The 115343-nt window shown below is 41.7% G+C and carries 115 protein-coding genes, 1 tRNA gene, 1 pseudogene and 1 riboswitch (2 of these 118 cut by a window edge); of the genes and pseudogenes, 45 read left to right on the forward strand and 72 right to left on the reverse strand.

All coding sequences use genetic code 11. From position 1 onward, the window contains the following. Window positions 1-253, forward strand: partial view of an META domain-containing protein gene (locus NH454_RS05865; protein WP_235383129.1) — the final stretch only. Its footprint begins 557 nt before the window's first position; only the last 253 of its 810 coding nucleotides appear in the window; its start codon lies beyond the left edge, outside the window; it ends in the stop codon at window positions 251-253. A 102-nt stretch (window positions 254-355) separates the two neighbouring features. Here the strand turns inward: NH454_RS05865 and rlmJ are convergent, their stop codons facing one another. Continuing rightward, window positions 356-1195 (reverse strand): 23S rRNA (adenine(2030)-N(6))-methyltransferase RlmJ, encoded by an 840-nt coding sequence (gene rlmJ, locus NH454_RS05870; RefSeq protein WP_253038499.1) that lies wholly within the window; start codon window positions 1193-1195, stop codon window positions 356-358. A 230-nt stretch (window positions 1196-1425) separates the two neighbouring features. Between rlmJ and NH454_RS05875 the strand changes: the two genes are divergently transcribed. The 10 genes from NH454_RS05875 (at window position 1426) to NH454_RS05920 (ending at window position 8150) form a co-directional block, all read left to right on the forward strand. Further along, entirely contained in the window at window positions 1426-1656 is a 231-nt protein-coding gene (locus tag NH454_RS05875) for a DUF904 domain-containing protein (protein ID WP_130050403.1), read from the forward strand. Beyond that, complete coding sequence (locus NH454_RS05880) at window positions 1656-1943, forward strand: cell division protein ZapA (RefSeq protein ID WP_135923292.1); 288 nt, start codon at window positions 1656-1658, stop codon at window positions 1941-1943. Before NH454_RS05875 ends, NH454_RS05880 begins: the two co-directional genes overlap by 1 nt. Window positions 1944-2008: 65 nt before the next feature. Then, the gene (locus tag NH454_RS05885; RefSeq protein ID WP_253038501.1) at window positions 2009-2995 is read left to right on the forward strand and encodes an MBL fold metallo-hydrolase; all 987 of its coding nucleotides are present in this window, start codon (window positions 2009-2011) and stop codon (window positions 2993-2995) included. A 43-nt stretch (window positions 2996-3038) separates the two neighbouring features. Continuing rightward, window positions 3039-4523 carry a LysM peptidoglycan-binding domain-containing protein gene (locus NH454_RS05890; protein ID WP_253038564.1) on the forward strand — a complete coding sequence of 495 codons (1485 nt, stop codon included), beginning with the start codon at window positions 3039-3041 and terminating at the stop codon, window positions 4521-4523. 64 nt (window positions 4524-4587) lie between these two features. Further along, window positions 4588-5076, forward strand: coding sequence for a peptidylprolyl isomerase (locus NH454_RS05895; protein ID WP_253038503.1), 489 nt, complete (start codon window positions 4588-4590; stop codon window positions 5074-5076). Window positions 5077-5085: 9 nt separating this feature from the next. Next, window positions 5086-5811, forward strand: a complete 726-nt coding sequence (locus NH454_RS05900; protein ID WP_135923288.1) for an SDR family oxidoreductase — start codon at window positions 5086-5088, stop codon at window positions 5809-5811. Beyond that, on the forward strand, window positions 5808-6650 hold the full coding sequence (locus tag NH454_RS05905; protein ID WP_235383132.1) for an amidohydrolase family protein: 843 nt from the start codon (window positions 5808-5810) through the stop codon (window positions 6648-6650). The genes NH454_RS05900 and NH454_RS05905 overlap by 4 nt, the downstream gene beginning before the upstream one ends. 60 nt (window positions 6651-6710) lie before the next feature. Further along, the gene (locus NH454_RS05910; RefSeq protein WP_135926219.1) at window positions 6711-7085 is read left to right on the forward strand and encodes a hypothetical protein; all 375 of its coding nucleotides are present in this window, start codon (window positions 6711-6713) and stop codon (window positions 7083-7085) included. Between the two features lie 152 nt (window positions 7086-7237). Beyond that, window positions 7238-7600, forward strand: a complete 363-nt coding sequence (locus NH454_RS05915; protein ID WP_135923286.1) for a hypothetical protein — start codon at window positions 7238-7240, stop codon at window positions 7598-7600. A gap of 70 nt (window positions 7601-7670) precedes the next feature. After that, window positions 7671-8150 (forward strand): hypothetical protein, encoded by a 480-nt coding sequence (locus tag NH454_RS05920; protein WP_138556689.1) that lies wholly within the window; start codon window positions 7671-7673, stop codon window positions 8148-8150. A 1-nt stretch (window position 8151) separates the two neighbouring features. Here the strand turns inward: NH454_RS05920 and NH454_RS05925 are convergent, their stop codons facing one another. Both NH454_RS05925 and NH454_RS05930 read right to left on the reverse strand, forming a co-directional pair. Then, window positions 8152-10509, reverse strand: coding sequence for a protein kinase (locus NH454_RS05925; protein WP_366030667.1), 2358 nt, complete (start codon window positions 10507-10509; stop codon window positions 8152-8154). 9 nt (window positions 10510-10518) lie between these two features. Continuing rightward, on the reverse strand, window positions 10519-10662 hold the full coding sequence (locus NH454_RS05930; protein WP_253038507.1) for a hypothetical protein: 144 nt from the start codon (window positions 10660-10662) through the stop codon (window positions 10519-10521). Between the two features lie 174 nt (window positions 10663-10836). Between NH454_RS05930 and NH454_RS05935 the strand changes: the two genes are divergently transcribed. After that, window positions 10837-11787 (forward strand): FHA domain-containing protein, encoded by a 951-nt coding sequence (locus NH454_RS05935; protein WP_253038509.1) that lies wholly within the window; start codon window positions 10837-10839, stop codon window positions 11785-11787. 156 nt (window positions 11788-11943) lie between these two features. Here the strand turns inward: NH454_RS05935 and NH454_RS05940 are convergent, their stop codons facing one another. The 4 genes from NH454_RS05940 to NH454_RS05955 all read right to left on the reverse strand — a co-directional run bounded on the left by NH454_RS05940 (window position 11944) and on the right by NH454_RS05955 (window position 14993). After that, window positions 11944-13119 (reverse strand): mandelate racemase/muconate lactonizing enzyme family protein, encoded by a 1176-nt coding sequence (locus NH454_RS05940; protein WP_054552450.1) that lies wholly within the window; start codon window positions 13117-13119, stop codon window positions 11944-11946. Between the two features lie 9 nt (window positions 13120-13128). Beyond that, window positions 13129-13896, reverse strand: coding sequence for a class II aldolase/adducin family protein (locus tag NH454_RS05945; protein ID WP_054552449.1), 768 nt, complete (start codon window positions 13894-13896; stop codon window positions 13129-13131). A gap of 128 nt (window positions 13897-14024) precedes the next feature. Then, the gene (locus tag NH454_RS05950) at window positions 14025-14348 is read right to left on the reverse strand and encodes a c-type cytochrome (protein WP_135923281.1); all 324 of its coding nucleotides are present in this window, start codon (window positions 14346-14348) and stop codon (window positions 14025-14027) included. Window positions 14349-14453: 105 nt separating this feature from the next. Beyond that, window positions 14454-14993 (reverse strand): DUF2058 domain-containing protein, encoded by a 540-nt coding sequence (locus NH454_RS05955; RefSeq protein WP_135923280.1) that lies wholly within the window; start codon window positions 14991-14993, stop codon window positions 14454-14456. Window positions 14994-15225: 232 nt separating this feature from the next. On the opposite strand from NH454_RS05955, the gene NH454_RS05960 reads away from it, so the two are divergent. Beyond that, a complete protein-coding gene (locus NH454_RS05960) occupies window positions 15226-16362 on the forward strand; it encodes an MFS transporter (RefSeq protein WP_253038511.1) in 1137 nt (378 codons plus the stop codon). Here the strand turns inward: NH454_RS05960 and NH454_RS05965 are convergent. Continuing rightward, window positions 16329-16830: pseudogene (locus NH454_RS05965) on the reverse strand (prolyl-tRNA synthetase associated domain-containing protein). The gene NH454_RS05960 and the pseudogene NH454_RS05965 sit on opposite strands and share 34 nt — an antisense overlap. Continuing rightward, entirely contained in the window at window positions 16831-17217 is a 387-nt protein-coding gene (locus tag NH454_RS05970) for a hypothetical protein (RefSeq protein WP_253038513.1), read from the reverse strand. A gap of 166 nt (window positions 17218-17383) precedes the next feature. Here NH454_RS05970 and NH454_RS05975 point away from each other — a divergent pair. Next, window positions 17384-17459: transfer RNA gene (locus NH454_RS05975), tRNA-Ala, on the forward strand. A gap of 133 nt (window positions 17460-17592) precedes the next feature. Here NH454_RS05975 and NH454_RS05980 read toward each other — a convergent pair. After that, complete coding sequence (locus NH454_RS05980; RefSeq protein ID WP_135923276.1) at window positions 17593-18840, reverse strand: glutamate-5-semialdehyde dehydrogenase; 1248 nt, start codon at window positions 18838-18840, stop codon at window positions 17593-17595. Next, window positions 18837-19937, reverse strand: coding sequence for a glutamate 5-kinase (gene proB / locus NH454_RS05985; protein ID WP_135923275.1), 1101 nt, complete (start codon window positions 19935-19937; stop codon window positions 18837-18839). The genes NH454_RS05980 and proB overlap by 4 nt, the downstream gene beginning before the upstream one ends. Window positions 19938-20856: 919 nt before the next feature. Between proB and NH454_RS05990 the strand changes: the two genes are divergently transcribed. Next, the gene (locus NH454_RS05990; RefSeq protein WP_135923274.1) at window positions 20857-22713 is read left to right on the forward strand and encodes a sodium:proton antiporter; all 1857 of its coding nucleotides are present in this window, start codon (window positions 20857-20859) and stop codon (window positions 22711-22713) included. A gap of 50 nt (window positions 22714-22763) precedes the next feature. Here the strand turns inward: NH454_RS05990 and NH454_RS05995 are convergent, their stop codons facing one another. The 15 genes from NH454_RS05995 to cutA all read right to left on the reverse strand — a co-directional run bounded on the left by NH454_RS05995 (window position 22764) and on the right by cutA (window position 38406). After that, entirely contained in the window at window positions 22764-23372 is a 609-nt protein-coding gene (locus NH454_RS05995) for a tetratricopeptide repeat protein (RefSeq protein WP_135923273.1), read from the reverse strand. Window positions 23373-23484: 112 nt separating this feature from the next. Then, complete coding sequence (locus NH454_RS06000; RefSeq protein WP_135923272.1) at window positions 23485-24798, reverse strand: adenylosuccinate synthase; 1314 nt, start codon at window positions 24796-24798, stop codon at window positions 23485-23487. Window positions 24799-25025: 227 nt separating this feature from the next. Next, window positions 25026-25904 (reverse strand): protease modulator HflC, encoded by an 879-nt coding sequence (gene hflC / locus NH454_RS06005; RefSeq protein ID WP_135923271.1) that lies wholly within the window; start codon window positions 25902-25904, stop codon window positions 25026-25028. A gap of 5 nt (window positions 25905-25909) precedes the next feature. Further along, window positions 25910-27076 carry an FtsH protease activity modulator HflK gene (gene hflK / locus NH454_RS06010; RefSeq protein WP_135923270.1) on the reverse strand — a complete coding sequence of 389 codons (1167 nt, stop codon included), beginning with the start codon at window positions 27074-27076 and terminating at the stop codon, window positions 25910-25912. Window positions 27077-27167: 91 nt separating this feature from the next. Further along, window positions 27168-28457: a ribosome rescue GTPase HflX gene (gene hflX, locus NH454_RS06015; protein WP_135923269.1), complete on the reverse strand. Its 1290-nt coding sequence runs from the start codon at window positions 28455-28457 to the stop codon at window positions 27168-27170. Between the two features lie 17 nt (window positions 28458-28474). Beyond that, entirely contained in the window at window positions 28475-28738 is a 264-nt protein-coding gene (gene hfq / locus NH454_RS06020; RefSeq protein WP_130050381.1) for an RNA chaperone Hfq, read from the reverse strand. Between the two features lie 80 nt (window positions 28739-28818). Then, window positions 28819-29736 (reverse strand): tRNA (adenosine(37)-N6)-dimethylallyltransferase MiaA, encoded by a 918-nt coding sequence (gene miaA / locus NH454_RS06025; protein WP_253038514.1) that lies wholly within the window; start codon window positions 29734-29736, stop codon window positions 28819-28821. Between the two features lie 15 nt (window positions 29737-29751). After that, complete coding sequence (gene mutL, locus NH454_RS06030) at window positions 29752-31584, reverse strand: DNA mismatch repair endonuclease MutL (RefSeq protein ID WP_253038515.1); 1833 nt, start codon at window positions 31582-31584, stop codon at window positions 29752-29754. 23 nt (window positions 31585-31607) lie between these two features. After that, the gene (locus NH454_RS06035) at window positions 31608-32915 is read right to left on the reverse strand and encodes an N-acetylmuramoyl-L-alanine amidase (RefSeq protein ID WP_253038566.1); all 1308 of its coding nucleotides are present in this window, start codon (window positions 32913-32915) and stop codon (window positions 31608-31610) included. Between the two features lie 72 nt (window positions 32916-32987). Next, complete coding sequence (tsaE, locus tag NH454_RS06040) at window positions 32988-33455, reverse strand: tRNA (adenosine(37)-N6)-threonylcarbamoyltransferase complex ATPase subunit type 1 TsaE (protein WP_253038519.1); 468 nt, start codon at window positions 33453-33455, stop codon at window positions 32988-32990. 141 nt (window positions 33456-33596) lie between these two features. After that, complete coding sequence (gene accC / locus NH454_RS06045) at window positions 33597-34937, reverse strand: acetyl-CoA carboxylase biotin carboxylase subunit (RefSeq protein WP_135923264.1); 1341 nt, start codon at window positions 34935-34937, stop codon at window positions 33597-33599. Between the two features lie 23 nt (window positions 34938-34960). After that, window positions 34961-35425, reverse strand: a complete 465-nt coding sequence (gene accB / locus NH454_RS06050) for an acetyl-CoA carboxylase biotin carboxyl carrier protein (RefSeq protein WP_135923263.1) — start codon at window positions 35423-35425, stop codon at window positions 34961-34963. A gap of 30 nt (window positions 35426-35455) precedes the next feature. After that, window positions 35456-35908 (reverse strand): type II 3-dehydroquinate dehydratase, encoded by a 453-nt coding sequence (gene aroQ / locus NH454_RS06055; RefSeq protein ID WP_135923262.1) that lies wholly within the window; start codon window positions 35906-35908, stop codon window positions 35456-35458. Window positions 35909-36256: 348 nt separating this feature from the next. Beyond that, entirely contained in the window at window positions 36257-38086 is a 1830-nt protein-coding gene (locus NH454_RS06060) for a protein-disulfide reductase DsbD (RefSeq protein WP_253038521.1), read from the reverse strand. Further along, window positions 38086-38406, reverse strand: a complete 321-nt coding sequence (gene cutA, locus NH454_RS06065; protein WP_135923260.1) for a divalent-cation tolerance protein CutA — start codon at window positions 38404-38406, stop codon at window positions 38086-38088. Before cutA ends, NH454_RS06060 begins: the two co-directional genes overlap by 1 nt. 161 nt (window positions 38407-38567) lie before the next feature. On the opposite strand from cutA, the gene NH454_RS06070 reads away from it, so the two are divergent. The 5 genes from NH454_RS06070 (at window position 38568) to NH454_RS06090 (ending at window position 44293) form a co-directional block, all read left to right on the forward strand. Beyond that, window positions 38568-39044 carry an FxsA family protein gene (locus tag NH454_RS06070; protein WP_253038523.1) on the forward strand — a complete coding sequence of 159 codons (477 nt, stop codon included), beginning with the start codon at window positions 38568-38570 and terminating at the stop codon, window positions 39042-39044. A gap of 143 nt (window positions 39045-39187) precedes the next feature. Next, complete coding sequence (locus NH454_RS06075) at window positions 39188-39475, forward strand: co-chaperone GroES (RefSeq protein ID WP_036973362.1); 288 nt, start codon at window positions 39188-39190, stop codon at window positions 39473-39475. 51 nt (window positions 39476-39526) lie between these two features. After that, the gene (groL, locus tag NH454_RS06080) at window positions 39527-41173 is read left to right on the forward strand and encodes a chaperonin GroEL (protein ID WP_253038525.1); all 1647 of its coding nucleotides are present in this window, start codon (window positions 39527-39529) and stop codon (window positions 41171-41173) included. A 1077-nt stretch (window positions 41174-42250) separates the two neighbouring features. After that, window positions 42251-43912, forward strand: a complete 1662-nt coding sequence (gene ltrA / locus NH454_RS06085) for a group II intron reverse transcriptase/maturase (RefSeq protein ID WP_253038527.1) — start codon at window positions 42251-42253, stop codon at window positions 43910-43912. A gap of 159 nt (window positions 43913-44071) precedes the next feature. Further along, window positions 44072-44293, forward strand: a complete 222-nt coding sequence (locus NH454_RS06090) for a hypothetical protein (RefSeq protein ID WP_253038529.1) — start codon at window positions 44072-44074, stop codon at window positions 44291-44293. A 547-nt stretch (window positions 44294-44840) separates the two neighbouring features. Here NH454_RS06090 and NH454_RS06095 read toward each other — a convergent pair. Beyond that, window positions 44841-46310 carry an NAD(P)H-hydrate dehydratase gene (locus NH454_RS06095; RefSeq protein WP_253038568.1) on the reverse strand — a complete coding sequence of 490 codons (1470 nt, stop codon included), beginning with the start codon at window positions 46308-46310 and terminating at the stop codon, window positions 44841-44843. 171 nt (window positions 46311-46481) lie between these two features. Here NH454_RS06095 and NH454_RS06100 point away from each other — a divergent pair, with 171 nt between their 5' ends. After that, a complete protein-coding gene (locus NH454_RS06100; RefSeq protein WP_253038570.1) occupies window positions 46482-47792 on the forward strand; it encodes a M24 family metallopeptidase in 1311 nt (436 codons plus the stop codon). A 98-nt stretch (window positions 47793-47890) separates the two neighbouring features. Here NH454_RS06100 and speD read toward each other — a convergent pair whose 3' ends face one another. The 9 genes from speD to NH454_RS06145 form a co-directional block, all read right to left on the reverse strand. Further along, complete coding sequence (gene speD, locus NH454_RS06105; protein WP_063701590.1) at window positions 47891-48703, reverse strand: adenosylmethionine decarboxylase; 813 nt, start codon at window positions 48701-48703, stop codon at window positions 47891-47893. Between the two features lie 88 nt (window positions 48704-48791). Further along, a complete protein-coding gene (locus tag NH454_RS06110) occupies window positions 48792-49205 on the reverse strand; it encodes an OsmC family protein (RefSeq protein WP_138556679.1) in 414 nt (137 codons plus the stop codon). 161 nt (window positions 49206-49366) lie between these two features. After that, the gene (locus tag NH454_RS06115) at window positions 49367-49714 is read right to left on the reverse strand and encodes a DUF3802 family protein (protein ID WP_135923256.1); all 348 of its coding nucleotides are present in this window, start codon (window positions 49712-49714) and stop codon (window positions 49367-49369) included. Between the two features lie 128 nt (window positions 49715-49842). Next, a complete protein-coding gene (astD, locus tag NH454_RS06120; RefSeq protein ID WP_199527636.1) occupies window positions 49843-51312 on the reverse strand; it encodes a succinylglutamate-semialdehyde dehydrogenase in 1470 nt (489 codons plus the stop codon). An 18-nt stretch (window positions 51313-51330) separates the two neighbouring features. Next, the gene (gene astA, locus NH454_RS06125; protein ID WP_253038531.1) at window positions 51331-52347 is read right to left on the reverse strand and encodes an arginine N-succinyltransferase; all 1017 of its coding nucleotides are present in this window, start codon (window positions 52345-52347) and stop codon (window positions 51331-51333) included. Between the two features lie 82 nt (window positions 52348-52429). After that, window positions 52430-53635, reverse strand: a complete 1206-nt coding sequence (locus tag NH454_RS06130) for an aspartate aminotransferase family protein (protein WP_135923253.1) — start codon at window positions 53633-53635, stop codon at window positions 52430-52432. A gap of 369 nt (window positions 53636-54004) precedes the next feature. Beyond that, window positions 54005-55165 carry an HDOD domain-containing protein gene (locus NH454_RS06135; protein WP_138556718.1) on the reverse strand — a complete coding sequence of 387 codons (1161 nt, stop codon included), beginning with the start codon at window positions 55163-55165 and terminating at the stop codon, window positions 54005-54007. 48 nt (window positions 55166-55213) lie between these two features. Continuing rightward, the gene (locus NH454_RS06140) at window positions 55214-55792 is read right to left on the reverse strand and encodes an aminodeoxychorismate/anthranilate synthase component II (RefSeq protein WP_138556676.1); all 579 of its coding nucleotides are present in this window, start codon (window positions 55790-55792) and stop codon (window positions 55214-55216) included. Between the two features lie 82 nt (window positions 55793-55874). Further along, complete coding sequence (locus NH454_RS06145) at window positions 55875-56273, reverse strand: thioesterase family protein (RefSeq protein WP_054552415.1); 399 nt, start codon at window positions 56271-56273, stop codon at window positions 55875-55877. Window positions 56274-56309: 36 nt separating this feature from the next. On the opposite strand from NH454_RS06145, the gene NH454_RS06150 reads away from it, so the two are divergent. Next, a complete protein-coding gene (locus NH454_RS06150) occupies window positions 56310-57014 on the forward strand; it encodes a 2OG-Fe(II) oxygenase (RefSeq protein ID WP_253038533.1) in 705 nt (234 codons plus the stop codon). A gap of 82 nt (window positions 57015-57096) precedes the next feature. Here NH454_RS06150 and NH454_RS06155 read toward each other — a convergent pair whose 3' ends face one another. The 7 genes from NH454_RS06155 to NH454_RS06185 all read right to left on the reverse strand — a co-directional run bounded on the left by NH454_RS06155 (window position 57097) and on the right by NH454_RS06185 (window position 67122). After that, window positions 57097-58335, reverse strand: a complete 1239-nt coding sequence (locus NH454_RS06155) for a cysteine desulfurase-like protein (protein ID WP_253038535.1) — start codon at window positions 58333-58335, stop codon at window positions 57097-57099. Between the two features lie 9 nt (window positions 58336-58344). Further along, a complete protein-coding gene (locus NH454_RS06160) occupies window positions 58345-58977 on the reverse strand; it encodes a 2OG-Fe dioxygenase family protein (RefSeq protein ID WP_199527633.1) in 633 nt (210 codons plus the stop codon). A 196-nt stretch (window positions 58978-59173) separates the two neighbouring features. After that, the gene (gene acnB / locus NH454_RS06165; protein ID WP_135923248.1) at window positions 59174-61771 is read right to left on the reverse strand and encodes a bifunctional aconitate hydratase 2/2-methylisocitrate dehydratase; all 2598 of its coding nucleotides are present in this window, start codon (window positions 61769-61771) and stop codon (window positions 59174-59176) included. 282 nt (window positions 61772-62053) lie between these two features. Next, entirely contained in the window at window positions 62054-63121 is a 1068-nt protein-coding gene (locus tag NH454_RS06170; protein WP_135923247.1) for an OmpA family protein, read from the reverse strand. 471 nt (window positions 63122-63592) lie between these two features. Continuing rightward, a complete protein-coding gene (locus NH454_RS06175) occupies window positions 63593-64651 on the reverse strand; it encodes an OmpA family protein (protein ID WP_135923246.1) in 1059 nt (352 codons plus the stop codon). Window positions 64652-65005: 354 nt separating this feature from the next. Further along, window positions 65006-66418, reverse strand: a complete 1413-nt coding sequence (locus tag NH454_RS06180) for a protein adenylyltransferase SelO family protein (protein WP_253038537.1) — start codon at window positions 66416-66418, stop codon at window positions 65006-65008. Between the two features lie 8 nt (window positions 66419-66426). After that, on the reverse strand, window positions 66427-67122 hold the full coding sequence (locus NH454_RS06185) for a DNA-3-methyladenine glycosylase I (protein WP_135923244.1): 696 nt from the start codon (window positions 67120-67122) through the stop codon (window positions 66427-66429). Between the two features lie 182 nt (window positions 67123-67304). Next, window positions 67305-67501: riboswitch (Lysine riboswitch) on the forward strand. Window positions 67502-67638: 137 nt separating this feature from the next. Here NH454_RS06185 and dapA point away from each other — a divergent pair. The 5 genes from dapA (at window position 67639) to NH454_RS06210 (ending at window position 72831) form a co-directional block, all read left to right on the forward strand. Continuing rightward, window positions 67639-68523 carry a 4-hydroxy-tetrahydrodipicolinate synthase gene (gene dapA, locus NH454_RS06190; RefSeq protein ID WP_135923243.1) on the forward strand — a complete coding sequence of 295 codons (885 nt, stop codon included), beginning with the start codon at window positions 67639-67641 and terminating at the stop codon, window positions 68521-68523. Window positions 68524-68537: 14 nt separating this feature from the next. After that, window positions 68538-69278: a 2,3,4,5-tetrahydropyridine-2,6-dicarboxylate N-succinyltransferase gene (locus NH454_RS06195; RefSeq protein ID WP_253038539.1), complete on the forward strand. Its 741-nt coding sequence runs from the start codon at window positions 68538-68540 to the stop codon at window positions 69276-69278. After that, window positions 69278-70483 carry a PLP-dependent decarboxylase gene (locus NH454_RS06200; RefSeq protein WP_253038540.1) on the forward strand — a complete coding sequence of 402 codons (1206 nt, stop codon included), beginning with the start codon at window positions 69278-69280 and terminating at the stop codon, window positions 70481-70483. The genes NH454_RS06195 and NH454_RS06200 overlap by 1 nt, the downstream gene beginning before the upstream one ends. Before the next feature lie 5 nt (window positions 70484-70488). After that, window positions 70489-71607, forward strand: a complete 1119-nt coding sequence (locus tag NH454_RS06205; RefSeq protein WP_253038541.1) for a succinylglutamate desuccinylase/aspartoacylase family protein — start codon at window positions 70489-70491, stop codon at window positions 71605-71607. A gap of 186 nt (window positions 71608-71793) precedes the next feature. Continuing rightward, window positions 71794-72831: a phospholipase A gene (locus NH454_RS06210; protein ID WP_054563462.1), complete on the forward strand. Its 1038-nt coding sequence runs from the start codon at window positions 71794-71796 to the stop codon at window positions 72829-72831. A gap of 70 nt (window positions 72832-72901) precedes the next feature. Here NH454_RS06210 and NH454_RS06215 read toward each other — a convergent pair whose 3' ends face one another. Further along, window positions 72902-73795: a bifunctional GNAT family N-acetyltransferase/hotdog fold thioesterase gene (locus NH454_RS06215; RefSeq protein WP_135923239.1), complete on the reverse strand. Its 894-nt coding sequence runs from the start codon at window positions 73793-73795 to the stop codon at window positions 72902-72904. 228 nt (window positions 73796-74023) lie between these two features. On the opposite strand from NH454_RS06215, the gene NH454_RS06220 reads away from it, so the two are divergent. Next, window positions 74024-74713 (forward strand): SAM-dependent methyltransferase, encoded by a 690-nt coding sequence (locus NH454_RS06220; RefSeq protein WP_253038542.1) that lies wholly within the window; start codon window positions 74024-74026, stop codon window positions 74711-74713. A gap of 7 nt (window positions 74714-74720) precedes the next feature. Here NH454_RS06220 and dtd read toward each other — a convergent pair whose 3' ends face one another. From dtd to NH454_RS06235, 3 genes are read right to left on the reverse strand one after another with little or no spacing between them, the layout of a single operon-like run. Next, entirely contained in the window at window positions 74721-75158 is a 438-nt protein-coding gene (gene dtd / locus NH454_RS06225; protein WP_135923237.1) for a D-aminoacyl-tRNA deacylase, read from the reverse strand. Continuing rightward, complete coding sequence (locus NH454_RS06230; RefSeq protein WP_199527630.1) at window positions 75146-76099, reverse strand: alpha/beta fold hydrolase; 954 nt, start codon at window positions 76097-76099, stop codon at window positions 75146-75148. Before NH454_RS06230 ends, dtd begins: the two co-directional genes overlap by 13 nt. Window positions 76100-76125: 26 nt before the next feature. Further along, complete coding sequence (locus NH454_RS06235; RefSeq protein WP_135923235.1) at window positions 76126-76998, reverse strand: virulence factor BrkB family protein; 873 nt, start codon at window positions 76996-76998, stop codon at window positions 76126-76128. An 86-nt stretch (window positions 76999-77084) separates the two neighbouring features. Between NH454_RS06235 and NH454_RS06240 the strand changes: the two genes are divergently transcribed. Together NH454_RS06240 and NH454_RS06245 are read left to right on the forward strand one after the other, a co-directional pair. Beyond that, a complete protein-coding gene (locus NH454_RS06240; protein WP_135923234.1) occupies window positions 77085-77741 on the forward strand; it encodes a DUF2959 domain-containing protein in 657 nt (218 codons plus the stop codon). A 132-nt stretch (window positions 77742-77873) separates the two neighbouring features. Further along, window positions 77874-78965: an MBL fold metallo-hydrolase gene (locus NH454_RS06245; protein ID WP_138556665.1), complete on the forward strand. Its 1092-nt coding sequence runs from the start codon at window positions 77874-77876 to the stop codon at window positions 78963-78965. A gap of 52 nt (window positions 78966-79017) precedes the next feature. On the opposite strand, the gene NH454_RS06250 is transcribed toward NH454_RS06245, so the two are convergent. Both NH454_RS06250 and typA read right to left on the reverse strand, forming a co-directional pair. Beyond that, window positions 79018-79437 (reverse strand): BLUF domain-containing protein, encoded by a 420-nt coding sequence (locus tag NH454_RS06250; protein ID WP_199527628.1) that lies wholly within the window; start codon window positions 79435-79437, stop codon window positions 79018-79020. A gap of 193 nt (window positions 79438-79630) precedes the next feature. Beyond that, window positions 79631-81454 carry a translational GTPase TypA gene (typA, locus tag NH454_RS06255; RefSeq protein ID WP_135923231.1) on the reverse strand — a complete coding sequence of 608 codons (1824 nt, stop codon included), beginning with the start codon at window positions 81452-81454 and terminating at the stop codon, window positions 79631-79633. Between the two features lie 506 nt (window positions 81455-81960). On the opposite strand from typA, the gene glnA reads away from it, so the two are divergent. The 5 genes from glnA (at window position 81961) to NH454_RS06280 (ending at window position 87061) form a co-directional block, all read left to right on the forward strand. Continuing rightward, window positions 81961-83367: a glutamate--ammonia ligase gene (glnA, locus tag NH454_RS06260; RefSeq protein ID WP_135923230.1), complete on the forward strand. Its 1407-nt coding sequence runs from the start codon at window positions 81961-81963 to the stop codon at window positions 83365-83367. Between the two features lie 134 nt (window positions 83368-83501). Then, on the forward strand, window positions 83502-84017 hold the full coding sequence (locus NH454_RS06265) for a DUF4124 domain-containing protein (RefSeq protein WP_135923229.1): 516 nt from the start codon (window positions 83502-83504) through the stop codon (window positions 84015-84017). Between the two features lie 86 nt (window positions 84018-84103). Beyond that, window positions 84104-85174, forward strand: coding sequence for a nitrogen regulation protein NR(II) (gene glnL, locus NH454_RS06270; RefSeq protein WP_135923228.1), 1071 nt, complete (start codon window positions 84104-84106; stop codon window positions 85172-85174). Window positions 85175-85192: 18 nt separating this feature from the next. Then, window positions 85193-86578 carry a nitrogen regulation protein NR(I) gene (ntrC, locus tag NH454_RS06275; protein ID WP_135923227.1) on the forward strand — a complete coding sequence of 462 codons (1386 nt, stop codon included), beginning with the start codon at window positions 85193-85195 and terminating at the stop codon, window positions 86576-86578. Window positions 86579-86602: 24 nt separating this feature from the next. Further along, window positions 86603-87061, forward strand: coding sequence for a cyclic nucleotide-binding domain-containing protein (locus NH454_RS06280; RefSeq protein ID WP_135923226.1), 459 nt, complete (start codon window positions 86603-86605; stop codon window positions 87059-87061). Here NH454_RS06280 and NH454_RS06285 read toward each other — a convergent pair. Together NH454_RS06285 and NH454_RS06290 are read right to left on the reverse strand one after the other, a co-directional pair. Continuing rightward, the gene (locus NH454_RS06285) at window positions 87058-87720 is read right to left on the reverse strand and encodes a hypothetical protein (RefSeq protein WP_135923225.1); all 663 of its coding nucleotides are present in this window, start codon (window positions 87718-87720) and stop codon (window positions 87058-87060) included. The two genes, NH454_RS06280 and NH454_RS06285, sit on opposite strands and share 4 nt — an antisense overlap. A 57-nt stretch (window positions 87721-87777) precedes the next feature. Continuing rightward, window positions 87778-88065, reverse strand: coding sequence for a hypothetical protein (locus tag NH454_RS06290; protein ID WP_253038543.1), 288 nt, complete (start codon window positions 88063-88065; stop codon window positions 87778-87780). Between the two features lie 238 nt (window positions 88066-88303). Between NH454_RS06290 and NH454_RS06295 the strand changes: the two genes are divergently transcribed. The 5 genes from NH454_RS06295 (at window position 88304) to NH454_RS06315 (ending at window position 93698) form a co-directional block, all read left to right on the forward strand. Further along, entirely contained in the window at window positions 88304-88678 is a 375-nt protein-coding gene (locus NH454_RS06295) for an RNA-binding S4 domain-containing protein (protein WP_138556717.1), read from the forward strand. 70 nt (window positions 88679-88748) lie between these two features. Beyond that, window positions 88749-89168, forward strand: coding sequence for a hypothetical protein (locus NH454_RS06300; protein WP_135923223.1), 420 nt, complete (start codon window positions 88749-88751; stop codon window positions 89166-89168). 214 nt (window positions 89169-89382) lie between these two features. Continuing rightward, the gene (acnA, locus tag NH454_RS06305; protein WP_138556659.1) at window positions 89383-92133 is read left to right on the forward strand and encodes an aconitate hydratase AcnA; all 2751 of its coding nucleotides are present in this window, start codon (window positions 89383-89385) and stop codon (window positions 92131-92133) included. Window positions 92134-92483: 350 nt separating this feature from the next. Then, on the forward strand, window positions 92484-93371 hold the full coding sequence (locus NH454_RS06310) for a DUF4097 domain-containing protein (RefSeq protein ID WP_253038544.1): 888 nt from the start codon (window positions 92484-92486) through the stop codon (window positions 93369-93371). Window positions 93372-93452: 81 nt separating this feature from the next. Next, window positions 93453-93698, forward strand: a complete 246-nt coding sequence (locus NH454_RS06315; RefSeq protein ID WP_054552382.1) for a hypothetical protein — start codon at window positions 93453-93455, stop codon at window positions 93696-93698. Here NH454_RS06315 and NH454_RS06320 read toward each other — a convergent pair. The 5 genes from NH454_RS06320 to NH454_RS06340 all read right to left on the reverse strand — a co-directional run bounded on the left by NH454_RS06320 (window position 93695) and on the right by NH454_RS06340 (window position 99418). Further along, window positions 93695-94234, reverse strand: a complete 540-nt coding sequence (locus NH454_RS06320; RefSeq protein WP_253038545.1) for a DUF4124 domain-containing protein — start codon at window positions 94232-94234, stop codon at window positions 93695-93697. The genes NH454_RS06315 and NH454_RS06320 overlap by 4 nt on opposite strands. 15 nt (window positions 94235-94249) lie before the next feature. Beyond that, window positions 94250-94978, reverse strand: a complete 729-nt coding sequence (locus NH454_RS06325; protein ID WP_253038546.1) for a transporter substrate-binding domain-containing protein — start codon at window positions 94976-94978, stop codon at window positions 94250-94252. A gap of 100 nt (window positions 94979-95078) precedes the next feature. Continuing rightward, window positions 95079-95819 (reverse strand): phosphoadenylyl-sulfate reductase, encoded by a 741-nt coding sequence (locus NH454_RS06330; RefSeq protein WP_253038547.1) that lies wholly within the window; start codon window positions 95817-95819, stop codon window positions 95079-95081. A 38-nt stretch (window positions 95820-95857) separates the two neighbouring features. Continuing rightward, a complete protein-coding gene (gene cysI, locus NH454_RS06335) occupies window positions 95858-97555 on the reverse strand; it encodes an assimilatory sulfite reductase (NADPH) hemoprotein subunit (RefSeq protein WP_199527622.1) in 1698 nt (565 codons plus the stop codon). A 48-nt stretch (window positions 97556-97603) separates the two neighbouring features. Continuing rightward, window positions 97604-99418: an assimilatory sulfite reductase (NADPH) flavoprotein subunit gene (locus tag NH454_RS06340; RefSeq protein ID WP_253038548.1), complete on the reverse strand. Its 1815-nt coding sequence runs from the start codon at window positions 99416-99418 to the stop codon at window positions 97604-97606. A 347-nt stretch (window positions 99419-99765) separates the two neighbouring features. On the opposite strand from NH454_RS06340, the gene NH454_RS06345 reads away from it, so the two are divergent. Beyond that, the gene (locus NH454_RS06345) at window positions 99766-101406 is read left to right on the forward strand and encodes an endonuclease (RefSeq protein WP_253038550.1); all 1641 of its coding nucleotides are present in this window, start codon (window positions 99766-99768) and stop codon (window positions 101404-101406) included. Window positions 101407-101466: 60 nt separating this feature from the next. Here the strand turns inward: NH454_RS06345 and NH454_RS06350 are convergent, their stop codons facing one another. From NH454_RS06350 to rpsJ, 13 genes are all read right to left on the reverse strand, one after another. Next, on the reverse strand, window positions 101467-101781 hold the full coding sequence (locus tag NH454_RS06350; protein ID WP_135923214.1) for a hypothetical protein: 315 nt from the start codon (window positions 101779-101781) through the stop codon (window positions 101467-101469). A 64-nt stretch (window positions 101782-101845) separates the two neighbouring features. After that, the gene (locus tag NH454_RS06355; protein ID WP_253038551.1) at window positions 101846-102571 is read right to left on the reverse strand and encodes a hypothetical protein; all 726 of its coding nucleotides are present in this window, start codon (window positions 102569-102571) and stop codon (window positions 101846-101848) included. Window positions 102572-102853: 282 nt separating this feature from the next. Beyond that, entirely contained in the window at window positions 102854-103111 is a 258-nt protein-coding gene (gene rpsQ, locus NH454_RS06360) for a 30S ribosomal protein S17 (RefSeq protein WP_135923212.1), read from the reverse strand. Further along, on the reverse strand, window positions 103111-103302 hold the full coding sequence (rpmC, locus tag NH454_RS06365; RefSeq protein WP_054552371.1) for a 50S ribosomal protein L29: 192 nt from the start codon (window positions 103300-103302) through the stop codon (window positions 103111-103113). The genes rpsQ and rpmC overlap by 1 nt, the downstream gene beginning before the upstream one ends. Then, the gene (gene rplP, locus NH454_RS06370; protein ID WP_036974208.1) at window positions 103302-103715 is read right to left on the reverse strand and encodes a 50S ribosomal protein L16; all 414 of its coding nucleotides are present in this window, start codon (window positions 103713-103715) and stop codon (window positions 103302-103304) included. The genes rpmC and rplP overlap by 1 nt, the downstream gene beginning before the upstream one ends. 12 nt (window positions 103716-103727) lie before the next feature. Continuing rightward, on the reverse strand, window positions 103728-104429 hold the full coding sequence (gene rpsC, locus NH454_RS06375) for a 30S ribosomal protein S3 (protein ID WP_063701047.1): 702 nt from the start codon (window positions 104427-104429) through the stop codon (window positions 103728-103730). 11 nt (window positions 104430-104440) lie between these two features. After that, window positions 104441-104773 (reverse strand): 50S ribosomal protein L22, encoded by a 333-nt coding sequence (gene rplV / locus NH454_RS06380; RefSeq protein WP_004588690.1) that lies wholly within the window; start codon window positions 104771-104773, stop codon window positions 104441-104443. A gap of 14 nt (window positions 104774-104787) precedes the next feature. After that, window positions 104788-105066, reverse strand: a complete 279-nt coding sequence (gene rpsS, locus NH454_RS06385) for a 30S ribosomal protein S19 (protein WP_010376377.1) — start codon at window positions 105064-105066, stop codon at window positions 104788-104790. A 16-nt stretch (window positions 105067-105082) separates the two neighbouring features. Further along, window positions 105083-105907: a 50S ribosomal protein L2 gene (gene rplB / locus NH454_RS06390; protein ID WP_135923211.1), complete on the reverse strand. Its 825-nt coding sequence runs from the start codon at window positions 105905-105907 to the stop codon at window positions 105083-105085. A gap of 17 nt (window positions 105908-105924) precedes the next feature. Then, window positions 105925-106227 carry a 50S ribosomal protein L23 gene (gene rplW / locus NH454_RS06395; RefSeq protein ID WP_135923210.1) on the reverse strand — a complete coding sequence of 101 codons (303 nt, stop codon included), beginning with the start codon at window positions 106225-106227 and terminating at the stop codon, window positions 105925-105927. Continuing rightward, on the reverse strand, window positions 106224-106829 hold the full coding sequence (gene rplD, locus NH454_RS06400; protein ID WP_062568199.1) for a 50S ribosomal protein L4: 606 nt from the start codon (window positions 106827-106829) through the stop codon (window positions 106224-106226). Before rplD ends, rplW begins: the two co-directional genes overlap by 4 nt. A 17-nt stretch (window positions 106830-106846) precedes the next feature. After that, window positions 106847-107482, reverse strand: a complete 636-nt coding sequence (gene rplC / locus NH454_RS06405) for a 50S ribosomal protein L3 (protein WP_004588685.1) — start codon at window positions 107480-107482, stop codon at window positions 106847-106849. Between the two features lie 27 nt (window positions 107483-107509). Beyond that, entirely contained in the window at window positions 107510-107821 is a 312-nt protein-coding gene (gene rpsJ / locus NH454_RS06410; RefSeq protein ID WP_002957900.1) for a 30S ribosomal protein S10, read from the reverse strand. 493 nt (window positions 107822-108314) lie between these two features. On the opposite strand from rpsJ, the gene plsB reads away from it, so the two are divergent. Further along, a complete protein-coding gene (gene plsB / locus NH454_RS06415) occupies window positions 108315-110765 on the forward strand; it encodes a glycerol-3-phosphate 1-O-acyltransferase PlsB (protein WP_135923209.1) in 2451 nt (816 codons plus the stop codon). On the opposite strand, the gene tesB is transcribed toward plsB, so the two are convergent. Then, window positions 110762-111619 (reverse strand): acyl-CoA thioesterase II, encoded by an 858-nt coding sequence (gene tesB / locus NH454_RS06420; RefSeq protein ID WP_135923208.1) that lies wholly within the window; start codon window positions 111617-111619, stop codon window positions 110762-110764. The genes plsB and tesB overlap by 4 nt on opposite strands. Window positions 111620-111698: 79 nt before the next feature. Here tesB and NH454_RS06425 point away from each other — a divergent pair, with 79 nt between their 5' ends. Continuing rightward, window positions 111699-112160 carry an EVE domain-containing protein gene (locus NH454_RS06425; protein ID WP_138556649.1) on the forward strand — a complete coding sequence of 154 codons (462 nt, stop codon included), beginning with the start codon at window positions 111699-111701 and terminating at the stop codon, window positions 112158-112160. Window positions 112161-112245: 85 nt separating this feature from the next. After that, window positions 112246-113277 carry a cytosolic protein gene (locus NH454_RS06430; RefSeq protein WP_235383964.1) on the forward strand — a complete coding sequence of 344 codons (1032 nt, stop codon included), beginning with the start codon at window positions 112246-112248 and terminating at the stop codon, window positions 113275-113277. Window positions 113278-113292: 15 nt separating this feature from the next. Here NH454_RS06430 and NH454_RS06435 read toward each other — a convergent pair whose 3' ends face one another. Further along, on the reverse strand, window positions 113293-113505 hold the full coding sequence (locus NH454_RS06435; RefSeq protein ID WP_138556647.1) for a hypothetical protein: 213 nt from the start codon (window positions 113503-113505) through the stop codon (window positions 113293-113295). 43 nt (window positions 113506-113548) lie between these two features. After that, window positions 113549-114613, reverse strand: a complete 1065-nt coding sequence (locus NH454_RS06440) for a potassium channel family protein (protein WP_135923204.1) — start codon at window positions 114611-114613, stop codon at window positions 113549-113551. Between the two features lie 144 nt (window positions 114614-114757). On the opposite strand from NH454_RS06440, the gene NH454_RS06445 reads away from it, so the two are divergent. After that, window positions 114758-115343: the 5' portion of a chemotaxis protein CheV gene (locus NH454_RS06445; RefSeq protein WP_135923203.1), read on the forward strand. It continues 368 nt past the right edge of the window; 586 of the gene's 954 nt are visible here — the first part of the coding sequence; the start codon lies at window positions 114758-114760; its stop codon lies off the right edge, out of view.

Consider the following 115343-nt stretch of genomic DNA (forward strand, 5'->3'; position numbering starts at 1 on the left):
AGAAGATGGCTCAACTAATGGTTTCTTGGGCTGCAATAATTTCTCTGGTAGCTATGAAGTCAGTGGCCAAACTCTGACCTTTAACCCATTAGCAAGCACCGAAAAAATGTGTATTTCGCAAATGGATATAGAGGCAGCTATGTCTGCAGCTTTAGCTGCGACTGCTCAATTTACAATAAATGGTGAAAAGCTCATATTGCTTGATGACAGTAGCGAACCTGTTGCTACCTTTGCAGCCACTTATATGAACTAAATAAAGCAACCTAAACTTTATATAAACAACTATAAAGATAAATTTAGGCAACGCATAAAAAAGCCCAACAGTGATTGTTGGGCTTTTTATTTGCAAAACTATTTACTCTTCAACTAACTGTTCACTGCGATAAAAACCACTGCTATCACTCAGTAATGAAACAAGTTCTGGTAATACCGCATCCATTGTTTGCTTTAATTTCCATGGCGGGTTGATCACTATCATACCCGATGCTGTCATGCCATGAACGTCGGTATCGGCCTCAGTTGCTAATTCAAAAAGTTGAATATTGCGCATACCCGACGCAATTAATCCTGCTTCCATTTTATCGATTCGTTCACGGTCGACTACCGGATACCAAATCATATATGTGCCTGTTGCGAAACGTTTATGTGCTTTGACAAGCGTTTTTACAACAGTGTCATAGTCATCTTTAATTTCATATGGAGGGTCAATCAATACACACGCACGCCGAGAGGCTGGTGGTAACAAGCCTACCAAGCCTTGAAAACCATTTTCGCCACGCACGCGAATTGAACGCTTTCCTTTCATGTTGTCTTGCAAAAGCTGTAAGTCGCGCGGATGTAATTCAAAAAACCAGCCATTATCTTGGCGGCGTAGGAAGTGCTCTGCAATTTTCGGTGAGCCTGGGTAAAAATCTAAATTACCATTTTCATTAAACAACTTAATAAGCTCAATATAGTCATTTAGTTCCGCATGTTCACTACGGTGATGCCAAAGCTTGGCGATGCCATCTAAATATTCTTGTGTTTTTTGTGCATCACTACCAGCCAGTTCAAAAAAACCTGCACCAGAATGCGTATCCACATAATCGAGTGGCTTATCTTTGATAGTTTGGTATTTAAGTACTTCAGCTAAAACAAGGTGTTTTAAAACATCGGCAGGATTGCCCGCATGGAAAGAATGTCGATAACTAAGCATATTTATAAGTCGCCAGATGCAAAAGCTGCATTAAAAATGAATAGTCATATTGTACATGATAAACAGAAAATGTGGCGCTTCAGTGAACCATAAATGAATAAAAAAGCCATTACACTGAATTACGCCTTAATAATAAATAAAAATCTGCTAAAACAGCCGTAAATGCTGGCATATCAAGGCACTTTCCTTTACATTTGCATGACAATAATCACAGTTTTATGAGCGCATTTATGAATAACGAAACTCTTTCCCAACTCGAACAACTGATCGACAAATTAATCCTTCGCAACAGTGAACTTGAAAGCGAAGTTAAAAGCTTACAAGAACAAACAGCAAAACTGTTAGATGAAAACGAAACTCTGCAACTTGAAGTTCTCGAAAACGAAGAGAAACAAAAAGATGCTAGCAGTACACTTACCGGTCTGCTTGAGAAGTTACAAAGCGTTCAACAGGCTAGCTAATGAGCTCCCCACAAAGTCAGCGAGTCACTGTCGAGCTACTGGGTAAGGAACATGAATTCTCTTGCCCACAAGGGCAAGAGCATGCCCTTATAGCCGCAGCTCAAAATTTAAATGACTTGGTGGAGCAAATGAAACAACGCTCAACAGTTCGTAATGAACAAAACGCTTTGCTAATGGCTGCATTACATTTAAGTCATGAATTGCTTGAAGTGAAATCGCAACAAGCAAAACAAGAACAGCAACATGACAGTTTAATTGATAAACTCAGCCAACATCTCGATCCCTAAAAAGCGCACACAGCGCTTTTTTTGTTTACAATCGATCATATTCACTCATATTCGAGCAAATAAATATGCGAATTGCTGCTGCATTACTTTTTTTATTTACTGGGTTAAACGCACAAGCAAATGTTAGCTGGCATACAATCACGCCTGAAATTCAATTTTTAAAACAACAAAGTAAGTTACGCTTTTATGATTCAAACCAAGTACTCATTGAAGGAAAAAAGTGTGCTTTGATGGTAGATGCAAGTGGTAACTTTGCAGAAGTTGAAAGCCTTGCCAAGCAATTAAAACAACGTTTAAAAACCCCCTTGTGTTATCTAGTGGCGAGTCATTTTCACGATGACCACTTGTTAGGGTTAGCCGTATTACAAGCTGAATTTCCTGATGCCAAACTAATTGTACATCAGCAAGTGGCTAGTGAATTTGCAGCAATGCAACAAGCATTAAAAGATAAACTAGATGGTTATGAAAAAAGTATTGAGCTTAGCTACCAACGCTTGGCGAATCAGCCTGAAGATCAGCAAACTATTTGGCGAGACAAATTAACCCTTGCTAAACAACGTTTATTTCGCTGGCGAAAGCTTAGTTTAAACCCACCAGCGATAAGCGTATCAAAGCAGACTAGTCTTGAATTAGGTCACTACCCTATTACATTAACGCCTTATCGGGCTCACACTCAAGGTGACTTAACCATTACCGCTGATCATGGCAGAGTGTTAGTTGGCGCAGATATCGTTGATAGCTTGCCCTACCCTGGTCATGGCGAATTAGAAAACTGGCTAGCAACGCTCAAAAAAATTCACAATAACACTGAGCTCGTGACTATTTTACCCGGCCATGGCGAACAGCTAAATACAGCTGAACTAGCTAAACCAATCGCATTTTTAAACGCAATTATTACCCTTACAAAAGCGCAGCCCGATAAATCGGTTGAGGAGTTAATTGAGCTTTTTCCTGAACAGATCAAACAGCAATATCAGCTTGATGAAATTGGTAATCAGGCATTCACTATGTTTCTAGAAGCTGGACTTAAGAAGGCCAAATTGTCAAAATAGCGCTAAAATAATAAAAGGATTTTATTATATGGCTCGTATAAAATTGAAATACATACTTTTGCTGAGCTTTATTATTGGCTTACAAGGATGCCAACTTACTCAGCAAGACACTGCTCAGGAACACTCAGAGCGGCCAGCTATATTCAGCCACTATGAACCTGACTTAGCCCCCCAACTCGAAGCTAACGAGTTTATCGTGGCGACGCCCCAAATAAAGGTGTCACCAAAAGAGCCTGTGCCAGTAAATAATACTCCATTACCAACTGCACGTGCCGAAGAGTTATGGCAACACATTGCGAATAATTTAAGCCTTGTTTTCCAAACCAATGCACATACCACCGCTCGTCTTAAATGGTATTTAGCACAACCTAATTACTTACTGAAAGTAAACAAACGTGCTGCACCCTATCTGTATCATATTGTCCGCCGTGTAGAGCAGCAAAAGTTACCAATGGAGTTGGCATTATTACCTTTTGTAGAAAGTGACTTCAGGCCTACAATTCGCTCATCAGAACATGCCGTTGGGGTGTGGCAATTAGTTGGAGCAACCGCCTATCACTTTGGCATACAAAGCGATCAATGGTATGACGGTCGTCAAGATGTATTAGCCTCAACTGATGCTGCATTGGCCTATCTACGTTACTTACATAAACGGTTTGATGGTAACTGGCTGCATGCTTTAGCAGCCTACAATAGTGGTGAAGGCAGAGTAAAAAAAGCCATAGCAAAAAACAAACGCTTGGGTAAAAAAACAGATTATTGGTCTCTTTCATTACCTCAAGAAACTGCCGACTATATCCCAAAGTTAATGGCACTGAGTTATTTACTAAAACATCCTGAACTCGGCCTTAAGCGCCCAAGGCTCGCAAATAAAGCACTGACTACTGAGTTTAATATCGGTCAGCAGTTCGATTTTTCAGTTATCGCTAGTTTGTCAGGGGTGGGGCGTAAACAGCTACACAAATTGAACCCTGGTTATTTAAAAAACCAAAGCTCTCCAAATGGCCCCCATACCTTACTCCTGCCTGTCGAGCAACAAACCTTGTTGCAAAGTAAGCTATTTAGAAATAATTTTGCTGGAGAGTACACGGTACAAAAAGGTGATACGTTATACAGCATCGCCACCCGCTTTGGTATGCAAGTAGCTGATTTAAAAAAGATGAATAACAAGTCTTCGAACTTAATTAAAATTGGCGAGCAGTTGAATTTAACAAAGCCTCACACCATGCCAAAATCACTCATCGTCGATTACGATATTAGTCCTTACTTAGAGCAACAAGAAGATGTGGTATCAACTATTGCAGTTAATTACCAAGTAAAACCTGGGGACTCTATTTGGAGTATCAGTCAGCTTTACGATGTTCCTCACAAAGATGTTGCAAAGTGGAATAAACTAACCACCACCAGCATAATTAAACCCGGCACCATACTCACTTTGCACTTGCCACAAATAATGCAGCCCGAGCCGCAAGCATCAGCCAGCGAAGTAATGTTATCTGGTATTGAGAGCTCATTGAAAAAGCCTTGATTGCTCAGCCAAAGCGCTTAGCGTAAAATCAACGCTTATATTTTAAATTCTAAAGAGAAATAACATGCAAATCAGTAAAGACGCAGTGGTTGAGTTTCACTACACTTTGAGTGAAGCGGGCGAGCAAATTGAATCTAGCAAAGATGGCGAGCCACTTTCATATATCCATGGCACTGAAGGCATGCTTCCGGGTCTTGAAAAAGCGCTTGAAGGAAGAACTGCTGGCGATAACTTCAGCGTAACTCTAGAGCCTAGCGAATCTTACGGCGAACGCGTTGACGATCTGATCCAACGTATTCCACTTAAGCACTTACAAGGCAACACAAAAGTGTGGAAGCCAGGTATGACTGCTATTGTTCATTCAAACCAAGGTCGTCATCAAGTAACGATTGTTAAAGTAGGTCGTTTCAATGCAGATTGTGACTTAAACCACCCATTTGCTGGTAAAACACTGACTTTTGACGTTGAAGTGCTTAATGTTCGCCAAGCAACAGCCGAAGAGTTATCACACGGTCATGTGCACGGTGAAGGCGGCTGTGGCCACAGCCACTAAGGGTAAATGATGACAAACGTTGCAATTGTCACAGGCGGCAGTAAAGGTATTGGCAAAGCGATTGTTGAGCGTTTAGAGCGTGAAGCTTACACCGTTTATAATTTAGATATCACCCCATCTGAGGGCAATTATCGCCACTGTGACGTTAGTGATATTCAGCAGGTGAAGTCGGTTATCGCCGATATCATTGCCGAGACGGGTCGCGTTGATGCCTTAGTATCCAATGCAGGTCGTCATTTGAGTGCCAACATTGAAAACACTGATGAAGCAACGTTTGATGCCCTGTTTGCGCTCAATGTAAAAGGTGCTTATGCTGCAATTCAAGCCGTATTACCTAGCATGAAAAGCCAGCAAGGTGGCAGCATTGTATTGGTTGCTTCTGACCAGGCAATTATTGGCAAACCAAACTCGTTTGCTTATAACCTAACCAAGCATGCACTGGCTTCAATGGCAAAAACCACAGCACTGGATTATGCCGCGTTTAACATTCGTGCTAACGCGGTTTGTCCGGGCACGATAGAAACGCCGCTTTTCCATAATGCGATTGATGCATATTGTCAGCAAAGTGGTGCCAACAAAGCTGAGGTTGTTGCTGAAGAAGCTGCGCTGCAACCTTTAGGTCGCTTAGGGCAACCAGAAGAAATTGCCGCTTTGGTGAACTTTTTAATCAGTCCTGAAGCGAGCTTTATCACTGGTAGCTTGCAAAGCATTGATGGTGGATACACCACACAATGAGCGACAAGATTATTGACCCCCATGTGCACTTTTTTAACCTCACTGAGGGTCAATATACTTGGCTTCAAGGCAACACTCCTCCTGCTTGGCCAAACCTCGATAAAATTAAAGCGCAAACAACCGCTGCAGAGCTTAAAGCAGCGTGTCCATTTCAACTAGAAGCACTGGTGCATATTGAAGCAGGCTTCGACAATCAAGCGCCGGTCAATGAGCTTAACTGGCTTAGCAAACACTTGAAAAGTATGCCCTATAAAGCAATTAGCTTTAGCGCCATTAATGCTCCTAGCAATCAGTTTATCGCTGCAATGTCAGCCTTAGAGCAACCTCAACTTGCTGGCATTCGTGATATAACCGAAGGTAGTGACTCAATGCGTTTATTAGACCCGCATTGCCAAGAGAACCTTGCTTATCTTGCTAGTAAACACTTAATATTTGAAGCTCAGTTCGAGATTGAAAATCAACAGGTAACCGAACAGTTACTGCATTACTGTCGTGCTATTCCTAAATTACAGGTGGTTATAAATCATTTAGGCTTTATTAATAATGAGCAAAACTGGCTACGTGCGATTATAAAATTAAGTCGCTGCGATAATATCGTGATTAAGTTTTCTGGTTTAGAATTTACAACGCTCGCGGCCAATAAGCACCGCTGGTTACTGGATCAACTGTTAAACTATTTTGGTGAACATCGAATCATGTTTGCCAGTAACTTCCCTGTTTGCCAAATCAATACCAGCTATGAGCAATGTTGGCAGCATTATTTTTCATTGTGTAAACAGTACAATGTATGGCAACAACTCAGTTTTAAAAATGCCCGTGCAATCTATCTAATTGATTAGAAGCTGACTATATTCAATATAATAACCTTTATTAGGCACTGTAAACTTAATGGAGCTATGATGAGAGCCCATCTAACCTGTATCTTGCTACTTAGTGTTTTGTTTGGCTGTAGTTCACATACCCAACAACCAACCCCTAAACTTCAACACGCACGCGTTACTGAGCCACAAAGCACCTTAATAGCACAAGGCATTTCAAGGTTAATGCACAGTAAGCCTATTCAGGTATCCGACGAGGCATTTATCAATAGCAGCATACTTGTCATCGAAAGCTTGAATGGCGTTGATATACAAGGGAATCCACTCAGCGGTTCACATCCAAATATACCAGAACGCTTTGAGCTGTTAATTAAAAACCAAATGTGCTTTGTTCGCCATTTAGATAGTAAAGCAACCGAGCCACTGCCTTTGGTAAAATGCAAACCAATCAATTGATATTAAAACAAAATACCATCATGTAATAATCTGTAATAACAAGCTGTAATAGAACTACCTATCCTTTTCCTTGCACAAACAGGCAAACAGCAAATTACCTATTTAGAGATTTGTTTGTTGCCACTTCAAAATTATGCAAGGAGAATTTGACTATGTGTGACAGCGATAAAAATACCAACTTAGTACCCGATCTAACCAAAGATCATTCTATTAGTTTAGCGACCAGCGAGACGGCAGCTAATCAACCTCTTGAGTTTCATCCATCCACGTTAGCCGCACAGATTTCAGCGTGCGTTGGCGCCAGTTATGAAAATGGCAAAATTTGCGTTAATTTTCCAGTAGTCGGCAATATCTGTTTTTCAGTAAGTTTACCAATTCCAAGCGGTACATCGGTTAAAGTATGTATGCAAACGTGTGGATTTCGCTTTGGTGTTCCTCCATTTAATGGAATTAAAGCAACGGTATACGCAAATAATAGTCCGCTATGGAGCGGCACAATTTGGGGTTCTTGTTAAACAACCTATAGTTATAGCTGCTTATGAATTAAATAAGCAGCTCCTCAATTAGAAAACAGGATTTTATATCATGAACGATCTTAGCTTTTTTGTTATTCCCAATGACAACGGCCCATGGGAAATCACTTCTCAGTCTGGCGCGAGTGCCGAAGAAATTAAAATTAACTACAAAGATCTACTTGCAGGTGACAGCCTGAACCTCTATTACGAACTTGCTAAAGAATCCGATTGGAGTTTCGCCGAAAATGGCAGTTACTTCTCTGATGCTAAAGACAATTTCAACTATCAACTCAACAGTATTGTCGCAAATAATGGCAAAGCATTGGTTGTCACTATTTCGAACATTTTACCTCATCAAGCATTATCAAAAGAGCTAGCAAAATTATTAGCTAACAGTCCAAATAAGGCTATTGCAGGACAATTAGATCAAAAAGCAAATTATGAGATCAATTTTCGACTAATTGCCAAAAGAGATGGAGACATTAACTCGCTTATGCGTTACTTCTCTCAAGATCCTCGTGTCATCATTGAGGACATGGAGCCAACCTAATTTATAAATGCGCAGAGTCTATCTCTGCGCTTTTATTATGATTACATAAAAATAAATAATGAGACTGACCAATTAAAGTGGCGAGTTTACGCTCGGAACATAACGGTTTAAACCAACCTAAGCGATAAAAAACTGGGCTCCAGCCCAGCTTAATGCTTTGATCTATTGACGCTAGCGCTGAGTATTTTTCATTTAGTACACTTTGAAGTATTGCTTTAACAAAATATGCTTCTGCCAGATCAGGTTGCGCAATTAATACCTGCTCAATTTGATTCATAGCATATTGATTTTGCTCTAGATGAATCAATACCTGCGCTTTTTCTAATTGTTCAGCAATATTCTTTGGCGAAGCATCAAGGCGCTTATTAATTCTTGCATATAAGGAGAGTGCCTCAGCAGTCTGGCCCTTTAAATAAAGTAAGTCAGCGTAATTTAGCTGCAAGGTAGATGTTTCTGACGCTAATAGCATAGCTCGATTCGCAAATATTAATGCCTCATCTAACTCGCCTTGCAAGGAGAGAACGATAGAGTAATTACTAAGTATAGAAGGGCTCTGCTGCCCTGAATCAATTAATTTTTGATAATGTTGTTGCGCCTCTTTTAATTCTCCAGATAACAATGAAATATCAGCCAATGTTTTTAGCGTCACAATATCCGAAGGGTTGTAGCGTAAAACCTCTTTTAAATAAGTGGCAGCTTCAGCACGATGTCCTTGAGTGAGGTAAGCAATCGCAAGATTTCTTGTTGCGAGCAAAGTTGGTCTAAGTGTGTATGCATTGCGAGCATGCGTTAATGCGCTTTCTAGATCGCCAATTCGATTATAGTAAACAGCTAAAATACTCTGCTTTTGATATGCCTCTAATGATGAGTTTTGAATTTGCTTAATAACCTTATAAGCTTTACTTTGCTCACCTGCGTGTTGATATATTTCCAACAAATCAATTAAGTAAGCTGGGCTTTCACGATAAGATTCGGGTGAATTATCTAGCTGAGTTTGTAGCTCTTTTATAAGCGCAATATTTTGCGTCATCTTATAAAGTCGCAACATAATTTTTCGATAAAGCGGGTAAAGAGGTTTAAAATCAGCACGCTGAAAAAGCAACGACTCTGCTATTGATTTCTCTACTTTAGAGCTTTCCAAGTTATTGGCAACGAGTGCCACCAGTGACACATATTTATCAACAAATTCATCAGACAAGGATAACTGACTGTGCTCAGCAACCTTTACATCAAGCAAGCTCTGCACCGAAGAAAGTGCCGAATTGTATATATTTAGATAGTTTTCTTTATCTGTCGCGGTACGATATTTACTCACTACTGTGGCATTTTGATCAAGCTGACTCAAACTAAAATCACACGACAAAGGATTGCAGTCTAGTTTTGGTACTAATAACTTTGATGCACCGAGTGCACTTGCCAACCCGCTCAAACTAGCTTCTTTACCCAATACGTTTCGTGTTTGTTTAATTTCTTGTTCTGAAATCAAAGCATAATGCCGACTCTCTAACAATAACTCAGTTACTGCGTCAGTGACTCCCAAGTTAAGTAACCTCTTTTGTGTTTCTGTCACCTCGCTTGTCGATGTAAAATCAATTGGTAAAAGCGCAATATACTCCTTCGTTTGCATCGCCAAATAAGTCCAAATCAGCAAACCAAAACACACTGTAAAGCCGATTAAGTACATAAGCCTTTTATCAACTAGGGGGACGCTTTGCTGCTTTTCGATATCTTTCACTTCAACAGTAGGGCAATCAAAACTGAGCGTTGCTAAAATACTTTCAAACTGTGCAGCTACCAAGCCCGCACTTGTTGGTCTATTTTCTGGTTTAAAGGCCAATAACTTTTTAATTAGTACTGCCAAATCGGGTGATATAGTATAAATAGATTCATAATTTGCACGGCAAGGGGATGACTTTATTGCTGCAGCAATATCTTGATCTGCTGTACTTTTAGCTTGATTTATATAAGCATGAACATCACTAAATAGCTGATATGCCATTAACCCCAATGAAAATAGGTCGCTGCGAAAATCTAATGTCTCGTTATTAAGTTGTTCTGGTGACATTGCTTTCAAACTACCAAAACTTGTAGTCTGTGTGTTTATGTCTTTGTGCTTTATTTTTGAAATACCAAAGTCTGCAATTTTCACTGCACCATTTTCACTGATCAATACATTGGCGGGCTTTAAATCGAGATGTAGAATCTCTTTTTCATGAATACCTGCTAAGCCATCACAAATATGCGAAAGTATATCTATTTTCTCAGTTATACTGAGCTGCCGCTCTTTTATTAGATGTGCAAGTGTGGTCCCTTTAACGTATTCCATTTCTAATAAAACCTGCTCATCCTCATGAAGGATTCTATAGAGCTACACGATATTTGGATGATTAAAGCTAGCAATGAGCTGTGCTTCGTTTATGGCACGTTGAACATTGTCACTCTTTAGCTTCATGACTTTAAGTACAACTTGCCTGTTCAGTTGCACGTCTGTCGCAAGGTATATTGTGCTCATCCCTCCTTGCGCCAGTACTTGTACCTGTTTATAGTAATCCTTTAATAAAAACACAAACAACTCGGTCAGTTAAGTGCATATTTATTAGTTTAGCTCCCAATGTTAATTAAAGGCAAAATAAATGATAATAAAATGCTAATATAAAATAATTTCTCCATATATAAGGATGTATTTATGGCAGTACTTACCTGTAAAGACTCTGGTAAAAGCATTTATTTACGCGACTTCCATCGCTTTGGCCGTTTAGCTCATTCTGTAGATACACTATTAAATTATCCAGAAATCACTCGGATACATGCTGTGATTGAGTGGGTTGAGCCACATTGGTACATTCGTGATTTGAGTAAAAATGGCGTGTGGCTTAATGGTAGAAAGCTTGAAAAACACAGCAAATCTAAATTAGCTTTAAATGATAAAATCAGCTTTTCTGAACTTAATAAGGTAACTTATCAATTAACCTCAATTGAGCCACCGAAGGATCTTTTATTACCCGTTGCTAATGATTCGCTTGATGCTATTGTACTGGAACGATATCACTTTCTGCCTAATAACCACGACCCCGTAATAATCGTCTACTTTGATCCTCACAATTACATGTGGTGCTACGAAAGTACCGATGATCACCAGGTCTCTCCCCTCGAAGAAGGTCAAACCATAGCTATCGACGGTCAACAGTGGCAGTTGTTTAAAGCTGAAATGACCTCACAAGAAAACACGATTGACCTAAGCCCTATCTCCACCAATGATTTAGAATTTATCTTCAGCTTAAGCTTAGACGAAGAACAAACTGAGTTAAAAGTGAAGCACAATGATGGACTACAAGACTTTGATGTACGCTCGCATCATTACCTCACCGTGTTATTAGCGCGCTATAAACTAGCAGATATTAAAAATAAATTTTCACCCGAGGTGCAAGGCTGGGTGCAAGTAAAAAAACTAGCCCGCGATTTAGGTATTAATGAATGCCATGTCAATATTCAAATCCACCGTGCTCGTAAGCAATTTATTGAATCATTTAATAATATGTCAGCAGATACACTTATTGAACGTAAGCGAGGAAAAGTTCGCTTTGGTGGTGAGCATTATGTGATTTACAAAGGACAGGCATGTGAATCAACAGAATAGCCTGATAAATCGGCTGTTGTATCACAACAACCTCTAGATCTTATAACACTAATAATAGCAACTGAACTTGCTCAAGCTATAAACTGCTAGTACTAAACTCAAGTTAAAGCGCCAATTCAGTAACCCCTATATAATAAGGGGTTACTTTACAGAGTGTTATTTAATCTCAACACGTTGTGAGCGCATAACCACTTCGTCATTTAACTCAATACCGATACCTGGCTCTTCTGATACTTGGAAGAAACCATTTTTAGGTTGTGGATCTTGAATACACAATTCACGGTTCCACTTTTTAATTGCATAAGTGTGATGCTCGTGAATTAAGAAGTTAGGAATTGCGGTTTCTAAGTGTAACGAAGCTGCTGTTGCTACTGGGCCGCCACACACGTGAGCTTGAATACGCACATCAAAAATATCGGCATAATCACACACTTTTTTAGTTTCAGTGAAACCACCACACAAGCCTAAGTCTGGCTGTAGCACATCAATACTTTGATCTTCTAAGTATGGACGCACACCCCAGCGATTATACAAACGCTCACCACCAGCAATTGGCACCGCTACTTTGTCGGCAACTTTTGCATGTAATGAGTGATTTAAGTAGTTCACTGGCTCTTCGTAATACATACAATCGAACTCTTCAGCAATTTCACCAATTTGAATTGCAGATGTCGCACCTGGCAAACTGTGACATTCAAAAATAATATCAACTTCGTCACCTACCGCTTCACGAATGGCTTGCATACGTGCACGATACAATTTCATTTCTGCGCGAGAAATGATGTTAGTACGATCGTAATAAGTATTGCCGTTTTTATCGTACTGGATTGGGTCAACTTTAACCGCATCATACCCTTCAGCCATCGCCTTAAGCGCTGCTTCTGCGTATTCTTCTGGGTGAACAAGTGCTTTAAATTCACTGTCCCAGTCAAACTGTAGTTGTGATGCGTATGTACGTAGCTTGTCGTTAACTTTACCGCCTAATAGCTGGTAAACAGGCAAGCCTAATGCTTTACCTTTAATATCCCAAAGTGCGGTATCAATAGCGCTCATTGCGGCATACACAACAGGACCACCGCCTAAACCCCAAAAGCTTTCGCGTAGCATTCGTGACCACAGTTTTTCTGTTTGAAATGGGTCATGACCAATTAAAAATGCATCAGCCATTTCTTTGATCATTGCCGCTGCAGCACTGTGACCTAAATCATAAGCAAGGCCTGCCTCTCCTACACCGCTAATACCTTCATCAGTGTGAATACGCACAAAAACAGGTGTCCAAGCAGGTCTGTCTGGACAATGAATATCGAACACTTCGACGCGATTAACTTTCATGGTTACTCCTTACTGAGCAAAACTAGGATCAAGACGATAAGCTTTACGCAACATTGCCGGCCAAGCTAACTGGCCACCGGTGCTGCCGCTATGCACGACATTCGCTTGATTATAAATATTATCGATAATAGGTTGTGGTACTGGGATTGCTGTTTGACCACTGGCTTGGATAGCTAATTGAATTTCACAGGCACGCTGTAAATCATAAAAACGCATAAACGCATCACCCACTGTTGGGCCAACGGTTAAACCACCGTGGTTAACCAATAACATGTGGTTGGTGGTGCCTAAGTCATCTTGCAAGCGCTTTTTCTCATCACTGTTTACCGCTAAGCCTTCGTAGCCATGATAAGACAATGATGGCAATGAGAACATTGAGTATTGGCTAAGTGGCAACAGGCCTTTTTCTTGCGTTGCAACGGCGATGGTTTCTTTTGTGTGTAAATGAATAACACAGTGTGCGTCATCACGTACTTCGTGAATGGCGCTGTGAATCGTAAAGCCCGCAGGGTTAATTTTAAACGGCGTGTCATCAAGAATATTGCCTGCTAAATCCACCTTCACAAGGTTTGACGCAGTCACTTCATCAAAACTTAAACCAAATGCATTTACCAAATAGTGATCCGTACCAGGTAAGCGCGCCGATAGGTGGGTGTAAATTAAATCCCCCCAACGGAAATGCTCAACCAAACGGTAACATGCCGCTAAATCTACGCGTAGCTGCCATTCTTGTTCAGATACTTTATTTTTTAAATCGAGTTTTGGTAAGTCAAACATGGGAAACCTTGTATATGTGACAAGCACAAATAGATGTATAGAAGTCTAAAACACTATTAATCGATGATCAATAGCTGATACAAAAAGGCCACATCTACAGATGTGGCCTTTTCTTGCTAAAGTGGCGTTTATTTTACTTGCGATAAATAATCAGCAATTGCAGCCATTTCTTCTTCAGATACGTTTGCAACCATTGCTTTCATTGCCGCAGCCATACCGTTACTACGTGCACCTGACTTGATGTCTTTCATTTGTGCTAGTAAGTACTCTTTATTTTGGCCATTTAATTTAGGGTACTGAGGCATGATAGGGGCTTTACCTTCTGCACCATGACATGTTTGACATAGCTTAGCTGTGTAAAGTGCTGCACCATCTGCTGCCATTGTGTTAAAAGATAGGCTTGCAGCCATTGCAATGCCAGCCCCACATAAAACTTTTGTAATCTTGCTCATATTAGTCTTCTCTTTTTTGACGGGTTATTAAACATTTTCTTTAGTGTAGACCATGATTTAACAATATTGCACCCGAAAATTGTAATGGTGGCCGGTATGAGATAACTACCAGATCAAATCATCAGGTACTTCAAAATCAGCATACGGATCATCTTCATCTTTCTGCTTATCTTCAGGCTCAACATGGAACACTATGTAGTCTTCGCTAACTTCAGCGACTTTTCGTGCTGGTTCGTCTTCCAGTACAAAAAATTGGCCTTCTAAAACACAAATTGCCAAACGGCCTCCTGCAAGGGCTTTTTGTGTTTTTTCATTTACCTCTAGCTCCTTCACTTTATTTTGATAAGTGAAGTTAAAGGTGCGATCACCACGAATTTCATCTTGATTGTGGTGCTCTAAAATCTGCTTTACGCGAGCCACTTGCTCACGCTGTTTTTGCTCTTCTAAACGTGCTTTATTAAGCTCGTCGGCTTTTTTCTGCTGCTCAAGCTTTGTTTGTTCAATATGCTTTTGTAAATCACTTGGGTTGCTCGTAGCACCTTTTTTCTTCTTCTTTTGCTGCTTACGCTTTTCAGTTTTAGCCACCTTAGCTTGATGTGACGTTGTTAACCCTGCTTTAAGTAATTGATCTTGTAATGAACCCATGACTAAATTCCATATAAAAATGCCTAATTAGGGTTATTTTAATCAGCAATACGAACAAATAACAGTGTTCAGCTTAGATGATTCACTGCAATCGAGTATATTGCTGTGAGATTAACATGCGATGAAATCATGACATATTGATTTAACGCAAGATTTATCATTTTAGTCGTCTTTGAACTTGTAAAAAAAGCTGTACCCTATAAGCTAAAGCTTTTCCTCTTGGGAGCTAAAAATGCAGCTGCGACATTTGTTACTTTGCTCTGTATTTATTTTCTTTGTTTTATACGCCCCACAACCGTTACTTGGATTATTTGCTAGTCATTTTTCTGTCTCGCCAGCTACTGCTGGTAGCTTAATGACCGCGACTATGCTGCCACTAGCCATTGCTCCTTTGGTGTATGGCTTATTTTTAGCTAAGCGAAACCCGCTAACAATTTTAAAGATTGCCATGTTTGTGTTGGCTATAAGCTGCGTTGCTTTTACTTTAGCACCAAGCTTTGAGCTGCTGTTGCTGGTACGCTTTATTCAAGGGATCACCCTGCCTGCTGCGCTCACAGCCATGACCAGTTATATTGGTGTAACTTATCAGGCTGACCAATTACAACGTAATATGACTCTTTATATTGGCAGTACCATTGTCGGTGGATACTTTGGTCGTATGCTTGCTGCCTTATTCACTGACTTTTTAAGCTGGCAAAGTTTTTATTATGTGATTGCGGTAGGATTAATACTGTTTGCTGTCGTTATTCCTAAATCAAGCAAAACTGCCACAATTCATGCAGCACAGTCACCACTGCTATATCTGAAACAATTAAAAGATCCACTTGTGCTAAAGCTCTACGGAGCCGTTTTTTGTATGTTCTTTTGCTTTGCGGCGCTGTTAAATTATTTGCCATTCATCTTACAAGATAGCTTTGCTATCACTAATACTCGAGATATTGGTCTGGTTTACAGTGGCTATTTATTGGGAGCACTTGCCTCTATAGCTACCCCTTGGCTGTTACGAAAGTCATCAACTCCTTGGCGCTTACTAACATGGGTATTTGTCTTTTATAGCCTGACGATGGTGCTTTTAATGAGCCAACAATTAGTACTTTTTGTTATTGCTTTTACTGGTTTTTGCGGCGCAATGTTTGTGATCCACTCAAGTGCAGCCCCACTGGTTAATAAAATCAGCAACGCTCCTGTAAGTGTAACCAATGGAGGGTATGTTTCGTTTTATTACAGTGGTGGCGCACTGGGCTCATTATTGCCAGGGCTGGTGTATCAGCAACACGGCCAAATTGCTTTTATGACCGTGCTACTTTTAGTTTGCTTAGTAGGTTTAAGCTTAGTTTATTTGGCAGGTAGAAATACAATACGCGGTTGATGGCCGGTACTTTCAAAAAATAGCTCTAAGTCCTCTTTTTTCATCAGCCATGTAGCCGTATTTTCAAAAGGATGACAATGAAAAAGCTCGTTAAACCAAATTTCTTGGTCTAGCCAAAGGGTAACATTATTTTGCTTATCGTTTAAAAGTGCCAGCATAGAAACACAGCCCGGTGGCACTTTAAGATAACGCGCTAATCGCTCATCAGATGCAAATCCTAAGCGCGATAGCCCTTGCTGCTGAGCTTATAGCTTTTAAGTCAAGATGCTTATCGTGAGCGGTGATCACTAAAAAGTGGCGCTTGCCTTCGTTATCTCGTAAAAACAGGTTTTTTAATCGTGTGCCCGGTCTATCGAGCATAAATTTGTCGGCATCTAAGCTGCCGTGCAATGGTGGATGCTCAATCACCTCATAATTGATATCTAACTGAGCTAGCGTAGCTGCCAACTTGCTCTTATCTGCATACATTTACAAACAACGTCCTCGTAATTGCACACTTAAATCACGCCATAATACTTCGTCAATAATGTGTTTATCGTCGCAGTATTTTCGTGCTTTAAGTTCTTCATTTAATAATTCGACCGCTTGATCTTCGAGCATGAGTTTTAAGTTGCTCGACTCTTCAAATACTTCTTGCTCAGCAAAGTCTTTAAACTGACTACGTGTCATTGGCTTATCAAGGTTGATTGGACGTCTTCCTTGCGCCTTAACTGACACTACATAGGCAAAAATTTTATTGCCTTGGTCGTCATTTTTTTCGTAAAACTGTTTATTATTAATTTCAAAAGGCGGGGCCTCCTCTTGGCTTGCGCAACCAGCAAGTAATGCAAGTAAAAGCCATGCTATTTTTTTCATTATTGGATAAGCCTTGTACAGTGAATGGGCTCTAGTCTAGCAAAAATAAAACTTCAGAGTAAAAATTCGATCAATTTAAAAAAAATACTTGACCAAAAAGATAAAAATAATTAAAGTTCACCCCGCTTGAGACGCAAGACTTAAGCATCCTGTATTTTAGGAATGTGGGGCTATAGCTCAGCTGGGAGAGCGCCTGCCTTGCACGCAGGAGGTCAGCAGTTCGATCCTGCTTAGCTCCACCACTTTCCTACCTCTTTTAGGCAATCTGCCAAATTTAAATATCTAAAAAACTCATCTTTATATTTCGATTCGTTTTATTTTAGACACAAAAAAACCGAGCAAAGCCCGGCTTTTTAAACTATTACTTTTTAGTGATTACTCACGAATTTGACCTTCGCCATTCACTAAATATTTTTCTGTTGTAAGTGACTCAAGACCCATTGGACCATAAGCATGTAGCTTCGTTGTCGCAATGCCAATCTCAGCACCTAAACCTAACTGTGAACCATCAGAAAAACGCGATGACGCATTAACCATTACCACAGATGCATCTACACTACGTTGGAATAGCTCTGCAGCGGCTTTGTCTTTAGTACAAATCACTTCGGTATGGTTTGAACCAAACTTAGCAATATGATCAATAGCACCGGCAAAGTCAGGTACCACCTTGATTGCGATTTCTAGATCTAAGTACTCTTCACCAAACTCGTCGTCAGCAAGTACTGTTGCATTATCAAAGTACTCGGCAGCTTTCGCATCTGCATTTACTTTAACGCCTTCTTGACGAAGAACAACAGCACACAGATTTAAAAACTCATCGGCGATATCTTGGTGTACCACTAAGCCTTCTAGAGCATTACACACACCAGTACGCTGAGTTTTACCATTCAATAGTAAATTGATTGCTACATTCAGGTCAGCATCTTTATCTACATAAAGGTGACATACACCTTTAAAGTGCTGAATTACTGGAATGGTGCTGTTTTCCGTTACAAAATTAATTAAACCTTCACCACCACGCGGAATGATTAAGTCAATAGTGTCGCGCTGTTGCATCAGTTCCATCAATAAGCCACGGTCTGGATCTGGGATCACCGAAATTAACGCTGCTGGTAAACCATGCTTTTCAAGTACTTTGTGCATCACACTTGCAATAGCTTGCGAGCTACGAAGTGCTTCTTTACCACCACGTAAAATAACACCATTACCTGATTTAAAGCATAATGCACCCGCATCAGCCGTCACATTTGGGCGTGCTTCATAGATCATACACACAACACCAAGTGGTACACGCATCTTACTGATCTTAATACCATTAGGACGCTCTGAAATTTCACGCAACTGACCAACTGGATCATCAAGGCTTACAATTACTTCAATACCTTCAGCCATTGCCTCAATGCGCTCATCATTAAGCGTTAAACGGTCAATCATAGCTGCAGCAAGGTTATTATCACGCGCTGCCGCTAAATCACTTTCGTTTTCTTTGATGATAAAGGCTTTGCTTTCACGTAGCGCCTCTGCCATCTCAGTTAAAACTTGATTCTTAGTAGCAGTATCAAGCAGGGCTAACTGCGTAGCCGCTTTAGCTGCTTGACTCGAAATATCCGTAATTAAACTCATGACTTCTCCAATAATGCGATATCTTTTTCTGAAACAACTGGGCCGATTGAATCTTGCATCTTTTCGCTAAATTCACTTTGCTCGTTGTCAGCAATAAAATTCAATAAACAGCTACTGTAATTCGCTGTCGCTTTTGCTAGACGCGTACCATCATCACTGCGGACTAAAATAGTATCGCCTACGCCAAATTCTCCATGTACTGCAACGATCTCATCGCTGCGAATACAACCATCTTCGGTTGACTCGTCAATTGAGCCTTCAACAACAACCTCACCCTGCTCATTTGCAGTGTGTGTCATCCAGTGCACAGCTTCTTGCATTGGCTTTTCATAAGGTGTGAAGATTGTACCTGGGTTGTCACCCTCTAATAATCGATTAAATGTTTCTTCTTTGAAACCATTCAAGATAAAGGTAGTAATACCGTGTGAAGTCGCTTTTTCTGCCGCTTCAATTTTCGTTTTCATACCACCTGTACCTACTGCGCTTGTAGCACAGCCTGCCATTGCATAAATCGATTCATCAATGCTTTCGATTTCCGGAAGTAGTACCGCATCTTCATGTAAATTAGGATTTTTATTATAAAGACCGTCTACATCTGAAAAAATCATTAACGCATCAGCATCGGCCGCAGCAGCAACCATGGCTGATAAGTTATCGTTATCACCCACTTTAAGATCATCGGTTGTTACCGTGTCATTTTCATTGATAATAGGTAATACACCGTGCTCCAGTAAAGTAAATACTGTTTCACGTATACTGGTATAACGCTCACGGTCACGTAAGTCACCGTGTGTTAATAAAATTTGCGCAGATGGGAAATCAAAGAAGCGATCCCACATTGCCATCATTTCGGTTTGACCGGCTGCTGCCATCGCTTTTTTCATTGTCACTGAGCGCTTTTCTTGCTTTGGAAACAAGTGTGAACCTGCAGCAACCGAACCCGATGACACTAAAATTACTTCGATACCTTGCGCACGACAGCGAACGATGAACTGTGCAATGGTTAGTAAGTAGCGAGAACGACACCCGTCCTGCTCCGGTGCGATCAATGCGCTACCAACTTTTAATACTATACGTCGCCATTTAAACTTTTGCATAACTGTTCAACTTTCCATTTTACTATCTGTTCAGTGCCACGATGCCACTGATAAAAAGACTCGCGATTAGTATCACTAAACGCACTGACTATTATCACTTTGTCAAACCACTTATCTATACACACGACTATGCCACGCAACGACTGCGATTAGATATAGCACAACTTTTATTCAGTCAGTAGACCAAACGGTTATAAACCATAAGTTGATAAAAAAGATAAGTGTTGTTTATGTATCGCTGTAAAAAGCTGTGTGCGGCTTTTATTAATAACAACATACATAGAGCCTATACAATCTGGTACACCAGCAGATAGGGTGTAGATTGTATGACCGAGATTCAGCTGCCACGATGGGAGCTAAACATTGACCAGATAATGAACCATAATTATATTCAACACGTAATAAATGCACGCTGAATCTACACAAGTTCATTTCTATTTAATTTGAAAACAAAGTGTATAAAACACTAAAAATGTCGCAAACAACTGATTTTTTGAAATCAAAGCTAAAAACAATGTGCTTATTGCTAATAACTATTTAGATATCAAATTGTTTGAACACGAACTATAATACGGGAGATTAGGGGCAGAGATCAAGTGCGAAAAGTAGTCATAAGCCTTATACTTACCATAACCACAGAAAATACACATTTAATAACAGTATGTTAGAGGTCTTTTGTTGATATGTAATAATTTTTAATGAACCAAACTAAGTTTTATTTTCAAAACACCCCCAAAAAGTAGTAATAACGACTAAAATCGTATTTGAAGCAACAAGATTGCTTGTATCCATGACGGTGAGTAGGCTTTAATAAGCAAGCATTATATTTGGAAAGTCAGCGACTAATTATCGTCTTGAAACGCGATTATCTAAGGTGTTGGTATTTTTAAGTTGTAGTAACTAAAGGATAATTCATTCTATGTCAGCAATTTTTATAGCAGGGATCGCCTTGTGTTCAGTATTGGCACAATGGGTAGCGTGGGCGTTTCGTGTACCGGCTATTTTGTTTTTACTACTAACAGGTTTGTTACTCGGACCCTTTAGTGGTGTGCTAGAGCCTGATGCACTTCTTGGCGACTTGTTATTTCCTGTCGTCTCTTTAAGTGTGGCGGTGATCCTGTTTGAAGGATCATTAACATTGCACTTTCGAGAACTTAAAGGCATTGGTAAAGTGGTTCGAAACCTCTGTTCAATCGGGATGATCACGACCTGCCTGGTCATAAGTCTCAGTGCCTACTGGATTTTAGAGCTTAATTGGCGTGTTGCTGCTGTTTTAGGAGCAGTGTTAGTTGTTACAGGCCCTACTGTCATAGCGCCACTTTTAAACTCTATGAGGCCCACTCAAGATATCGACCGTATCCTCCGCTGGGAAGGCATCGTGATTGACCCAATTGGGGCTTTATTTGCGGTATTGGTGTTTGAAGCCGTTATGTTGGTTGGTCAGGGTGAAGTATTTAGCCATACCATTATCGCGCTATTTAAAACCTTAGGCGTTGGTTTGACAATTGGTGTAGTTGCCGGATGGCTTACTACGCTTCTTATTCGCCGTGAGTGGCTGCCATTTGAATTACACAAGTTTGGTATTCTAGCCTTAGTACTTATTAGCTTTACCGTCTCTAATCACTTAAGCCATGAATCGGGCTTACTAGCAGTGACAGTATTTGGTATTTGGCTTGCCAACCAAGATGAACTCGAAATTGATTCAGTGCTTGAGTTTAAAGAAGATTTATCGATGATTTTAATTTCATCGCTATTCATTTTACTTGCAGCCCGCCTTCAATTATCTGATTTGATGATGTTACACAGCGATGTGTTTATTTTCTTAGCTATTGTGCTATTTGTGGCTCGCCCAGCGTGTATCGCGATATCTACGTTTAGAACCGACTTACCTATTAAGTCTCGTTTAGTGCTGTCATGGATTGCACCGCGCGGTATCGTAGCCGCAGCGGTAGGTTCTGTCTTCGCATTAAGTATGGTTGAAGCCGGTATTGCTGATGCAGAAAAAATGGTACCACTCATATTCACAGTGATTATCGTAACAGTGGTACTACAAAGCCTAACAGCAACGCCACTGGCAAAGCTGTTGAAAGTTCGCCAACCTGCGCCAAATACCATTTTGATTATTGGTGCAAACCATGTCGCTCGTGCCATTGCCTGTGGCTTAAAAGATCAAAATATTCCGGTGCACTTGTCTGACCCTGCATGGGAGAACTGTAAAATGGCACGTATGGATGGTTTGCCTTGCTACTATGGTAATCCACAATCTGAGCATGCTGAGCGTTATTTACCGTTAACGACGATTCGCAGCGTATTAGCGCTTTCGCCTAACCGCCATCACAACGCATTAGGCGTGCAATACTTCTCGCACCTGCTCGACGAAAAGGATGTGTTTTCATTACGTTCTTCAACTAACCACGCCAAAGCAAACAAAGACAGTGCAACCTTTTTGTCTCGACAAATTTTGTTTGGCGATAATGGTGCGTATGCTCGCTTGAGTAGCCTAATTGCAAAAGGTGGCAAAGTCAGTGCCACACGGATTTCAGAAGAATTTAGTTGGGAACAATACAAAGAAGTAAACAGCGAAGCAATTCCACTGTTTATTTTGCATGGTGAAAAATCAGATGACGATGACTCTCCTGTGAAGATTCGCCCGTTCACAACCAACATGGAAAAAGCTCCTCAAGTAGGTGAGCGTATTGTTGCGCTACAGCCTCCAAAGATGTCGGTTTTAAAAGACCCTAATAACGGCAAAAATAAAGAGATAAAAGAAGATTAATAACAAAAGGCCAGTTTAAAACTGGCCTTTTTTATACACAATTATACCGACTACATCGGTAAGCGAGCTCGTGCGACGACGCTGTCAGGCATTTTTTCGGCAAGCTTAGCAAGTAAGCCTTCAATTTTTTTATGGGTGGCTTTATCAGCAACCATTGAATGAAACAACCAACGGTAAGCATCTTCATAATCTCGCGGACTACCATAACCTTGGTTAAACAAATTTACCAACCGCATCTGGGCTTTTAAATTCCCCTGTGCAGATGCCTCTCGCAGATAAGTTACAGCCATTGCTTTATCTTGCTGTACTAATTGACCGACATCATAGTAGCGCCCTAATTGCTCAAGTGCGGCCGCTAGACCCTGCTCAGCAGCCTTACGCATATAATAGACACCAAGTTCTACATTTCGGTCGACACATACGGCATACGCTAGCATGTCACCATACAAGAACTGATACGATGGCAACGCCATTTTATTGGCTCGCGCTTCGATATCTTGAACTAACTGGCAATCATCTGCCTTTACACGTGCCAAATGGGTGTTTTTATTTATTAGAGCGATTAACTCGCTCTCTGTGTAAAGAGGCACAGCTGTAATAGGCTCTTCAGCCATGCTTAGGCTTGAGAAGAGTAATGTTAAAGGCAATAAAACACGCATCAAAATCACTTAAATAAAGTCGGTCTTAGCAAATAATATACAATTATCATTCCAGAGTGAATTTTGGGCACAAAAAAAGCTGCCGAAGCAGCTTTTTCAGTCACTATGACGATTATGCAAATGGGCTGCGTAATACCATAGTTTCTACACGATCTGGGCCAGTAGAGATAATATCAACTGGAACACCAGTGATTTCTTCAATACGCTTGATGTAATCAAGTGCCGCTTGCGGTAATTGATCAACTGACGTAGCACCTACTGTGTTTTCTGACCAGCCAGGCATCTCTTCGTATACTGGTGTTACTTTCTCGTAACCTTCAGCAGCTAATGGCGTAACGTTCGTTACAGTGCCATCTTCTAACTGGTAACCAGTACAGATTTTTAATGTTTCTAAACCATCTAATACGTCTAGTTTAGTTAAACAGAAACCTGAGATGCTGTTGATTTGAACTGCACGGCGCATTGCCACTGCATCTAACCAACCAGTACGGCGTAAACGACCAGTCGTTGCACCGAACTCATGACCTTTTTCACCTAAGTGCTTACCTACTGGATCTTGTTTATCAAGACCGTCGTAAAGCTCTGTAGGGAACGGACCAGAACCTACACGTGTTGTGTAAGCTTTAATAATACCTAGCACATAATCAAGGTGTAATGGACCAAAACCAGCACCTGTCGCTACACCACCAGCTGTTGTGTTTGACGATGTTACGTACGGGTAAGTACCGTGGTCGATATCAAGTAATGTACCTTGTGCACCTTCAAATAAGATGTTGTCACCCGCTAAACGCGTTTGATCAAGTAGCTCAGTAACATCAACAACCATTGCTTTTAAGATATCTGCGATAGCCATTGCATCGTCAAATGTCTTTTGGAAGTCAACAGGTTCAACTTTGTAGTAATGCTCTAACGTGAAGTTATGGTATTCCAATACTTCTTTAAGCTTGCTAGCAAACTGTTCTGGGTTGAATAAATCACCAACACGTAAACCACGACGTGCTACTTTGTCTTCATAAGCTGGACCGATACCACGACCTGTAGTACCGATTGGCTTATCGCCACGTGCTTTTTCACGGGCTAAATCTAATGCAATGTGGAAAGGTAAAATTAACGGACATGCTTCGCTAATTAATAAGCGCTCACGTACTGGTACGCCACGCTCTTCTAGCATACCGATTTCTTTCATTAATGCTTCTGGTGATAAAACAACACCATTACCAATCACACACTTAACATTGTCACGTAATACACCCGATGGAATAAGGTGTAAAACCGTCTTTTCACCGTTGATTACCAAAGTATGGCCTGCGTTATGACCACCTTGATAACGAACTACTAAAGATGCTTTGTCTGTAAGGAGGTCAACTACCTTACCCTTACCTTCGTCACCCCATTGGGTGCCTAGTACAACAACGTTTTTACCCATTGCAAATTCACTTAGAAAAAATTAGGACGAGATTTTATCAGAAAACGAGGTGAAAGATCACCCCGTTTAGCTTATTTTTTCTGCGCCTGAATTTTTATCATCTAAATAAACGCGACAAGCTTTGTCAGAACAGGGAGTTATAAACTGGCAGGAGTGAATAAATTAATAAAACACAGAAACAAAAAAGCCCTACAAACTGCAGGGCTTTTGTTCAACACAGTATTTAATTACTGTGCTTTCGATCCTTTCATATAGTTAAAGAAGTCGCTGTCTGGTGAAATCACCATTACGTCTTGTTTATCTTTGAAGGTCTTTTTATACGCTTCTAAGCTGCGCACAAAACCAAAGAACTCAGCATCTTTGCTGTAAGCATTCGCGTAAATAGCAGCAGCTTCAGCATCACCTTGACCACGAACCGTACGTGCATTACGTTCAGCATCTGCCAGCATAACTGTAACTCGACGGTCTACTTCAGCACGAATGGTTTCAGCTTTTTCTTGACCTTCAGAACGGTGCTCTTTTGCCACTGCAGTACGCTCAGCACGCATACGTTGGAAGATTGAGCTACTCACTTCTTGTGGTAAGTTAATTTGCTTAACACGCACGTCTAGCACTTCGATACCTAGCTCCTGCGCACTTTCTGAAGCTTGTACTAATGCTTCTTCCATTAGCTCACTACGTTCACCAGAAACTATCTCTCTGATTGTACGCGAACCAAAGTTAGTACGAAGACCATTGTTCACTTTTTGCTTAAGTAATGTTTCAGCGTATTGCTTATCACCACGTGCACGAAGATAAAAAGCACTAAAATCATTAATACGCCATTTCACATACGAATCAACGATTAAGTCTTTTTTCTCGCTTGTTACAAAGCGGTCAGGTGCACCATCAAGCGTTTGAATACGTGCATCTAAACGACGTACTTGGCTAAAGAATGGCACTTTTAAATGTAAACCAGGGCCATATACCACCGCGTTATCGTTGCTGTCTTTTTCAACTTTGCTGAATAACAGTACGATCGCCTTTTCGCCTTCTTGAACAACAAATACAGCAGAGAAAGACAATACAACAGCAAGGGCAAGTATTACTAAACTAAAATTCTTCATCTTGCTTATCTCCCCTCATTAAAACGGTCAGTTGCGAAACGATCATTACTCGAATTAACCGTGCTGTTACGCGACGTGTTTATTTTATTGCGAAGATCTTTGATATCACTTGAGCTTGGTAATGCAACACGTGTTGCTGTACCTTGCTTTTCCATGATTTTATCAAGTGGTAAATACAACATGTTATTACCGCCTTTCACATCAACTAACACTTTAGAGCTGTTACCAAGTACTTCTTCCATCGCATCGATGTATAAGCGCTGACGTGTTACTTCTTTTGCTGCTTGATATTCAGGTAGTAGCTTTTCAAATCGTGCCACTTCACCTTGTGCTTCAAGCGTAATACGTTCACGGTATGCTTCTGCTTCTTGCGTCATACGTGTAACCTGACCACGCGCTCGCGGTTCAATTTCACGGGCATAGGCTTCAGCTTCACGAATGAAACGTTCTTCATCTTCTTGCGCTGCAATTGCATCATCAAAGGCGTCTTTTACTTCACCCGGCGGACGTGAATCTTTAAAGTTCACATCACTAACGATAATACCTAAATTATACGGCTCGATGATTTTGTTTAGCTCATCCCATGTTTGTTGACGAACAAGCTCACGGCCTGTTGTTAACACTTGGTCCATCTTCACATGACCAATTACATAACGCAGTGCGCTATCTAATGCTTGCTGTAAGCTATGATCAGCATCGGTGACGCTAAACTTGTATAAATGCGGGTCGATAACACGGTATTGTACTTCAAACTCAACATTAACCACGTTTTCGTCTTCGGTTAGCATGAAACCTTTTGCAGATAAAGAACGAACTGCTTCGATATCAACTGGGATCACGCGTTCAATGAAGGTCATTTTCCAACGTAAGCCTGGTTCTGCAATACGGTCATATTGACCAAACTGTAAAACAATACCACGTTCAGCTTCTTTTACTGTGTAAATACCACTTAATGCCCATACAATGACGGCAATAATCAGGATGAAAGAAATGCCTGCGCCACCAAGTCCGCCGTTATTTTTACCTGGCTTATTGCCACCAAATAAACCGCCAAACTTGTTGCCGAACTTACGCAGTACCTCGTCTAAATCAGGTGGGCCTTGATCTTTTCCGCCTTTATTATTCCACGGATCTTTATCATTGCCATTGTTACCCGGTTCATTCCAGGCCATAGCTATACTCCATTGTTATCTAAATGAATTAGGTTAAATCTATCAAATCTACAGCATTTCTCATACTAAAAAAGACAAATGCTGGTAACTTTTAGTCAGCTGCAATAAAAGAATCGAGCTCTTGTCCCATTTCTTTTTTCAAGCGGTTCCACTCTGCCATAGGTAATCGTACTGACAACAGCCAGTTACCTTGTTCATCAAAACTCTCTTGATGAACCGCGTTTAAATTAAATAGTGCAGCTCGAATACGACCATGCTGAGGGGGTAATTTTAGCTCATCAGCAAACATCTTCTTGGCAAGTAACTCATTAATTGCCTCTGATAGTAGTTCGCAACCTACCCCTGTACGCGCAGACAACCAAACTCGAATCGGCTGACCTTCGTCGTTTCTATCTATACGCGGCGCAACGTCATCTAGCGCATCTATTTTGTTATAAACTAGTAACTGCGGCACCTCATCTGCTTCAATCTCTTTTAAAACAGACTGTACTTGCTCAATATTTTCTTTACGTCGTGGGTCTGCGACGTCGATAACATGTAACTGTAAATCAGCTTCGCGGGTTTCAGTTAAGGTTGCTTTAAACGCCGCTACTAAATCATGAGGTAGATGACGAATAAAACCAACTGTATCGGCTAAAATTACGGGGCCGATATCGCCAATATCCAACTTACGTAGAGTTGGATCTAGCGTTGCAAATAACTGATCAGCTGCATACACATCAGAATCAGTAATACGGTTAAATAATGTTGATTTACCCGCATTGGTATAACCCACTAGCGATACTGTAGGGATTTCGTTACGCGTTCGCGCACGACGCCCTTGCTCACGTTGAACAGCCACTTTATCTAAACGGGCACGAATATTTTTAATTCTTGCACGTAGCAATCGTCTATCGGTTTCGAGCTGGGTTTCACCCGGACCACGTAAACCTATCCCGCCTTTTTGTCTTTCAAGGTGGGTCCAACCTCTGATCAAGCGGGTAGAAATATGCCTTAGCTGAGCTAACTCAACTTGAAGTTTACCTTCGTGAGTACGCGCTCGCTGCGCAAAAATATCAAGGATCAAACTCGTACGATCAAGTACACGGCACTGACAAACGCGCTCTAAATTGCGTTCCTGTGACGGGCTAAGTTGATGGTTGAAAATAATGACATCTGCATTGTGGATTTTGACAGTTTCAGCGATTTCTTCTGCTTTTCCGGTACCGACGAAAAGCTTCGGATGAGGTGCTTGACGACTGCCTTGCACAATCGCCAAACTACTAACACCAGCAGAAGATACCAACAACTCTAATTCGTGAAGATCTTCACGATCTCCCTCTTTAGGTAAGTCGATATGAACTAAAACTGCCTGTTCGCCGGCTTCATAACGGTCAAACAAGCATTACGCTCCTAAGTTTAAAAATTTCCAGGTTCTTGCTCTTCTGAATCATCACTTCCTTGAACACCTTGGAAGTTAACAGAACGCGCTGGAACAACAGTTGAAATAGCGTGTTTATACACCATTTGATTTACGGTGTTTTCAAGTAAAATAACAAATTGGTCAAATGACTGGATTTTACCCTGCAACTTAATGCCATTAACCAAAAAGATTGATACTGGAATGCGCTCACGACGTAACGCATTTAAAAATGGGTCTTGTAACGACTGGCCTTTTGCCATGTTATTTTCCTTCGTTCTAGGTGTTATTATAATTAAGTAGCTGAACTAATTTAACAAAGCTAAAAAAATTCTAACTACTACTAGCTTAGCGAACTTACTACACGTTGCAAGTTTTCTTCATCACCCGTGGTTAACCAAGTTACTTCAGGCCAACCTCTTAACCAAGTTAACTGCCGCTTGGCTAACTGTCGTGTGGCTGCAATACCGCGAAAAACCATTTCATCATAGTCAATTTCGCCTGCAATGTAATCCCACATTTGTCTATAACCTACACAACGTATTGAAGGTAGATCTGGGTGTAAATCCTTACGTCTATATAGGGACGAAACTTCATTTTCAAACCCCTGTTCGAGCATTATTTTAAACCTTTTCTCAATCCGCTTATGTAATTCACTGCGATCATCAGGCGCAATGGCAAATTGATGAAAAGTATAAGGTAGCTCAGGCTGCTTTTGTTTTTGCAGCTCAGTCATTGTTTTACCTGTAATACGATACACTTCTAATGCGCGATTAATTCGTTGTGAATCATTTTCACTCATTTTATTCGCAGCATCTGGGTCGATATTCATCAGCTCTTTATGCAAATGAGGCCAACCAAATTGTTTTGCTTCTTTTTCCAGCTCACCGCGAACTTCCGGTGATGCTTCTGGTAGCGGCGATAGGCCATCAATAAGCGACTTAAAGTACATCATTGTACCGCCTACTAGGACAGGTACTTTACCTTGCTTATGAAATAGATCAATCTTTTCAATCGCATCACGGCGAAAATCCGCCACTGAATAACTGTCTGCAGGGTCAATAATATCAATCAAATGATGTGGCGCACGAGCAAGCTCTTCAGCGTTTGGTTTTGCTGTGCCTATATCCATATCTTTATAGACCAATGCTGAATCAACACTGATTATTTCAGTGTTTAAATGCTCACACAATGAAATTGCTAAATCGGTTTTCCCTGCAGCGGTTGGTCCCATTAAAAAAATGACCGGTAAGTTATTCAAGCCTAAATACCTTGCTTAATTTAAAAACTGAGATAGTTCTATTTTAACCGCTTTTTCGCGTAAACGTTGCATAGTTTGTGGATTATTTTCTAACCGCGATACTTGCTCCGCGAAGGCTTGGCTTGCGTAATAACGTGTTGGTATTTGCTGAACCAGCCAATTTAGCCATTCATCAAGCGAATTAGCTGATGCTTTACAGCCGTTGATCAGCCGTTCAATAGCATTACTCACATCGAGTAAATAAAGACAGGGTGGTAATTTTTTTACCATCACAAACTGTTTTTCAAGAATTAAATCAAAGCCTAGTAAGGTAAACCACGACTGCTGAGCATTTAAAGCGTCTATATCGTCAGCACTTGCATTGACTCTTACAGGTAATAATAAGGCTTTGCCGTCAAGACTACCCGCTTGCTCTACTTGGGCTTGCCAGTCGAGTGCTAAGGCATGTTTAAAGTGCGCAGCAAACAATTGATTATCTTCACTAAATACACACTCACCTTCACGTACGTGAATGAGTTTAGCAAGCTTTGTCTGCTCAGTAACGGGGGCAGCAATGCTCGGCTCTGGGCGTACTTGATCAAAATGCGCGGCATGTTGCTCACTGATCCCTTGATAAAAAGCATTCACATCTTGATGCGATGTTTTACTGCGTCCTTGGCTGTTGCTACTAAAACCTCCACCTGAGCGCCCTGTGGCTCCTGAATAACTCGGTGAGCGTGTTGGCTGTAATTCAGATTTAGGGTAATCATATTGCTCAGTTGCCATAGCCTGATTAAAGTGTGGCTGCGAGCTTTGTGAATTAGCCTCGGCAAACGGAGTGCGGTCAAAGGTCGGCTCCTGGACAAAACCAGCCTCTTGCTGAAGCGGCACAACAACTTGTTTAATTGCCTGCAAAATAAAGTCATGCACTAAACGACCTTGATGAAAACGCACTTCATGCTTAGCCGGGTGCACGTTTACATCGACCTGACGAGGGTCAATATCAATATAAATTACAAAGCCTGGTAGCTCTTCTGAACCTGCGACTTCTTCAAACGCTTGGCGGATCGCATGCAAAATGAGTTTATCGCGCATCATGCGATTATTAACATAGGTATATTGCGTGCTATTCGCTGAGCCCACCGGTAATACCCAACCACGCAGCATCAAACCAGCTTCACCAGATTGAATATGCAGCCCTTGTTCACTAAAGGCTTTTCCAGCAACTTGTGCTACACGCGTTATTGCTTGCTCAGGGTTTGGTTTAGCACGGTATTGACGCACCACTTTACCGTTATGAGTAAGCGTAATAGACACATCAAAACGACTCAGCGCAATGCGCTTTATAAGTTCATCAATATGTGAAAACTCGGTTTTCTCGGTGCGAAGAAATTTACGGCGTGCTGGCGTGTTAAAGAACAAGTCTTTAACCTCGATAGTAGTACCATCAGGATGTGCGGTTGGTTTTACTTGCACAGCCATGTCACGACCTTCAGCAAAGGCTTGCCATGCTGCCTCTTGGTGTTTTGGCTTTGAACTTAATGTTAACCGTGATACAGAGCTTATAGACGCCAGTGCTTCACCACGAAAACCCAGCGAGCAAATGTTCTCAAGATCATCGAGTGATTTTAGTTTACTCGTGGCATGGCGTGAAAGCGCGAGGGTTAGTTCATCTTTATTAATACCAGAGCCATTATCGCGAATGCGAATGAGCTTATGACCACCCCGTTCAATATCTATTTGAATGCGCGTTGCGCCAGCATCTAAACTGTTTTCGACCAGCTCTTTTACAACCGATGCAGGGCGTTCAACCACTTCACCCGCAGCAATTTGGTTAGCCAATCGCGCGGGTAGTATTTCTATACTCATAGTGTTCCTAACACGAAAATTGACTAGCTTTGCGGAATATCAAGCTCTTGACCTATAAACAAGGTATTCGATTTTAAGTTATTGACCGTTTTTAGCTTACTAACAGAGGTGTTGTATCTGCTTGCCAAAATACTTAACGACTCACCCGGACGTACTCTGTGCTTTGTTGGAAATTGCGCTTTTAATTTCGCAAATAACGAGTCATCTGGGGGATTTTGCATGTAGTAATTTTTAATTGAGGTGAAAATTGCTTTCGCTAAGCGCTCCTGATGCTGCGCCGTTTTTAGCATTCGCTCTTCACGCGGATTCGAAATAAACCCTGTCTCGACCAAAATAGACGGAATATCCGGTGATTTTAATACCGCAAGGCTCGCCGCTTGTGGTTGCTTCTTATGCATTTTAGCTACTTTTCTTAATTCGCTAACTACTTCTTGTGCAACACTAAAGCCTGTTTTCATCGAATGATCCATCGACATATCAAGCAGTGCTTGTGCTAAATATTTTTCGCTCGCGGTATCTTTTAATACCCCAGCGGCACCACCCAAAAGCTCGGAGTGCTTTTCTTTATCTTCAATCCACTTACCTATTTCTGAGTTAGCGCGGCGCAGTGAGAGCACCCACACAGAAGCACCATTTGGCTGCGGGCTAGTAAACGCATCGGCATGAATCGAGACAAAGAAATCGGCCTTTTTCTCACGGGCAATGCTGGTTCGCGTATTTAAGTTAACAAAATAATCACTACGGCGCACCATGCGCGAAATCATGCCTTTTTCGGCATCGATCATTCGCTCTAAGCGCTTGGCTATTTGTAGCGTAATATCTTTTTCATAAGTACCCGATGGACCAATTGAGCCTGGGTCTTCACCACCGTGACCTGCATCAATGGCAATAACAATATCGCGCTCTTGCTGTAGCTCACGCTTTTTAACGCTGGTATTCGTTGCAGCAATAGGCTCAGCTTTCGGTGTTTTGTCGATGAGATCAACGACTAAACGGTGCTTGTATGGTTCGGTAGGTAATAAGGCAAACACCACAGGTTTACTAGCGCGTGCTAGTTCAAAAACAAAACGCACACTTTTGCTATCTTTAGGCTTTGAGTAACGAAGTTTTGAAACTATTTGATGCTTTTGCGGAATAGCAGGCAAGTTATCGAGCTTATCTGTATTTTTTAGATCAATGACTAAACGCGCTGGGTTTTTCAGCATGAAATAGCTGTAATCAGGCTTTTCATCTAGATCAAATACCACACGGGTGCTATCTGGTGAGGGCCAAACGCGTACGCTATTAATAGTATTTTGTGCAAGCGCAACCTGGCTCACAACCAAAAACATTAAAATAGTTAATAGTTTAAACGTACAACGACCCATTTTTACTAGTACACCTTTATTTTTATATGTTTATTCTTACACGCTCTTCAATTGTTCGACAATAGATTGACCGCGCTTAGTTAAGCTATCAATAACAATAGCACGTGCCTCACCGTCATAACGCAAAGTAATATCAAGGTCGGGAGTTGGGATAAATTCACCTCCCTTCTCAGGCCATTCAACAACACAAATAGCCTGTGGCGAAAAATAATCACGAATGCCCATATATTCAAGCTCTTCAGGATCACCTAAACGATATAAATCAAAGTGATAAACATCAGCTTTAGTTAGTTGATAAGGCTCAACCAGTGTATATGTCGGACTCTTAACCTTTCCTTGATGACCAAAACCTTGCACGATACCACGGGTTAATGTGGTTTTACCGGTACCTAAATCACCGTGCAAATAAATGACAGCCCCTTGTTCCATCAACGCTGCAAGTTGATTGCCCATATTTACCGTTGCAGCTTCATCAGCCAGTGGAAAACCAACACTGTCGGTCATTGTTACCTCATGAAAAACTAAAAACACATTACTTTGTTAATCATACCAGATAATTTTTATAAGGCGAGAGCCGCTCTTATGCCTAATTTGACATAAAAAAGCCGGCAAAGTTGCCGGCTTTTTAGCTTAAACAGAATTTTTTTACAGACCGAGTTTCTTCTCAAGGTAGTGGATGTTTGTACCACCGTTTTGGAAGTTCTCATCTGCCAAGATTTTCTTGTGCAGTGGCGTGTTGGTCTTGATGCCATCAATCACTAATTCGTTTAACGCATTGCGTGAACGAGCAATTGCTACATCACGGTTTTCACCGTAACAGATCAGCTTACCAATCATTGAATCGTAATGAGGTGGTACTGTGTAATCTGCATAGATGTGGCTGTCCCAACGAATACCTAAACCGCCAGCAGGGTGGAATCGCGTGATTTTACCTGGTGATGGAATAAATGTTTCTGGGTCTTCCGCATTAATACGACACTCAATTGCGTGACCACGAATAACCACATCTTCTTGAGTGAATGATAATGGTTGGCCAGCTGCAATTTTTAACTGCTCTTTGATTAAGTCAACGCCAGTGACCATTTCTGTTACTGGGTGCTCAACCTGAATACGGGTATTCATTTCGATGAAATAGAACTCGCCGTTTTCATATAAGAATTCGAACGTACCTGCACCGCGATAACCAATTTCGATACATGCACGAGTACAACGGTCACCGATGAACTTACGCATCTCAGCAGTGATACCTGGCGCTGGTGCCTCTTCAACAACTTTTTGGTGACGACGTTGCATTGAACAATCACGCTCACCTAAGTGAACTGCATTGCCTTGACCATCAGCAAGTACTTGAACTTCGATGTGACGAGGGTTTTCAAGGAATTTTTCCATGTAAACCATGCCATTACCGAAGAATTGCTTTGCTTCTTGCTGAGTAAGAGCGATTGAATCGATTAGTTCTTTTTCGCTGCGAACAACACGCATACCACGACCACCGCCGCCGCCTGCTGCTTTAATGATTACAGGGTAACCAATACGCTTAGCAATTTGAATGTTACGCTCGCTGTCTGCCGTTAATGGGCCATCAGAACCTGGTACACAAGGTACACCCGCTTTACGCATTGCTTCGATTGCAGAAACTTTATCACCCATTAAACGAATCGTGTCGCCTCTAGGGCCGATAAATACAAAGCCACTTTGCTCAACTTGATCAGCAAAGTCTGCATTTTCAGAAAGGAAACCATAACCTGGGTGAATAGCAACTGCGTCTGTTACTTCTGCCGCTGCAATAATGCGCGGAATATCTAGGTAACTTTCACTTGCTGCCGGTTTACCAATACAAATTGTTTCGTCTGCCAGTAACACGTGCTTAAGATCACGGTCTGCCGTTGAATGCACAGCAACAGTTTTGATCCCAAGCTCTTTGCAGGCGCGCAGTACGCGAAGTGCAATTTCACCTCGGTTTGCAATGACTACTTTATCTAACATAGAGTTGGCCTTTTGTTGCGCTGTTATTCAATGATGAATAAAGGTTGATCGAATTCTACTGGCTCGCCATTTTCAACTAAGATAGCTTTTACTGTGCCGGCTTTATCAGATTCGATTTGGTTCATCATTTTCATTGCTTCAACGATACATAACGTGTCGCCAACATTTACTTTTGAACCTACTTCTACATAAGGTGCTGCTTCAGGAGAAGCTGCTGAGTAGAAAGAACCAACCATAGGCGATTTAACTTGATGACCTGTTGGTGCTGCTGGTGCTGCGTCTGCCGCTGGCGCTTCTGCTGCAGGAGCAGGAGCTGCTGGCGCTGGTGCAGGCGCTGCGTACTGTTGAGGAGCATACTGCATTGCAGGCGCTGCACTCATGTTGTTACGATTAATGCGTACTGATTCTTCACCTTCAGTGATTTCTAATTCAGCAATACCAGATTCTTCTACTAGTTCGATAAGTTTTTTGATCTTGCGAATATCCATGAACGACCCGCCTGTAAGTTTTATTTAAAATTAATGTGTGTTTTGCAACCGGCTAACCGCAGCTTCAAGTGCTACTTTATAACCCATTGCTCCTAATCCTACGATAATGCCTTGTGCCACATCCGAAAAATACGAATGATGACGAAATGCCTCCCGTGCGTGCACATTACTTAAATGCACCTCGTAAAAGGGAATGTTTACACTGAGTAATGCATCCCGTAAGGCAACGCTTGTATGCGTAAATGCGGCAGGGTTAATAATAATTGCATCAACCACTTGCCATGCATCGTGAATTCGCTCTATTAATGCAGCTTCACTGTTACTTTGAAAATGCGTTAAATCAACATTGTGACCCGCAGCAACCTGACTAAGTTCAGCGATAATCTCATCAAGAGATTGGGTGCCGTACTTTTCTGGTTCACGCTTGCCAAGCATGTTTAAATTTGGCCCATTAAGAACTAAAAGTTTGAATTTTGCAGCCATAATACGCGATATATCCTTTAAGTAAGCAGTTTAACCATATTCATCATAAACCCACGCTTAACCTAAGCGTATCGATGTAAAATAGCAACTATTTCTCACGTTAACCACCTATTATAGATATTTCGACGTAAATAGCAGCAAAATACTGGTCTAATCACTCATAGCACAAAGCAAATGTAGGCATAGCAAGGCACACAACAGGGTTAATCACTGTATTCTCTTACTGTTTAATTGAACTTTTACAACAAAAATCACTCATTTACTTTTAGTTTGAGTACTTTTTCTTAGTGAGAAACAAAAACGCCACTCAGATGAGTGGCGTTTTGCTATTTTCTAGCACGTTTGCGTTTATTTAGCAGTATTTCGCACTTTTGCCAGATGTTCTGCAAAGTCTTTAGCATTTAAAAAGCCTGTTACACGTTGCTCTAAAAGCTCATTACCTTGGCTGTCAAAGAACAAAATGCTGGGTAACCCGAATACCGTGTATTCTTCCATTAGCTCAATGGTTTTTGCATCACTTTCGGTTAAATCGATTTGGATTAACTCAAAGTGCGCAAATTGTTCTTGTACTTTAGCATCAGGAAACGTGTAGTGTTCAAACTCTTTACACGCGACACACCAGTCAGCGTATAAGTCGACCATTGCTAAGCGCCCTTCGCTGCTTGCCTTTGCAATCTCTTCTTTCAATTCACTTAAATTAGCAACTTGTCTAAAGCCATGTGTTTGCACTTCAGCTTGTGCAACCGCCGCTTTAGTAGGCCAAAAATAACTTTTCGTTAAACTCGCTCCAGTCACAACCAGTAAGGTTGCAGCAAACCATAATGCTGTTTTTAACTTACCTTGCGATTGACCACTTTGCCAATGATGTAAGTACAAGGCTGTAGCAAGTGCTAATAAACCAGCCATTAACCAAATGATCTCGATATCAACAATACGCTCTAGCAGAATTAGCGGCACAACTAGCATAATGAAACCGAATAACGTTTTCACTTGTTCCATCCAACCACCGGCTTTAGGAAGTAGTTTACCACCTGATGTACCTAGCAATAATAAAGGCAGTCCCATGCCTAAGCTCAGTACATACAAAGTTAAACCTCCCACTAAATAATCACCACTTTGTGCAACATAAAGCAATGCAGCTGACAACGGTGCAGTAGTACAAGGTGAAGCAATCAAGCCAGACAGTACACCCATCATAAATACGCCAACATAGTTGCCGCCTTTTTGTTGGTTACTAACCTGAGTGAGTTTATTCATCATGCCGCTTGGCAGTTTAATTTCGTACCAGCCAAACATCGACATTGCTAGCAATACAAATAAGATACTAAAGCTAATTAGTACTGTAGGATGCTGCAAATACCCTTGTACTTGCCCACCTAATGATGCAACCACTAAGCCCAGTGCTGCATAGGTAACTGCCATCCCTTGCACATAAACAAACGACAGCGAAAACGCTTTTTTAGTCGATAAATTCTGCTGACCTGCAATAAGGCTCGACAAAATCGGAAACATTGGGAATACGCATGGTGTAAAAGCCAGACCAACACCGACTAAAAAGAAGATAACTAGGTTCGTTAGTAAACCTTGTGACGCTAGTTTATCGGTATATGACTGCTCACCAACTGGTTTTGATACTTCTTGAGAAGGCGCTGATGATGCGCCATTTACCTCTGCGGCTTGTGTTAATGCAGCCAATGCATTGCCAGTATCTGCAGTTTGCGATACTTGCTCACCAGCAATCACAGATAAAGGAATGGTTCTCACTTCTGGCGGATAACATAACCCCGCTTCGGCACAGCCTTGAAAACGAACTTTAACAACTGCCCCATCTGTGATGTTGCTTACTTTTGTTATCACACTTAATGAATCAAAAAATACTTCGCTCTTACCAAAAAACTCATCTTCAATAATGACGCCTTTACCAAGCTCAGGCACTTCTATATCGGCTCCCTTGGCAATAATTTCGACTTTCTTTTTATAAAGATAATAATCGGGCGCTATATCCCAACCAATGAATAAGGTTTTACCTTGCTGATCAAAATCAAAAACAAAGGCTTTATCAACAGGGAGAAAGGTGTGTTCTGCCGGTTGCTGCAGTAAATTACCAAGTAAATTGCTATTACTTGCGCTTGCAGGCAATAACCACAGTGCGCAAAGTAATAAAAGGAACGATCGCATTAATTAAGTACCTCATCCATCCAATTAAAATAGGCTAAATTGCCTGTTGCTACATCAACGACCTGAATCTCAGGGACCTCATAACTATGCAATTTCTTGATAGTTTGGATCACCTCATTCATTTTTTCTGATTTAGTTTTGATCAGTAATTTACTCTCTGTCGCTTGCGTTAACTCGCCTTCCCACATATAGATAGATTCGATAGTAGGCAGAATATTGACACAGGCAGCTAGCTTTTCTTTCACTAGGTGTTGAGCCAGCTGACGAGCCTCAGCTTCATTCGCACAAGTAGTAAAAATCAGTCGATAATGCGTATTCATAAGGAACCTTTTTTTGATCACGTGAGTCGCACCATAGTAGCTGATAGCAGCAATAATGTGTAGCGAGCTAGGTGATCCATGGCTCCAGCTTGAAAAAAGACCCGATCACCCCAACTTATATTTCATTGACTCCAAAGAGAGTGACATTTTTAGAGAGCGTTATGTTTAGATTTTTGTTTTTGTTATTTATTTTAGTGCCGATAGTGGAGATTGCCTTACTTATTCAAGTGAGTGAAGTCATTGGCGGGTTTGCCACCATAGCGCTAGTTATCGTCACGGCCATTGTTGGTGCCAAATTAGTGAAGCAGCAAGGCATGGGAGCAATCCAAAATGTGCAACTACAAATGGCGCAAGGGCAAATGCCTGCGAAAGAATTATTTACTGGCTTGTGTGTGATTATTGCCGGAGTGTTATTAATGACTCCTGGCATAATGACAGACTTTTTTGGCTTTTTATTACTTACCCCAGCAATACGTAATAAATTAGCTACAAGCCTTGCCAGCCATGCAACTGTGCGTATGAGTTCACAAGCGAATCAAGGCTCTGCACACTTTCAATACCACAGTAAAGCACCCCAACACGAAGAGCCAACTCATCAACCGACAACTATTGATGGTGAATTTGAGCGAAAAGATTAAAATTTTTTAATTTTTGTACTTGGATTTTTTTAAGCCACCCCCATTAATGAAGGCAATGAAACGCAACGGGTGGCTTAGCACTCCCCTGCAATAACACAAGATTTTTTCTGTACTGTTCAGAAACTGTTAGGAGAACTAAATAAATGAACATTCGTCCTTTACATGATCGCGTCATCGTTAAGCGTCTAGAAGAAGAAACTAAGTCTGCTGGCGGTATTGTATTAACTGGCTCTGCAGCTGAAAAATCAACTCGCGGAGAAGTTATCGCTGTTGGTAATGGCCGTGTTTTAGACAACGGTGAAGTAAGAGCATTAGAAGTTAAAGCCGGTGACACTGTGCTGTTCGGCTCTTATGTTGAAAAAGCTGAAAAGATCGAAGGTCAAGAGTACCTGATCATGCGTGAAGATAATATTCTAGGCATTGTAGGCTAATCCTACTTTTCGTTTAGCAACCCGTTTACAGAATTTAAGAGGAATTAAATCATGGCAGCAAAAGAAGTACTTTTTGCAGGTGACGCACGTAGCAAAATGCTAACTGGCGTAAATATTTTAGCAAACGCAGTAAGAGTAACTTTAGGTCCTAAAGGCCGTAATGTTGTATTAGACAAATCTTTCGGTGCTCCTGTAATCACTAAAGATGGTGTGTCTGTAGCTAAAGAAATTGAGCTTGAAGACAAGTTCGAAAACATGGGCGCACAAATGGTTAAAGAAGTAGCGTCTAAAGCGAATGACGCTGCAGGTGACGGTACAACAACAGCAACTGTATTAGCGCAAGCTATCGTAAACGAAGGCTTAAAAGCAGTTGCAGCGGGTATGAACCCAATGGACCTTAAGCGTGGTATCGATAAAGCAGTTACTGCTGCGGTTGAAGAGCTTAAAGCGCTTTCTGTACCATGTGCAGACACTAAAGCGATTGCTCAAGTAGGTACTATTTCTGCTAACTCTGATAAAGAAATCGGTGACATCATTGCAGAAGCAATGGAAAAAGTTGGCCGTGATTCAGGCGTTATCACTGTTGAAGAAGGTCAGTCGTTAGAAAACGAACTAGACGTAGTTGAAGGTATGCAGTTTGACCGCGGTTACCTGTCTCCTTACTTCATCAACAACGCTGAAAAAGGCGCTGTAGAGCTAGACAACCCTTACATTCTACTTGTAGACAAAAAAGTATCTAACATTCGTGAGCTACTACCTACATTAGAAGCGGTTGCTAAAGCTAGCAAGCCACTACTAATTATTGCTGAAGACCTTGAAGGTGAAGCGCTTGCAACACTTGTTGTAAATAACATGCGCGGCATCGTAAAAGTTTCTGCAGTTAAAGCGCCAGGTTTTGGCGACCGTCGTAAAGCAATGCTACAAGACATCGCAGTATTAACTGGTGGTACAGTAATTTCTGAAGAAATCGGTTTAGAGCTAGAAAAAGCAACAATCGGAGACCTAGGTACAGCGAAACGCGTTGTGATCACTAAAGATGATACAACAATCATCGATGGTGCAGGTGAAGAAGACGGTATCAACGGCCGTGTTGCACAAATCAAAGCACAAATCGAAGAAGCAACGTCTGACTACGATAAAGAGAAACTACAAGAGCGCATGGCTAAACTAGCTGGCGGTGTTGCAGTAATCAAAGTTGGCGCAGCAACTGAAATCGAAATGAAAGAGAAGAAAGACCGCGTAGAAGATGCTCTACACGCAACTCGCGCAGCGGTTGAAGAAGGTGTTGTACCGGGTGGTGGTGTTGCACTAGTTCGCGTAGCAAGCAAACTTGCTGAGCTAGTTGGCGACAACGAAGACCAAAGCCACGGTATTAAAGTTGCACTACGTGCGATGGAAGCACCACTTCGTCAAATCGTAACGAACGCAGGTGACGAAGCATCAGTTGTTGTTAACTCTGTAAAAGGTGGTGAAGGTAACTACGGTTACAACGCAGCATCTGGCGAGTACAACGACATGATCGAAATGGGTATCTTAGACCCAACTAAAGTAACGCGTTCTGCACTACAGTACGCAGCTTCAATCGCGGGTCTTATGATCACAACTGAAGCAATGGTTGCTGAAATCCCTAAAGATGACGCTGGTGCTCCTGATATGGGCGGCATGGGCGGCATGGGTGGTATGGGCGGCATGATGTAGTGCGACGAGAGTCGCGTAGGTCACTAGCCTAGCAGGACTAGCTCAGAGTGAGTGCTAACTATAGCACTCACTTTCCCAACCTGCAAAACTAGTAGTCGACTCCGGTATTCGGGGGTAAAACCGAATGCCGGACTTATCTGAGTGATAAGGTCGCGCAATCGTGTCTTTACGATTGGAAAACAAGTCACCGAGACATCAGTCATCGGCATTACGGAAACAAACAATTTCAGAGTTTTAGGTTTACCCCTGAAGAGTAGCGAGAAGGTAATTCATCGCATGCCTGTTGGGCGCTCTGTTGTTAAGTAGTTTCGCTTCAAAAGCTGAGGATGCAACCTTTATAAGGTTACTTCTGAACGCGTTTTCTAAATCTCGACGAGTTTACGACCTACGGGCGTAAGCTGTTGTAGTTATTGTCTCACCGCTTTGCTTCGGCACTTCGGTAGCGAGACCTGTTATACGGCTAACAGTAGCCTAGGGATAGTGCGATGCTGGTAACGGCATGGTGCAAAGCTTCCTGACAATGTACCCCTGTGTAAACGGTGTCTTAACTCGTGAGAGAGGGCATAGTTGGCTAACAATAAGCTAGCTGGGGGCTAGGCTGGGCAATATGGTTAACGTAAGTGAACTGTTGATAAATACCGTCAACCGCAAAGAGCGAAATATTGTTGATGCGCTCTGACCAAAAGGTACGTGGTCGGTTAATCCTTTTACATCTGGGATTACGCCGTCTTATGACCACCGGTAGATAGACAGAACCTACGTTGCTCGTGTAACTGCAATGGAACTCGGTAAGCCCGATTATTCGCCTGATTGCTGGTAACAGTAATACAGGCAGGCAATCCGTAAGGAGCGCTGTTGGATAAGCGGGTAAAGGATGTCTGACCAAGCGAAGGCTGAACTGTAATGGTTCGGATAGGGGTTCTAACTTTGCCCTAACTCGAAAGAGTGCCAAATTCAGACTGGTCTTTAATCGTGTGAAGGCGTGTAAAGCCATCTAACAAATTAACCCAAGCGGGGATTAGCTATCCCCGTAAGGGTTTGGCTTTTCTCCGTTTTGTGGTTATGGAGGAAAGCAAGATGAGTACGGAATGTATGTTCCATGTACCTGCGTTCTCCCACCAAGCAAACAGCTGGCATACCATTGATTGGTATTCGGTTGAGCACAAGGTGAGAGGGTTACAAGTACGGATCGCGAAGGCGACGAAGCAACAACAGTGGCGCAAGGTGAAAGCCCTGCAACGCATGTTGGTGCGCTCGTTTGCTGCCAAGGCATTGGCGGTTAAACGGGTGACTGAAAATCGAGGCAAAAGGACTGCCGGTGTCGATGGGGAGTTATGGAGTACACCTGACAGTAAATGGCTTGCGCTGTTTCGGTTAACGCGTAAGGGCTATAAGCCCAAACCGTTAAGGCGAGTGTATATTCCTAAAGCGAATGGCAAACACCGACCGCTCGGAATACCGACCATGCTCGATAGAGCCATGCAGGCGTTATACCTGCTGGCGCTAGAGCCTGTGTCGGAAACAATCGCCGATAGAAACAGCTATGGCTTTCGCCCGATGCGCTCAACGGCAGATGCGATTGAGCAATGCTTTGTGAATCTCAGTCGCAAGCATTCTGCCAAATGGGTGTTAGAAGGTGATATCAAAGGGTGCTTTGATAACATCAGTCATGACTGGTTACTCGCCAATATTCCATTGGATAAACGAGTACTCGGAAAATGGCTGAAAGCCGGTTATATGGAATCCGGTAAATTGAATCCGACTGAAGCAGGGACACCGCAAGGGGGAATTATTTCTCCTGTGTTGGCCAATATGGCGCTTGATGGTTTGGAAGCGGTACTCGAATCCCATTTTGGGAAGAAGAACACTAAAGCCAGCTACAAGACCAAGGTCAACTATGTGCGATATGCAGATGACTTCATTATTACCGGTATCTCACAAGAGTTGCTGGAAGATGAAGTAAAACCTCTCGTGGAAGCCTTTATGGCGGAACGAGGGCTGACGCTATCGCCGGAAAAAACGGTGATAACTCATATTGACGAAGGGTTTGACTTTTTGGGGCAAAACTTACGTAAGTACAAAGGCAAGCTTTTAATTAAGCCTAGCCGGAAGAACCTGCGGAAGTTCCTCCATAAAGTTAGAGACTTAATTAACGGAAACAAAACGGTGACGGCCGGTTTATTGATATACATGCTCAATCCTGTACTTCGGGGCTGGGCTAACTATCACAGGCACATTGTCGCCAAAGAAACCTTTAATTATGTCGATTATCGGGTTTGGAAAATGCTTTGGAAGTGGTGCCGACGGCGGCATAAAAACCGCCGTTTTCGCTGGGTTAAAGCGAAATACTTTAAAACAGTGGGTAAACGCAACTGGGTGTTTTCCGGTGAATGGGAGGAGTCGAAAATACTTCGCCTGTTCTCATGTAACGATGTGGTGATAAAGCGACATACCAAGATAAAGGCAGAGGCCAACCCTTATGACTTGGCATTTGAGGAATACTTCGAGCAGCGCCTAGAGCGAGCTTGGCGTGAATCAATGCAGGGCAAAAGGAAAGTGCTGATGCTCTGGCTCAGGCAGCAGCAATGCTGCACTATGTGCCGCCATAAAATTACCAAAGAAACAGGATGGAATATCCATCATATCGTGGAAAGGGTAAAAGGCGGTTCGGACGAGTTTGATAACTTGGTGTTGTTGCACCCTAATTGTCATAGGCAAATTCACAACTTAAGCATTTAAAATTTGACATTATATCATCATGATATAAGCTTATATTAGTTGGTTATATGAAGGCCAGCTGCAAAAGTAAATTTGTCATTTAAGGATAAAAAAGCAAGCGTGGAGCGGGATGCTAGGATGCCATGCTTTTTGATAATTAATTATATACGAGGAGTCTACATGACAACTTATGAAATACTTAAATTTATAAAGCAAAATACAATGGTAAGCTTGGTAAACAGCGAATCGCCGCTAGATTTTCAATTGTTCCAACATCTATACAATCAAGGTTTGATACAAGCAGTGATTAGTAAACCATTAGGAAAGAGTACATATGATTATCTTAACGCTAGACTTTCTCCGGAAGGGGAAATAAAGCTTAGAGAATCACAAAGTGCATAACTAATGAATAATTAGGTGTTGTTGCGCCCCCTCAATTGCCAGTAACAAATGCACTTGAGAGTAAAGGTAAACTTGACTGATTTAGTTTAGGTAAATATGATTTTAGTTACCAGAAATAAAGTAAGGAGATTTTTCTTGCAAACATTTTTGGATAACCCCGAATCATATGGCTGCTGGAACAGTTAGTCTTAACCAAAAGGGGCAAAGGGTAACAGGAGTGAGCGAGATGAGGGTTCCTCGCTTTGTTGAGTGTCACTTGACAAAGCTAGCTCAGACCAGCAGTTCCAGCTGCAGGTTTTGACTGTGATGGTTTTGAGGTTGGTTAAGTGAAAATTGAATCCTCAAAGCTCCCAACTTAAATCGCTGGTCTGTACTTAGGTACTGACTTATAAAGGCTTGAGCCGTATGCGGGGAAACTTGCTCGTACGGTTCTTAGGGGAGGGGTAGCCAGTAATAGCTGCTCCTTACCCGACATCATCCCCCAAAAATCTTGCTTAAAAAACCCAGCTTCGGCTGGGTTTTCTTTTAGCTATCAATTACTGACCACTCAGTTAACCAACTCCCTCACTATCGCAAACAAGTCACTTGGCAACATACCACGCTCACCATCGCGCTCAGCGGCGATATCACCCGCTTTCGCATGTAAGCAGACCCCTAGGCAGGCTGCTTGCTGGGTAGTTAGCCCCTGTGCGATAAGTGCCGCGATGATACCTGTTAAAACATCACCACTGCCGCCAACGGCAAGTGCAGGATTTCCATCTGTACACGCCCATGTTTGGTTCTTGTCTGCAATTAAACTGCCAGCACCTTTGAGTACACAAGTAGTGGTATAGCTGCGTGCAAGCTGCTTTACCGCATGAAAGCGATTTTCTTCAATATCGTTAGCGTGACAATTAAGCAGTCTTGCAGCCTCACCGGGGTGCGGTGTTATAACCGTATTGGCTAATGGAAATGAAGAAGCATGCTGAGCTATTAAATTAAGTGCATCAGCATCAATAACCAATGGCTTATTATTAGTAAAGCAATATTGCATGACCGTTTCAAAGGTTGTTTCGGACCACGCGTCCAGTCCAAGCCCAGGACCAATAGCAATACAACTCGCCCATTCTAGCGCACTAATTAAATGTGTATCGGTAACCATAATCTCAGGCCGCCCAATGCTCACTGGCAGAATAGAACTGCTATGGGTATACACTTTAACCATGCCCGCACCTGTGCGAAGAGCGGCTTCTGCAGTTAAACGAATTGCGCCTGCGGTGCCAGCATTACCACCAATGCACAGCAATTTACCATGACTGGTTTTATGGCTGTTGTTATCGCGCTTGGGAAGCCTCGACAGGGCCTTATAATTGATTAGCTCTGCAGTAGGTGTCGTCAATTGTAAAAAGGCATCTTGAATAGCTAAGTCTGCAAGCTCAAGCTCTCCTGTATGTGCTCGTCCTTGCCCAGTTACTAAACCTTGTTTAATTCCCACAAAGGTGACGGTGAGCGCTGCTTTTATTGCAACTCCCTGTACTACACCTGTGTCTGCATTAATGCCTGAGGGGAGGTCAATAGCAACAACTGGCACTTGGCTTTCGTTGGCTGCTTTAATTAATTGTGCGAATGGCTCTCGCACCTCGCTTTGAATACCCGTGCCGAGCAAGCCATCAATGATGATGTCAGCTGTTTTAATGGGGCTTAGATCTGCAGTAATTGTCCCACCTAATTCTAACCAAGCTTGCTGAGCGGTGAGCGCATCCCCTTTAAGGGGTTGCTCAGGTTTTGCTGCTATAACCGTCACCTGCATCCCAGCATGTTTAGCTAAGCGTGCCACAACATAGCCATCACCAGCGTTATTACCAACGCCAGTTAATACAACAAACTTTTTAGCATCAGGAAAGTTGTTAAGTAGATGCTGATAAGTCGCTTGTCCGGCCCGTTCCATTAGCTCATAAAGTGTTACACCACACCGTTTAGCTGCTGGGCCTTCATTTTCACGAACCTGTTTTGCTAAAAATACCTGCTGATTCATTATTATCCTTAACTTTATTCCCAATCTACACCTTTACTTTAGCAAGCGAGTTTACGCATAGAAACCTGTAATTCACCTTAAATTACTCGTTTATTGTATAGAGTGTTGCTATGTTTTTAAGCAGTTTATAAAAATAATAAAGGAAACAACAACGTGCTAAATAAAACAAACATCATGCTAGCGCTAATACTATGTAGCTGGTGGGCATTGCCCATTAAGGCGAGTGAATTATCGGTTCTACCAATGAAGGAACGCGCTGCTTTTATAGATAAAGTCACAGAGCTTAGGGTTAAAACGCTTTTGCCCTCGCTTATGAAGCAACATAATATTGATATGTGGCTTATGATTAGCCGCGAATACAATGAAGATCCTATTTTAAAAACCTTTCTACCGGCAACTTGGCTTTCTGCAAGGCGAACAACCATACTTGTTTTTGCACTCAATAAACAAGGCGAAGTTGACGCACTCGCAATAGCGCCCTACAGCATAGGCACTGTATTTAAAAAAGCATGGGACAAACAACAGCAGCCAGATCAATGGTTAGCCTTAGTTGAACTGATTGAGCAATATCAACCCAAAAATATCGCACTTAACACATCAAAAATCTGGGCTCACGCAGATGGACTCGTTGTTAGCGATTTTAATGCACTTAAAAGTGCTCTCCCAAATAAATACCTTAATAAACTGATTTCTGCAGAGCCCCTCGCGGTAGCTTGGCTAGAACAACGCATACCTGAAGAAATAGCAATGTATAAAAAAGCGGTCGCCATTGCGCATCGAATTATTGCTGAGGGGTTTTCAAGTAAAGTCATCACTGTCGGTAAAACTACAACTACAGATTTAACTTGGTGGTTTAGAGAGCGGGTAAGGGAATTAAAACTGCAAACATGGTTTCACCCAAGCGTCAGTATACAACGTGCCGATAAAACAACTTTTGACCATGAGACCAGTTTTAGTGAAGGTGATGAGCAAATCATTCAAGCAGGGGATCTGCTGCATGTTGATTTTGGTATTACCTATTTGCGTTTAAATACTGACACTCAACAACATGCTTATGTGTTAAAAGAAAATGAAACACAAGCACCCGAGTATTTAATAAACGCATTAAAACGCGGTAATCAATTGCAAGATATTTTTACTTCACATTTTGCAATCGGTAAAACCGGTAACGAAGTACTGAAAGAATCACGCGCCGAGGCAATTGCTAAAGGATTAAAGCCAACAATCTACACGCACCCAATTGGTTATCATGGCCACGCAGCAGGTACAACATTGGGCATGTGGGATTCTCAACAAGGTGTTGCTGGCGATGGTGACTACCCGCTTCACTTAAATACGGCGTATTCGATTGAGTTAAATAATGCTGTATATATAGAGCCTTGGAACAAAGAGATCCGTATTATGCTCGAAGAAGATGCTTTTTTTGATAGCTCTGGAGTTTGGTATCTTGATGGCAGACAAACAGAGTTGCTACTTATTAAGTAACTGAGGGTTCGCAGTTACGACTGCCACAACACTAAGCCTGAAATAAAAAACGGCGTGTAACATACATTACACGCCGTTTTTTTTAAGCTTGTGGCTACTTACTCTGTGTCTGGTAAGTTACGACCATAGAAGATTTCTTGCATCTCACGAGTTAACTTAGAACGAATTTCTTCTTCTTCGTCTTCTGAAAGATCTGCTGTAGAAACACCGAATAAATAAGTATTCAAGTCAGTTTCTTTTAGCATCATCTTAGTGTGAAACAAGTTCTCTTGATACACGTTTACGTCCATCATTTGGTACGCTTCTTTTGTATCTTCAGTCATGTAGTTCTGAATTGAGTTAATTGCGTGGTCGATATAGTGCTTAACACCATCCACATCACGCGTAAAACCACGTACGCGGTAGTCAATTGTTACAACATCAGACTCAAGGCTGTGAATTAAGAAGTTTAACGCTTTTAATGGCGAGATGATGCCACACGTTGATACTTCAATATCAGCACGGAACGTACAAATACCATCATCAGGATGTGCTTCTGGGTATGTGTGAACACAGATGTGGCTCTTGTCTAAGTGCGCAACAACAGTTTCAGGCAAAGGACCCGGCGCTTCATCAACGTCATAGGTAGTTTGCTGCTCAATTGGCTCTTCTGAGATCAGAATTGTCACACTGGCACCTTGCGGATCGTAATCTTGGCGAGAAACATTCAAGATGTTTGCACCAATAATATCCACAACTTCACCTAAAATATCGGTAAGGCGATCAGCACTATACTGTTCGTCGATATATTCAATATATTCTTTACGCTGTTGTTCAGTCTTTGCGTAACAAATATCGTAAATACTAAAGCTTAAGCTCTTAGTTAAGTTATTAAAGCCATGAAGCTTAATTTTATCGAAGGGTTTATTCATGCTAAACCAACCTTTAAACGAGTGAAACCTGCACCAGCAGAAATAAAAGTTCGCGGATTTTATACGAATTTCCCGCTCGGAAAAAGCGTTATTTTACCTGTTCTAGAACAACTTCGTGGCTATGCGTAATTTCTACTGATTTATCAAGCATTAAGGCTACAGAGCAATACTTTTCAGCAGACAATTGCACAGCTCTCGCAAGGTGTTTTTCAGAGACATTATCACCGGTAACCACAAAGTGTAGGTTAATCTTGGTAAACACGCGAGGTGCAGACTCAGCACGTTCAGCTGTTAGCTTCACTTGCACATCAGAGAATGATTGCTTTGCTTTTTTTAGAATGCTTACTACATCAACCGATGAGCAGCAACCTGCCGACATTAATACCATTTCCATTGGGCTTGGTGCTGCGCTATCGCTACCAGCATCAAAAACGACATTGTGGCCTGAGTTTGAAAGGCCAATGAAGGTATCACCCTCTACCCATTTTACATTCGCTTGCATTTATTTTGTCTCTTCAAGTTGTTTTGCTTGATTGTAAGCAAGTCACACTCAGATGCAAGAGATAAGCGGTAGGCCAAGGAGTAAAGCAGTTAATTGAGGATTTGCAGCTGCAAGCGCAAGCACGCTGATTGCGAACTTAAAAAGAGCGCTAACAGTGGCCGTTAAGCGCTTTCAGCCACGGCGTTATCAAATAAGTTTTTTACCAGTCCAGCAAACTCATCAATAAATGCATGCTGCTCAACGGTTACAGTGTGATTTGTAACGCTACTTAACACTTCTTGTAAGTCATACACAATGCCATCTACTTCGCGGACAATTTGGCTGCGTTGCTCAGTATTAAGCTCAGTGTGTTGTTCGCAAAGTAACATAACGTTTTCTGCTATCACGTCTTCAATCAGCTCTAACACTGTTGGAGCTCCTGGTTTAATTTGACCTGGCTTCTCAAAAAGCGCTAAATTTTGAGTGAGATACATGACAAGATCATCGTACCCTTGCCTATCTAAAACCATACGACTGCACACCTAATAAAAAACTATCTCTTTAGATTTAAGCAGAAAGCGCTTTTAATTGCTACCTTTGCTAGACATCTCATACAAAAAAAGCAGCCTAAGCTGCTTTTTATAATAATTTACGGTTATTAATCGATTTTTAAGCCTGGGCTCAATGTCGCTGGCATCGCTACTTTTTCAAGCTCTACCGAAGCAACAGGGTATGCACAATAATCAGCTGCATAGTAAGCACTTGCTCTGTGGTTACCCGATGCACCAATACCACCAAATGGTGCTGCACTTGATGCACCTGTGATTGGACGGTTCCAGTTTACGATACCTGCACGAATACGACGTAAGAAGTGATCGTAATCTGCTGCGCTGTCACTTAATAAACCGGCTGATAAGCCAAAGCTTGTGTCATTCGCTTTATCAATAGCGGCATCAAAGTCAGTAAAGCGGAACACTTTAAGCAGTGGTCCAAAGTGCTCTTCATCTGGGAAGTTAGCCACATCGGTACACTCTAAAATACCCGGTGTTACAAAGCCGGTATTTTCTTTGTGAGTAAGTTCAACTAACACTTCAGCACCAAGCTCAACAAGTTGCTTTTGCGCTGCAACCATTCCAGCTGCTGCTGCCGCAGAAATCATTGAACCCATGAAAGGCTGATCTTCTGCGTCGTAGTCACCTACTTTAATCGCTTTAGTCGCTTTAATAAGACCCGCTAAGATAGCATCACCCTGCTCGCCTTTTGGTAAAAACAGTTTACGCGCACAGGTACAGCGTTGACCGGTTGAGATAAACGCTGATTGGATAATATCGTGGATAGCCGCTTTAGTATCAGCAACATCAGTGACGATAAGCGGGTTATTCCCCCCCATCTCTAACGCTAGGATTTTACCCGGCTGACCAGCAAACTGCTCATGTAAAATATGACCAGTACGAGAAGAGCCCGTAAAGAATAAGCCATCAATACCTTTATGAGACGCAAGCGCTTTACCGGTTTCAACTTCACCTTGTACAAGATTGATAACACCTGCAGGAAGACCGGCTTTTTCCCATAACTTTAACGTTAACTCAGCAACAGCAGGCGTTAATTCTGACGGTTTAAATACCACGGTATTACCTGCTAATAATGCAGGCACAATATGACCATTTGGTAAGTGGCCAGGGAAGTTGTATGGACCAAATACTGCGACAACACCATGAGGTTTGTGACGGATCATCGCACGGCCTTGCGGCATTGGGTTTTCAACATCACCAGTACGCTCTAAAAATGCTTTTTCAGAGATAGCAATTTTACCCACCATAGCACCAGCTTCAGTACGCGTTTCCCAAAGTGGTTTACCGGTTTCTTGTGCAATCGCAACAGCGAGTTCTTCACTGTGCTCTTTTAGCGTTTCAGCAAATGTTTTTACAATCGCTAAACGCTCAGCAAATGATTTGTCAGCCCAGCTGTAAAATGCTTCACGTGCAGCAGACACAGCACTGTCTACTTGCTCAGCTGTTGCACTGTTTGCTTGCCAAATTACGTCGTTGTTTGCAGGGTTAACAGACTGAAAAGTATGACCAAGGCCTGCTTGCCATTGACCATTAATAAATTGCGCTGCATGAGTCATTAATATGTCTCCTGAATTCTATAGTTCTGCTAGTGATACTGAATCACCCGCTTCTAGGTGAAGTGCTTTTGCTAATTCACTTGAGATTGTGATGCTATCGGCATCGCATGGTAGGCTAACTTGAGTCACGGTTGCTCTAAAATCAGCAATTTTATCGTTTGCTAACAATACCGTGGTGTCGCCTTGGCTTTCACCAATTTCAACTTTGAATGTTTTGGCATTACGAATTGTAGCTATATTTTCGATCTTTGCTTCAACTGTTGGGCCTGCGTCAAAGATATCTACGTAACCGTTAAAGGTGAAACCTTCGTTCTTTAAAAGTTCAATAGCAGGACGCGTGTTAGCGTGCACTTGACCGATTACAGCTTGCGCATCTTTGCTCAATAAGTTGACGTAAATTGGATACTTAGGCATTAACTCAGCAATGAAAACCTTTTGACCAATCCCGGTGAGGTAGTCGGCAGTAGGAAAGTCCATTGAAAAAAAGTGCTCTTCTAACCATTGCCAGAATGGGCTTTCACCGTTTTCGTCTGATACACCACGCATCTCAGCAATCACAGTTTCAGCAAAGCGTTCTCTATGCTGGTTTATAAACATAAAACGCGCTTTTGAGAGTAATTTACCATTATTATTTTTACGGTAGCCATCTTTTAGGAATAACGTGCATAGCTCTGTTGCCCCTGTGTAATCATTACACAAGGTAAGAATATCAACAGCTTTGTATACATCAAGGGTCCGAGAAGAGTGAATCACTTTACTTAAGTGGTAGTGATAAAAAGCATCATCTAAACCAACAGCTGCTTCGATACCAGAAGTACCAACAACTTCACCAGTCTCGCTATCCTCAAGAACAAACAAGTAACCTTCATCACCTGGTTGTTGGGCAGCTTTTGCAAATGAGCTGACAGAATGATCTATTTTCTTTTGTAGCAATTGTTCATTATTAGGCAAAGATGTGAAGCCATGTCCTGACTCTACGGCAATCTTTACTAATGAAGCGTAATCATTTTGCTGAATTGGGCGAAGGATCATCATAAGTCCGCTTGCTCCCTTATAAATAACGGTAAATTAAGAAATGTGGGCAAGCTGTGCTTGCCCTGAGTTGGCAGTTAAGAAATTAACTATTAGCGACTTTAGCAACCGCTTTTTCAAAACGAGCCATACCTTCGCGGATATCAGCTTCTGGAATTACAAGTGACGGAGTGAAACGAACAACATCAACACCTGCAACTAAAGACATCACGCCTTCTTCTGTTGCTGCAACTAAGAACTCTTTTGCACGACCTTTAAATTGCTCTGTTACTACAGCACCAATTAATAGGCCTTCACCACGGATTTCAGTGAATACATTGTGCTTTTCGTTAATCGCCGTTAGTAACTCACGGAATAATGCCGACTTTTCTTTAACACCATTTAATACTTCTGGTGTATTTACTGTATCGAATGCCGCTTCTGCTACTGCACATGCAAGTGGGTTACCACCGTAAGTAGAACCATGAGTACCTACTTTTAAGTGCTTAGCAATATCAGTTGTGGTGATCATCGCACCGATTGGGAAACCACCACCTAACGCTTTGGCTGTAGTTAAGATATCTGGAGTTACGTTTAGACCTTGATAAGCATAAAGCTCACCAGTACGACCAACACCTGTTTGTACTTCATCAAAAATTAAAAGTGCATTGTGTTTAGTACACAGCTCACGTACACCTTCTACAAATTCTTTGGTTGGTGAAATGATACCGCCTTCACCTTGCAGAGGCTCCATCATTACCGCACACGTATTATCAGAGATAAGCGCTTCGAATGCTGCTAAGTCGTTATAGTCACAGTGCACGATATCGCCAGGTTTAGGACCAAAACCATCAGAGTATGCAGCTTGGCCACCTACCGTTACAGTGAAGAATGTACGACCGTGGAAACCTTTATTGAATGAGATAATTTGCGACTTTTGCTCGCCATAGTTATCAAGAGCAAAACGACGCGCTAATTTTAGTGCCGCTTCATTTGCTTCTGCGCCTGAGTTAGCAAAATATACTTTCTCTGCAAATGTTGCATCAGTTAGCTTTTTAGCTAGACGAAGTGCAGGCTCATTAGTCATTACATTTGATAAGTGCCAAATTTTCTCGCCTTGCTCTTTTAATGCACTTACAAGAGCTGGATGGCAGTGACCTAGACAGTTAACTGCGATACCACCAGCAAAATCGATAAATTCGCGACCTTCTTGGTCCCATACACGAGAGCCTTCGCCTCGAACAGGAATAACACTTGATGGTGCATAGTTAGGAACCATTACTTGATCAAATAATTCACGATTGACTGTCATTTTATATCCTCTTAATTGTAAGCACACGAAGAGTAAGGTGGCATCTTAAAGCTAAACTAAGCCATTTTAATTAGCCGATTGAGCTTAGCGTAAATTCACCAAAATTACTCTTTGGTTCAATTTTCATTCGTTCATTATTTCAGAAAATTTTCGTTCTGTCTCTTAGAAAACTTTCATGTAGCCCTTGAAAATAAAGGGCTCGAGATATTTTTTCATGGATAGTGAATAACTATTTGAAGGTTGTTTTTTAGACTAAATACGATAAAAAGGCGTGCTGCTAGTAAGCACCGCAGAACATGCTTACAGAAAAATTGTCAGTGAGGATTGATAAACAATGAATGAATAGTCGCAAAAAAATTAACATTTTTTTTAATTAATTTGGATATGGAAGCGATCAAAATTGCATTTTGCAAGCTGATCGAGCTCTTCTTGAGTGAAGTTAAAGTGCGCAAACCAATGCTCAGTTTCGTCTTGTTCAACTAATTGGTGCTCATTTAAACTTAAGTATTGAGCATAACAACGCGCTTTTAATATCACTTCTGTAAGTGGTAGGTACTCATCGTTTTTAGCTAGTGGCGTTGTTAATTGCTGCATCACCGCATTAAAGGGTAAATACTTAAATGACATTTGCTCAATAACAGTAGCGGTCACTTTCATTGACAGAGTTCTCAATAATGAGCTTAAAAACAAGGGATCTGGCTTAAGCTCTAAAAGTGCCGTGTGTAAGTCTTTCTTTTGTTCTTCACGCGCTTTTGCCACTTGTCGCTGCCAAACTCGCTCAAAGGTGCGTAAATACAAACGCACTAAAGCAATTTTGCCAACATCCAATAACATACCTAAGGTAAACGCGTGCACCTCGTTTACACCATTTAGTTTAGCAAGCTCTTGAGCCGCAATGGCACACGCCATCGAATTATCGCGTAAACGACGCTTTAATAATGGAAATGGTTCTGTACTGTGAGGCATCCAATGGCGAACCGCAAATGTAGGCACAACAAACTTTAAATTATCTAAACCAATATAACGCAGCGCTAATAATGGGTTATCAACTTGAACCGAGGTATGCTTGTTACGCTGCTTACGATAGAAAGGCAAATTAACAAAGGCAACCAACTCACGGCCTAACCAACTTAAATCTTTAACTAAAGGTTCAAGGCGACCAACCGATGCGGAGCGTACTGCTAATATTTCTAAAATCGCTGGAACACTATCTTGAATACCAATTGTTTCATGCACAACCGAGTCGACGTCTTCTAGCTGCTTGTTCATAGCTGCTTCTATGACTTGATGTAACTGCTTACTCGCCTGAGCACGGTACTTATGATGTGCTGTACTGCTTTTTTGTCGCTTCTTTTCGGCTGCAACTTCCACCTCTAATAAAGTGCGTTGCTCCATCGACTCACCGTAGTCAATCTCTAAGGTGTGAATATAACCAATTTGGCGCTGTGCAAAACTATGACCAAGCAATAGATCGTGGGCGCGTTCATTGAGCACCATCGAAGTCCTTTGTTGTCGTTTTTCTTCAGTAATTTGCACAGGGGTATTGTCAGTCATATTTGTTAATTCATTAGCCTAAGATTAGAAGCGAGTTAAAAAGTTAGCAAGTAATTCAAGTCCCTGCTGAGTCAAAATTGCTTCAGGATGAAACTGCACCCCTTCAAGCGCTAAATTAGCATGCATTAAACCCATTATTTCTTCGAAATCAGAATTTTGCTCAGTCCAAGCAGTGATTGTAAGGTCATTAGGTAAATGCTGCTTATCAACCACTAATGAATGATATCGGCAAACGGTAAGTGGGTTTGCTAACCCCTTAAACACCCCTTGGTTGTTATGTTTAACCAATGAAGTTTTGCCATGCATAACTCGTTTTGCTCTGACTACTTCAGCCCCAAGCGCCTGAGCAATAGTTTGATGCCCTAAGCAGATCCCAAGAATAGGCACTTCACCTTTTAGCTGTTCGACCACCTGTAACGAAATACCCGCTTCGTTGGGTGAACATGGGCCGGGTGAAAGAACAATATGTTCAGGATTGAGCTGTTTGATCTCTGCAATGCTGATCTCGTCATTACGTTTTACCAATACATCTTGATCTAAGCGCTGAAAATACTGCACTAAGTTGTAGGTAAACGAATCATAATTGTCGATCATTAACAGCATTGCGTGTAACCCAAAATTACTCAGTCAAAATAATGAAGGCGCATTTTAACCCAAGTGCTGCGAAATGTCGGCAAAAAATGGTTTATTCCTCAGCGATTAAATGCGCTGTAAGGTCAGCCCTTTCCTGCTCATTAAGTTTTTGCGAGCATTTGTTTGCAAAGTCGTAACGCACGAGTACAGTTTTACCAACGGCGCAGCAGTTATCTTGTTGCCATGCTTCTTGGCGAAGCACAAATGAGCTAGAGCCAATGTGCTCTACACTGGTTTTAACGGTTACATCGTGGCCATAAAACAACTCACCGACAAAGCTTACCTCAACCTTAGCAATGATCAATTTCCACTCATAAGGGTTTAGATCGGGGGTAAAAAACCTGAAAATAGGCGCTCGGGCGGCTTCAAACCATACAGGGAGTACGGTATTGTTGATATGCCCTAGCACATCAGTTTCGCTAAAACGAGGTGTGATAGTCTCAGTAAACATAGTAACCCTATAAAAAATATAAACTAAAGGTAGCTCATGACGGACTTTATTCGCGTATACGAAAACGCCCTCAGCAAAGAATTTTGCGACAACTTTATCACGGTATTTGAACAAAGCCCGCATTTAAAACAAGGCACTACCTCTGGCGGCGTGGATTTAGCAAAAAAAGACAGCCGCGATTTATATCTTAATAATCATCCAGAGTACGTTGAGCAACTTAAGCATATTCAGCAAACAACCGCCAGCCACATCTTTAAATACCTTGAAGAGCATATTTTCATGATGATAGGTGCATTTGGTTTAAAGGTTTATCATCCGAAAACAGGTCAGCCAGTTGATCTTACACAAGATAATTTTGAAGAAGTTGGCAAACCACAATTGCCATTACTCGTGCAGCAAATTTTCCGCCTTGGGCCTATTCAAGCACAAAAATACGATATCAATAAAGGGGGCTACCCGTATTGGCATAGCGAGGTATACCCACAACACGGTCATAACGAAGCCTTGCATCGCGTACTGTTATTTATGTTCTATCTAAATGATGTAGAAGAAGGTGGTGAAACTGAGTTTTACTATCAACAGCGTAAAATATCACCGAAACAGGGGTCGATGGTCGTAGCTCCGGGTTACTTTACCCATACGCACCGAGGTAATAAGCCCATTTCAAATGATAAGTATATTTTAACGTCGTGGGTTCTATTTAACCGTGCAGAGCAAATCTATGGGCAACCACAATCCTAGCGGTAAAAATCTAACTGACTGTTAGCTCTGTCAAATCGCAGCCCCTTCGGGCTGCTTCAAACTTATAGCTAAAAACTTAGCTTTAATTTTTTAGTAATTGATCAAATAAATCAAAAACCTTATCAAGCTCTTCAATTGTGTTGTAATGCATACAGCCAATGCGAACTACGCCGCCTGTCTCTAATACACCGAGTTGCTTACATAAGCCTTGCGCGTAGAAGTTACCATCCCACACACAAATATGTTGCTTCCCTAAAAATTCAGAAACAACACGCGGCTCGACGTCTTCAAAAGTTAAAGCAAAAGTCGGTGTGCGATTAGCAACACGCTCTAGATCATTAATACCAAACAGCTTAATGCTCGGGTAATCTGCTAAACGAGTTAAGAAATACTTACTTAATGCCATTTCGTGCTGTTTAGTGATAGCAAAGGCAGCCGCCAGTTTTTCTCGGCGTGAATGACTGTCATCAAGCTCACTAATTGCAGCAATGTAATCAACAGCAGCAATGAGACCAGCTAGCGCTTCAAAGCTTTGCGTACCCGTTTCCCAGCGACCTGGGGCAACATCTTTTGCAGGCTCAACTTTGTATGGTGTGAAACCTTCAAGGTGCTCACGTTTGCCATATACAATACCAAGATGAGGGCCAAAGAACTTGTATGCAGAGCACGCTAAAAAGTCGCAATCAAGTGCCTGTACGTCTACCAGCTCATGAGGTGCGTAATGAACGGCATCAACATAAACTAGCGCACCAACTGCATGAGCAAGCTCAACAATGCGTTTAATGTCATTAATTGAACCAGTAGTGTTTGATGCATACGTCACTGCAACAAGCTTTGTTTTGCTTGATAAAAGGCTTTCAAAGTGTGCCATATCTAAGCTGCAATCAGCTTCATTGATAAGAGCCGTTTTTACTGTTGCGCCCTTATCTTCAGCAGCTTGCTGCCAAGAAGAAACATTTGAGTAGTGATCAGCATTTGTGACAATAATCTCATCACCGGCAGTCCAACCACGCGAGATGGCACGACTAAAGCTGAACGTTAAGCTTGTCATGTTTGCACCAAACACGATTTGCTCTTTAGATGGGGCATTTAATAAATCGGCTGCTGCTTGGCGAGCGTTAGCCATTAACTCAACCGTTTTATCACTTGAGAAAAATGCACCACCTAAGTTCGAGTTGTAGTAACCCAAATAAGCAGTCATGGCACTTAAAACCGACTGTGGCACTTGCGAGCCACCCGGGCCATCAAGGAAAATCGGTGACTGACCAGCAACTTGTTGCATAAGTGCAGGAAATTGACGACGTAATTGCGTTAAGTTCATGATATACCCTTACGCAGTTAGTACGAAGCAATCAAGGTAACCTTCTTTGCTTGCGTCTAATTTATTCATTGGTGTTGCGTTGTGCCATACTTCACGGTCATTAATAAGCGCGAACATGCCGTCTTTAATTTCCATTTTGAAACAAGGCTCTGCTTGCTGATGTTCATAAACAAGTAGCTCACCACCTTCAAGGTTTTCGTGTGATACACCACATACACATACGTGATCAAAACCATCTTGGTGAACACCTTCAGGCGCAGCGGGTGTATCGCTGTCAATCGCAAGCATTCTAAATTGGTGAATTTCAATATCGCGATCATCGCTGATCCCCGTCATATCGCGGAACTGATTAACGATTTGCTTCATGCCATCAGTGGCTAATAAGCTATCTTCTAAATTTTCATAAGTACGCTCAACATTACCTTGGAAGGTATTGATTGAGTCATCCTGCACAAATGCTTTAGTTGGTTGTAGCTTTAATTCACCATCAACGACTTTGATTACTGAATAGCGACGCTTACGAAATTGACCATCGGCGTACGGATTCGCAGGTAGGTTAGCAAAAGAAGGCTTTACTGCGTCAATATGAGCTTGGCTTACAAAACGAAGTTGCAATAGATTCTGGTTGTTTAATTTTGTCATAACGATCTCGCCTTAATATGTTGAGAATATTGGCGAGGATTTTAATGCAATTGGTAGGAAATTTTTGCGTTATTATGTAAACAGCAATGATGATTTATGTAGCTTTAAGATCGAATTTAGAAGTAAATTAGAATTTTTATCTAAAATAAAAAGCCCGCTGGATGCGGGCTTTTTAGCTATTTAATTTTAATTAGAATTAAACGGCTTGCTGAACGATTACTTGGTCTGCCTTTTTAGTGTATTGAGGCATACGGTGGAAGTTCAGGTAACGATATGTATCAGCTGCAGTTGCATTGATCTTATCTGCATACTCTTGGTACTCAGCAGGTGTAGGTAGTTTACCTAAGATTGCCGCTACTGCAGCAAGCTCTGCTGATGCTAAGAATACGTTTGCGCCAGTACCTAGACGGTTAGGGAAGTTACGCGTAGAGGTAGACACAACCGTTGCTTTATCAGCAACTCGTGCTTGGTTACCCATACATAGTGAACACCCTGGAGTTTCGATACGCGCACCTACACGACCAAAGATACCGTAGTAACCTTCGTCAGTAAGTTGGTCTTTATCCATTTTCGTTGGTGGTGCAACCCAAAGTTGAGTTGGGATACGGCCACTGAAACCATCTAGTAGTTTACCTGCAGCACGGAAGTGACCGATGTTAGTCATACAAGAACCGATGAATACTTCATCGATTTTCTCGCCTGTTACGTCTGAAAGAAGACGTGCATCATCAGGGTCATTTGGAGCACAAAGGATTGGCTCTTTGATATCAGCTAGGTCGATTTCAAGTACGTGTTTGTACTCTGCATCAGCATCAGCTTCCATCAGCTCAGGGTTAGCTAACCACTCTTGCATTGCTGTGATACGACGCTCAATAGTACGAACATCACCGTAACCTTCAGAGATCATCCACTTAAGCATTACAATGTTTGACTCTAGGTATTCAGCGATAGACTCTTTAGAAAGTTTAACTGTACAACCTGCAGCTGAACGCTCAGCTGACGCATCAGAAAGTTCGAAAGCTTGCTCAACAGTTAGGTGCTCAACACCTTCGATTTCTAATACACGACCAGAGAATTCGTTGATCTTACCTTTCTTCTCAACTGTTAGAAGACCTTCTTTGATACCGTAATAAGGGATAGCATGTACTAGGTCACGTAATGTGATACCTGGCTGCATTTCGCCTTTAAAACGTACTAAGATTGACTCAGGCATATCAAGTGGCATTACACCTGTTGCTGCTGCGAATGCTACTGCACCAGAACCCGCTGGGAATGAAATACCTAGAGGGAAACGAGTATGCGAGTCACCACCAGTACCTACTGTATCTGGTAATAACATACGGTTTAACCATGAGTGGATTACACCGTCACCTGGACGTAGTGATACACCGCCACGGTTCATGATGAAATCAGGAAGTGTGTGGTGAGTGTTTACGTCGATTGGCTTAGGATAAGCTGATGTATGACAGAAAGACTGCATTGTTAAATCTGCAGAGAAACCTAAACACGCTAGATCTTTAAGTTCGTCACGCGTCATAGGACCTGTTGTATCTTGCGAGCCAACCGTTGTCATTTTCGGCTCACAGTATTGACCAGGACGTACGCCAGGCATGTTACATGCTTTACCAACCATCTTCTGAGCTAATGTGAAGCCTTTACCAGAATCAGTTACAAGGGCAGGTTTGCGGAAGATATCTTCAGCTTCCATACCTAGAGATGCACGCGCTTTATCAGTTAAACCACGACCGATGATCAGTGGAATACGACCGCCAGCACGCACTTCATCAAGAATTACGTCTGATTTAAGAGAGAAAGTAGAGATTACTTCATCTGTGCCGTGACGCTTAACAACACCTTCGTATGGGAAGATATCGATTTGGTCACCCATGTTTAGCTCATCAACAGGTAGTTCGATTGGTAATGCACCAGAGTCTTCCATTGTGTTGAAGAAGATAGGCGCGATTTTACCACCTAAACATACACCACCAACGCGTTTGTTTGGTACGTGAGGAATATCATCACCCATGAACCAAAGTACAGAGTTAGTTGCAGATTTACGAGAAGAACCCGTACCAACTACATCACCAACGTATGCAAGAGGTAAACCTTTAGTTTTAAGCTCTTCTAGCTGTGAAATTGGACCAACTTCACCTGGTTTGTCAGGGTTGATACCATCACGTTCGTTCTTCAGCATTGCTAAAGCGTGTAGTGGGATATCAGGACGTGACCATGCATCTGGAGCAGGTGAAAGGTCATCTGTGTTTGTTTCGCCCGTTACTTTGAATACGGTAACTGAGATTTTTTCAGCAACTGCAGGCTTGTTTACAAACCATTCTGCATTTGCCCAAGATTCGATTACTTGCTTAGCAAATTCGTTACCTGCTTTCGCTTTTTCTTCTACATCGTAGAAAGCATCGAACATTAATAATGTGTTTGATAAACCTTTAACAACGATTGGTGCTAACGCTTCGTCGTCTAGAAGTTCGATCATAGGTGCGATGTTGTAACCACCTAACATAGTACCAAGTAGCTCAGCTGCTTTTTCTTTTGATACAAGTGGTGAGCTCGCTTCGCCTTTTGCAACTGCAGCTAAGAAACCTGCTTTAATGTAAGCAGCATCATCAACACCTGGTGGTACGCGGTTAACAAGAAGGTCTACGATAAATTCTTCTTCACCTGCCGGTGGATTTTTGATTAGTTCAATAAGATCAGCCGTTTGCTGAGCATCTAGTGGCGCTGGTACGATACCTAACGCGGCACGTTCTTCTACGTGTTTACGATATTCTTGTAGCACAATATTGCCCTCTTGGTGACGTGAAAGTACTCGGTTCTATTAATCTAAATAGCAATTTTACCCAGTACTTATAGTATTCTGACGGTTAATTATAAAGCTTTTAAGTATAGATGAAAATCCATGCTGCGCTTAGGCACTTTATATTCAGTATAAATAACATGAATAGTACTAAAAAAAAAAGCTATTCTGATGAATATTTATTAAGAATCATTCCTATCTGTGTTTTAAAAGCAAAAAACCCAGCACTAGGCTGGGTTTTAAACTCTATGCAAAGTCTAACTATTAACGCTCTACTTTAACACGTTCAATAACTTTAACTTTTGCTTCTACACGACGGTTTTCTGCATGTGCTTCCGGCGTGTTAGCTGGATTTTTAAGACGCTCTTCACCATAACCAACTGTAGTTAGGCGCATCGCATCAATACCATCTTCAATAAGCTTCTTAGCGACTGCATCAGCACGTTTTTTCGATAACCACTTATTGTAATCTGCTTTACCAACAGATGAAGTGTGACCTTCTAATACAACATCAGTGCCTGGATGCTCTTTTAAGAATGCAGCTGCACTGTCAATATCATCTAAATATTGTTGTGAAACTTTAGATGTATTGTTAGGGAATGTGATTAGTAAGCTCTTCGTTACTTCACGGTCTTCGTATAATGTACAACCAGAAGCATCTACAGCATCTGTCATAGGTGTATTAGCGCATTGGTCATCTGCATCTGGAATGCTGTCGCCATCGCTATCAACTGGCTCAACCGGAACAGGTACAACTGCAGGTGCTGGCTCAACTGGCTCTGGTTCGCTTTGATCACCAAAGATATAGCTGAAACCTAATTTAGCACCAACATCAGTGTAGCCACGGTCAAGACCTTGGTATAAAGAAGTTTCTGCGTTAAATGCAAAGTTATCTGTAAAGTAGTGCTGGTAACCGGCACCCACGTTAGCAAACATTAAATCTTCATCAACAGCGTCAAGGTTTTTCAAACCGAAAATACCGTAGAATGGGCCACCGCCAAAGTGATACAAACCATCGATACCGTAACGCTTACCGCTTTCAGAACCACTCATTGTAGTTCCATCGTTGTCGGTCACGTTCCAATCGAAATCCATATCTGCGTATTCTAAGCGGGCACTCCAGTAGTCGCTAAAGCGATAACCAAGCTCTAAACCCCACCCTGTTGAGTCGTCTACGTCTAGGCCACCTGGCGGATAATCACGGATATTCTCCCATGAATTATCGTAGTAATCACCAAACGCACCAATATAAAAACCTTGTTTCTCGGCTGCGATTGTTGAGGCACTTGTTGCAGCAAGCGCTAAAGCAATTGTAAGTGGTTTCAGTTTCATGTTTCATTCCCTTCCATTTAAGATAACTTAAGGCCGTGTAGCCTACATTCCGTCAAGATAGTTGATGAGTAATTAATCCAAACTTAATAAACCCAAACAACATAATAAATTTTCTTAATTTAACAACACCAACTAAATACAGCGACGTAAAAAGAATCAATATAAATCCAACAATATTGATACTAAAAAAACATTACAGTAAAAATAATTATATTACCTAATAATTATTCTACAAGGTAACTAAAAAAGCTATAGCACAAATGGTTGATAGTTACTTTGATGATTCAAATCAATATTCACTTAAATTATCATTTAACAAAAAGGTACATTCTGAAGATTATTTTATTTAATCGAAAAATAATTATGTTCTTAAATTAAAAAAATAAAGCCGAACCAACTACTTGGCTCGGCTTTACTATTTTTAACTATTTATAAATATAGGAGTATTTACATATTTATAATAGTTTAGTCTTATTTACGAAGAACTTTTACACGTTCAACGCTTGTAATTTGCGCTTCTACACGACGGTTTTCAGCATGTGCTTCCAGTGTGTAGGCTTTATTTTTCAAACGCTCTTCACCGTATCCAACTGTCGAAATTCTATCTGCAGCGATACCGTCTTTGATAAGTTCATCAGCAACATCTTGTGCGCGCTTTTCTGAAAGCTTCATATTATAGTCAGCATCACCCACTGCAGAGGCGTGGCCTTCTAATACAACTGATGTGTCTTGGTTTTCTTTCATAAACGCAGCCACATCTGCAATATCGCTGAAGTATTTGTTTGGTACTTCTGCTACATCATGCGGGAAAGTAACTAACAAGGTGATAGTTGCTTCTTTTTCTTCGTATAATGTACAGCCTGTGCTATCTACTGCATCAGTCATTGGTGTGTTAGCACACTGATCATCAGCATCCATAACACCATCATTATCGCTATCAGTTGGAGCGCTAACAACCGGCGCAGGCTCTACTGGCTCAGATGAGCTTTGGTTACCGAAAATATAGCTGAAACCTAATTTAGCGCCAACATCAGTGTAACCACGATCAAGACCTTGATATAAAGACGTTTCAGCGTTAAATGCGAAATTGTCTGTAAAGTAGTGCTGATAACCGGCACCAACGTTAGCAAACGTTAAGTTTTCATCTAGAGCACTTAAGTTCTTAAGACCAAAAATACCATAGAATGGGCCGCCACCTAAGTGATATAAAGCATCAATACCGTAACGCTCGCCGCTTTCAGAGCCACTTGTTGAAGTACCATTAGCTAAATCTGCAGTCCAATCAAAGTCCATGTCTGCATATTCTAGACGCGCGCTCCAGTAATCACTGAAACGATAGCCTAACTCTAAGCCCCAACCAGTTGAGTCATCAACATTCAATCCACCTGGCGGATAATCACGAACATTTTCCCAAGAATTGTCGTAATAGTCGCCAAATGCGCCAATATAAAAACCTTCTTTTTCAGCAGCGAGGGCTGTAGAACTCGTTGCAGCCAGTGCTAACGCAATAGTAAGTGATTTTAGTTTCATTATTTCCTTCCCATTTTCACAATAAAGCTGTTTTCAGCTAATGTTTGTTGAGTATTTAAAAACTGTTGAGTAGCTCAAAAAATCAATCTTACGATAGTTCATAAGCCACAATTTTACTTATTTATTAATTATCAATGCTTAACACTTGATGCTTAATACTTAATAAAGCTGAATCCAATATAACAAAAGAATTATTTAAATTACGTCTAACATGATTCTAAAGTCGTATTAGATCATCATCTAAAGCAATAAGTTAACTCCATTCTATGATAGCACTTGCGTTTATTCTGCTCAATCAGCAAGCATTTAAAAAAACTAAATAAACACTTTTTATTTCAAGCAAGTACAAATGCATTAGGTACCACAAAATGTTTGATAATTAGCATCGCCATTTTCAGGTGGCTCATACCAAGATTCGAATTGCTGATCGTAAACGTAGGGCTTTGATAAAACTGATAAAAAGCCATTCAGCATTGAACTACATCCTGTTTTTTCATATTCCGCCAAGATCATTTCAATATTATGGTTGCGTGGAATGACTGCAGGATTAACAGCACGCATGATGTCATAACTTTCAGCTGATGTTCTGACTCGCCACTTTGCAGCCCACCCCTTAATACTATCCGGTAATGCAAAATCCGCAAGTAATGACTCCGTAAGAGCATTGAAAGTATTAGTATAATCAAGGTTATTTTGCTGCATCAGAGTGAGTAACTCAGTCACTAAAGCTTGGTTATCGTCGTGTTCATCTAGAAGTCCTAACTTCCGTCGCCACATTGTAGTAAATGCATGATTAAACTTTTCAGCAAAACTATTTACTGCACTGGATAATAACGACAAAGCTTGCTGTTCATTTTTAAATAATGGCAGCAAGCTCTCAGCTAATCGCGCGCAATTCCAATTCGCAATGTTTGGTTGGTTACCGAATGCATAGCGCCCTTGATGGTCTATGGAACTAAACACAGTATCAAAGTCAAACTGGTTCATCATAGCGCATGGGCCGTAATCAATGGTTTCACCACTCACTAATGTATTGTCTGTATTCATTACACCATGGATGAATCCCACTCGCATCCAACTGATGATAAGCTCAATTTGCTTATCTATGACTGCGGTTAAAAAGTCTACATAACGTTGCTCTGCACGCGTATCTATCTCTGGGAAATGACAACTGAGTGCGTAATCAACTAACTTTTCTAAGCCTTCAATATCGCCCTGGGTTGCTAAATACTGAAATGAACCAACGCGAATATGACTTTTTGCTACGCGAGTTACGACAGCGCCTGGCCGAGGTGGTTGTCGATACACCGTTTCGCCGGTAGTAACAACAGCTAAGCAGCGAGTTGTCGCGACACCTAATGCAGCCATCGCTTCGCTCATTATAAACTCACGAACCGCCGGCCCAATCGCACAACGTCCATCACCACCACGTGAAAACACTGTAGCACCCGCCCCTTTAAGCTGTATGTCCCACAGTACTCCTTCAACGTCTTTAACTGCTCCAAGCAAATGCGCTCTGCCATCCCCCAGATGTGGTGAAAAATGACCAAATTGATGCCCTGAGTAACCTAAAGCAATAGGCTTTACGCTGTCATCAGTTATTGAGCCACTTAACTGTCCTGCTAGGTATTCTGGATCATGACTAATACCAAGCGACTGAGCTAATTTATCATTGAATAACAATAATGCGGGATCAGCGGCGCGAGTAGGCATATCTTCAATAGCCAATAGTTCGCTGATATCGGTATACCTAGTTTGCAGTTTCATAAAAAATCCTATCGCGCAGCTATGCCAACGCGGTTATCGCCTACCCCATAGGCAACTAATTGACTTAGCGCTTGCAGGCTAAAGCCACTTTGTTGTTGTAGCTCGTTGAAAAAGTCTTGTGCAGCTTGTAATGACTTTTTAGTTTGTAAGCCACCGTCAATTAATTCATGAGCACGTAAATAATTTTCTACGTCTCGAGACAGTAAAAAAGTATCCTTACCCATAGCACGCAATGCATAAGGCCCTGTGTTCCCACCTAGTCGCGCACCATGCTTTTTTAAGTAAGCCCACAAACCGATAATATTATTTACTGGCCAATCAGCTACAAATTGGCTGAAACTACCATGTTTTTCAGCTACTTCATGGATCATGTAGGCATTTTCAGGGATCGTTTGTACTTTTTTAAAGTTACGAATAATACGTTCATCACTGGCTTTTTGCTCGAGCATATCAGGTGGCATCATTAATAGTTTCTCAACACTGAAGTCCCAAAATACCTCTCGAAATCCTGACCACTTACTATTGATAACAGACCAGTAAAAACCACTTTGGAACACTTTACGCGTTAACTCTTCCAACCATAAGTCGTCATGCATTTTGGCAATGTCAGCGCTATCAAGCGGGTCAGAAAGCAGTGCAAGCAGCATTTCTTCACTGCCCTTACGGGTGACAGCTCGCTGATAGATATCGTTAAACTTTTCCATTCTTCTTCCAATTCGTCTGGGTAATACTAGTGTACTAAAAACACGCTTATACGTAACCATGTTGCAAAATCGGTCACTAAAAAAACGAATACTCCGCCTTGACACCTAGATGGCTAAAATGCTTTAATCGCCGCTGATACCCTATTTAACTATGTTGGCTTTAAGCTATAAAGCGAGCATAAAGGGCTGGAAGAGGTGCGTTATTCAGGTAGCGTATAGGAGGAGCACAGACTCTGTTGATCATACGTGAGGGGAATTAACGCCGAGAAGTAACACCGTTTGTGAGGTGCTTATTTCGGGCGACTGGGCTGAATCCCAGCGACTGTCACCAACAATAGCAAAAGGCTATTGATTAGTTTGGTGGAGAGCTTCTGGTCTTAGTATAATAAGGCCGTTGCGTCTTTATTATTTTAAGCCCATTCGCTCTTCGAATTATACCTTGTTCGAATGACGACATGCGGCTCCATTCAATTGCTCCCGCATAAACTCTTCGAATACCTTATAAGTTCGTGAGAGATGATCAACAATTTTGATTTAAACGACTATCCATTATGGACAGCGCTTGTCACGCCATTTTCTGAATCTGGCGAGGTCGATTACACGGCCCTAGGGCAACTGGTCGCTGAGCAGCAAGATGCTAATAACGGTATTTTATTGCTTGGCAGCACCGGCGAAGGACTGGCGCTTTCACTTAAAGAGCAACAAGCCATTGTTGAGCATGTTTGCCAATTAGCACCGACTGTACCACTTATGGTCGCTGTGGGCGGCATGAACCTTAAGCAGCAAATTGCTTGGGTTGAATACTGCAACCAACTACCTATTCATGGCTACCTATTGGGCTCTCCTCTGTATGCAAAACCTGGGGTTGTTGGCCAAACACATTGGTTTGAAAGCCTACTTAACGCAAGTCATCACCCTTGTATGTTGTATAACGTACCAGGACGCAGTGCAGTTGAGATTTCACCGCAGGTGATCAAAAACCTTGCTGAGCACAAAAACCTTTGGGCTTTAAAAGAAGCCAGTGGTGACATTAGCAAATTTGAAGGCTTTAGAACGGCGTCACCAACACTGGCTATCTTCAGTGGTGATGATGCACTTATGCCGTATTTTGCTCAAGCGGGTGCAAAAGGTTTAGTTTCGGTTGCCGCAAATGCTTGGCCGAGTCAAACCCATGAGTTTGTTAAACGCAGTTTAAGTGGTCAATATCCAAATCTATTCACCGATTGGTCGCAAGCGATTCAAAGCTTATTTGCTGTCGCAAATCCAATCCCCGTAAAAGTACTGATGCACCTGCAAGGTAAAATAAATACCCCGCATTTACGTCCGCCGCTTACGCATTTAGAGCTAGAGCAAACAGACAGCATCACCCACGCAAACAACACAATTTTATCTTGGAACTAAAAACAGGTTTTATCATGAGCTGGTTAGAATTATTAAACAACTTAGAATCGGGCGCAGTGCGCGCAGCTACACAAGACGAAAACGGCAACTGGCATGCCAATGTTGAAGTTAAACAAGGCATTTTAGAAGCCTTTAAAAATGGCACAAATACCGAGTTCCCAGGTGGTTTTGTGGATAAGCACAACCTAGCACCACAGGGCTTTGCTGCAAATGCCGGCGTGCGTATGGTACCAGGTGGTAGCAGTGTTCGTCGTGGCGCACACGTTGCTAAAGGCACGATTATCATGCCACCAGCGTATGTAAATATTGGCGCATTCATCGACGAAGGCACGATGGTCGACAGTCACGCATTAGTGGGTTCATGCGCACAAGTAGGTAAAAATGTTCACCTAAGTGCAGCAGTACAGCTAGGTGGCGTGCTTGAGCCAATTGGTGCCAGCCCTGTGGTTATTGAAGATGACGCTTTCATCGGTGCAGGCTGCGTTATTGTTGAAGGCGTGGTTGTGAAAAAAGGTGCTGTACTTGCGCCGGGTGTGCGCTTATCTGCAACCATCCCTGTCTACGATTGTGTTAATGAGCGCCAGCTAGACAAAGGTGAAGCAATTCCAGAAAACGCGATTGTAATCCCAGGTTCTCGCCCTGCTTCAAATGCATGGGCTCGCGAGCAAGGTTTAAGCATGTCTTGTGCATTGATCGTGAAATACCGTGACGAACAAAGCGATGCATCATTATTGTTAGAAGAGGTTTTACGTTAATGAGCTTTTTGAGCACGCCCATCAAGCAAGCGGTTGAACAAGTTTCAACACATCTTGATACGCCATTTTTTATCTATGATTTAGATAAATTAACTGCACATTTAAATCAACTAACTGCGCAAACCGATGTGAAACTTTGGTATGCCGTTAAGGCCAACCCGCTGTCTCGCATTATTCAATGTTTAGACAGCGCAGGGTTTAATTTTGATGTTGCGAGTAAAGGTGAACTTGAGCAAGTACTTGCCCAAGGCATCGATAGCGAGCGCGTGCTCAACACAGGGCCAGCAAAGAGCCCTGCACAAATTTCACATTTTATTGCTCGCGGCGTACGTACCTTCGTGGCCGAGAGCATAAACCAAGTTCGCTGGTTAAATGAGCAAGCAACAAAAGCAAATTGTCAGCTGCAAGTTCTGTTGCGTGTACAACTTCGTTGGCCAGACAGCGAAAAGAACCCACTTGGCGGCGATAGCCTTACTCCTTTTGGTTTGGGCTGTGATGAGTGGCAAGCGCTCACAGTCAGTGATTACACTGCTCTTAACTTTGATGGCCTGCATATTTTCCAATGGGGCAATATGCTGAGCACTGACAAACTCGCCGAGCTATGGCGTGCGATGATTGCGCCATTACAACAACTAGCAAGTGCATTAAATATTAACCTTAATATTCTCGATTTAGGGGGTGGCTTAGGCATTCCTTATACTCAAGATGCTAACCGACTCGATTGGTCTGCACTTATCGAGACTCTGGCGAGTATTAAAGCAGATGCCGGTGTCAAAGAGCTTTGGATGGAACTTGGCCGCTATGCGGTAGGCGAATGCGGCCATTACGCCACACCGGTTGTTGAACGCAAAGAAAATTACAATCAACAGCAGGTGATTTTATCAGGCGGTATTAACCATTTACTTCGCCCTGCAGTGACAAGCCAAGATTTTCCTGCGGTGTTACTGCGTGAGTCAACGGCTGAGCCAAGTGCAATGACTTTATACGGCCCGCTTTGCACCGCGCTTGATTGCTTAGGTGAGCACCAACTAGCTAGTGATTTAAGTGAGCAAGACTGGTTGGTATTCAGCCAATGTGGCGCGTATGGCTTTACCGAAAGTATGCCGTACTTTTTATGCCACGAATTAGCGGCTGAATACATCCTTGAACAAGGAAATATTGAGTGCATTCGTAGCGCTGAAGATGCCAGCTATTATTTAAGGTAATCACCATGAGTAAAGAATTAATCAGCCAAGAGAATATTGTGGTTGGCGAGATTGCCAACGGCCTACCACTGACAATTCCTGTGTATCGTTTAAAAGGCGATGGCACAGGGCCAAACGTGTATATACAAGCTAATATGCACGGTGCAGAAGTACAAGGTAACGCTGTAATTTATCAATTGCTTGAGCAGCTAAAATCACTCAAGCTGCGTGGCGATATTACCCTAGTGCCTTATGCCAACCCAATTGGTTGTAATCAAAAGTCAGGTGAGTTTACTCTAGGTCGCTTCGATCCAATCACTGGCACCAACTGGAACCGCATGTACCGCTTTAATAAAGCATTACCATCACAAATTGCTGAACAGCATAAAGACAGTGATGATGCGACCCTTAAAGCCGCCTTCAAAGAAGCACTCGTTGCTGACATCGACAGCCAATTAACGGGCCCAAATTACAGCTTAACAACGGGTAAGCGCATTGCACTTAACTTGCAAAAGCTTGCCCATCAGGCTGATATTGTTTTAGACCTTCACACAGGGCCTATCTCAAGTAAGCACTTATACTGCCCCCAATACGCCAAAGCCAGCGCGAGCTATTTCAACATCGAACATGTGTTATTGATCCCAAGTGATTTTGATGGCGCAATGGATGAAGCGAGTTTCTGCCCGTGGTGGTCGTTATCTGAAGAGCTTGCCAAACAAGGCCGTGAATTTGCAGTTCAAGTCGAAGCATTTACCGTTGAACTTGGTAGCCAAGAAAAAATCGATTTAAGTGCAGCCCTTGAAGACGCCAATAGCATTTTAAGTTACCTCAATCAAAAAGAGGTATTAGTTGATGCTGCGTATCATCCAAAAGCGATGACACGTTATGCCTGCATGCTTGAAGATTATGTAGCTTACTACGCACCTATGGGTGGCATGGTCGAGTATCTTGCCCCACTGGGTGGCCATATTAAAGCTGGTGAGCCTATCGCCCGCATTTTAAGAATGGAGCGCTACCTTTCTGAGCAGCCGCTACAAACATTAAGTTTTGATAAAGACGCCATTGCTATTTTGCATTTTGCTTCAGCAAGCGTGAATCAAGGTACCGAACTTTATAAGTTTTTTACCAACGTATTTGAGCTATAAGCTCATCCCTTCTCATTGCGTGAGAGTCAACGGCTTATGCCCTTAGGCCGTTACAGCAGGGCTCCAAGCTTAGCTTGGGGCTCTCTATTTACCTAAAATTTCAACAATTCAGTACAAGTTCACGGTTACTTATGTAAAAATCGTTATAATTATACCTACTTACAAGTCTACTGAAAGGGAACTGCAATGGGATGGCGCATTTGGCTGGCAGCAGCTGGCTTATTTTCTGTACCTGTATTTGCTCAAACTGAACAACCACAAACTAACGAACAAGATGACGCGTTAGAACTCGTAAAGCAGTGTATTTTGAACGAAGCGATTGGCGGTGACGGTAAACAAACACTCGAAGAACTTCGTAAAAAATGCTCAGACTTGGACGAGAGTAAAAAGCTCACCGCTTTAGATAAGCGTAAAGCCCGTGAAGAAGTGAGCAAGAAAAACCGTAATGTGATCACCCCACATAAGCGTAACTACATATTACCGCTTTCATACGTATCTAACCCGAATGAACGTCCTTTTGATGGTTTAAAAGATCTTGCAGAGCAAACTGATGGCGAGCCACTTGATAATCTTGAAGTGAAATATCAACTTTCAATTAAAGTGCCTATCTTCGAAGGCTTTTCAGATAAAGATCAGGGCGTATTCTTTGCGTTTACCATGCAATCGTTTTGGCAGTTTTACAACAAAGATATTTCATCACCGTTTCGTGAAACAAATTACGAACCAGAGATCTTCTGGGTGAACTACCTTGATCCTGAGCATGTGCTTTGGGGCGATGAAATGGCAATTGCAATTGGTGCATCACATCAATCGAATGGCCGCAGCCAACCTAACTCACGTTCATGGAACCGTATCTATGCCGATTTCTTGTGGGAAAAAGACGGCTTTGTATTTAGCTTTAAGCCTTGGTACCGAATTCCTGAAGATAAAAAAGACGATGAATTAGAAGCGCGTGGCGATGACAACCCTGATATTTACAAATACATGGGTTACTTTGAATTCTCAGGTGCATACCGTTATAACGAGCATGAATTTAGCTTTATGACCCGTAATAACCTAAATTCAGATAACCGTGGTGCAATCCAATTAGATTGGTCTTTCCCTCTATGGGGCCGATTACGTGGTTACGCACAATACTTTAATGGTTATGGCGAGAGCTTAATTGATTACAACGCCGATATTGAACGTTTTGGTGTGGGTATTCTGTTAACTGACTTGCTTTAACTGCAGTATTAACTGACTTACTTTAACTGCAATAAAGAGCGAGCTTTAGTTAGCTCGCTCTGAATATGCGTTATTTTTTAACGATGAAGTGACCTTCAAATTCAGCAACTAACACATCACCATCATATACATTCACTGGTACATGGTAGCTTGCTTTGCCACTGTCTTCTAAATCCGCTAACTTGCCTTTACAACCAGCCAGCTCAACACTACCACGAGGGTCGTTATTCAGTGGTTTAAGGTATTTAATGTTGGCATCAGCTAATACGATATTCCCTTCAAGTCCTGCTTCTTTCAGTGCAAGGTAGGTAGCACCCCAGCCAGTTAAGGTAGCTAAGCTATAAATCGAACCAGCAAACATGGTGTTATGAAGGTTTAAGTTCGCATCTAAATCAGCACGAGTAGTAAATTGCCAATCGGTATAGCTTTCAACTTTAATTCCCATCGCATCACTGATTGGAATCGACTCACGCCACGTATTTTGCAGTACTTGTGTCCAGTTTGGATGACGGAACCAACCCGGCTCAGATGGTTTTTGTTTTACCATTTTCCAATGCTGTACATCGTCATAGGCAAGGTGCGCTTTTTCTTTTAGCTCGTAGCCGTGACGTTTATAAAACTCTAAGGCACGTTCACGGGCAAAAAGTACGAGCTCATCGGCATCTTGAGTCCACGCTATTTTTTCTAGCTCATGCAGTAAACGACTACCAATGTGCTGATTACGATTCCCTTCAGCAACCGCCATATAGCGTACTTGTGCTTGTTGATGATTATTAAAATGCAAACGTGCTACACCTAATACTTCGCCATCATTGTTTTTAATAAAGCGATGCTCGGCATCTTGCTCTAAGTCATCTTGCTCAGAACCGCGCGGCTCACCCCAAGGTGCTCTTAAAACCTGCCAACGTAATGAATAATACGCTTGCCAATCTTCGCTACTTTGCGGTGTGGTCACTTTAAACATAAATACTCCTGTGAAAATACAGCCACTGTCTGTTATTTTTCTAACGTGGCTAGACGAATGCAAATTACGATACGCGATCTTCTTGCAAGTTGGAATAATACTTTGGTGACCCAGCTTAAATTATTATCCTGAGCTGTAAAAACTAATGCACAATTGCACTTTATGGTGACTAGTCTATGCTGAAACAATTGTCATACTTTTTAAACATAAAAGCTAAAGGCCCGAGATATGGAACATTTTTTTGAACCCAGTGGCGCAATAAAGCATAGTTTTATTGAAGAATGTCACCAGTTAGGGCAGCTGATTTACTGGCACAAGCAAGGCAATTACAGCATTCAAGTTAGGCAACTCAATCAACTACGTTGGTTATTGATTAACGAAACTCTTCAATCCGTTATCGAAAAACGTCAGCCTAACAGGCTTCTTTTCCCTCATTTACAATATCTTGCGAAGCTCTGGCAGAAACTTGATGAACCTAAAAAAATTTTAGAGTTAGGCTTAGGTGGCGGGGCAATTCGTAACTATCTTCAGCATACCTACCCTGATAGCCAGCTTATTTCAGTGGAAAAAAACCCCGATATTATTCACTGTTATAAGCGCTACTTTGGTGGAGATCACACAAGTAATTTACGCTGTTTCGATGCTCAACAAATACTTGAGCAAGGACACGAATACAATTGGATTATATTGGATTTATTCAGTGAAGTAGATGGCCCACTGTTTTTATACAAACATACTTTTTATGCCAAGCTTCGCTCAGCGATGGCTAAAGATGGCGTATTATTTATTAACTTTTTATCCAGTCACCCATCGCAGTTAAAGCAACTTGAGCATTTACTTATCACCGAATTCGGCAAGCGACCAAGTATCGAAAAGATCCCTAATTATGTGAATCATATCGTGATGATCAAAAAGTAGTTGTCTGTTACACAGATAAATTAAAAGTAACGGGACCATCGTTACATAGGCTTACTTGCATATCAGCACCAAATTGCCCTGTGGCTACTGTTAACCCGGCTTTTTTAGCTTCAGCGATAAAATACTCATAGAGCGTATTAGCTTGATCAGGCGTACCAGCACTTGAAAAGCTCGGACGCATGCCCTTTTTAGTGTCTGCGGCTAGTGTAAACTGCGAAACCACCAACAGTTCACCCTTGATATCATTCAAGCTTAAATTCATCTTTCCTTGTTCATCGGTAAAAATTCGGTAATTACTTACTTTATGTAAAAGCTTCTGAGCGCTTTGTTCGGTATCCTGTTTTTCAACGCCTAATAGCAGCAAAATACCTTGTGAAATTTCACCGACGACTTCGCCCGCCACTTCTACTTTTGCCTGTTTTACTCTTTGAATTAAACCTTGCATTGATCCCTCGATAACTTGATATACATTAAATCTGCAGCACGTCGCATTGCTGCCAAATATACCTGATTATCGCTACTGTGCCCAATACCATCTAATATCAATAATTGTGCATTTAATTGTTCAGCAAGCTGCTGTACAGCACTATATCGACAGATCAAATCGGCCCGGCCATGAACAAACCAAATGGGTAAATGAGTCAAAACATGCGCATTTTCTGCGATGTAACCCTCTTCAATAAAACAAAGATTACGAAAATAATGCACCATTAACCTTGCTTGATTTAAGCCTACATGGGGCTCTTGCAAACTCCAATTAGTTAATGGCTCACCATGACATAACACCTGCTCCCAATGGCACCATAGTTTAGCGAATTTGCTGGCTTTAATTTGATCGCTACTATTTAGTTGTTGCTGATAAAAGTCGAGTAAGGCATGCCAATCGGTAAAATCATGAGCAAACTCTTTAAAGCATTCTGGGTAAAAATGCGCGCCCGCGCCTTTAGTTGTGTAAAGCCATTCAAAGTCACTGTTACAAGCTAAAAAACTAGCCCGTAAAATAAGTCCTGCGATGTGCTCCCGATGTTTTATTGCATACACAAGTGCAAGAGTTGCTCCCCACGATTCGCCGCACACCAGCCATTTTTCAATGCCGAGTTGCTGGCGTAAAAACTCGAGATCAGCGACTAAATCTAATGTGGTGTTTGTGTTGATATCATGGGGGGTTGAATGACCACAACCGCGCTGGCTGAACATGATCACTCGATAACGTTCTAAATCAAAAAAGCGGCAATTTTCAGGGCACAGCCCCGCTCCGGGCCCGCCATGACATAACACCACAGCAATCCCTGTAGACGCACCATATTCTTGCACATGGATTTGATGGCCATCGCCAACACTCAAATGGTAATCACGGTTGGCAACATAATGTGGATGTAACTGCACCTCGCTCTCCTTAGGTGCAGTCGCTATTAAACGTCTATATCAGGTGTATCCTCAATATCTTCAGGACTGATACATACCGTAAACTCTGCACCGAGTAATACGACAATCCAAGACAGATAGACCCAAACAAATAGTATAGGTATCGTCGCCAACGCCCCATAAATAACTTCATAAGATGGGAAGTGACTGATATACAGAGCAAAGCCTTTTTTTGTCAGCTCAAACAACATAGCTGCAAACAATGCTCCTGGAATTGCCGCTCTAAATGGAACTCGTGTGTTAGGCACTAAAGTATAGAGCATAATGAAGCCAATCATGGAAATTATGTAAGGTAATAGTTTCAATAAAAAGCCGCTGAATCCAGGAATACCTTGATCAGCGAATGATACTAAAGACACAATGTATGAGGTAACACCAATACTCGCGCCGAGTAATACTGGACCTAAGCTAAGCACCATCCAATAAACGGCAAACGAAATCATCATGGGGCGTTTTTTCTTAATACGCCAAATTCGGTTCAATGTGGCATCGACATTGCGAATGAGTAACAAGGACACTGCTGCTAAAAATCCCACACCGACCGCAGTCATTTTATTAGCATTACCGGCAAAGGCGCTGATATGCTCTTTAATAACATCAGAAGAAGTCGGCACAAGATTAGTAAATAAGAAATTTTCTATGGTTACCAAGGTGCTTTCAAATCCAGGAAAAGCAGAAAAAATAGCGACACCAACCGCCACTAATGGCACGATTGATAACAAGGTTACATAAGCCAAATAACCTGCATTAACAGTAATTTGATCGTCAATACAACGATTGAGATACTGCATCCACCAAGTAGGTTGTTGCTTTAAGAAAATGCTTATTTGTAGCTTATAACGAGTGAGCTTCTCATCCATAGAATCTAATTTCTGCTAAAATGTTTTGATAATCATAGCAATCCACCACATAATTTGAAATGACAGGTACCTAAAAAGGATTCTCAATGAAAAAACTGACACTTTTAAGTGCACCACTATTTGCAGTAACCATGGCATTATCAGGCTGTCAGTCAGCTTATTACTCTGCTATGGAATCTGTAGGAGTGCACAAACGCGACATTTTAGTCGACCGCGTAGAAGAAACAAAAGAATCACAACAAGAATCCCAAGAAGAATTTCAATCAGCCCTAGATAGATTAACCACATTAATCAATTTCAATGGCGGTGAACTTGAGGATGCATATAAGCAACTAAATGATGATTATGAATCAAGCCTAGCGGCTGCAAATGACGTAACAAATAATATCAATAAAGTTGAAGATGTCGCTGAGGCACTATTTGAAGAATGGGCTGATGAGCTAGAGCAATACAAAAGCGCCTCACTAAAACGTGAAAGCAGCAAAAAGCTCAATGCAACTAAGCGCCAATTTGATCAACTACTTCGCTCAATGCGCAGCGCAGAAAGCAAAATGGAGCCGGTATTATCATCACTGCATGACAACGTCCTGTATTTAAAGCACAACCTCAACGCGCAGGCTGTTACAGCTATCAAGGGTGAATTTACGAATCTTAAACGCGATATAAAAGTGTTAATGGACGACATGAACAAATCAATTGAAGACTCTAATAAGTTCATTGAGCAAATGAATAAAGCTGGTTAATTAGCGCAAACGAGTTTTTACAAAGCCTACTTAAACGTAGGCTTTTTTGTGTAATCTCTTGTTACTTTTTAATGATTTATCTTAAATTTTATTTTGCTAAACTCACGGCAAAGAATAAAAAGTAAACATAGTATGCACTTAAAAACACTCTCAGCACTCATTGCAGCTGCACTCTTAACTGCTTGTAGCAGCCCTAATACTGTCAATGTTATTGCCGGTGAAGGCACTATTACTCCGTTAAAAACTGAAGGTGACTACGAAGGTCGCTTTCATAACCTATATCCTGGTGATAAAGAATACCCAACAACCTGCACTGACAATTGCTATGAACCATCAGAGCTACTTATATGTGACGACAGCAACTCACAATGCCAATATCAAGCAGAACAAAGCGTACCTGAAATAAACTCAGGGTTTACAGTTCGCTGGTTAGGTCATGCAGGCTTTTATATTCAATCACCCAATGGTGAGCAGCTATTATTTGACCCAGTCAAAGAGCAATTTGATTCGCCTGTAGACTTGGCCTTTAAGCTAGCTGGAGGTATCTATCGCAAACCAGGTTTTTGGCCAACACAAGCAGAACTTGATGGCTTAGATGCTGTGATATATTCACATATTCACTATGATCATTTTAACAAAGCCGACATAGAAGAAATTGGCAATTCGCCGCGTTATTTAGTGCCATTAGGATTTGCAGATAACTTTCCGACTGGCGGCTTTAATATTTCAGAAATGGCGTGGTACGCAAGTACACAAATTAATGACTTAACTGTTAATGCGGTGCCAGCACACCATTTTAGTAGCCGAACTCTAGTCCCATTCATTTATGAAGATCACAACAAAGATCTCTGGAATGGCTGGTTACTAGAACAAAATGGTAAAACCTTATTTTTTGCTGGCGATACCGGTTACTCACAACATTTTCAGGATATTAAGCAGAAATACGGCGAGATTGATGTATGCCTTATGCCGATAGCTTCTTATTACCATGAAGAAGATGGTAAGTGGTATCGCTATGTTCATACTACACCTGAAGATGCTATTAACGCAGCTGAGGAGCTAGGCTGTAAAGTGATGATCCCTTGGGGTTATGGTAACTCAAGCTGGCAAATGGGCGACCATTCAAGCCATTCAGCACTACTAAGATTACTAACAATGAAAGCAAGAATGGCTAGCAAGCTACCTTTGTACATTCTTAATGAAGGTGAGCAAGTTTCACTATAATGCTGCTTGTTCTAGTATACCAATTCGCTTAATTGAGCGAATTGGTATTAAGCTAACTTTTAAGCAGTAAATCCCTGAGCGCCAACATTAGTTTGTGTGCACTACCTGCAGACATAGCGAGCGGGTTAAACTCACTCGTACCAGAATATTTGAGGGTAATCGGAGTAACGAGTCTAGAGTAAGGAATGTAGCCCATAGACCAGTTCTCAAACTCTCTTTCAAAAATCTCACAATAATTAAGCATAATAATATTTTTATGCCGCGTATCATTCAAAATACGGTGATAAGTTGCATTTACCGCACTTCTAGAGCCTTCCAAGCACTGTAAAAAGTGAGTAGTATTAAAACAAAGCAAACCTGTAACATTCATTTTGCTATTGTTTTGTTTGGCTTTCTCAAGAATATTTTCAATATCCCCAGGCCCAAACCCATCGCTAATTTCACTTGTATAAATAAGTCTAACTAAGTACATCTCACTCTCCTGCAAAGTCGATTTAGAAAAGATAGTACAGATGGGGGGTTTAGCAAAAAAGTGCAGTTAAGTTTAAAATTTTACATGAATAAAGTTGGGTATCGCTGCGCTCAACCTACTTGGCTGACCACTAAAAAAAACCGCCGTATCTTTCAATACGGCGGTTCTAATTTTGTGAAACTACAAGACCTTATTAGTCTTTAGCTTGACGGCTCGCACGTTTACGCTCACTTTCAGTTAAGTGACGTTTACGAATACGGATGCTCTGAGGTGTCACTTCCACTAACTCATCATCATCGATGAATTCAATCGCTTGTTCAAGCGTATAGTTAAGTGGTGGTGTTAACGTTTGTGCTTCATCTGTACCAGATGCACGAACGTTAGTAAGTTGCTTACCTTTAAGTGCGTTTACTGTTAGGTCGTTATCGCGGCTGTGGATACCGATAACCATACCTTCGTAAACTTCAACACCGTGACCGATGAATAACTTACCACGGTCTTGTAGGTTGAATAATGCGTTAGTAAGTGCTTTACCTGTTGCGTTAGCAATCATTACACCATTCTTACGCGCGCCGATAGTACCGCCTTTATGTGGGCCGTAGTGATCGAATGTGTGGTAAAGAAGACCAGAACCAGACGTTAATGTCATGAATTCAGTTTGGAAACCAATTAAGCCACGGCTTGGGATCATAAAGTCCATACGTACACGGCCTTTACCATCTGGAGACATGTCTGTTAGTTCACCCTTACGAAGACCAATTTGTTCCATGATAGAACCTTGGTGCTCTTCTTGACAGTCAATTGTAAGTGTTTCGTATGGCTCTTCTTTTTGACCATCAACTTCACGAAGGATTACTTGTGGACGAGAAACCGCAAGCTCGTAGCCTTCACGACGCATGTTCTCGATTAAGATACCTAAGTGTAACTCACCACGACCAGAAACACGGAAGCTATCTGGGTTGTCAGTTTCTTCAACACGTAGTGCTACGTTATGTACAAGCTCTGCTTGTAAACGCTCTAGGATGTTACGTGACGTTACGAATTTACCTTCTTTACCAGCGAATGGTGAAGTGTTTACAGAGAACGTCATTGTTACTGTAGGCTCATCAACGCTAAGCGGTGGTAATGCTTCAACGGTATTTACATCACAGATAGTGTCTGAGATTTTCAGCTCACCAAGACCCGTGATAGCAATGATGTCACCAGCGCCTGCAGATTCTGCTTCATGACGCTCAAGACCTAAGTAGCTCATTACTTGGCCAACTTTACCGTTACGCTTAGTACCGTCTGCGCTTACAACAGTAACCTGTTGGTTAGGACGAACAGTACCACGCTTGATACGACCAACACCGATAACACCGATGTATGAGTTGTAGTCAAGCTGAGAAATTTGCATTTGGAAAGCACCTTCAGGATCTGCATCCGGTGGAGATACTTCATCAACGATCATCTGGAACATTGGTTCCATGTTATCTGATGGCTCGTCTAAATCTAATGTAGCCCAGCCATTGATAGCTGATGCATAGATTACTTTAAAGTCTAACTGTTCGTCAGTTGCACCTAAGTTATCGAATAAGTCGAATACTTGGTCCATAACCCAGTCAGGACGTGCACCTGGCTTGTCGATTTTGTTGATAACAACGATCGGTGTTAAACCTTGTGCGAATGCTTTTTGCGTTACGAAACGCGTTTGTGGCATTGGACCTTCTTGAGCATCAACAAGTAGTAATACTGAGTCAGCCATCGAAAGTACGCGCTCTACTTCACCACCGAAGTCGGCGTGTCCTGGGGTGTCTACGATATTGATATGGTAGTCGTTCCAAGAGATAGCTGTGTTTTTAGCTAAAATGGTAATACCACGCTCTTTCTCAATGTCGTTTGAGTCCATTACGCGCTCTTCATTACCGCCGCGCGTTTCTAATGTGCCTGATTGCTCAAGCAGTTTATCAACCAAAGTTGTTTTACCGTGGTCAACGTGGGCGATAATCGCTATATTTCTTAACTTTTCGATGCTCATATTTTTTCTCAGAGAAATTGAATCTCATTGATCCTGCAAGATCTACGCACTCACCGGCATTTTCACCAGATGTCCCAGCATAGGATTTAAAAGGGCGCATATTATCCCTTAATAATGGCATGGATGAAAGTTTATCCAATACAATTTTCAAAACTTTCTTCAGGCATTTTATAAGTATCTGTTTTATAAATGACAAATTTATGAAAATAATAATTTTTATAAGCATAAAACTGGCAAAATTGCATTTTTTAAACCATATTTTGGCACTTAATCGTATTTAGAACCGATAAATTGGCACGCTCAGTAATTGTGCAAATCGTCGTCATTCTTTTTACGCACCAAAATGATCTTTTTTCGCACCAAAACAGTGCATAAAAAGTTAACATAACAACAAGCGGTTTCTTTTTTATCAGCCTTAACAACACCTTAAAAAAATGGCATGAAACCAGCTTACATAGAGCAAAGCAATAATGCAGCAAAAATAAAACCCAACAATTGGAGGACACATGTCACAATCGGTTTTAGATTTTATCAAAGAAAATGACGTTAAGTTCATTGATTTACGCTTTACTGATACCAAAGGTAAAGAACAGCATGTTTCTATTCCTCATCACCAAATTGATGAAGATTTCTTCGAAGACGGCAAAATGTTTGACGGTTCTTCAATTGCAGGTTGGAAAGGCATCAACGAATCAGATATGGTGCTTATGCCTGTTCCTGAGTCTGCTAAAATGGACCCGTTTTCTGAAGAAGCTACACTAATCATCCGTTGTGACGTAGTTGAGCCTTCAACACTTCAAGGTTACGAGCGTGACCCACGTTCAGTTGCAAAACGCGCTGAAGAGTACATGCGTTCTACAGGTATCGCTGATACTGTATTATTTGGTCCAGAGCCAGAATTCTTCCTTTTTGATGACGTTAAATACAAATCAGACATGTCTGGTTCTATGTACAAAATCGATTCTGTAGAAGCTGCTTGGAACTCAGATAAAGATTACGAAGGTGGCAACATGGGTCACCGTCCAGGTGTTAAAGGCGGTTACTTCCCGTGTTCACCTGTTGATTCATCACATGACTGGCGTTCAGCAACTTGTTTAGTTCTTGAAGAACTAGGTCAAGTAGTAGAAGCTCACCACCACGAAGTAGCAACTGCAGGTCAAAATGAGATCGCAACTCGCTTCAATACAATGGTATTAAAAGCTGACGAAATCCAAGAGATGAAATATGTTATCCATAACATGGCTCACTTATACGGAAAAACAGCGACATTCATGCCTAAGCCAATCGTAGGTGATAACGGTTCTGGTATGCACTGTCACCAATCTCTAGGTAAAGATGGCGTAAACATCTTCGCTGGTGACAAATACGCTGGTCTATCTGAAGAAGCACTTTACTACATCGGTGGTATCATCAAGCACGCTAAAGCAATCAACGCATTCGCTAACGCGTCAACTAACTCATACAAGCGTCTAGTTCCGGGCTTCGAAGCACCAGTAATGCTTGCATACTCTGCACGTAACCGTTCTGCTTCAATCCGTATCCCAGTGGTACCGTCTGCTAAAGCACGTCGTATCGAAGTACGTTTCCCTGATCCAACAGCTAACCCATACTTAGCGTTCTCTGCAATGCTTATGGCTGGCCTTGACGGTATCAAAAACAAGATCCACCCAGGTGATGCAATGGATAAAGACTTATACGATCTTCCAGCTGAAGAAGCTGCAGAGATCCCACAAGTTGCATCTTCACTGCAAGAAGCATTAGATTCATTAGATGCTGACCGTGAGTTCTTAAAAGCTGGCGGCGTATTCACTGATGACCTTATCGATGCTTACATTGCACTTAAGGGCAAAGAAGTTGAAAAGCTTAACATGACAACTCACCCAGTTGAGTTCGAAATGTACTACAGCGTTTAATTTAACGCCGTATCAGAATTATCAGATTGATAATAAATGTGTGTTCTCAAGCCCGCTTTGCGGGCTTTTTTGATGGTAATTTGGCCAATTCTACTCTAAAGTTTTAGTTAGATTAGATAACCTAGGGTCACAGAGTGAAAAACACGATTTTATTAGTATTACTCCTTTTTACAGTATGCAATTACGCACAAAGTGAAGTAAAAAAAATTTACTCGTGGAAAGATGAGAATGGTGTTTTAGTGTTCTCAGACTCACCTCGCCCTGGGGCTAAAGAAGTAAAGCTCAATACTCAAAACCTCACCATGCCTAAAACCGACACCAGCATACTTGATAACCCCGCTAGTGCGACACCTGTAAACTTTAAAATAACGATTTCCTCACCAGAAAATGAGGCAACCGTTCGAGAGAATACAGGCTCAGTATACGTCACAGCACGAGTGAGTCCGCGTTTTGCAACAGGCTTCAAAGTACAGCTGATAGTCGATGGCACACCTCACGGAAAATCGAGTAATAGCACGACCTTTGCATTGCGAAATGTCGACCGAGGCGAACACACATTACAAGCAAAACTCATAGATGCGAATAATAAAGTCGTTTCGGTTAGCCCTGTTAGCACTTTCTACATGCACAGAGCATCGATACTTAATTGAAACTAATTTTTTCGAGTCGGTATCATGCAAAGTAAATGGATTGTGCTAAGCTGCTGTTAATTGCAACGCACTAAAATGGTGCAAACATGCTCAGTGATACACATTTTAATTCTGAACTACTCGAAAGTATTTGGAAAAATTTAAGTACAGCCGTTATTTTGCTCGATAATGATTTTAAACTGGTTTATGCAAATGATAGTGCCAGTGAGCTATTAGGCTTAGGTCCAAAGCGTATAATTAATCAGCCATTCGATAACTTATTTAACTACCACTCCATTGACCTAAAACGTATTGCTCAGTACTCGTTGTTTGATGGCGTTGACTGCCACCAGCATAGAGCTGACGTGGTGTTCGTCGATTCTCGCCATGCTAAGCTAACCATTAGCACCCGCCGAATAAACAGCAATAATGAAAATTATATTTTGTTTGAGTGCCGACAAATGGATGATGAAATTCGCCACGATCAAGCATCAAATCAAATGCACCAATATCAAGCCGCACGCAATTTAATTCGTGGTTTAGCACACGAAATTAAAAATCCTTTGGGTGGAATACGCGGAGCGGCGCAATTATTGCAGTACGAGGTTGATCAGCAAGAGCGTGATCAATGTGCAGAGCTTATCATTGAGCAAGCTGACCGATTACGAGAGCTCGTAGACCGTTTACTTGGTCCAAACCAATTGCCACATAAATCATATGGCAATATTCACCAAGCTCTTGAGTCAGTGATTAAGCTTAGCATGTTAGATAACAGCGCTAATATCACTTTAGTGAAAGACTATGATCCAAGTATACCGAGTGTGTACATTGACCAAAGTAAAATTCAACAAGTGGTACTTAACATTATTCGCAATGCACAGCAGGCTCTGGTTGATGGTGGCGAAATTAGAATAAAAACCCGTATTAACCATCAACATAGACGTCCTGGTAAAGCACCGAAGAAAACCTTGCTGATCCAGATTTCAGATAATGGTCCAGGAATAGATAAGAGTTTAAGAGAAACCTTGTTTTATCCAATGATCACTAACAAAGAAAATGGTTCAGGACTAGGGTTATCCATTGCACAGACTTTGGTTGATCAACACGGTGGACACATTGACTGCGATAGTTGGCCAGGCCATACAGAATTTAATATCTATTTGCCTTTTACGGATTAATGGTTTTTTGGAGTAGTCATGAAAACAGTTTGGTTAGTTGATGATGATGCCTCAATACGCTTTGTATTAGAAAAAGCGCTGGCGCGAGCAGGATTTGAAACAGAAAGTTATGCAAATGCACAAGATGTGCTTAACGCACTCAAGTTTAGTCAGCCTACCGTTCTAGTGTCAGATGTAAGAATGCCTGGTATGGATGGTATGGCATTACTTGAAACAATTGCCGAACAAAACCCTGGGTTGCCAGTCATCATTATGACTGCACACTCAGACTTAGACTCAGCGGTAAATGCATTCCAAAAAGGCGCATTTGAATACCTTGCAAAACCATTTGATCTAGATGAAGCAGTTGCGCTGGTAGAGAGCGCCTGTCGTGCTAATTCAACAAAAAAAACCAAGCGTAAGCAAGCACCACAAACGAATGCCCATATCATAGGCGAAGCGCCTGCGATGCAAGAGGTGTTTCGCGCGATTGGTAAATTATCAGCATCAAGTATGAGCGTGCTAATTAATGGTGAATCAGGAACAGGTAAAGAGCTTGTTGCCAGTGCCCTACACAATCATAGTCCGCGTAAAGAAAACCAATTTATCGCTTTAAATATGGCTGCCATTCCAAAAGAGTTAGTAGAATCAGAATTGTTTGGCCATGAAAAAGGCGCGTTTACAGGGGCCGACAGTATTCGTAAAGGTCGTTTTGAACAAGCTAATGGTGGTACCTTATTTTTAGATGAAATTGGTGACATGCCACTTGATGTACAAACGCGTTTGTTACGTGTATTAGCCGATGGTGAATTTTACCGAGTTGGTGGCCATCAAAGCATTAAAGTAGATGTGCGTATTATCGCTGCAACACACCAAAATCTCGAAGATTTAGTTAAACAAGGCAAGTTCCGTGATGACTTGTTTCATCGTCTTAACGTTGTGCGTTTACGCTTACCAGCGCTACGCGAACGTACCGAAGACATTGAACGTCTTGCACAGCACTTTTTACATAAAAGTGCCAAAGAGCTTCAAGTTGAAAGCAAAATACTAAGCCCTAAAGCCACAGAGCAACTACGCTTATTCAATTGGCCAGGTAACGTGCGCCAACTAGAAAACACCTGTCGCTGGTTAACAGTAATGGCTCCGGGTGAGCTTATCAGCGAACAAGATTTACCGCCCGAAATAGTTGCCGCAGCTCCAGTGGAACAGGAAGGTGATTGGCTGGATGCATTTCAGCAATGGCTCAACCTTGAGCTTAAACAAGGTAAAGAAAATATCTGGCCGGCTATACAAGCACAGCTAGAAACTCGCTTGATTAAAACAGCATTAGCCAATTGTGCGGGGCACAAGCAAGACGCCGCGGTGAAAATTGGTTGGGGCCGCAATACATTGACCCGTAAGTTAAAAGAGCGCAATATTAGCTAATTTATCGCCATAAAATGTGAATCAATGAAGTTAATCGAACACATACCACTCATTAAACAAATGGAAATAATTAACAGATTGTCGTTCTTTAGAGAGTTTACTCTTAGTGAACGACAAGTGTTATTAGAGTCATTCAGTCATTTATATTTGGTTAAACAAGGCCGTGCTGTTTTCAAGCAGTACGACAATGACAAGCGTTTGTATATTGTTCTAAGTGGTTCACTGATGGTGTTCAAGCAAAGTCATTTACATGAGCTTGGCATTATTGACCCAGGTGAGTTTATCGGTGAAGGTGCTTTTATTAACAATCGGGAACATAGCACAAGCGCCCGTGCTAGAGTAGATACTATTTTATTAGCTATCGCCCCCGAAGCACTCACCCGCTTGCCCAATGTGATCCGCGAGAAAATTAAAGATCGCATAATCGAAGGCATGAGTGAGCGTATTGTGAAATTGAGTAATTATCTCGAATCACGTAGCTAATCCATATACACAACTTGCAATGAACAATTAAGCCAACCTGGTTTATTTACACGTGCTGTGTAACGGTAGGTATCTGATGGTTTCATACCAAATGGGGTACTCACTTCTGGCGTTAAATGGCTGTAACTTTGCGAATAGTTTTTATAATAAATGACTAAATAGCCGTATAAGTAATCCCAGTCCAATGAGACTCGTCTACCACTCGCTAGGTTAAACTCGGCCTGTTTATCACTAAATTTGACCGCAAGGCCGTTAAACTCATCCTCAACGCAACCCGTTGTTATTACTCGAGCCGGCATAGTGAAACTAGTTGAGCCATTTTTTGCTCGTAAGTAAAAGCCTATATTGCCTTGATTGTAAAAGTGATTAGCCTCTGTGGTGTACTTAATTTCAGCTTGATAACCCAGCCCCTGCATAATTTCTGCAAGTTGCTCGGTTTCATGAGTGAGAATTTTATCGCTCGATAACATTAAGGTTGCATCAGCAAAGTCTCTTGGAATAGGGAGCTTTGTGTATTCGTAGGGTAAGCTTTGCTCATTTAAAGCATGCTCTAATGTGTGCAACTGTTGTTGATCAAGATTTTCTGTGTATACGTAGACTGTTGGTTGCTGACAACCTGCCAAAATTAAAAATATGGCTGCTGAAATTATCCTTTTCATTTTCTTTCTCGCTTTAGATTACAAATGTAGTCTAAAGCGAGAAAAACAATAAATCAATTAATTCAGGTGCTTTTTCAGCCAATTATTAACACTTTGCCGAGTGTAGAGAATATCTTTAAATAAGCGGTGGGTTTGATGCTGAAGCAGTTTTTCTTTATTTGCTTCACCTGAAGTCAATTGGCTATGGTTATCATTAAAGCGAGAAATTAATGCAAATCCCTGTTCTGACTTTTCAGGCTGCGACTTTATAGCTTGAGTTAGCAAAGCTCGCACATCATCTGCCGCTAGCAATGATGAATCTTGTAATCCCATTAACTCTTTTCTTAGCGCTGATCTTACGCCCATTACTACTACTCCAGAACGAATCTAAAAATATTAAACGGATAAGCAATTAGCAATTTGTACACCAATTTCATACGCGCGCAGTGTAGCCAGCAAATACTGCAGTTTTTTTACTGTTTTTAAAAATCTCAGATTATTTATTGCTGTAAATTTTAACCGCTTGAAGAGTTTGAAAATTTAATCTTGGTTCAATTGAGTGCTAGGCTTTATAATGGCTGCGACTGAATTAAGAGAGACCAACATGAACGAAGATTTCATCGAAATTGAACTAGAAGAAGAGCCAATAGAGCTATGTAACTTGCTAAAAGTGCTCGACCTAGTCGAAACAGGTGGCCAAGCAAAAGCCTTAATTGGTGAAGGTTATGTTGGGGTTAACTATGAAATTTGTACAATAAAGCGGAAAAAATTATACAGTGGTGACGTGCTTGCTTTTGATGGTGAGTTGTTCCAGCTTACATTAAGCGAAGATGCAACACCAAATCCTCGTCCACCAGAATCAGTACAAAAAGCACAACCACAAAGCTCTGAAGAAGCACCAAAAAAATCAAAACGTAAACGCACTAAAAAACCAAAAGTAGACGAAAAAACCGGCCGCCGCCCTATCTCTTTTGGTTAACTAAATCTTGCTTAGTTAGCATAAATCACCTTTAATTGAATGTGATAATAACAACAATAAAAGGTGATTTATGACCCCTCCTGCTTGGCTTAAACCACTTGCTTGGGCTGCACTTGTTTGGAATCTGTTAGGTGTTTTTGCGTTTATCATGCAACAGTTAATGACTCCTGAAATGATTGCTTTACTACCCGAGAATCAACAAGACGCATACCGCAACATCCCCCTTTGGTCTACTGCAGCCTTTGCTGTAGCGGTGTTTTCAGCATGCCTTGGCAGTATTATGCTAATTGTTCGAAAAGCCCTAGCCAGAGAGTTTTTTTTAGTGTCATTTATCGCTGTGTTAGTACAGCAATATTATAACTTTGTAGTGATCGATAGCCTTGCTATGTTTGGCAGTAGTGCACTGGCAATGCCATTTTGCGTTATTGTGATTGGCTTAGTCTTACTTTTGATTAGTAATAAAGGTAAGCAAGAAAGCTGGCTTAATTGACACACTTATTCATGAAAACTATTTTAAATATCTACACTTTAATCTGCCCTTTACACTTGAAATAAATCACATAGGCATCAACTATATTTAAGTAGCATATTTTTTCATCAGCAGAAAAATTTACCAGCTGGTATTAAGTTTGCAATAGCAATGTGTCTATTTCAAAAGGAAACACAAAAGCGAGCTTTGCTTGCTCAAACCACAGGGGCAAATAATGAATAATAGTTTTGATACCCAAAAACAGCTTACAATTAATGGTGAACAATACCATATTCACTCTTTACAAGGTTTAGGCGACAAAGCCAAACGTCTACCATTTTCGTTAAAAATATTACTCGAAAACCTGTTGCGCAATGAAGATGGCGTCAACATTAAAAAGCAAGACATTGAAGCCTTACTCAACTGGGACCCACAAGCTAAACCATCTGCTGAAGTTGCCTTTACACCTGCACGCGTAGTAATGCAAGACTTCACAGGGGTTCCTGCAATTGTTGACTTAGCGGCGATGCGCGATGCCATGGAAAAACTCGGTGGTGATCCTGCAAAGATAAATCCACTGTCACCTGCTGAGCTGGTTATTGACCACTCAGTGCAAGTCGATGGCTACGGTGAAGATGGCTCATTTGATCTAAATGCGAAGCTTGAATATGAGCGCAACAAAGAACGTTACGAATTTTTACGTTGGGGCCAAACCGCTTTTGATAACCTAAAAGTTGTGCCACCAGCAACCGGTATCGTTCACCAAGTTAATTTAGAATATTTAGCCCGCGTGGTATTTAACGATAGTAAAAACGGTAAATCACTCGCTTACCCAGATACCCTCGTTGGTACTGACTCACATACGACTATGATCAATGGTCTTGGGGTACTTGGTTGGGGCGTAGGTGGTATCGAAGCCGAAGCCGCAATGCTTGGCCAACCAATCAGCTTACTTATTCCTCAAGTTATTGGCTTTAAGCTCAATGGTCGCCTGCCTGAAGGTACAACTGCAACCGACCTTGTGCTAACCGTGACAGAAATGCTACGTAAACATGGTGTGGTTGGAAAATTTGTTGAATTTTATGGTGATGGTCTTGCTGATTTACCACTTGCTGACCGCGCGACAATCGCCAATATGGCGCCTGAGTATGGTGCAACTTGCGGTATTTTCCCGATTGACGACGAAACTATTAACTACCTACGTTTAACTAACCGTGATGAGGAGCAACTTAAGCTTATTGAGGACTATGCTAAGCACCAAGGCTTATGGCGTAACCCTGGCGATGAAGCTCACTACACAGATACGCTTGAATTATCACTTGATGATGTCGTGCCAAGCCTTGCAGGTCCTAAACGCCCGCAAGATAGAATCGCCCTTGATAAAGCTGGTAGCATTATCGGTGAACACCTTCGTGGCTTTCAAGAAGAGCGCATGCAACAACGTGATAAAAGCGATGTTCAAGAAGCCCGCATTGAAGATGAAGGTCCAACAACTAACCCAGATGATCAGGTAAACGAAGCCCAATACATGGGTGCTGCCAAGGTTAACTTTAAAGGCGAGGAGTTTGAGCTTAAAGACGGCGCTTGTGTGATTGCTGCAATCACAAGTTGTACAAACACCTCAAACCCAAGTGTAATTCTAGCTGCTGGATTAGTTGCGAAGAAAGCAAAACAATTAGGCTTAAAGGTTAAACCTTGGGTTAAAACTTCACTCGCTCCAGGCTCACAAGTGGTGACTGATTACTTGAAAAAAGCCGACTTAATGGATGATTTAGATGCGTTAGGCTTTAACCTTGTCGGTTATGGTTGTACAACCTGTATCGGTAACTCAGGCCCGCTGGCCGATGAGATCAGTGAAGCAATTCAAAAGCATAAACTGGTCGTAAGCTCTATTTTATCGGGTAACCGTAACTTTGAAGGTCGTATACACCAAGATGTGAAAATGAACTTCTTAGCCTCACCGCCACTCGTTGTTGCTTACGCTATTGCAGGTCGCACAGATATTGATGTATATAACGAGCCATTAGCGCAAGATCCGAATGGTAATGACATTTACCTGAAAAATATCTGGCCAAGTGTTAGCGAAGTTAACGACCTTGTCCGTGAAACAGTGACTAAAGAAATGTTCGCATCAAGCTATGGCAATGTGTATCAAGGCGATGATCGTTGGCAGAAAATTCAAATTCCTGATGGCAAACTATATGATTGGGATGATGCGTCAACCTACATCAAAAAAGCGCCATTCTTTGATGGTATGGAAATTGAGCCTCCAGGAATTCCAAGCATTAGTGGTGCACGCTGTTTAGCAAAATTAGGTGACTCAGTTACAACCGACCACATTTCGCCAGCAGGTGCGATTAAAGCTGATGCTCCTGCAGGTCTTTACTTACAAGATCACGGTGTACAAAAAGCACAATTTAACTCTTATGGATCACGCCGTGGTAATCACGAAGTGATGATGCGCGGTACCTTTGCTAATGTGCGTTTACGCAACCTACTAGCGCCGGGCACTGAAGGCGGTGTTACCCGTATACAACCAAGTGATGAACTTGCCAGTATTTATGATGCAGCAATGCAGTACCAGCAAGACGGCACACCTCTGATTATTTTAGCGGGCGCAGAATATGGCACAGGTTCATCACGAGACTGGGCAGCAAAAGGCTCATTATTACTGGGTGTTAAAGCTGTTATTGCACAAAGTTATGAGCGTATTCACCGCTCTAACCTGATAGGTATGGGTGTATTACCACTGCAATTTAAAGAAGGTGAAAGCTATGAGTCTCTGGGCCTTACAGGTCAAGAGTCATTTGACTTTGAGGGCTTATACGACAAAACCAATGAAGTCAGTGTGATTGCCACTAACAGCGAAGGCAAACAAATTAGCTTTAGTGTTGATGTGCGCATAGATACTCCTAAAGAATGGGATTACTACAAACACGGCGGTATTTTACAGTATGTACTTCGTAATATGCTGGCTGAGCAATAACTGCTTTTAAGTTGACGAAGGGGCTGAATTTTCAGCCCCTTTTTTGTTTAAATCACTAACAATACCAATCCGCAATAATACTTAATCATTTTGAGGGATTAAACCTGTCGCTACCTGCGTTAAAAATTTCTGATTTAGAACAACTAAATAACGAAATTTTTGCCTTGTTACCAACGAGGTTTTATTGCCTCAAAATAGACCACTTAATTAAGCGAATTGGTATAAATTGCAGTTTAGACCAACACACTTATTTACAAAAAATGAAAAGCACATAAAAATCAGAATGTTAAAATTGGACCATAGTTTGCAAATGCTAACCAGATAACAATCACAATAATTTTGGAATCCATATGACTATTGCATCATTCAAACGCGCAATTTGCGCAACGGCCATTTCATCAAGTTTATTATTAACGGGCTGTGTTATTCATGTCTCTCCGGGTCAAATCGCAGAACAAAAACAACAAGACTTAAGCATTTCTGCTGCCAATATAAGCGAGTTAAAAATTGATGCCGAAGCAGGCTCATTGATCATCAAAGGCGACAGCAATACAAAAGATATCACCGTAAATGCCAATATCTATGCCGCAAAAGGCGATGAAACCTATACACTAACCCTCGAAAAGCACGGCGACACGGCTGAGCTTATCAGCAAGCTCAATAATGGTAGCTTGTCGTTTTACAGTGGCTCATCCCCTCATATTGATTTAATTGTCTCTGTGCCTAGCAACCTCAAACTAGAGATCGATGATGACTCAGGTGATATCGTGATACGTGCGATGCAAAACGATATCAGCATTGATGATGATTCTGGCTCAATCATTATTGAACAAGGCAGAAATATCAACATAGATGATGACTCCGGCGATATTCGCATTAGCAATGTCAGCGGCAATATCAGCATTGAAGACGACTCTGGCTCAATCATGATTGACCAAGGTCAAGGGCGTATTGATATTGAAGATGACTCTGGTGATATCCGCATCGAAAACAGCCAAGGCCCTGCACGTATTATTGATGAATCAGGTAGTATCAGCGTTAAAACATTGGCTGGTGCGCTTACTATCGAAGATGGCTCTGGTGATATAGATGTAAGACAAATCAAAGGGCTGGTTACCATTACCGATGGCTCTGGCAGCATTTATGTTGATGACACACTTGGCCTGACAATTATCGAAGCGGGTTCAGGTGATTTAAGTATCGATAACATCAACGGCCCAGTAAAATTGGACAAATAACCGACAATTGCTTGATTTAGAACAACCCTATTAATTACAACAGCACCTACACTTTAATTATGGCTAAAGTGAGGTGCTTGTATGACTGAACAAACCATCATTCGAATCTTAAAAACCTTTATCATTTTAGGTATTTGCCTAATTATATTGGGGCACTCTTTATTAGCCGGTAATTACTTAAGTGATAGCATGGGTATACATGGCATTATGATCAGCGCAGCGTGTATTGCTGTTGGTGTGCTATTCTCACTACCCACCAAAATTTATCTCACTATTTTACTGATGAAAATGGAAAGCGACCTCACAGCGCAAAACAAACAAAGTTAATTTCCACCTTGCTTTTTGAGCTGCTGTTCAAGTTGCTTGTTACGTTGCTCCATAAGCTGTTTTGCTTGCTCAGCGTCTTGCATCATTTTTTGTACGTTTTTAGGGTCGTATACCCCAAGCGTTGAAGGTGTTTCGTCAGCTTTAACTGTTGCTGCTTGCTTCTCATCTGCTTGAAATGTCTCTGCAGGTAACACAGTTATATCGTTCGGATCTAAACTTACCGCGATACTAAAATAATTAGGATGGGGTGTATCAGCATAGTGCCACTGCCCTTGTTCATCTTGCCATTTATAAACAACAACAGGTGCATTTGCGTCTTTGCTCAAGCTCAACTTCTCAGTGAGCTTTTTAGCTTGGCTAGTAAGCGTATCGGCTCCTTGCGAAGCAAAATCACTCACATCATCACTGACTTTTTCTGAATAACGCTCAAACATGCCCAGCTCTAGGTAAGGTTTACCGTCTGGCTTTTTAATGTAAAACAGCAGCGCAACACTGGTTAAGAGCAGCATCACAGCAAAATAACAAAAGCGTTTCATAATTCCATTTACACATTATTGGTAGTTACTCACAATCTTAGCAAATTCCCCCGATGATTTAAGACCTTTCATAAAGTCATTAAATTTTTCGCTCATGCGCTTACCTTTTTCATTATAAATGAACTGTAGTTGCATCGGCGCTTTGCCCACGTTGTAGTCACTAACAGTAAACTTTTTAAAGGCATCATTTTGTGCGGCATACCATTGCAAGGTATTTTTTGCGATGACGGCAACACGTTGATTTTGTTTTTGATCAAGTAAAGCATTCAACATGTCTAATTCAGAATAGAAGTCTTCTCGGTGTACTTTTCCTGAAGCAAACAAAGCTTCAAATTGCGGATAGGTATAGCCAAATCGCGTCAGTACAGCAAAACCATTCAGTTTATCAAGTGGAGGGATATGACAACCATTTGGCATCACCAGCACGTCTTCGACAACTGCAATCATATCACTCCAATAATAGTGATTTTCGCCTCTGTACCACTGCTCAGACTCCAACCTCACATCAACCTTTCCCTCATCCAGTAAATGCTGAGAGCGCACTTCAGGTACGAGAATATAACTAATTTGCACTTTGTACTTTTCAGCGAAACGTTCAAGTAGCTCATCAACTAAGCCTTTTTGTTTCTCGCTCGCAAAATGATAAGGAGGGTAATCTGTGTCATAGAGTGCAACACGCAGCGTTTCAGCTCGTACTAAAGGAGCAATAAATAATAAAAATAAAAATACAACAACACGACTCATAATTTTCTCTCACAGAATTAAGCCTGAGATTGTATATAAATAGCACAAAAAAAGCGCAACCTTGGTTACGCTTTACGAAAATTCTGATAGGAATTTAGGATTAGATACCATCACCGTCAATATGTAAGCCACATTCACGGTTTAAACCGAAGAAACGCGTCTCTTCTTCTGTCATGCCCGGTTCAAGTTTACGTGTTGTGTGAACATCGCCCATCGACACATAACCTTGCTCCCAAAGTGGGTGATAAGGTAAATCATGTTTCGTTAGATACTGATAGATGTCACGGTTGTTCCACTCAATAAGTGGATACACTTTCACAGTCCCTCGGCTGATTTCAACAATTTGCTTATCAGCTCGGCTAGATGACTGATCGCGACGCAAGCCACTAAACCAAGTACCTGCATCCAGCTCGTTTAAGGCACGAGTCATTGGCTCAACTTTATTCAGTTGATTGTACTGCTTAATGCCTTCTTCACCTTGCTCCCAAAGCTTACCAAACTTCGCTTCTTGCCACGCAGGGCTAAGCTCAGCTTTATAAACTTTAAGATTAAGCGAAAGTCGTTCGGTCATTTGCTCAATGAACTGATAGGTTTCAGGAAACAAATAACCGGTATCTGTCAGTACCACCGGAATATCTGGCTGCTGTGATGTCACTAAGTGCAACATCACCGCCGCTTGAATACCAAAACTCGACGACAAAAAGTGCGTGCTTGGTAAGTTTTCAAGTGCCCAAGCAACACGCTCTTCAGCGCTTTTATCAGCCAGAAGACCATTTATATCAGCCAGCATGGCTGTTTGGTTTTCTTTGCTCATCGTTAAGATGTTTTTAAATTCACTCATGGTTAATTCCAAACCTTAAAGCGGTGTCGCTTATAAAATTATGCGTGAAAATCAGTTACTGAAACTTTAACTTCAGCAACAATGCCTTTGCGAATTACAAAATCACCAAAACACTCGCCTTCATTACGCTCACTTGCCCATTGGCCAATTAGCTTATCGAATGCGTCTAGGTATACGTCTTCGCCAACATTTTCTAAATACAGTTTTGGAATACGCGTGCCTTCACGGTTACCACCTAAGTACACGTTGTATTTTCCTGGACCTTTACCAACCAGACCCGCTTCTGCCAACATTGCACGGCCACAGCCATTCGGACAACCCACAACACGCATAATGATGTTGTCATCGCCAATACCATGTTTCGCTAATAGCGCTTCTGTTTTCTCAATTAAGCTTGGTAAATAACGCTCAGCTTCTGCCATCGCTAACGGACACGTTGGTAATGCCACACACGCCATTGAGTTTTTACGCTGCTCTGTATGGCTGTCATCAATCAGGCCATGGTTACGAGCGATCTCTTCGATTACCGCTTTTTGATCAGCCGGAACACCTGCGATGATCAAGTTTTGGTTTGCCGTCATGCGGAAATCACCTTGGTGAATTTCAGCAATTTTACGACAGCCTGTTTTTAGCGGTTTATCTGGGTAATCTAAAATACGGCCACTTTGAATAAACAGCGTTAAGTGGTGCTTACCATCAATACCTTCAACCCAACCGATACGGTCACCACGGTGAGTGAACTCATACGGGCGGCTCTGTTCAAATTTAACACCGGCACGTTTTTCAACTTCAGCTTTAAATACATCAGAACCTACACGGTCAAGTGTGTACTTAGTTTTTGCATTTTTACGGTTTGAGCGGTTACCCCAATCACGTTGTACAGACACCACGTGTTCAGCAATTTTCAAGGTGTGCTCAAGTGGAATAAAACCAAAGTCATCCGCTTTACGAGGATACGTTGCTGTATCACCGTGAGTCATCGCAAGACCACCACCCACTAACACGTTAAAACCAACTAACTTGCCGTTTTCTGCAATTGCCACGAAGTTTAGGTCGTTCGCATGCACATCCACTTCATTATTCGGTGGAATTGTTACTGTGGTTTTAAACTTACGCGGTAAATAAGTTGAACCTAAAATTGGCTCTTCAGTGGTTTCACTCTTTTCACCATCTAACCAAATTTCAGCGTATGCTTTGGTTTTTGGTAATAGGTGCTCTGAGATCTTCGCAGCCCACTCGTAAGCTTCTTGGTGAAGCTCAGACTCAACAGGGTTAGTCGTACATAATACGTTTCGGTTTACATCGCCCGCCGTTGCAATTGAATCAATGCCCACGCTATTAAGCATTTGGTGCATGCCTTTAATATTTGGCTTAAGCACACCATGGAACTGGAAAGTTTGACGCGTGGTTAAACGAATACTGCCATAGCTGGTTTTCTCTTCAGCAAACTTATCAATCGCTAACCATTGCTCTGGCTTGATGATACCGCCAGGCATACGAGCACGTAGCATAACGTTATGTAACGGCTCTAATTTTTGTTTAGCGCGTTCAGGGCGAATGTCACGGTCATCTTGCTGGTACATGCCGTGGAAACGGATCAGTTGGAAGTTATCAGCAGTGAAACCACCGGTGATCTCGTCTTTTAAATCTTGCTCAATTGTGCCACGTAAAAAATTACTTTCTCTTTTCAAACGCTCGTTATCAGAAAGCTTTACGTTTTTGTCTTGTTCGCTCATGGTATTTCCTAAATTTGTTACAGTGACGGCTGTTAGCTTTAAACGTGATTAGTACACGTCTTTCTGATAGCGATTTGCGCTACGTAAATCTTTTAAATATTGCTCAGCTTGTTCATCATCTTTGCCGCTATTTTCTTTGATAATGTCTACAAGCGCCTGATGAACATCTTTCGCCATACGGTTTGCATCACCACATATATAGAAATGAGCACCCGCTTCTAACCAAGCAAATACTTCTTGGCTGTTTTTGCGAAGTTTGTCTTGAACATATACTTTTTCCGCTTGATCACGGCTAAACGCCACATCCACTTTAGTCAGTAAACCTGACTTCAAGTAACCTTGAATTTCAACTTGATATAAGAAGTCTTGAGTAAAGTGTGGGTTACCAAAGAATAACCAGTTTTTACCACTTGCTTCACGAGCATCACGCTCTTGTAAAAACGCACGGAATGGTGCAATACCCGTACCCGGACCTACCATAATAATTGGCGTTTCATCATTAGCCGGTAAACGGAAATTATCGTTATGCTCACTGAATACTTTTACTTTGCAACCTTCTTCAGCACGACGCGCTAAATAGCCAGAACACCCACCTAAGTGCTCGCTACCAAATGCATCAAACTCAACCAGACCCACAGTTAAGTGAACTTCATCTTCAACTTCAGCTTGGCTAGATGCAATCGAATATAAACGCGCTTGTAGTTTACGTAAGCAGTCTACTAAGGTTTGCGCTTCTAGTTGAGCTGGGTTTTGACGAATAATATCGAAGATTTGGCGAGGTTCGATGTACTCACGCATTGCCGCTTTATCTTCAACTAACTTTAATAATTCAGGGTTGCCAGTTGCTGTTGCATATTTTTCAACAAAACCTGGATATGACTGGGTTAACTCTAATTTTTCGATTAATGCATCACGAATACTGAGCTCTTCGTCGCCTAGTTTAACCGTGCTAGATGCATCGATTTGGGTAAGCGCAAGGACTTCATCAACAAGTGCTTCATCATTCAAGAAGTAAACGCCCAGCGAATCACCCGGTGTATAGGTGATGTCTGAACCTTCTAATGAGATTTCAATATGACGCACATCTTTAGTTGAGTCACGACCGGTAATTTTTTGCACAACACTTAGCTCTGCAGCAAATGGGTTTTGCTTGGTGTATTGGCTTGCTGCTGGCGCTGCTGCTCCAAATGGCATCGCCACAACTTGACCACCACTTGCTTGCTGCTGCGCTTTAAGATCTGGTTCAAACGCATCAAGTGCACCATCAATCCACTTAGCAGCTTCATCATCGTAATCAACATCTAGGTCAGCACGCTGGAAAATAGTTTCTGCGCCAAGCTTGTTAAAACGCTCTTCGAAATCTTTTGCTGTTTGGCAGAAGAATTCGTAGCTTGAGTCACCTAAGCCAATCACAGCCACTTTAACACCATCTAGCTTTGGTGCTTTTTTAGTCGTTAAAAATTCATGGAGGCTTTCAGCATCTTCTGGTGGCTCACCCTCACCGTAGGTTGAAACAACAACCGTGATAAACTTTTCTTTTTTCAGGGCTGTTGGTTTGTAGTCAGCCATGTTTACTAGCTTAGCCGTTAGACCGCGCGACTCTGCTTGCTCTTTTAACTTGCTCGCCACGCCTTTGGCGTTACCCGTTTGCGAGCCGTATAAAATAGTCAGTGGTGCAGCATCACCCGCAGCTGGAGCGGCAGCAACACCACCAGTTAATGCACCTGCATTTGCGTTAGCAGCTAAGTAACCACTTACCCACGCTTGCTGAATTGGATTAAGTTCAGCCACTAAGCCTTGCAGCTTTTGTACTTGCTCTTGCGATAGCGGGCTCGCCGCTGCATTTAGTTGACTTAACAACATGAATTTATTCCTCGTAACCCTGAAAAGTTAACTGCGAAACGAACTTACTACCGTCATTTCGCGAACAATTTTTTCGACTTTAAAGACTAAACAAAAATGCTTTAAAGGTTTATCTGAGCGTGAAGAATAACGGGGTCTGAGGCGATTAAAAAAGAATAGAATCTGCTTTGATATTCCATTTAGTTATTAATTTAGTATTTATCCAAAAAAAACATGTTAAAAGCAAAAATTACCCAATAAGAAACTTTTATTAATTAACATTATTGCAACATAAGCCGATTAGCCTATACTCGCTGTGTTCATTTTGAGAACAGCAAAAACTATTAAAATATAAAAAGGAAACAACGATGTCACACGGGACATGTAAAAAATACATGCTAGCCAGTAGTTTACTGTGTTTAGCGAGTTCAGCATTGGCAAATGTTAATAATGCCGACTTCGAAAACTGGTCAGCAAACACCCCTGCAAGCTGGAGCACCATAGATAGCGGTATTAGTCTTAGCGCTAATAGTAATGTGGTTTACTCAGGTAATTACTCAGCGCAAGTTGTGGTTAATACTGGCACGCAAAGTAATACCGATTTACAGCAATTAGTTGATGTAGTGGCCGGTGAAAGCTATGAGTTTTCTGCTTGGGTTTACCATACTGAAGGCGGCGTAAAAGCTCGCTTAGTGGTTGATGGCTATCAAGGTTACTCTAATTCAGCATTAACGAATCAATGGCAACAAATCAGCTATCAGTATACAGCTTCTGCGACTACCTCAATTAGTGTTGGCCTGCGCTTTTACGATGTAACAGGCTTTGATGGCAGCGAAGTGGTTTATGTTGATAACTTTGCACCAAGCACGGGCTCAACACCACCACCTTCGGGCAGCTGCGCCGATAACCAAGTATCTTTAACCCTCACTACCGATAACTATGGTGAAGAAACCAGCTGGCATATCACTAACAGCCAAGGTAGCACAGTAGCATCAGGCGGCAGCTATGCTGCAAATACTCAGTACAGTGAGCAAGCATGTTTAACTGATGGTGACTATACCTTTACTATTTTTGATAGCTATGGTGATGGCATATGCTGCTCATTCGGCAATGGCAGTTACAATCTTTCTTTAGCTCAAACAGTACTTGCCAGTGGTGCAAGCTTCCAAAGCTCGGAAGCTACGCCGTTTACTTTGGGTGATAACTCAGGCGGCGGTGACGGTGGTGGTACAACACCAACAGAGCCAACGGGATACTATGTTACAACGCAAGGCCTTAGTGGTTATGCACTGAAAACAGAGTTATACAACCTCATTAAAGATCACAACTCACAAGGCTATTCAGCTATTTGGAGTTTTTACGATGTTGCCTCACGCGATAAGTATTTTGAAAACGACAACTCTATTTTAGACCGTTATTCAGAAAACCCTGCAGGCCAAGACAGTTACAACTATGTTGCTGTGAGCGATCAATGTGGTACATACAACAGCGAAGCAGATTGCTACAACCGTGAGCATTCTTTCCCGAAAAGTTGGTTTGGCGGTACAGTTGAGCCAATGAATTCAGACGTACATCACATTTTTGCTACTGATGGTTATGTAAATTCAAAACGTAGTAACTACCCATTTGGTGAAGTTGGTAGTGCAAGCTACACCTCTAGTAACGGCAGCAAATTAGGCAGCGCTGCTAGCTCATTAAATTACTCAGGAACGGTTTTTGAACCTATTGATGAATTTAAAGGTGACTTTGCAAGAGCGTATTTCTATATGGCAACACGCTATGAAAACGTGATTGGCTCATGGCAAAACAACACAACCTACAGTAACGCTGTATTGAATGGTTCATCTGATCAGGTATTTGAGAACTGGGTCGTTGCTATGTTATTAAAATGGCATAACGAGGATCCTGTTAGCCAATTAGAGCTTGACCGTAACCAAGCAGCTTACGAACATCAAGGTAACCGCAACCCATTTGTGGATCACCCAGAATTTGTAGAAATGATTTGGTAACTTCGTTAAGCCAAGGCACTTAGTTTCGGCTAAGTGCCTTTTTATACGATACAAGATGACTTAAGCCCCACTAGCGTTTAACTGCTCGACAAGACGAATGTCATGTAACAAATGGTTATGCCTTACCGATAAAGCGTTTTCTGGCGTTGGCTTTATTTTATAGCCAAGCTGCAATAAAACCAGTGTAAATAGGGCTGCATGCTGGTAATGGCTAGGCTGTCCATTCAAATCAAACTCTTCGATTACGCTATGTGCATAACTAGAATTATTTTGTAATGACTGCCAAATACGCGTTTGTACTTGAGAAATTTGAATCGCTGACGCTTGATAGCAATTAATCTGTAAGCTTAATAAATAGTTTTCTAGTGAGTTCATAGCGTTATCCATTACAAAAAACGCTACTTTAAAATCTCAAGTTAAGTTGAGGTAAAGTGTTTTATTATTTATTACTCCATTTATTCATTATTTCTTTAAATAACTTAGCGTCTTTGTCTTCGCAGGGTCTTGGCGATCCACTTGGCACCCCAGATTTACCAAACACCGAATTGAAATTTATGCCATAACACATACCATTTAGCACCTCGATACGCTTGCTACCATCGCCACTTTGCCAAATGACGGTTGCCTTATCTGACACGGTTAGTTGTTCGGGCACTGTTACCCTGCCTGTAGGCAAATTATTATTCGTAGCTTCAACTTTCCCAAATGCTGATGCACTAGTCGCTTTATTTTCAAATTTAAGCTCTGGGATTGGCGCATACGGGTTGAGCTTTTTAAAGGGTGCTTCGGGTGTTTTTGAATTATCAGATGCTTGATTAGACTTAACGATCTCAGTGGTTGCTTCTTTGGGCTCATTAACTAAGTGCTCAACGACCTCAACATCGCTACTCTGCCCAGAACCACTATGAGAAGCTTCTTCTATTTCTGGCAAAGGCTTAGCCTCATCAGGCATTGCTTGCGACTGCTCCGGTAAAGGTTTGTCTTGGGCTTTCTGAAAACTAGGTAAGGTAGTTAAATCGACACTCACATACGCGTTGATTACTTTTGGCGGCTCTGTGGCTGCTACTGGTAGTTTCACAAACTTTCCATATTGAGCAAATAACAACAAAAGCACAGCATGTAGCGTAATCGAGATGATCCATGCTTTGTAAGTCCCTTTTAGCACCCAAACGCCTCATTTTTATTTTTAAGAGTGTTAAATGAATGAATTAGTTCATAAGAAAAAGTGGCGTTTTAGCAAGAGTAAAGTTTAAGGTTCTAGCTCAAGTCTATTCGTAGAGATGATTTGGATTCAGCATGAGTGCCATATGAGGTTTTAAAGCTGCGGGAAACTCTGCAGCAAACAAGTCTAACGCTCAACTGACGTCTCAAAGCTGATAGCTTTATTTTAAAAACAAAAAGCCCCAGCAAATGCCGGGGCTTTTTAGTAAGTAAACTTAATTAAAAATTAAGCTTGCTTTGGACGTTCAACAACGTCTACTAAAGTCCAAGACTTAGTCTTAGAAATAGGAGCACACTCACGAATAGTAACTACGTCACCAGTTTGAGCTGTGTTGTTTTCGTCATGTACGTGTAGTTTAGTCGTACGTTTGATGAATTTACCATATACTGGGTGCTTCACGTAACGTGCGATAGCAACAGTGAAAGATTTATCCATCTTGTCGCTGATTACACGGCCTTGAAGAGTACGGATTTTATCGCTCATTATTGACCTGCCTTCTGGTTAATAACTGTTTTTACACGCGCGATATCGCGACGTACTGTTCTTAGCGTGTGTGTCTGAGCTAACTGACCAGTGCTTGCTTGCATGCGCAGGTTGAACTGCTCACGAAGAAGTCCTAGAAGTTCAGCGTTTAGCTCTTCTACGCTTTTGTCTTTTAGTTCGCTAGCTTTCATTACATCACCGTCCGAGTTACGAAAGTTGTTGTGAATGGTAATTTACGCGCTGCAAGGTTAAATGCTTCACGAGCAAGCTCTTCAGAAACACCTTCCATTTCGTAAAGTACTTTACCAGGTTGAATTTCAGCAACCCAATATTCAACAGAACCTTTACCTTTACCCATACGAACTTCTAATGGCTTGTTCGTAATTGGCTTATCTGGGAATACACGGATCCAGATTTTACCTTGACGCTTTACGTGACGTGTCATAGCACGACGAGCTGCTTCGATTTGACGAGCAGTCATACGGCCACGACCAGTAGCTTTCAAACCGAAAGTACCGAAGCTTACTTTGTTACCGTTTTGCGCTAAACCGCGGTTGCGGCCTTTGTGCATTTTACGGAATTTTGTACGTTTTGGCTGTAACATTACTCGCTACCTCTACTTAGCACTTTTTTTGGCTTTCTTTGGCGCGCGTTTAGCTGGCTTCTCTTGCTCTTGTACTAGTGGTAAACCACCAATAACTTCGCCTTTGAAGATCCAAACTTTAACACCAATGATACCATAAGTGGTTAAGGCTTCAGAAGTTGCGTAGTCGATATCAGCACGTAGAGTATGTAGAGGTACACGACCTTCACGATACCATTCTGAACGTGCGATCTCAGCACCGCCAAGACGACCGCTAACTTCAACTTTGATACCTTTTGCACCAATGCGCATTGCATTTTGTACCGAACGCTTCATAGCGCGACGGAACATAACACGACGCTCTAGCTGTGACGCAATACCGTCAGCTACTAGTTGTGCATCAAGTTCAGGCTTACGAACTTCAGAAATATTGATCTGAGCCGGAACACCTGCAATCTTAGTTACTGCTTGACGTAGTTTTTCAACGTCTTCGCCTTTTTTACCGATAACAACACCAGGACGAGCTGTGTGAATTGTTACACGGATAGATTTAGCTGGACGCTCGATAACGATTTTAGACACAGAAGCCGCTTTTAATTCCTTAGTTAGGAATGCACGTACTTTGTGATCGCCAAAAAGCTGATCAGAGAAATCTTTTGAATTCGCGTACCAGGTAGAAACCCAAGGTTTAGAGATACCTAGGCGAATACCAGTAGGATGAACTTTTTGTCCCATTACTTATACTCCTAGCTATCTGAAACCACAACAGTGATGTGGCTTGTACGCTTAAGGATGCGGTCAGCGCGTCCTTTAGCACGTGGCATAATACGCTTCATTGTAGGACCATCGTCCACAAAGATCGTAGTTACACGAAGCTCATCAATGTCAGCACCTTCGTTATGCTCTGCGTTAGCAATAGCAGACTCAAGTACTTTCTTAACTAATACAGCCGCTTTTTTAGGGCTGTACGCCAGGATTTCTAGAGCGCGATCAACCGGAAGTCCGCGGATCTGATCTGCAACTAGACGTGCTTTTTGCGCCGAACCAGAGGCGAATTTATGTTTAGCTAATGCTTGCATTTATCATTCTCCTCTTAACGTTTCTTCGCTTTCTTATCCGCAGCGTGACCGCGGTAAGTGCGAGTTGGTGCAAATTCACCTAGTTTGTGACCGATCATTTCGTCTGTGATAAACACAGGAACGTGCTGACGACCATTATGGACAGCGATGGTCAATCCGATCATGTTAGGTATGATCATTGAACGACGGCTCCAAGTTTTAATTGGCTTCTTGTCACCGCTTTCCAACGCTTTCTCTACCTTCTTCAGCAAGTGTAGGTCAATAAAAGGACCTTTCTTGAGAGAACGTGGCATGGCTATTCCTCAACTATTATTTAGTACGACGACGTACGATAAATTTATCAGTACGCTTGTTCTTACGTGTCTTAGCACCTTTAGTCGGTTTACCCCATGGAGACACAGGATGACGACCACCAGATGTACGACCTTCACCACCACCGTGCGGGTGATCTACCGGGTTCATGGCAACACCACGAACTGTCGGACGGATACCACGCCAGCGATTTGCACCAGCTTTACCTAGTGAACGAAGCATATGCTCAGCATTACCTACTTCACCAAGTGTTGCGCGACAGTCAGATGGAACTTTACGAACTTCGCCAGAACGAAGACGTAGAGTTACGTATTGACCTTCACGAGCAAGGATTTGAACGTATGCACCAGCAGAACGTGCGATTTGCGCGCCTTTACCTGGTTTTAATTCTACGTTGTGAACAGTCGAACCTACAGGCATGTTGCGCATTGGTAACGTGTTACCAGGTTTGATTGGTGCATCAATACCAGACTGGATTGAATCACCCGCTTTTAAGCCTTTAGGTGCAATAATGTAACGACGCTCACCGTCTGCATATAATACAAGAGCGATGTTTGCGCTACGGTTTGGATCATACTCTAGACGCTCAACAACAGCTGGAATGCCATCTTTAGTGCGTTTAAAGTCGATTACACGGTAATGATGCTTGTGACCACCACCGATGTGACGAACCGTGATACGACCTTTGTTATTACGACCACCAGACTTAGAGTTTTTCTCTAGTAGTGGTGCGTAAGGTTTACCCTTATGTAAATCTGGGTTAACCACTTTAACCAGGTGACGACGACCCGCAGAAGTTGGTTTACACTTTTGAAGTGCCATAATTCTAACTCCCCTTATTACTCGGCGCCGCCGACAAAGTCTAGCTCGCTACCTTCTTTAAGAGTAACGTAAGCTTTCTTCCAGTCTGAACGACGACCGAAACGCATGCCAGTACGTTTTGTTTTACCCTTAACGTTTAGTGTGCGAACACCAGTTACTTCTACTTCAAAAAGCTTTTCTGCAGCAGCTTTGATTTCAGCTTTAGTTGCATTAGAAGCTACTTTGAAAACAATCGTGTTGTTCTCTTCAGCAGCGATAGTGCTTTTTTCAGAGATGTGTGGAGCAAGGATCACTTTTAAAAGACGTTCTTCACGGATCATGCTAGCGCCTCCTCAAGTTGCTTAACAGCAGCAGCTGTAATAAGTACCTTATCGAAAGCGATTAGGCTTACAGGATCGATACCAGCTACATCACGCGTGTCAACCTTGTATAGGTTACGTGCCGATAAGAAAAGATTCTCATCTACTTCTTCAGTCACGATTAGAACATCTTTAAGCTCAAGTTCTTTAAGCTTAGCAACTAGTTCTTTAGTTTTTGGTGCTTCAAGACCAAACTGTTCAACAACGATTAAACGCTCTTGACGAACTAATTCAGATAAGATGCTTTTGATCGCACCGCGGTACATTTTACGGTTTACTTTTTGGCTATGATCTTGTGGTTTAGCTGCGAAGCTAACGCCACCTGAACGCCAAATTGGGCTACGAATTGTACCAGCACGTGCACGGCCAGTACCTTTTTGAGACCATGGTTTTTTACCACCACCGCTAACTTCAGAACGTGTCTTCTGAGCACGAGTACCTTGACGAGCACCTGCTGCGTAAGCAACAACTACTTGGTGTACTAATGCTTCGTTAAACTCACGTCCAAAAGTAGCTTCAGAAACTTCAAGAGCGCCAGAAGCGTCTTTAATTGCTAATTCCATCACTAAATCTCCAGGACTTATGCTTTAACAGCTGGTTTAACGATAACGTCACCGCCGATAGCGCCAGGTACTGCACCTTTAACTAAAAGCAAGTTACGCTCAGCGTCAACGCGAACTAGTTCTAAGTTTTGAGTCGTTACACGCTCAGCACCCATGTGACCGGCCATTTTCTTACCTTTAAACACCTTACCAGGTGATTGGTTTTGACCGATTGAACCAGGAGCACGGTGAGATAGAGAGTTACCGTGAGTAGCGTCTTGCATGCTGAAGTTCCAGCGCTTAACACCACCTTGGAAACCTTTACCTTTAGAAGTACCGGTTACGTCAACTTTGTTGATTTCGTTGAATAATTCAACAGTAAGCTCAGCGCCTACTTCAAAATCGCCTTCACCACCATTTAGGCGGAATTCCCACAGACCGCGACCCGCTTCAACACCAGCTTTAGCGAAGTGACCCGCTGCTGCTTTGTTTACACGGCTTGCTTTTTTAGTGCCTGCGGTTACTTGAAGCGCGTTATAACCGTCTGTTGCGTCAGATTTGATCTGTGCAATGCGGTTAGGAGTCGCTTCGATAACTGTCACAGGGATAGATACACCATCTTCAGTGAAGATACGTGTCATACCCACTTTACGACCGACTAGACCTAATGCCATTTTCCTAAAACCTCTCTAATCTTCCGATTAACCCAGGCTGATTTGAACATCAACACCAGCAGCAAGATCTAAACGCATAAGAGCGTCAACAGTCTTGTCAGTTGGTTCTACGATGTCGATCAGACGTTTATGGGTGCGGATTTCGTACTGATCACGCGCGTCTTTGTTAACGTGCGGTGAAGTTAGTACAGTAAAACGTTCAAAGCGTGTAGGTAGTGGAATTGGACCACGTACTTGAGCGCCAGTGCGTTTCGCAGTTTCCACGATTTCCGCCGTTGATTGGTCAATCAAACGGTGGTCAAAAGCTTTTAGGCGAATACGAATGCGTTGATTTGACATTCTTAAACCTCAATATAAAGAGCATTTAAAAAGAGCATAAAAAAACGACCGAAACAATCTTACTAACTAAGATGTCGGCTGTTCTCTTATATCTACGTTGAATTCCAAATCGGAATTCCTGTTTATTAGCTTGAAATCCAAGCTTAATCTTTCCTTCCAAGTTCCCGAGGGAATTTTGAAAGCCTGCGTATTATAGTTATATTGGTGATAAATGCAACAACTTTTTAGAATTAATACACTCGACGCCTTATCAAAATGAAATTTAAATGAAATAGAACTAAATTCAGCCAAGGTATGTCTTTGCTTACTATAGTTAGGTAAAGAAACAAAAAGCCATACAATGTTGCAATGGTCAGTCCAGTTAATAATTGTTATTCTATGCCGCTTATTTTGACCGCATGTGGTCTACTGTATATTTACTAATACCAATTGGCTTAATAAAGTGAGCTGTCTTAGGCACTAAACCTAGTTGGTATAAAACTTTGGTGAGTTGATGCGTATCATTAATCGTTGTTTAAATGCTATTTCTGCTGGGATGAACCGCTTGCTAGTAAAAAGCAAAGTTCTGCCTGAGAACCCTATTGAACAATACAATCTAAACCCTGCCAATCCAACTTTTTATATTGTGAGGCTGAATGCGCGCTCTGATTTAGCGGCACTGGCGCGGGTATGTAAAAAATATGGCTTACCTGACCCAACCGAAGAGCAGTTATTAGGTAATGCCGAACTTAACCGCTTTATTGGTATTCAAAACCCACCACCGCTATTTGGTAATAAAAGCAAACCAAGTAATGCCTTGCAGCAAGGCAAACACATTATTGACCACCTAATGCAATCTGGTGAGCAAAACGTCCAAGTGATCCCGGTGACCATTTTATGGGGTCGTAACCCAGGAAAAGAAAAGCCTGGTTTAGGTACTTTGGTGTCTCATTCATTAACACCCAGCTGGTTTCGCAAGTTCTTTGTGTTGCTATTTTCTGGGCGTGATAACTTTATTCGATTTAGCCAACCACTCGACTTATCTTTATTAGTCAATGAAAAAGCCGATGTTGATGAGCTACCACATAAGTTAATACGCGTAGCTCGTGTGCACTTTCGCCGTCAAAAACTGGCTGCTACAGGGCCAAAAATGCCATCGCGTGAACAGCTTTTTAATTCGCTACTTGCATCACCAACAATAAAAAAAGCGATTCAAATAGAAGCAAAAGAAAAAAACATCAGCCAAGAGCAAGCTCGTCAAAATGCGCTGAAGCTACTTGATGAAATTGCTGCCAATTACAGCGATGCCACCATTCGTGTTGCTGACCGTGTATTAACTTGGCTGTGGAATAAACTTTATAACGGCATCGACATTAAGTTTTCAGAGCAAGTTCACGAGCTCACTGATAAAGGCCATGAAATTATTTATATGCCTTGTCACCGCTCGCACATGGATTACTTATTACTGACCTACTCTATTTATCACTTAGGTTTAGTACCACCGCATATAGCCGCTGGTATTAACTTAAACTTCTTCCCGGCAGGTGGTATTTTCCGTCGTAGTGGTGCTTTCTTTATTCGCCGCTCATTCGCGGGCAACAAGTTATATTCATCAGTATTTAAAGAGTATCTGAGCCAGTTATTTATTAAAGGCTACTCAGTGAAGTTTTACACTGAAGGTGGCCGTAGCCGTACTGGTCGTTTGTTACCACCAAAAACAGGTATGCTCGCCATGACGTTGCAAGCCATGCTTCGTGGCATAGATCGCCCTATTTCTATTGTGCCTGTATACATCGGTTATGAGCACGTAATGGAAATTAATACTTACTTAAAAGAGCTGGCCGGTAACGATAAAAAAGGTGAGTCGGTCTTGGGGATTTTTAAAGCCATTAAAAACCTGAAAAACTATGGTCGTGGTTACTTAAATTTTGGTGATCCTATTTCGATAAATCAATACCTTAATGAACAGCAACCTGATTGGCGCGAGTCTATTCACCCAACCGATGTACAAAAGCCACAATGGCTTGGACCGCAGGTAGCGAATCTTGCCGATAAAGTCATGGTTAATATTAATAGTGCCGCTGCACTCAATGCGGTGAATCTACTCGCGATGATTTTATTGGTGAATGACAAACATGCGTTAAGTAAACCTAAGTTGATTGCGCAACTTGAGTTTTATCTACATTTACAACGCAGCGCAAGTTACAGCGACAAGGTAACAACACCTAACGAAAGTGCTGAACAGCTATTAGAGCATGCACTTAAGCTTAATAAGTTTGACGTCATCAGTGATGAATTTGGCGAAATTATCGCTATTAACGACAAAGAAAAGACGCTATTCAACTACTACCGTAATAACGTATTGCACTTATTTGCTGTACCAAGCTTGCTTGCGCTGCATTTATTCAAAGCACATCAAACTACCATGGCAGATTGCCGTGCCTTGATTGCACGCTTTTACCCGCTGTTCGCTAAAGAGTGGTTCTTGCATGAGCTAGATGAAAACTACATTACTCGCGTGCTCGCAAGCTTTGTTGATCAAGACCTTATTGAAATTGAAGGTGATAATATCAAAATCACCAATAGCAACGACTGCTTAGCAAAACTCGAAATGCTTGGTCGCGCCTTAAGCTTAACGCTACAGCGTTACGCTATCGTGGTTGGTTTTATTCAAACCAGTAGCGGTATTGAGCGTGAAGAACTTGAGCACGAAAGCCAAGTGTTAGCAGAGCGTTTAGGCACGTTGCACGGCATTAAAACGCCGGAGTTCTTTGACAAAAAAGTACTTATTGGTTTTATCTCAAGCTTGCGAGAGCAAAAGCTAATTACCGAATCAGAGCAAGGCTTAACGGGTAGCAATGAGCTGTGTGAAGTGTATTTATATCTGAAGGCATTGCTGCCAGCACGAGTCTGGCAGTCAATTGACGATATAGTGCAAAGCCAAGCTCAGCACGCAAAAGATTAACGCTGACGCATGACCCCTTCTTGGATCGTTGAGGCAACCAAATTGCCTTGACGGTCAAAGAACTGACCTCGCACCAAACCACGGCCAGAGCTCGCACTTGGGCTATCAATCGAATATAAAATCCAATCGTCTAGTCTAAACGGGCGGTGAAACCACATTGCATGGTCAATCGTCGCAACCTGCATATTCGGCTGCATAAACGATACACCGTGCGGCTGTAATGCCGTTGGTAAAAACTCAAAGTCAGACGCATAAGCAAGTAAGTAATTATGAATACGCTGATCGTCAGGCATCTCACCATTGGCTTTAAACCAAATATGCTTAACGGGTTCCATTGCTTGTGGTTTAAATGGGTTATGAAAGGTCACTGGACGCATTTCAATTGGCACTTCACGAATAAACTTATTGCGAATTGGTTCAGGAATAAGTTCAGCATTCGCTTGGTAAAACTCAAGCGATGACTTTAATTCTTCAGGCTGTGGGACATCGGGCATCTGCGCTTGGTGTGATAAGCCGTCCTCTTCACCTTGAAACGAAGCAGTCATGTAAAAAATCGGCTTACCATATTGAATAGCTTTTACACGGCGGGTACTAAAGCTCTTACCATCACGAATATTTTCTACATCGTAAACGATTGGTTTGCTCGCATCACCTGGACGTAAAAAATAAGAATGCAGTGAATGAACTATACGCCCTTCAGGTAATGTTTCTTTTGCTGCCGACAAGGCTTGCCCCATTACTTGGCCACCGAAAACAGCTCTAAACCCTAAATCTTGGCTTTGCCCGCGATACAAGCCTTGCTCAATCTCTTCTAACGACATTAATGACAGTAAGTCATCTAATACTTGGCTCATTTATTTATCCTCAATCCCGACAAGCGTTTAATGATACTATAGACTAATTGGAAGTAAATCTTTGTAAGAGCACCCCATTATGGCTTATTGGCTTTTTAAAACCGAACCTGATGCATTTTCAATTGATGATTTAAAAAACGCACCTATGCAAACCTCTATGTGGGATGGCGTGCGCAATTATCAAGCGCGAAACTTTCTACGCGATGGCATTAAACAAGGCGACTTGGTAATGATTTATCATTCAAGTTGTAAACATGTAGGTGTCGCAGGAATAGCCACGGTCAGTCGTGAAGCCTATGCCGACCCAACTCAGTTTGATTTAAATAGCGATTACTACGATGCTAAAGCAACTACTGATAACCCGCGCTGGTTTGTGGTCGATGTTACTTATAAATCTCACCTTAAAAAGCTTGTTAGCCTACAAGCAATTAAAGCCAATGAGTCCATTACCGAAATAGCCCTTAAAAAAGGCGGTCGATTATCTGTAATGCCAGTAACTGAACATGATTGGCAACAGATTATAGCTATGAGCGAAACATAACACATTAAAAAGGCGTGCATTTTTAATGAGTAGTGATTTTTGCTATAATTCTGTCCCTTTATTTTAGAGGTATCTTGGGGGATGTATGAAATTATTATATTGGTTAGATGAGTGGACCCATCTCCCACATGAGCAACAACAAAGCCGAGTCCCATTTACCGGTGGTGACTTACTCGGTGATGTATATGTGAAGTACCATATCATCGATGCCAATAAGCCTCTGCTATTCACCTTCTCACCAGCGGGAACCAACTACCAAGAACATGATCTCACAGATGATTTTTCGCCTTGGGCCTATAAACTTGCGAAAAAACAAGATGTGAATGTAATTGCCTTCCAACATTTAGGCATTAGTAACTGGTTTAGACACCGCAACCTATTGTTTTTTATTGAGCAGTTAGCACCATTGATTGGCGGATTTAAAGAACGATTAGGATATGGCTTGAGTCGTGGTGGCTTTGCTGTTGGCGCATTTGCCAATCTATTAAAGCTTGATAAAGTCTTGTTATTTCATCCTGTCAGCACAAAAAATAAAAACAAAGCCCCATGGGATGACCGCTCAAGCACAGATATCGCACAAAAATTTGACTGGAACGGTGATTATCACGATTTAGACCTAGGTCATGCTAAAGGCTATATCATCTACGATCCAACCAATCGTATCGACCGAGCTCATGCTAAACGCTACCCACAACTCACCCATTTACGGGTGTTCGGTATGGGCCACAGCGTTCATGCTACGTACTTGAATAAATTTGGTTTTTATAAAGATGTTGCTGTTGATTTTATTAGCCACCAGCAAGTCGATATTGCTCAATTTCGACAGCAGACAAAAACGTTACGTTTTAAAGAAGACTATTATCGTCGGCTCAATAAAGCCAACAACGGTTCGGCACACCGCCTAGCCTTACTTAGTAAGGCGCACACAATTTTGACTGAAGAAAAAGCAGAGCATATTCAAGAGCAAAATGGCACAATTGATGTTCAGCCGCTGATTGATGTCGCAATCAAGCATCAGGATGAACACCCAAACGATGCAATAAAGATTTTAGAGGTGGCGCAGCAACTTTCACCTGATGACCCATTGATAGATCATAAATTGAAACAGTTGAAGTAAGATAGTAGCTGTAAGTTAACCCTTCGTTTTTATTTTACGGTGTTTTTTGACCCGCCCGTGTTTAGGGACAATAGTTAAATACATCACTAAAGCCAACCACGAAAAGAAAATGATACCAATTAACCAAGCATTCTTTTCGTGGCCTTGAGTGCGTTTACTATTGAGCACAATGACCACAGGTAAAATGTAGGCACTTAAAACAATAATTAAAAACGCAACTTCATTCATAAATACCAATTCGCTTAATTAAAAGTATTATTACGGATTGGTACTATACCAACGCTGACCAATCAACTTCGTCACTCAAAACACGCTCCGCAGCAATATAATGCAAAATATCTCCTTCACTGACTACATAGTCAAGTGGCGGATTTAAATCCATGTTTTTTGCACTTAAATTATGTGCTACACCCAGTAATATAGCATCGTGGCTGTATTTAAAGTGATGAAACAGCTTGCCAAACTCCATTGCTTGCACGCCTTTTGGAATAGGCAAACTAAACTGAGTATCACCATGAAGTGTTGATAACAACTCTTCTTGCACACGGCTCGAACCTGGATCTTGCATTGAACGCACTAAGATTTCGGCTGACTTGGCACTACTGCATTCAACATTATGACAAAGCTCATGTAGCATTTCGATTTTGGTTTCGTCAGTAAAATGCGCGCTAATATGACAATCCTTATTTACCAACTTACTTATGCGCAGTGCCGTAGTAAACGTTTGGTCATCATCTTGGCCATCAATAATAATTTTATCGGCGCGTTCAATTGCGATTCTTTGCAACTCATCTAAGTCGGTAAAGCTACTTAGGCGTGCAAAATCAACCATCGGATTTGTTAAAAATGGATGCTCCATTTGTTCAGTAACTGCCAATAGAATACGACGATCTAAGCGTTTTTGATCGGCTAGAATATAGTCAACCATCTTCTTAGTACGAGTATCGTGCCAACCAAAAATAATAATGTGATTGTTTATATGTGCGAAGCTTTTATCACCCGTCATAGCGCGCCTGATTAAATAAGTTACTGTTTGCCCTGTTTTTCCTAACAGAACGCCAAATAATGCTAAACCAAAAGGTATTTGTAGTAATGCAACAATCCAGCGGCCAAGCTCAGTACTGGCACTAAAATCGCCATAGCCAACTGTTGATGTTGTTACAACATAATAATAAACGTAGGTACTTAATGGTGTTAAAGCTTGCTCTCCTGCAAGCATAAGCAGCCACCATATAAGTAGCATATGCAAAAGCGTGGTAACCACCACAGCCTGCCAACTTACTTGATCAATATGACTGCGGATAAGTACCACTATACGATTTAATAAATAGTGCATAATCCTTGCAATTTACAGTGGTGGAAATTAACGATACGGTACTGGAATGCTTGCTCTTTGGCAACAGATTGAAATTACTAATGCATGTCGATGAAAAATAATAGTAGACTATAATATCTCTGTATTAGTTGTTTTGGGTGAAATATGTCAGGTGTTCTTGCTTCAGTTGATAAGCGTACGCAACTAGTCGGTGAAAACCGCTTAGAGCTTTTACTATTTTACCTCCACAGTCGCCACTTATTTGCTCTTAATGTTTTTAAAGTAAAAGAAGTCGTTAAACTGCCTCATATCAGCAAAATTCCTCACGCACACCCGAAAGTGTCAGGTGTAGTTGATATTCGCGGTGAGTCAATTCCTGTGATTGATTTACGTAGAGCGATTAACATGCCTGAAGCTAAACACATTGAAGATACAAACCTCGTTATCACTGAATACAATCGTACCGTACAAGGCTTTTTAATTGGCAAGGTTGATCAAATCATTAATATGACATGGTCTGATATTATGCCGCCACCAACTGCGATTGGTAAAAATCATTATCTAACAGCCTTAACGAAGGTGAAACGCGATGGCCAAGAGCAACTGGTTGAAATAATCGATGTAGAAAAAGTGCTCGCCGAAATCGTTGAGTACGAAGTACATATTTCTGAAGATATTCTTGATAAAAGTATCGTGAACGAATTTGCAGGCCGCAAAATTCTTCATGCTGATGATTCACCAACGGCTCGTA

The sequence above is a fragment of the Pseudoalteromonas sp. Ps84H-4 genome, assembly GCF_024124645.1.
GTDB lineage: Bacteria > Pseudomonadota > Gammaproteobacteria > Enterobacterales > Alteromonadaceae > Pseudoalteromonas > Pseudoalteromonas lipolytica_C.

What these genes read in the sequence shown, in the direction of transcription:
- NH454_RS05995 (WP_135923273.1), bottom strand. Translation starts at nt 23,372, where the DNA reads ATGCGTGTTTTATTGCCTTTAACATTACTCTTCTCAAGCCTAAGCATG.
- dtd (WP_135923237.1), bottom strand. Translation starts at nt 75,158, where the DNA reads ATGCAAGGTTTAATTCAAAGAGTAAAACAGGCAAAAGTAGAAGTGGCG.
- rplC (WP_004588685.1), bottom strand. Translation starts at nt 107,482, where the DNA reads ATGGCATTAGGTCTAGTCGGTCGTAAAGTGGGTATGACACGTATCTTC.
- NH454_RS05920 (WP_138556689.1), top strand. Translation starts at nt 7,671, where the DNA reads ATGAACGATCTTAGCTTTTTTGTTATTCCCAATGACAACGGCCCATGG.
- NH454_RS05935 (WP_253038509.1), top strand. Translation starts at nt 10,837, where the DNA reads ATGGCAGTACTTACCTGTAAAGACTCTGGTAAAAGCATTTATTTACGC.
- NH454_RS05885 (WP_253038501.1), top strand. Translation starts at nt 2,009, where the DNA reads ATGCGAATTGCTGCTGCATTACTTTTTTTATTTACTGGGTTAAACGCA.
- NH454_RS05930 (WP_253038507.1), bottom strand. Translation starts at nt 10,662, where the DNA reads ATGAGCACAATATACCTTGCGACAGACGTGCAACTGAACAGGCAAGTT.
- rplV (WP_004588690.1), bottom strand. Translation starts at nt 104,773, where the DNA reads ATGCAAGCATTAGCTAAACATAAATTCGCCTCTGGTTCGGCGCAAAAA.
- rpmC (WP_054552371.1), bottom strand. Translation starts at nt 103,302, where the DNA reads ATGAAAGCTAGCGAACTAAAAGACAAAAGCGTAGAAGAGCTAAACGCT.
- NH454_RS06280 (WP_135923226.1), top strand. Translation starts at nt 86,603, where the DNA reads ATGAAGTTAATCGAACACATACCACTCATTAAACAAATGGAAATAATT.
- NH454_RS06435 (WP_138556647.1), bottom strand. Translation starts at nt 113,505, where the DNA reads ATGAATGAAGTTGCGTTTTTAATTATTGTTTTAAGTGCCTACATTTTA.
- speD (WP_063701590.1), bottom strand. Translation starts at nt 48,703, where the DNA reads ATGAATAAACCCTTCGATAAAATTAAGCTTCATGGCTTTAATAACTTA.
- NH454_RS05945 (WP_054552449.1), bottom strand. Translation starts at nt 13,896, where the DNA reads ATGTTTGACTTACCAAAACTCGATTTAAAAAATAAAGTATCTGAACAA.
- NH454_RS06235 (WP_135923235.1), bottom strand. Translation starts at nt 76,998, where the DNA reads ATGGATGAGAAGCTCACTCGTTATAAGCTACAAATAAGCATTTTCTTA.
- NH454_RS06430 (WP_235383964.1), top strand. Translation starts at nt 112,246, where the DNA reads ATGAAATTATTATATTGGTTAGATGAGTGGACCCATCTCCCACATGAG.
- NH454_RS06210 (WP_054563462.1), top strand. Translation starts at nt 71,794, where the DNA reads ATGGGATGGCGCATTTGGCTGGCAGCAGCTGGCTTATTTTCTGTACCT.
- rpsS (WP_010376377.1), bottom strand. Translation starts at nt 105,066, where the DNA reads ATGCCACGTTCTCTCAAGAAAGGTCCTTTTATTGACCTACACTTGCTG.
- NH454_RS06185 (WP_135923244.1), bottom strand. Translation starts at nt 67,122, where the DNA reads ATGGAAAAGTTTAACGATATCTATCAGCGAGCTGTCACCCGTAAGGGC.
- NH454_RS05895 (WP_253038503.1), top strand. Translation starts at nt 4,588, where the DNA reads ATGCAAATCAGTAAAGACGCAGTGGTTGAGTTTCACTACACTTTGAGT.
- tsaE (WP_253038519.1), bottom strand. Translation starts at nt 33,455, where the DNA reads ATGACCGACAGTGTTGGTTTTCCACTGGCTGATGAAGCTGCAACGGTA.
- glnA (WP_135923230.1), top strand. Translation starts at nt 81,961, where the DNA reads ATGTCACAATCGGTTTTAGATTTTATCAAAGAAAATGACGTTAAGTTC.
- NH454_RS06175 (WP_135923246.1), bottom strand. Translation starts at nt 64,651, where the DNA reads ATGAAACTAAAATCACTTACTATTGCGTTAGCACTGGCTGCAACGAGT.
- aroQ (WP_135923262.1), bottom strand. Translation starts at nt 35,908, where the DNA reads ATGGCTGCAAAATTCAAACTTTTAGTTCTTAATGGGCCAAATTTAAAC.
- NH454_RS06350 (WP_135923214.1), bottom strand. Translation starts at nt 101,781, where the DNA reads ATGAACTCACTAGAAAACTATTTATTAAGCTTACAGATTAATTGCTAT.
- NH454_RS05980 (WP_135923276.1), bottom strand. Translation starts at nt 18,840, where the DNA reads ATGAGTTTAATTACGGATATTTCGAGTCAAGCAGCTAAAGCGGCTACG.
- NH454_RS06160 (WP_199527633.1), bottom strand. Translation starts at nt 58,977, where the DNA reads ATGACAAAATTAAACAACCAGAATCTATTGCAACTTCGTTTTGTAAGC.
- NH454_RS06180 (WP_253038537.1), bottom strand. Translation starts at nt 66,418, where the DNA reads ATGAAACTGCAAACTAGGTATACCGATATCAGCGAACTATTGGCTATT.
- NH454_RS05875 (WP_130050403.1), top strand. Translation starts at nt 1,426, where the DNA reads ATGAATAACGAAACTCTTTCCCAACTCGAACAACTGATCGACAAATTA.
- glnL (WP_135923228.1), top strand. Translation starts at nt 84,104, where the DNA reads ATGCTCAGTGATACACATTTTAATTCTGAACTACTCGAAAGTATTTGG.
- plsB (WP_135923209.1), top strand. Translation starts at nt 108,315, where the DNA reads ATGCGTATCATTAATCGTTGTTTAAATGCTATTTCTGCTGGGATGAAC.
- NH454_RS05915 (WP_135923286.1), top strand. Translation starts at nt 7,238, where the DNA reads ATGTGTGACAGCGATAAAAATACCAACTTAGTACCCGATCTAACCAAA.
- rpsQ (WP_135923212.1), bottom strand. Translation starts at nt 103,111, where the DNA reads ATGAGCGATAAAATCCGTACTCTTCAAGGCCGTGTAATCAGCGACAAG.
- astD (WP_199527636.1), bottom strand. Translation starts at nt 51,312, where the DNA reads ATGACTCATGCAGCGCAATTTATTAATGGTCAATGGCAAGCAGGCCTT.
- NH454_RS06000 (WP_135923272.1), bottom strand. Translation starts at nt 24,798, where the DNA reads ATGGGTAAAAACGTTGTTGTACTAGGCACCCAATGGGGTGACGAAGGT.
- NH454_RS06170 (WP_135923247.1), bottom strand. Translation starts at nt 63,121, where the DNA reads ATGAAACTGAAACCACTTACAATTGCTTTAGCGCTTGCTGCAACAAGT.
- typA (WP_135923231.1), bottom strand. Translation starts at nt 81,454, where the DNA reads ATGAGCATCGAAAAGTTAAGAAATATAGCGATTATCGCCCACGTTGAC.
- NH454_RS05905 (WP_235383132.1), top strand. Translation starts at nt 5,808, where the DNA reads ATGAGCGACAAGATTATTGACCCCCATGTGCACTTTTTTAACCTCACT.
- accB (WP_135923263.1), bottom strand. Translation starts at nt 35,425, where the DNA reads ATGGATATTCGCAAGATCAAAAAACTTATCGAACTAGTAGAAGAATCT.
- NH454_RS06150 (WP_253038533.1), top strand. Translation starts at nt 56,310, where the DNA reads ATGACGGACTTTATTCGCGTATACGAAAACGCCCTCAGCAAAGAATTT.
- NH454_RS06245 (WP_138556665.1), top strand. Translation starts at nt 77,874, where the DNA reads ATGCACTTAAAAACACTCTCAGCACTCATTGCAGCTGCACTCTTAACT.
- rplD (WP_062568199.1), bottom strand. Translation starts at nt 106,829, where the DNA reads ATGGAATTAGCAATTAAAGACGCTTCTGGCGCTCTTGAAGTTTCTGAA.
- NH454_RS06250 (WP_199527628.1), bottom strand. Translation starts at nt 79,437, where the DNA reads ATGTACTTAGTTAGACTTATTTATACAAGTGAAATTAGCGATGGGTTT.
- NH454_RS06205 (WP_253038541.1), top strand. Translation starts at nt 70,489, where the DNA reads ATGAGTAAAGAATTAATCAGCCAAGAGAATATTGTGGTTGGCGAGATT.
- proB (WP_135923275.1), bottom strand. Translation starts at nt 19,937, where the DNA reads ATGCAAAAGTTTAAATGGCGACGTATAGTATTAAAAGTTGGTAGCGCA.
- NH454_RS06035 (WP_253038566.1), bottom strand. Translation starts at nt 32,915, where the DNA reads ATGTTTTTGGTTGTGAGCCAGGTTGCGCTTGCACAAAATACTATTAAT.
- NH454_RS06285 (WP_135923225.1), bottom strand. Translation starts at nt 87,720, where the DNA reads ATGAAAAGGATAATTTCAGCAGCCATATTTTTAATTTTGGCAGGTTGT.
- NH454_RS06145 (WP_054552415.1), bottom strand. Translation starts at nt 56,273, where the DNA reads ATGTTTACTGAGACTATCACACCTCGTTTTAGCGAAACTGATGTGCTA.
- rpsC (WP_063701047.1), bottom strand. Translation starts at nt 104,429, where the DNA reads ATGGGACAAAAAGTTCATCCTACTGGTATTCGCCTAGGTATCTCTAAA.
- hfq (WP_130050381.1), bottom strand. Translation starts at nt 28,738, where the DNA reads ATGGCAAAAGGCCAGTCGTTACAAGACCCATTTTTAAATGCGTTACGT.
- NH454_RS06425 (WP_138556649.1), top strand. Translation starts at nt 111,699, where the DNA reads ATGGCTTATTGGCTTTTTAAAACCGAACCTGATGCATTTTCAATTGAT.
- NH454_RS05990 (WP_135923274.1), top strand. Translation starts at nt 20,857, where the DNA reads ATGTCAGCAATTTTTATAGCAGGGATCGCCTTGTGTTCAGTATTGGCA.
- ntrC (WP_135923227.1), top strand. Translation starts at nt 85,193, where the DNA reads ATGAAAACAGTTTGGTTAGTTGATGATGATGCCTCAATACGCTTTGTA.
- NH454_RS06220 (WP_253038542.1), top strand. Translation starts at nt 74,024, where the DNA reads ATGGAACATTTTTTTGAACCCAGTGGCGCAATAAAGCATAGTTTTATT.
- NH454_RS05940 (WP_054552450.1), bottom strand. Translation starts at nt 13,119, where the DNA reads ATGAAAGTTAATCGCGTCGAAGTGTTCGATATTCATTGTCCAGACAGA.
- mutL (WP_253038515.1), bottom strand. Translation starts at nt 31,584, where the DNA reads ATGAGTATAGAAATACTACCCGCGCGATTGGCTAACCAAATTGCTGCG.
- NH454_RS05910 (WP_135926219.1), top strand. Translation starts at nt 6,711, where the DNA reads ATGAGAGCCCATCTAACCTGTATCTTGCTACTTAGTGTTTTGTTTGGC.
- NH454_RS06310 (WP_253038544.1), top strand. Translation starts at nt 92,484, where the DNA reads ATGACTATTGCATCATTCAAACGCGCAATTTGCGCAACGGCCATTTCA.
- NH454_RS06110 (WP_138556679.1), bottom strand. Translation starts at nt 49,205, where the DNA reads ATGCAAGCGAATGTAAAATGGGTAGAGGGTGATACCTTCATTGGCCTT.
- acnA (WP_138556659.1), top strand. Translation starts at nt 89,383, where the DNA reads ATGAATAATAGTTTTGATACCCAAAAACAGCTTACAATTAATGGTGAA.
- NH454_RS06440 (WP_135923204.1), bottom strand. Translation starts at nt 114,613, where the DNA reads ATGCACTATTTATTAAATCGTATAGTGGTACTTATCCGCAGTCATATT.
- NH454_RS06060 (WP_253038521.1), bottom strand. Translation starts at nt 38,086, where the DNA reads ATGCGATCGTTCCTTTTATTACTTTGCGCACTGTGGTTATTGCCTGCA.
- NH454_RS06140 (WP_138556676.1), bottom strand. Translation starts at nt 55,792, where the DNA reads ATGCTGTTAATGATCGACAATTATGATTCGTTTACCTACAACTTAGTG.
- NH454_RS06155 (WP_253038535.1), bottom strand. Translation starts at nt 58,335, where the DNA reads ATGAACTTAACGCAATTACGTCGTCAATTTCCTGCACTTATGCAACAA.
- cysI (WP_199527622.1), bottom strand. Translation starts at nt 97,555, where the DNA reads ATGAGCGAACAAGACAAAAACGTAAAGCTTTCTGATAACGAGCGTTTG.
- dapA (WP_135923243.1), top strand. Translation starts at nt 67,639, where the DNA reads ATGATCAACAATTTTGATTTAAACGACTATCCATTATGGACAGCGCTT.
- rplB (WP_135923211.1), bottom strand. Translation starts at nt 105,907, where the DNA reads ATGGCACTTCAAAAGTGTAAACCAACTTCTGCGGGTCGTCGTCACCTG.
- astA (WP_253038531.1), bottom strand. Translation starts at nt 52,347, where the DNA reads ATGATGATCCTTCGCCCAATTCAGCAAAATGATTACGCTTCATTAGTA.
- NH454_RS06315 (WP_054552382.1), top strand. Translation starts at nt 93,453, where the DNA reads ATGACTGAACAAACCATCATTCGAATCTTAAAAACCTTTATCATTTTA.
- NH454_RS06325 (WP_253038546.1), bottom strand. Translation starts at nt 94,978, where the DNA reads ATGAGTCGTGTTGTTGTATTTTTATTTTTATTATTTATTGCTCCTTTA.
- hflK (WP_135923270.1), bottom strand. Translation starts at nt 27,076, where the DNA reads ATGGCCTGGAATGAACCGGGTAACAATGGCAATGATAAAGATCCGTGG.
- cutA (WP_135923260.1), bottom strand. Translation starts at nt 38,406, where the DNA reads ATGAATACGCATTATCGACTGATTTTTACTACTTGTGCGAATGAAGCT.
- NH454_RS06320 (WP_253038545.1), bottom strand. Translation starts at nt 94,234, where the DNA reads ATGAAACGCTTTTGTTATTTTGCTGTGATGCTGCTCTTAACCAGTGTT.
- NH454_RS06130 (WP_135923253.1), bottom strand. Translation starts at nt 53,635, where the DNA reads ATGACAGTCAATCGTGAATTATTTGATCAAGTAATGGTTCCTAACTAT.
- NH454_RS06240 (WP_135923234.1), top strand. Translation starts at nt 77,085, where the DNA reads ATGAAAAAACTGACACTTTTAAGTGCACCACTATTTGCAGTAACCATG.
- NH454_RS06330 (WP_253038547.1), bottom strand. Translation starts at nt 95,819, where the DNA reads ATGAGTGAATTTAAAAACATCTTAACGATGAGCAAAGAAAACCAAACA.
- NH454_RS06215 (WP_135923239.1), bottom strand. Translation starts at nt 73,795, where the DNA reads ATGTTTAAAGTGACCACACCGCAAAGTAGCGAAGATTGGCAAGCGTAT.
- accC (WP_135923264.1), bottom strand. Translation starts at nt 34,937, where the DNA reads ATGTTAGATAAAGTAGTCATTGCAAACCGAGGTGAAATTGCACTTCGC.
- NH454_RS06090 (WP_253038529.1), top strand. Translation starts at nt 44,072, where the DNA reads ATGACAACTTATGAAATACTTAAATTTATAAAGCAAAATACAATGGTA.
- NH454_RS06295 (WP_138556717.1), top strand. Translation starts at nt 88,304, where the DNA reads ATGAACGAAGATTTCATCGAAATTGAACTAGAAGAAGAGCCAATAGAG.
- NH454_RS05955 (WP_135923280.1), bottom strand. Translation starts at nt 14,993, where the DNA reads ATGGGTTCATTACAAGATCAATTACTTAAAGCAGGGTTAACAACGTCA.
- NH454_RS06115 (WP_135923256.1), bottom strand. Translation starts at nt 49,714, where the DNA reads ATGGTTTTAGATAGGCAAGGGTACGATGATCTTGTCATGTATCTCACT.
- NH454_RS06340 (WP_253038548.1), bottom strand. Translation starts at nt 99,418, where the DNA reads ATGTTGTTAAGTCAACTAAATGCAGCGGCGAGCCCGCTATCGCAAGAG.
- rlmJ (WP_253038499.1), bottom strand. Translation starts at nt 1,195, where the DNA reads ATGCTTAGTTATCGACATTCTTTCCATGCGGGCAATCCTGCCGATGTT.
- hflC (WP_135923271.1), bottom strand. Translation starts at nt 25,904, where the DNA reads ATGAAGAATTTTAGTTTAGTAATACTTGCCCTTGCTGTTGTATTGTCT.
- NH454_RS06100 (WP_253038570.1), top strand. Translation starts at nt 46,482, where the DNA reads ATGCTAGCGCTAATACTATGTAGCTGGTGGGCATTGCCCATTAAGGCG.
- NH454_RS06345 (WP_253038550.1), top strand. Translation starts at nt 99,766, where the DNA reads ATGTCACACGGGACATGTAAAAAATACATGCTAGCCAGTAGTTTACTG.
- NH454_RS05880 (WP_135923292.1), top strand. Translation starts at nt 1,656, where the DNA reads ATGAGCTCCCCACAAAGTCAGCGAGTCACTGTCGAGCTACTGGGTAAG.
- NH454_RS05960 (WP_253038511.1), top strand. Translation starts at nt 15,226, where the DNA reads ATGCAGCTGCGACATTTGTTACTTTGCTCTGTATTTATTTTCTTTGTT.
- NH454_RS05900 (WP_135923288.1), top strand. Translation starts at nt 5,086, where the DNA reads ATGACAAACGTTGCAATTGTCACAGGCGGCAGTAAAGGTATTGGCAAA.
- tesB (WP_135923208.1), bottom strand. Translation starts at nt 111,619, where the DNA reads ATGAGCCAAGTATTAGATGACTTACTGTCATTAATGTCGTTAGAAGAG.
- NH454_RS06200 (WP_253038540.1), top strand. Translation starts at nt 69,278, where the DNA reads ATGAGCTTTTTGAGCACGCCCATCAAGCAAGCGGTTGAACAAGTTTCA.
- NH454_RS06290 (WP_253038543.1), bottom strand. Translation starts at nt 88,065, where the DNA reads ATGGGCGTAAGATCAGCGCTAAGAAAAGAGTTAATGGGATTACAAGAT.
- NH454_RS05950 (WP_135923281.1), bottom strand. Translation starts at nt 14,348, where the DNA reads ATGAGCAAGATTACAAAAGTTTTATGTGGGGCTGGCATTGCAATGGCT.
- NH454_RS06070 (WP_253038523.1), top strand. Translation starts at nt 38,568, where the DNA reads ATGTTTAGATTTTTGTTTTTGTTATTTATTTTAGTGCCGATAGTGGAG.
- rplW (WP_135923210.1), bottom strand. Translation starts at nt 106,227, where the DNA reads ATGATCCGTGAAGAACGTCTTTTAAAAGTGATCCTTGCTCCACACATC.
- rplP (WP_036974208.1), bottom strand. Translation starts at nt 103,715, where the DNA reads ATGTTACAGCCAAAACGTACAAAATTCCGTAAAATGCACAAAGGCCGC.
- NH454_RS06300 (WP_135923223.1), top strand. Translation starts at nt 88,749, where the DNA reads ATGACCCCTCCTGCTTGGCTTAAACCACTTGCTTGGGCTGCACTTGTT.
- rpsJ (WP_002957900.1), bottom strand. Translation starts at nt 107,821, where the DNA reads ATGTCAAATCAACGCATTCGTATTCGCCTAAAAGCTTTTGACCACCGT.
- NH454_RS06075 (WP_036973362.1), top strand. Translation starts at nt 39,188, where the DNA reads ATGAACATTCGTCCTTTACATGATCGCGTCATCGTTAAGCGTCTAGAA.
- groL (WP_253038525.1), top strand. Translation starts at nt 39,527, where the DNA reads ATGGCAGCAAAAGAAGTACTTTTTGCAGGTGACGCACGTAGCAAAATG.
- ltrA (WP_253038527.1), top strand. Translation starts at nt 42,251, where the DNA reads ATGAGTACGGAATGTATGTTCCATGTACCTGCGTTCTCCCACCAAGCA.
- NH454_RS06195 (WP_253038539.1), top strand. Translation starts at nt 68,538, where the DNA reads ATGAGCTGGTTAGAATTATTAAACAACTTAGAATCGGGCGCAGTGCGC.
- NH454_RS05970 (WP_253038513.1), bottom strand. Translation starts at nt 17,217, where the DNA reads ATGAAAAAAATAGCATGGCTTTTACTTGCATTACTTGCTGGTTGCGCA.